The following is a 113,024-nucleotide window of genomic DNA, read 5'->3' on the forward strand; positions in this document are numbered from 1 at the left end:
ACCCGTCCCGCACCCGCCGCCGCGGCCCCCGCGGCGCCGGCCGGACAATGATTCCAGGACCCGACCATGCCCGGTAACCGTCCGCATTACATCCTGCTGCCCGTCAGCCCGCTGTTCATCGCCTTCAGCCTGGTGTGCGCCTTCATGCTCAACCTGCTGCCCTGGGGCCGCTGGGTGGGCGCGCCCGACTTCGTCGCGCTGGTGCTCGTGTTCTGGGGTATCCACCAGCCGCGCAAGGTCGGCATCGGCGTCGCCTTCGTCATGGGCCTGCTGATGGACGTGCACGACGCCAGCCTGCTGGGCGAGAACGCGCTGGCTTACACGCTGCTGTCCTACCTGGCGATCATGATCCACCGCCGCGTGCTGTGGTTCCACCTGATGACCCAGGCCATGCACGTGTTCCCGCTGCTGCTGCTGGCGCAGGCGATCCAGGCCTTCGTGCACTTCACCGTCTCGGGCCGCTTCCCCGGCCTGCTGACCTTCGTCGAAAGCCTGGTGGCCGTGGCCCTGTGGCCGGTGATCACCTGGCTGCTGCTGGCGCCCCAGCGCCGCGCGGTCGACCGCGACCATACCCGCCCGATCTGATATTGGTAGTAGCCCAGCATGACCGAATTCAAGGATAACGACCGCGAGATCCACAAGTTCCGCCTGCGCCTGACGGTGCTGGTGGGACTGGTGTTCGTCTGCTTCGGCCTGCTGGTGGCGCGCTTCGTCTGGCTGCAGGTGCTGCACCACGACCAGTACGCCGCCCAGGCCGAGGACAACCGCATCGCGCTGGTGCCGATCGTGCCCAACCGCGGCCTGATCGTGGACCGCAACGGCGTGGTCCTGGCGCGCAACTATTCCGCCTATACCCTCGAGATCAATCCGTCCAAGCTGCACGCCAGCCTGGATTCCGTCATCGACGAGCTGGCCAAGCTGGTGTCCATCGAGCCGCGCGACCGGCGCCGCTTCAAGCGCCTGCTGGAAGAGTCGCGCAGCTTCGCGAGCGTGCCGATCCGCACCCGCCTGACCGACGACGAGGTGGCGCGCTTCACCGCGCAGCGCTTCCGCTTCCCCGGCGTGGAAGTGCAGGCGCGCCTGTTCCGCCAGTACCCGCTGGGCGAGACCGCCTCGCACGTGATCGGCTACATCGGCCGCATCAACCAGCGCGAAGCCGACGCCCTCGAGGAGACCGAAGACGCCGCCAATTACAACGGCACCGAGCATATCGGCAAGGAAGGCGTGGAAAAGCGCTACGAGCGCCACCTGCACGGCCAGACCGGCTACGAGGAAGTGGAGCGCTCGGCCGGCGGCCGCGCCATCCGCACCCTGCGCCGCACCGCCCCGGTGGCGGGCAGCAACCTGATCCTCTCGCTCGACATCGAGCTGCAGAAGGTGATCGAGGAAGCCTTCGGCGAGCAGCGCGGCGCCCTGGTCGCGATCGAGCCGAGCACCGGCGACGTGCTGGCCTATGTCTCGCGCCCGGGCTTCGACCCCAACCTGTTCGTGGACGGCATCGACAGCCAGAACTGGAACGAGCTGAATACCTCGCTCGACCGCCCGCTGATGAACCGTCCGCTGTCCGGCACCTATCCGCCGGGATCGACCTTCAAGCCCTTCATGTCGCTGGCCGCGCTGGAGCTGGGGCACCGCCGTCCGTCGGACGGGATCCGCGATCCGGGCTTCTTCGTGCTGGGCGGCCACCGCTTCAACGACGACAAGCCGGGCGGCCACGGCTACGTCGACATGTACAAGTCGGTGGTGGAGTCCTGCGACACCTATTACTACCAGCTCGGCAACGAGATGGGCATCGACAAGATCTCGGGCTTCATGCGCCAGTTCGGCTTCGGCGAACCGACCGGGATCGACCTCGAACACGAGAAGACCGGCGTGCTGCCATCCAAGGAATGGAAGGCGCAGCGCTTCAAGCGCAACCGCGCGGCCCAGAAGTGGGTGGGCGGCGATACCATCTCGGTGTCGATCGGGCAGGGCTTCAACAACTACACCATGCTGCAGCTGGCGCACGCGGTGGCCAACCTGGCCAACGATGGCGTGGTCATGAAGCCGCACCTGGTCAAGATGATCGAGGACGGCGCCACCCGCCAGCGCACCCTGACCGTGCCGAAGGAGACCCGCCGCATTCCGCTCAAGCAGGAAAACATCGACTTCATCAAGCACACGATGGTCGGGGTGACGCAGGAATCCTACGGCACCGGCTACCGCGCCTTCGCCAACGCCGGCTACATCTCGGCGGGCAAGACCGGCACCGCGCAGGTGATCGGCCTGAAAGGCCAGAAGTACAACGCCCACGCGATCGACGAGCGCCACCGCGACAATGCGCTGTACGTCGCCTTCGCGCCGGCCGACAAGCCGCGCATCGCGCTGGCCCTGGTGGTCGAGAACGCCGGCTTCGGCGCGGCCTCGGCGGCGCCGATCGCGCGCAAGGCGCTCGACTATTATCTGCTGGGCAAGCGCCCACCGCCGCCGAAGCCGAAAGACGTGCCGGCCGCCGGCGCCGCCACCGTGAAGCGTGCGACCACTCCGGCTGCTGTTCCCGCGGCGGCCACGGTCCAGACCGCGGCAGCGCCCGCCACCACCAGAAAGGAATAAGCCATGGCGCACATTCCAGAACGACGCTCGCTGCGGCGCCGCCTGCGTCCGTATTTCACCGTCTTCGACGGCCCGCTGACCCTGATTCTGTTCGTGCTGATGACGATCAGCATGATCACCATGACCTCGGCCGGCGCCGACTTCCCGGACCGCGTCGAGCACCAGATCCGCAACTTCCTGCTGTCCTTCGCCATCATGTGGGTGGCGGCGAATATTCCGCCCCAGACCCTGATGCGTCTCGCCGTGCCGATCTACACCTTCGGGGTGGCCCTGCTGATTGCGGTGGCCATGTTCGGCATCATCAAGAAGGGCGCGCGCCGCTGGCTGCACGTCGGGGTCGACATCCAGCCTTCCGAGATCCTCAAGATCGCGATGCCGCTGATGCTGGCCTGGTACTTCCAGACCAAGGCCACGGTCGGCAACTGGAAGTCCTTCGCCATCGCGGCCGTCCTGCTCCTGATCCCGGTGACCCTGATCGCCAAGCAGCCCGACCTCGGCACCGCGCTGCTGGTGGCGGCCTCGGGCCTGTACGTGATCTTCCTGGCCGGGCTGTCCTGGAAGGCGATCATCGCGCTGGCCGTGATGGGCGCGGCCAGCCTGCCGATCGGCTGGTCGATGATGCACGACTACCAGCGCGAGCGGGTGATGACCCTGATCGATCCGACCTCCGACCCGCTGGGCAAGGGCTTCCACATCATCCAGTCGATCATCGCGATCGGCTCGGGCGGCGTGAGCGGGAAGGGCTACATGAAGGGCACCCAGGGCTACCTCGAATTCGTGCCGGAACGGACCACCGACTTCGTGTTTTCCGTGTATTCGGAGGAATTCGGCCTGGTCGGCAACCTGGTGCTGCTGTTCGTCTACCTGCTCCTGATCGGGCGCGGGCTGATGATCGCGGCCAATGCGCCGAACCAGTTCTCGCGCCTGCTGGCGGGCGCGATCACGATGATCTTCTTCACCTACGCCTTCGTGAACATGGGCATGGTGGCCGGCATTCTGCCGGTCGTCGGCGTGCCCTTGCCCTTCATGAGCTACGGCGGCACGGCCTTCATCACGCTCGGCCTGGGCGCGGGCATATTGATGAGTATTCAAAGACATCGTAAACTCGTGCAGACGTAATAGATGGAGGACGACCAATGGCCGTTCGAAGGAATTTTTCGGCGGTCGTTGCACTTGCCATCCTGGGCGCCGGCTGCAGCACCCCGGCGAACAACACGGCGGCGGACTACCTCAGGCTGATCCCGCTGCCCTGGCTGCACAAGCCCGCGGCCAAACATGGCGCGGCGCCCGAGCTGCCGGCGGCCGGGTCCGGCCTTGCCGGCTACTACAAGGACGAGGCTCCGGGAGAGAATCCTCCCGACGTGGTCAAGTACGAGCCCTACGCCAAGTGGGGCAACCGCCCGTATTCGGTGTTCGGCCAGACCTACACCCCGATCCTGCACGAGGATCCCTTCGTCCAGCGCGGCATGGCCAGCTGGTACGCCAACCGCTTCCACGGCCAGAAGACCACGTCGGGCGAGCCCTACGACATGTACAAGATGACGGCGGCGCATCCGACCCTGCCGATTCCGTCCTATGTGCGCGTGACCAGCGTCGACAGCGGCAAATCCGTGATCGTGCGCATCAACGACCGCGGCCCCTTCCACAGCAGCCGCATCATCGACTTGTCCTATACGGCCGCGCTCAAGCTGGACCTGCTGGCCAAGGGCAGCCACAAGGTCGAGATCGAGCGCCTGTTCCCGAGCGATCCCGAGCGCATCGCCAGCACGCGCCGCGCCGCGGCCTCGCTGGCGCAATCGGCCCCGCCGGAGATCGCGGCCGTGATGCTAGAAGAGAAGGTACAGTCGGATAGCGCCGCAGTTGCGCAGCTCGTCTCGTCACCTGCAAAAACCTTCTACTTGCAGTTCGGATCCTACAGTCTTAGTAATACGGCTGAAGCTATCAAGAAGAAGCTACATCGCGCCGACACCAATTTCAAGACTCTGGAAGTTGTTCAAGTTGGTTTCACGCATCGGATTTTTGGAGGACCTTTCAAGGATAAAGCGGGAGCGCAACGGGCGGCCCGTGCAATTTTTAAATCGTTACGTCTGCGGGCGCTGGTCGTTAGACGTTGATATTTCTGCACGTCGAAAATCCAAGTGCCGACTAGAAAGTGCGTGCATCAAGTATATTGAAATAACATAATCCAAAAATATAAATTCATGTCCAACAAAATACGGCAGGCGGAGATTCCGGTTCTAATTCAAGCTCTAGTTTGTGGCGTAGCCCTTTCTGAGGCATGGTACGTTGGGCAATCAATAGGGAAGAAACTGGAGCAGTATATCGCGAAAACTGTTGCGGCCGAACTGATCCTCGCATTAGGTCTTCTTGTGGTTGTGGTGGGGGTAACATATTTTTTCTTTCGATCAGGGTATAGAAATCTGATTAAATATTTGCGGAGTTGGCGGGTCGATATATTCGCTCTTCTGTTGCTTGGTAGCGCAATTTCAGTCTCCGCTGACGGATTGGGTACGAAAAAATACGTTGAGTGGATAGGGAAGATTGGTGATGCTCAGTTGCTGCTCATCGTACTTTTTCCTATAGTGCTCGCTGTATCTCAAATCTTGCGAATTATTTTCGCTCGGCAACCACAAATTGCGTCCCCATTTTTCGTCAGCGACAAGGAAATTGAGAATGCTGAAGAAGATCTCTTTGCCTCAAGTCAGCATGCTGAGCGTTTCGCAGAGCGCGTACTGAACGGCGGAGCCTCTGACAGCCTTGTTTTCGGAATTGATGCGCCATGGGGTATCGGAAAGTCTAGCTTCATCAACTTTTGCTGTAACTACTGGGCGACGAAAGCGCAATTTAACGTAATCGTTCATAGATTTGAGCCATTGCGCTACGAACAGACTGCTGATCTCGCCGGAAAATTCGTTGAAGATTTAATATGTACCGTTGAGAAATCAGTTTTCTCTCCTTCTATTCGCCCTTTGTTTTCGAAGTACTCGCGATTGGTAAAAGGCTCCAGTGACTTTACGTTGTTTGGACTTAAATTCGAACCTAGTCCTTCTACTATTGAGGATGCTCTAGAGAATTTGGAGCAGGTCCTGGCGAGCATGAACATTCGAATAATCGTCGTGGTCGATGATCTAGATCGCGTCGGTTGGAGTTCGATCAAAAATATTCTATTTGCAGTAAAACGCAGCTTTATGCTTCCCAATATGTCTTATGTTTTATGTTATGACACCGAGAACATAAAAAATGACAATGGTAATGAAATTATCTCGGATGTTAGACAGTTCCTTGAAAAGTTCGTTAATGTAAAGGTAAGTCTTTACCTTGACTCGCAAGCGCTGGCGAAATACGTTTCGTCGAATTTCTCTATCGCTTTAAAAAATAATTTGGCGATGGATCCGCAGACGTTAGACGCCGTTAAACAAGCCCTCAATGCCCTTGTCGATATTTATGAGTCTTCTGATTTCTACTGGTATAAAGATATCTTGGGTGATGTTAGAAAGATAAAGCGCCTAATTAATACTCTGTTACTGCTTGAGATTGACAAGGCTGATCTCGAAAACAGCGATTTCGATAAAAATGATTTAATTCATTTACTTCTGCTATATGTCGGATATCCAGCAGTTTTTAGGGATATATATACTGCCGAGACAAACGATCGAGCAGAGTTCTTCTCGCTTAAACGAAAATTTGAGAATGATCGGTTCAAGTACTCCAATTCCGATAACTACAAAACTTACGTGAAAGATTTGCCAGATGTGCCAAAATTCATTCTTGGGAAGGTTTTCTGTGAAAGTGTTGTTGGAGAGGAAGGGGCTTCGGAAGAGTTGATGCTTCGGTCGCGTGCATGTTTCAATTCATCAGAGAACAGAAACTTGGAACGCTACTTAAAGTTAATCGTAAATTTATCGAGACCAGATGGGCGAGAGAGTTATAGATTTTATTTGAATCAAAAAGACGCTTTGCATGCTGGCTTCTCGCTTGAAGAAATTTTTACCAAAAGCCATTTTTCCTTCGAGGATAAGGGGCTCGCGCGCGCCGAGCTTTGGCGAATAATCGCTAATACTGCATCTGAATTTAATGCGCCTCTTGCGGGGGAAATTGTTGACTATTTGGTGGAAAATATTCCAAATTACTCTGCTGTTGAAGGTAGAGACGTATTTGGAAACATGCGCAATAAATTGATTTATGCGCTCTTGAAGATTCTCGACCAAAGCCGCTGGGAAGACAGCGATGTGCTAGGCGAAAACGCGCCTACTCGTAATCCAATCGCCGATTGGATCTTTGGAGAAGGCGAGCGATTTGGACAAGGAATTTTGGAGAGGCTCGCAGAGGTCGAGAGAGGAGCATTGGGCATTTACGATGTTATGCTGTTCCGACTATATTGCAGTGCCGATCGAGGAGGCACCCTTTTCACGCTGCAAAATGCACTCTCTCGACACGCGGGCCCAAACGCGCCTACCCAAGGTGCTACTACGATCATAGCTTTAGCAGGCATGCGTGAAGTATCGCAAAAAGTTTTTTCAATCTTTAAGCGCGACTATATATCTGAAAACAGGAATTTTTTTGCAGAGGTGGATCAGTTGTCCGTATCGCTCTTTTTGGGGGCTGGATATGCTGCAGTTCGCGATCGCTCTAAGCAAGAAATTCTAGAGTCGGAATTAATTGATGCAATCGCTGCCGAGCGAAGCCGTGTCAAGAGTTTTGTAATTTATCAGCTTTCTAATTCAAGGATCGATAGCGGCGTAGGTTGCGGCGTTTATAATGAAGTCGGGGAAGAGAATAGTGGGGGCATTGCCAAAGTGATGAATGATTATCTCTTTGAATTATGCTTTAATCCTTCAATTTCACTTAAAAATTACGAATATTTCTTAGACTATCTGTTAATGAATTTCGACCATCAATTTGGGTTTAGAGGTAGCAAATACGCGTTCAGCATTGAGCAAGTTTCAAAAGTGCTTGATAAAGAGCGGCTGAGTCTGTATTGGCTTGAACATCGTAACGAGATCCGTCACTTGAAGTTCTCCGAGAGAAATAAGATTGTAAGGACAGCCGGGTATTCGGCAAATTATGAGGAGGATTTGGAGCCTATTTATGCGATTTTAGATTCGATGACTGAGGAAGGGATGAAAGGAAAGCAGTGATTTAGGGCTTTGGAAGTCTAGGTATGCTCGATATCGAACATATTGGCTGCTTTAGGTCATCAAGCGAAAATGCGGGTAAGATACACGCATTTTGATATTGATAAACTGCATAAAGACGAGTTACGATAATTTGGCTTGTTCAATTAAAATTTTTCATGCCTATACTAGCTTCGTTCCAAGGATCAGAATGCCGTTACCCTTTTCTAGGGGGCTAGCGGCATTTGACCTTTGAAGCACATCTCGACCTTTACTTCAGAAAAAGAAGATGCAATTTTTGCAATGTCGTCGCGAGTTGTTTCGTCTATGTTCTTGAACTGGTAAACGGCACGAGTCCCTTGCGGGCCGCGCGGCAGGATGCGCACGCCGCGCACGCCCTGGCGGCCCAGGGCGGCTGCCTGGGTCTGGGCTGCGGCCTCGGTCTTGAACACGCCCAGCGAGATCGCATACTTCATCGGCGACTCGCCCTGCATCACGAAGAAGTTGTCGACGCCGCGTTCCTTGAGTTCGGCGCTGCGCTTGTCGGCGCCTTCCTTGCCGCCGGCCGGCGGCAGGTAGACCATGTAGCTGCTCACTTCCTGGAAAGGGACGCTGATGCGCGACTGGCGCTCGCCCAGGTCAAGGCGTGCGACGCGGGATTCGAAACGGCGCAGCTCGCCCGCGGCGAAGGGGCCCGCCTGCACGCAGGCCAGCAGCGCTGCCGCCGGCGCCGGCGCGGGGGACGCGGGTTCGGCCGGCGCTTCTTGCGCCGGCTTGGCGCTCTCGGCCAGCGTCTTCGCCTCGGTCTCGCTCAGCAGGGCGATGCGCTCGGTGGCCAGCTGGTTCTTCAGGCGCGCGGGTTCGCGCTCGCTGCCGGCGGGCGTGCCGAGGTAGCCGCGGCCATAGGCGAACAGCACGGCGTTCAGCGCCAGCAAAGCCCAGAAGACGAATTTCAGCACAGGTCCCTTTCCCTTGTTCAAGCGCCGGCGGCCGCCGCGTGCAGGCCGACCAGCACGATATTATCGACCATCCGGTGCCCGATCTTGAGGGCAGGCCCGATATACGGCGCCGCGCCGCCGGACAGGATGCAGCTCGAGGCGCCATGGCCCGCCACGGCGCGCTCGATGGCCCCGGCCTGGGCCGACAGGCAGCCGGTAACGATGGCGTCGTCGGTATTGTCGCCGAACAGGGGCGGCGGCGCCGATGTTATCCCACCAGCGGGCGCCACCTGGGGCAGCTGGGCGGTATTGCGCGCCAGCGCGGCCGCCATCAGGGCCAGGCCAGGCAGGATCATCCCGCCCAGGAAGCGCCCGTCGGCCGTGATCGCATCGACCGTGGTGGCGGTGCCGCAAGTGGCGACAATCAGGTTCTCGCCGGGCGCCAGCGCGCGCGCGCCGATGGCGGCGGCGAAGCGGTCGCAGCCCAGGCGTTCCGGTTCGCGGTAGCCGTTGTGCAGGCCGGCGCGCTGCAGGGTAGAGGCGAACCACTCGACAGGCAGCCCATGGGGAAGGGCGGCGGCGATGCGTTCGCGCGCATCCAGTCCGGCCACGTTCGATACCAGCGCCTGCGTGGCGCCGAGCGCCTTCCACTGGGCCGCCAGGCGTTCCATTTCGGTATGCGGGGCCACGCCCTCGGCCTGCCATTGGCCGAGCGCCGTGCCGCCGCGCGCCAGTGCCCACTTGATGCGGGTATTGCCGGCGTCGATCAGCAGCAGGGCGCTCATGCCTTCACCCGCAGCGACACATCGCCCGCTAGCACGGGAACGCGGCCCTCCGGCGTGTCGAGCAGCAGCCTGCCGCTGTCGTCCACACCGGCCGCCAGGCCTTCCTGCACCACCTTGCCGGCGTCGAGCAGGACCACGGTTTCGCCTTGCCAGGCATGGCGCAGGTTCCAGCGCGCGCTGAACGCGCCGAAGCCGCGTACGGCGAATTCGCGCAGGGCGGCGGCCAGGCCGTCGAGCAGGGCCGCCATCAGCGCGTCGCGCTCCATGCGCGCCAACCAGGGCACGCCGGCCGCGCTGCGCCCCAGGCGCGCTTCCATCTCGTCCGGCATCAGGAGGTTCAGGCCGATGCCGGTGACGGCCCAGATTCCGCCTCCGGGTGCGCTTTGCGTCTCGACCAGGATGCCGGCCAGCTTGTCGCCGTCCTTGAGCACGTCGTTCGGCCACTTCAGCTGGACCTGCACGCCGAGGCCGGCCAGGGTCTCGGCCAGGGCCACGCCGATCGCGAGCGGCAGGCCGATCAGGGTCTGCGGCCCGCCCTCGAAGCGCCAGGCCAGCGAGAAGGTCACCGAGCCTTCCGGCGACGACAGCCAGCTGCGTCCCGCGCGGCCGCGCCCGGCGGTCTGGTTCTCGGCCACCAGCAGCAGCGGTCCGGCGAGGCTGGCGGCGCGCGCCAGCAGGTCGGCATTGGTCGAGCCGGTTTCGTGGACGACTTCGACGGTCACGCCCGACCGGGAGAGGGCGGCGATGTGGGCGGCGTTCATGCTTCCTCCTTGCGTTGTTTGGTGGGCGCGCGCGAGAACACGGCATCGAACACGGCATTGGGCAGCAGGCGCAGCAGCTTGGCCACGAGGCCCATCTGCCAGGGCAGCACGCGGTAGCTGTCGCCGCGCGCGATGGCGGCCGCGGCCTGCGTGGCGAAGCGTTCGGCGCTCATCAGGAAAGGCATGGGAAAACGGTTGTTGCGGGTCATGGGAGTATCGATATTGCCGGGCGCGATGGTGACGACCCTGATGTTCGAGCCGCGCAGCTCCAGGCGCAGCGATTCGCAGTAAGTGCGCACGGCCGCCTTCGAAGCGCAGTAGGCGCCGGCTCCGCGCAGCCCGCGCACGCCCGCCACGCTGCCGATGCCGACCAGGCGGCAGGGGCCGGACTGGGTCTTCATGGGCGCAATGAAGGGCGCGAAGGTGGCCGCCATGGCGTTGACGTTGGTGGCGAAGATGGCAGCGAACACCGGCAGGTCCTGTGGAAGCTCGGTGAGCGTGCCGTGTGAGATGCCCGCGTTGGCGACGACGATGTCGGCACCGCCATGGGCTTCGATGAAATCGGCCGCGGCCTGCGCGAGCGCCGCGTGGTCGCACACGTCGAGCGCATAGACGCGGTGACGCCCGGGGTTGGGAAGGGAAGCCGCCAGTTCGGCGAGCAGCGCGCGCCGCCGCGCCACCAGGCCGAGGACCGCGCCGCGCGCCGCATACTCGCGCGCCAGGGCGGCGCCGATGCCGCTCGAGGCGCCGGTGATGAAGACCCGGTCCGCGTGGCCCGGCCGTCCGGTCATTTCTTGCCGGCTTTCGCTTTCGCGACCAGCTGGTCCAGCACCTGCAGGGTGCCCTGGAGCAGCTGGGTTTCGGACGGATTCCCTTCCGCGCCTTCGGCCACCATGCCCGGCGAGGTCAGGAAGCGGCCGTCGACGGCCAGCATCGGCCAGTGGGTCACGCCGTAGTCCTGCATCAGGGTGGAAGCGCGGCGCAGCTTGGCCTGCACGCCGAAGGAGCGGTAGGCGTCGATGAAGCGGGCGCGGTCGATGCCGGCGCGCGCCGCCCAGTCGAACACCTGCTCGTCGCTGGCCAGGCGCAGGCGCTCGACATGCATCGCGGCGAAGCCCCTGGCGTGGTACTGCTCGACCAGGCCGAGCGATTCGAGCGTGTAGAACATGCGCTGCTGCGGCAGGACGCTGGCGTCGCGCGGCACGTGCACGCGCTTGAACACGACGGCGTCGCCCTGCTTGCGCACCCAGTCCGCCAGCAGCGGCTCGAAGGCGTAGCAATGCGGGCAGTAATAGGCGAAGAACTCGATCACTTCCACCTTGCGCGGACCGGCGTCGGTCGGCTGCGGCGAAGGAAGCGTCTTGTACTCGACGCCGTCCTTCGGCGCGCTCGCGGAAGCGTGGGCCGGCAGGGCTGCGAGGCCGGACAGGCCCAGCAGGGCGGCGGTGCAGAACAGGCGGCGCAGTGCTCGCATGGCAGTCCTTATTTCTGGTTGCGGACGATGGCGACGTCGATGCCGCTGTCGAGCAGCTTGGCGCGCGCCTTGTTGACGGCTTCGACCTGGGTGTACGGACCCACGCGCACGCGGTGCAGCACGCCGCCGTCCGTGGTGCGGTCGGTGATGTTGGCCTCGAAGCCGAGCAGGGCCAGCTTGGCGCGGGTGTTCTCGGCGTCGGACATCTCGCGGAAGGCGCCGGCCTGCAGGTAGTAGATATAGCCGTCGGCGCCCGCGGCTGGCGCCGGCGCCGCGGACGGCGCCGGTGCGGCCGTGTTGGCCGGCGCCGGGGGCGCGGCCGGACGCTGCTGCATGCCGGCGATCGCGGCACCGAGCGGATCGGCCTCGGCCGCCGGTGCGGCAGGAGCGGCAGGATTAGCGGTCGGCGCCTGGGCGGCCGGCTTGGCGCGCTCGTTCAGCTCGCGGTTCGCTTCGCGCGCGGCGTCGCGGTTGCCGTACAGCGGCTTGTTCGGATCGGTCGCCTTGCTCGGATCGAGGTCGGCCGGGCGGCCGGCCTTGTTGGAGCGGTCGGTGAACGGAGAGGCGCCCTTGGTGATCATGAGGGCGACCGCCACCGCGATCCCGAGGCCGATGATCAGGCCGATGATGATGCCGGTCAGGGTGCTGCCGCGCTGGCGCAGCGCAGAAAAAGGTCGGGTGACGGTCATGTCGCTTTCTGTGTGATGACGGTGTGTCTTACATTTTCTCGGGCGCCGAAACGCCGATCAGGGCCAGGCCGTTGCGCAGCACCTGGCGGATGGCGGCGGCCAGGGCCAGGCGGGCGAGCTTGAGCTGCTCGTTATCGTCGAGCAGCCACTTGTGCGCGAAGTAGTAGCTGTGCAGCTCGCCGGCCAGTTCGCGCAGGTAGAACGCGACCTGGTGCGGGCCCAGCTCGACCAGCGCGCGCTGCAGCATTTCGGGATAGGAGGCCAGCTTGGCCAGCAGCTGCGATTCGTGCGATTCAGTCAGCGGCGCCAGGTCGGCATTGGCCAGCGAGGCGACGTCGCCGCCCCAGTTGGCCAGCGCCGAGCAGATGCGCGCGTGGGCGTACTGCACGTAGTAGACCGGATTCTCGTCGCTCTTCGCGAGCGCGACGTCAACGTCGAACACGAACTCGGTGTCGGCCTTGCGCGAGATCAGGAAGAAGCGCACGGCGTCGCGGCCGCGGGTGATGTCGCCGTTGCCCGACCATTCGATCAGGTCGCGCACGGTCACGTAGGAGCCGGCGCGCTTGGAGATCTTGACCTCTTCGCCGTTCTTCATGACGGTGACCATCTTGTGCAGCACGTAGTCGGGGTAGCCCTGCGGGATGCCGATGCCTACCGCCTGCAGGCCGGCGCGCACGCGCGCGATGGTGCCGTGGTGGTCGCTGCCCTGGACGTTGATGGCCTGGTCGAAACCGCGGCGGAACTTCTGGATGTGGTAGGCCACGTCCGGCACGAAATAGGTATAGGTGCCGTCGGACTTGCGCATCACGCGGTCCTTGTCGTCGCCGTATTCGGTGGTCTTGAGCCAGAGCGCGCCTTCCTGCTCGTAGGTCTTGCCGGCGTCGACCAGGGCCTGGACGGCCGCTTCCACCTTGCCGTCCGCGTACAGCGAGGACTCCAGGTAGTAGTTGTCGAACTTGACGCCGAAGGCCTGCAGGTCCATGTCCTGCTCGTTGCGCAGGTAGGTCACGGCGAATCGGCGGATCGATTCGATATCGTCGACGTCGCCGCTGGCGGTGGCCGGCAGGCCGTCGCTGGCCGAGACGGTCTTCCTGGCCAGGTAGTCGGCCGCGATGTCGGCGATGTAGTCGCCGTTGTAGGCCGATTCGGGCCATTCGGCGTCGCCCGGCTTGAAGCCGCGTGCGCGCGCCTGCACCGAGGTGGCCAGGGTGGCGATCTGCACGCCGGCGTCGTTGTAGTAGAACTCGCGGGTCACCTGGTGGCCCTGCGATGCGAACAGCGAGGACAGGGCGTCGCCCAGCGCCGCCTGGCGGCCGTGGCCCACGTGCAGCGGGCCGGTCGGGTTGGCCGAGACGAATTCGATGATCACATGGTGGCCGTCGCCTGAAGCGCCGCGCCCGAACGCATCGCCCTGCTCGAGGATGGTGCGCACCACCGACTGCTTGGCCCCGGCCGCCACACGCAGGTTGATGAAGCCGGGGCCGGCCACGTCGGCCGATTCCACCAGGCCCTGGGCGGCCGGATCGGCCAGCAGGGCGGCGACCAGGCGCGTGGCCAGCTCGCGCGGGTTGGTCTTGAGCGGCTTGGCCAGCTGCATCGCGATGTTGCAGGCGATGTCGCCGTGGGACGGGTCGCGCGGGCGTTCCAGGACGACGTTCGGGGTCAGGTCGCTGCCGGCGACGATCGGCGCGAGGGCGGCCTGGAACAGGGCAACGATCTGTTGTTTTTGTTGGGCGAGCATGGGGAAGTGGTCGAAATAATAATGAAAATTCGAAGAAAAGCGGATGCCTGATTTACAGGCAATAAGGGTCCATTATACTGGTTTGGCGCGGCGCCAACACGTGGCCGCGTCCGGCTTCCCGCACTGCGATGTCCATATTGTTAAGGTTCGCCAAAGTCGCAGCCGTTACAATGGAGGCCATTTTTTTGATCACCGAACCGCCATGACCGACAAGCGCCCGACGCTCACCCTGAAACCCAAGGCCAAGGCCTCCACGACCCGCTCGTCCGCGGCCAGGCCCGGCCCTGCGCGCGCAGGCGGCCAGGAGCGCTTCGCGAAGGGCGGGCCGCGCCAGGAACGCACTCAGGCCCAGGCCCGGCCGCAGCCCCAGCTGCGCCAGAGTCATGAAGCGAAGGTGGCGCCCCAGCGCGACTACCGTCCCGAGCTGAAGCCCGACTCGCTGGCCCTGGCCCTGCTGGGCGCGGCCAACGCCGTGGCGCGGGTGCGCGCCGGCGCCGCGCTGCCCCAGGCCCTGAGCGGGGTATTCGCGGCCTACGACGCGGCGCCCCAGGCGCGCGGCGCGATCCAGGACATCGCCTACCGCACCATGCGCCAGCTGGGACGCACCGAGGTCCTGCTCGGCCTGATGACTACCAAGGCGCCGGAACCGGCGATGCTGGGCGGCCTGCTGCAGGCCGCGCTGACCCTGCTCGACCCGCCCGAGGGCAGGCCCGCGCCCTACGAGGCCTTCACCGTGGTCGACCAGGCCGTGACCGCCGCCGCCGCCCATCCCGATTTCGCCCACGCCAAGGCCATGGTCAACGCCGTGCTGCGCCGTTTCCTGCGCGAGCGTGCGCAGCTGGTGCAGGAAGCGCTGCGCCAGCCGCTGGCGCGCTGGAACTACCCGCAGTGGTGGATCGACGCCACCCGCACTGCCTATCCGCAGGACTGGGAGCGCATCCTCGACGAGGGCAACGAGCATCCGCCGCTGACCCTGCGCGTGAACCGCAGGAAGGCCGACAGCGCCAGCTACCTGCGCACGCTGGAGCAGGCGGGGATCGCCGCCAGGCAGATCGGCCCGGACGCGGTGCGCCTGGACCAGGCCATCAACGTCAGCCAGATCCCGGGCTTCCACGAAGGCGTGGTCTCGGTCCAGGACGCCGGCGCCCAGCTGGCCGCGCCCCTGCTCGACCTGCAGGACGGCATGCGCGTGCTGGACGCCTGTGCGGCGCCGGGCGGCAAGAGCGGCCACATCCTGGAGACGGCCGAGGTCGACCTGACCTCGGTGGACGCCGACCCGGCGCGCCTGGCGCGCGTGGGCGACAACCTGGGCCGCCTTGGCTTGCAGGCGAAGCTGATCGCGGCCGAAGCCCAGGACCAGGGCTGGTGGGACGGCCGTGCTTTTGACCGCATCCTGGCCGACGTGCCGTGCACGGCTTCCGGTATCGTGCGGCGCCACCCGGACATCCGCTGGCTGCGCCGGAAGTCGGACACGCTCCAACTTGCAACACTTTCTTCCAAAATACTCGACAACCTTTGGCAGATGTTGCTGCCCAATGGTAAATTGTTGTTCGTGACATGTTCGCTCTGGCCCCAGGAATCGGAGGCGCAGGCCGCCGCTTTCGCGGTGCGCCACAACGCCATCCGCCTCGACGCGCCGGGCCAACTGCTGCCAGCCAGCGGTGCCGGGGAGGATCATGACGGTTTGTTCTACGCCCTGTTCCAGAAGAGAGCGCAATAAGCATATTGCTGCGCTCCCCGAACGATACGCTCAATTTTTAAGGCTCCGGCTCACTTGTGACGTTACGATTTTTACGCCTCCTCGCTTGCCAGCTGCTGCTGGTCTTCGCGTGCGCGACGGCGCAGGCGGCCGACGGGATCGAGATCACCAAGGCCGCCATCGAAGCCAGCGAAGACGGCTATCGTCTCGACACGGCCTATGCATTCGACCTGAACCACGGACTCAAGGACGCCATCCAGCATGGCGTGCAGCTGCATTTCACCACCGAGGTCGAGCTGACCCGGCCGCGCTGGTGGTGGCGTGACGAAAAGGCCGTCTCCGAGCGGCGCACCATCCGCATCTCCTACGATGTCCTGACGCGCCAGTACTATGTGCACGTGGTCGGCAGCCAGCAGATGGGCGGCTTCCAGCAAAGCTTCCAGACCCTGGACGAAGCCATGTTCCTGATCCGCCGGCCGAACCGCTGGCTGATCGCGCCGCGCGGCGCGCTCAAGCGCGGCGAGGTGTACAACGTGTCCCTGCGCATGTTCATGGACCGCGAGTACCTGCAGAAGCCGCTGCAGGTCAACGCCTTCAACGATTCCGACTGGCGCCTCGCCTCGAACAAGAAGACCTTCACCTACCGTGCGGAGTAAATCGGTCAATCAGGCGCTGCGCTACGCGCTGGTCGTCGGCGGCGCCGTCGTCTCCATCCTGCTGTTCCTGCTCGCTTCGGCGTCGGACAACTCGGGCTTCTTCGACCGCTACTATGGCTGGCTGCTCGGGCTGAACGCCGGCATGGCCTTCCTGCTGCTGGTCCTCGTGATCGTGGCGCTGGCCCGTCTTTACTCGCGCTACAAGGCCGGCAAGTTCGGCTCGCGCCTGATGGCGCGCCTGGTCTTGCTGTTCGCGGGCATCGGCATCCTGCCGGGCCTGGTCATCTTCATGGTCTCGGTGCAGTTCGTCTCGCACTCGATCGAATCCTGGTTCGACGTCAAGATCGAGGCGGCCCTGGAATCCGGCCTGAACCTGGGCCACGCCGCCCTCGACGAAGCCCTGGTGGAACTGGGCGCCACCGGCCAGACCGCGGCCGCGGCGCTGGCGGGGCAGAACGACACCATGGCCCAGACCGTTCTGAGCCGCCTGCTGGCCGAGACCAGCGGCCTGCAGAGCGCCATGCTGATCGACGCCAACGGCGCCATCGTGTCGATCGCGGCCGAGGACCGCCGTCCGGACCTGGCGGCCGATGCGCCGAATGCGCAGATGCTCAAGGCCGCCGCGATTCCCGGCGGGTATGCGCGGGCCGAGGGCGGCATCGACCGCGACTTCCGCGAACAGACCGAGCAGAACGCACTGGATGCCGTCACCGGCCTGCGCCTGAGGGTGGTGCTGGCGGTGCCGGAGCCGCCCGGGGTGGCGCCGCGCTACCTGCAATTGCTGCAGTCAGTGCCGGTCAACCTGGCTTCCAACGCCGAGGTGCTGAGCACCGCCTATACCGAATACCGGCAACGCTTCGCGGCCCGCACCGGGCTGCGCAAGATGTACATCGAGACCCTGACCCTGACCCTGCTGCTGGCGATCTTCGGCGCCATCGGCAGCGCCTTCCTGATCGCCGGCAACCTGGCCCAGCCGCTGCTGGTGCTGGCCGAGGGCACCCAGGCGGTGGCCGAGGGCGACCTGTCGCCGCGTCCGATCGTCGAGACCAACGACGAACTCGGCACCCTGACCCAGTCCTTCAACGCCATGACCGGCCAGCTGTTCGAGGCGCGCAGCGCCGTCGAGCGCAACCGCGCCGCGCTGCAAAGCGCCAAGGCCCACCTGGAGTCGGTGCTGGCCAACATGTCGGCGGGCGTGATCGTGCTCGATGCCGACGGCACCGTGGTCAATTCCAACGACGCGGCCTACCGCATCCTGCAGGTGGAACCGGGCGCGATGGCCGGTCCGCTGAACCGCATCGCCGGCCTGGAACATTTTTCGAACTGCATCACGCGCGCCTTCTCGGCGCAGAACGCGCACACGGCCGCGGGCAGCGGACGCAAGCGCGCCCACTGGCAGCAGCAGATCGAGATCCCGCGCCGTCCGGGCGGCGACGAGCACGACCACGACATCACCCTGCTGGCGCGCGGTTCGCGCCTGCCGGTGGGGGCGGGCAGCGGCTTCATCGTGGTGTTCGACGATATCTCGGACGTGATCTCGGCCCAGCGCTCGGTGGCCTGGGGCGAGGTGGCGCGGCGCCTGGCCCACGAGATCAAGAACCCGCTGACGCCGATCCAGCTGGCGGCCGAGCGCATGCAGATGAAACTCGAGGACAGCCTGCCGCCGCCGCAGGCCGAGCTGCTGCGCCGGGGCACCAATACCATCGTCAACCAGGTCGACGCGATGAAGCGGATGGTAGACGATTTCCGCGATTACGCGCGCACGCCGCCGGCGGTGCTGCAGCCGCTCGACCTGAACGACCTGATCGACGAGATCCTGCGCCTTTACCTGGCCGAGGACGGTTCGGACATCATCCATGCCGCGCTGGCGCCCGACTTGCCGCGCGTGATGGGCGACCCGACCCAGCTGCGCCAGGTGGTCCACAACCTGATCCAGAACGCCCAGGACGCCCTGTGCGACCGCGGCGCCTGCGAGCCGCCGGCGCGGGTCGACGTGACCACCGAAGCCATCCATTACGAAGGCGCGGACGGCTCGGCCGGCACCGCGGTGCGCCTGGCGATCGTCGACAACGGCCCCGGTTTCTCGCCGCGCATCCTGGCGCACGCCTTCGAACCCTACGTCACCACCAAGGTCCGCGGCACGGGATTGGGGCTGCCGATGGTCAAGAAAATTGTGGATGAGCACGGTGGCCGGATCGACGTCGCGAACCGGACGGACGGATCTGGCGCGGCCATATTCATTTTGCTGCTAAAGTTGGCCCCTGAGGCCGGTGTGGAGACGAACTTGGCCGAAGTGTAAAAGACGCATAGAATCACGCTGTGACGGGTAGGAGTTCTAAGAAATAGATCAGGGAAGGCACAAAGATGGCGAACATACTCGTAGTCGATGATGAAATGGGCATCCGCGAACTCCTGTCGGAGATTCTTGGCGACGAAGGCCATGCCATCACCCTGGCCGAGAATGCGCAGCAGGCGCGCGAAGCACGTGCGGCCGGGGCCCCCGACCTGGTGCTGCTGGACATCTGGATGCCGGATACCGATGGCGTGACCCTGCTCAAGGAATGGCAGCGCGACGGCTTGCTGACCATGCCGGTCATCATGATGTCGGGCCATGCCACCATCGACACGGCCGTCGAAGCGACCCGCATCGGCGCCCTGAACTTCCTCGAAAAACCGATCGCCCTGCAAAAACTGCTGAAGGCCGTGCAGCAGGGCCTGTCGCGCGCCCAGGAAGTGGCGCGCGCGCCGCTGGTGCCGCCGCGTCCGATCGCGCCGAGTGTGCCGAGCATGCAGAGCGCCGCCGCCGAGCCGGTGTCCGCAGCGCCGATGTTCGCTCCGCCGCCGCCGCCCAACGGTGCGCGCGTGGTGCATGCGATCTCGCACGGCGAAGGCACGGGCTACACCCTGTCCTTCGACCTGCCGCTGCGCGAAGCGCGCGACGCCTTCGAGCGCATGTATTTCGAACACCACCTGGGCCGCGAAGGCGGCAGCATGACGCGCGTGGCCGAAAAAACCGGCCTGGAGCGCACCCACCTGTACCGCAAGCTCAAGCAGCTGGGCGTCGAGCCGGGCAAGCTGGCCAAGAAAGGGCAGTGAAGGGCAGTGTCGTCCACCAGCGCCAAAGTGGCCACCACGCTGGTCACCGGCGCCTCCGCCAGCGCGCGCGAGCAAGCCATCGCCGCCTTGCTTGCTCGTTTGCCCGGTCAAGCCGCTACGCACCATCCTGACGCGCCCGCCGGCGCGCATATCGATTCGTCATCCTCTTCCTCTTCCGGCGCCGCCACGGCGCGCCTGGAAAGCGCGGTCATCCTCGAAGGCATGGCCGCCTCCAGCACGCCGCTGGTCTCCACTTCCTCTCTCCAGGTCGTGCGCATCGCCCCCGGGTGCCTGTGCTGCGACGGCAATCTCGTTTTGCGTGTAACATTAAATCGACTGCTGCGCCAGCGCCCGCGACATCTGTACATCGGCCTGGCGCGCAGCGAGCACCTTGATCAGTTGCGATCGTGGTTGCAAGACGCACCATACGATCAGCTGTTGGCGCTGAACCCGGACATCCAGACCTGAACACCGGCCGGCACTCCCGGTGAATCCAAGGTCTCTTGAAATCGGTTCGGCCAGCCCCACCTCTTAAGCGAAGTGAAGAGCCCGCCGCCCGCCGCCGCGCGGCAGGTTTCACAAACTCTGATCGAGAGAAGGAGTCATCATGAACATGATCTATAACAGCGAACAGTACAGCGTCGTCGAGTTCGGTGTCGACCGCGAACTCGAGGCCCTGCGTTTCGGCGGCTTCGAGATCGTCGACAAGGCCGGCCGGCGCGAAGCGTTCATCGGCGGCAAACTGGCTCAGTCCTTCCGGCGTGATGTGAACAACCTGATCGCCAGCGAACCGACCATGGAAGAAATCGACGACTTCCTGGGGTCCTACGACACCCTGATGAGCCAACCTGTCGTTCTCCACTGAGCTACTGCACGAAAGGTGCTGCATAAGGGTGCTCCCCTCACCGCATAGCGCCCTGCCGGGCGCCATCGATCTTCCGAACGATGGCGCCCTGGTCTGACGGCATGGTAAGCTGCATCCATGTGTCAGCTACTCGGAATGAACTGCAATGTCCCTACCGACATTGTCTTCTCTTTCACCGGCTTCGCCCATCGCGGCGGCCGCACCGATACCCACCATGACGGCTGGGGCATCGCTTTCTTCGAAGGCGCGGGTGTGCGCCACTTCGTCGATCACCAGGCCGCCATCGCCTCGCCGATCGCCGAACTGATCAAGCATTATCCGATCAAGTCCACCAACGTCATCGCCCATATCCGCAAGGCCACGCAAGGGCAGGTCGCCCTCGAGAACTGCCATCCCTTCGTGCGCGAGCTGTGGGGACGCTACTGGGTGTTCGCCCATAACGGCGACCTCAAGGAATTCCAGCCGGTGCTGGACGGGGCGTTCCGCCCGGTCGGCAACACCGACAGCGAGCTGGCCTTCTGCTATCTGCTGCAATGCCTGCGCCGCGAATTCGGCGACCAGGCGCCCGAGCGCGCGGCCCTGCGCGCCGCGCTCGAACGCCTGGTGCCGGCGATTGCCGCGCATGGCACCTTCAACATGATGCTGTCCGACGGCACGGCCCTGTTCACCCATTGCTCGACCAAGCTGTGCTACGTGGTGCGCAAGTATCCCTTCGTGACCGCCTGCCTGTCGGACGAAGACCTGTCGGTCGACTTCTCGCAGGTGACCACGCCGAACGACCGGGTGGCCATCATCGTGACCGAACCGCTGACCACCAACGAACAATGGACCCAGTTCGCGCCCGGCGAGCTGATCATGTTCGTGGATGGCTTGCCACAATAAGTGGCATAACTGATGCATAAAAGCTAAGGTTCCGACGATAAATTAATGTCTTAAAGCCACTAACGGTTGCGGATGCGGTAAAGTATCCCGATTCGCCGACAGAAAGAGACGAGATGACCGATTCCGCAAGCCTCGACCACGCGTCCCAGCCGCTGCGCATGCGCAACTTCTACCTCGCGCGCCAGCCGGTCCTGGACCGCAACCAGGCGCTGTACGGCTACGAACTGCTGTTCCGCGGCAGCGCCCAGGGCGCGGCGGGCATCGATCCGTCCGCGATCGGCTCGGGCCTGTCGGCCAGCGCCAGCGTCATCCACCATGCTTCCCAGCTCGGCCTGCCGCGCGCGATCGGCGACGCCACCGCCTTCCTGAACGTGGACAAGGAAGTCCTGATGAGCGACATGTTCGCCTTCCTGCCGCGCGAGCGGACGGTGCTGGAGATCGTGCGCTCGGTCGAGCCGGACGACGCGGTGATCGGGCGCATGACCGAACTCGCCTCGCACGGCTTCCGCTTCGCCGCCGAGGCCTCGGCCCACGGCGCCTCGCTGGCGCGCCTGCTGCCGGTGATCGACTTCGTCAAGATGGACCTGCGCGAGCTGCCGGTCGTGACCCTGCTGTCGCTGGCGCCGCGCCTGCGCACCACCGGCAAGCGCCTGGTGGCGGAGAAGGTCGAGACCCACAGCGAATACCGCACCTGCCTGGACATCGGCTTCGACTACTTCCAGGGTTATTACTTCGCCAAGCCGACCGTCATGACCGGCCGCAAGCTGTCGCCTTCGCAGACGACGGTGCTGGACCTGATGAACCTGGTGACCTCGGAAGCCGATAACAGCGAGATCGAGAAGGTGGTCAAGCGCGAGGTGACCCTGGGCCTGAACCTGCTGCGCCTGGTGAACACGCCGGCCGTGGGCGCCACGCGCCGCATCGAGTCGGTTAGCCAGGCCCTGATCCTGCTGGGCCGCCGCCAGCTGCAGCGCTGGCTGCAGATCCTGCTGTATGCGGAACCGGGCGTGCGCGGCCACAGCCAGAGTCCGCTGCTGATGCTGGCCACCACGCGCGCGCGCCTGATGGAACTGCTGGCCCAGCGCCTGCGTCCGGGCCAGCGCAATGTGGCCGACGTCGCCTTCACGGTGGGCATGATGTCCCTGATGGATACCTTGTTCTGCATTCCGATGCAGGACATCGTGGAGCAGATTCCCGTGATCGACGAAGTGCGCCACGCGCTGCTGTTGCGCAAGGGCTTCTTCGGCGAGCTGCTGCGCCTGGCGGAATCGATCGAGCAGATGGGCGACGCCGACGATGCGGTGCTGCCGGCGCTGCACGAGCTGGCGCTGGATGGCGATGACCTGGCGGAGCTCGAGGTATCGGCGTTCGAGTGGAGCGATAAGGTGGTGCGGTACGCGATTTGAGCTAACTCTGATCGTGCAAACTCAGGTTCCGGTCTTCGCCGGAAGTCGTAGGCGCCAGTGGCGCGTACGACGGTTTTTAGGTTAGCAGCCACATGTACTTCCGCAGTCCGCTCCCTCCGCACGTCGTCCCGGCGGAGGCCGGGACCCAAGTTCACTTGAGCTGAGCCACCGGTCGCCCTAGCCGGTTGCCCTAGCCGGTCGCCCTAGCCGGTCGCCCTAGCCGGTTGCCCCCGACTTCGTCCACTGACTGTGCAGCTCCGGATCGCTCCGCAGCTCCCACAATCCCAGCACCACCGTCGCCAGCCCCGACACCAGCAAGCTGGTCGTCATGGTCCTGTCCGGAATGATATCCAGCAGCCAGGGCGATACCGCCACCCAGGCCCCGGCCACGACATTCAGCAGCACCGCCCACACATAGGTCTTGTACAAGTCGAAGGCCGCCAGCACGGCCAGGATGATGCCCGCGATCGTCGCGTTGATCGCCGGCGGGGAGGAAGCCGGATAGTTGAATACCCAGGGCGAAACGATCAGCCAGATCCCGGTCAAGAGGATCACCTGATCCTGCCAGCGCTTCGCTGAATAATGGAATCCACCGCGCAGTGCCATGTCCGTTCTCCTTTCCTAGCGTTGGAAATGATGGAGTTGCACTGTCTTAGAAAAGAAAAACGCCGCGAAGTTCGCGGCGTTCCCATGCATGCGCTGGAGGCTTAGAGGTTCGGCGCCAGGTGACGCTCGAGCTCGGCCTTGTCCATGCCGCGGCGGCGCGCCATGTCCTCGACCTGGTCGTCGCCGATCTTGCCGACCACGAAGTACTTCGAGTCCGGATGCGCGAAGTAGAAGCCCGACACAGCCGCGCCCGGATACATGGCGAAGGACTCGGTCAGCTGCATGCCGATCTCGTCCGCCTGCAGGGTACGGAAGACGTCGGCCTTCACCGTGTGCTCCGGGCAGGCCGGATAGCCCGGCGCCGGGCGGATGCCGCGGTATTCCTCGGCGATCAGGGCCTCGTTGCTCAGGTCTTCGTCCGGCGCATAGCCCCACAGGTCGGTACGCACGCGCTGGTGCATGTACTCGGCGAAGGCTTCGGCCAGGCGGTCGGCCAGGGCCTTGAGCATGATCGAGGAGTAGTCGTCGTGCGCGGCCTCGAAGCGCTGCTCGTGCTTCTCGATGCCCAGGCCCGCGGTCACCGCGAACATGCCGATGTAGTCCGCCACGCCCGAGCTCTTCGGCGCGATGAAGTCGGACAGGCACTGGTTCGGACGCTGCTGGCCGTCGACCACCGGCTTCACGCCCTGCTGGCGCAGGCCGTAGTAGGTGAAGGCGACTTCGCTGCGCGATTCGTCGGTATAGATCTCGATGTCGTCGTCGTTGACGCTGTTGGCCGGCAGCAGGGCGATGGCGCCGTTGGCGCTCAGCCAGCGGCCTTCGATGATCTTCTTCAGCATCGCCTGGCCTTCTTCATAGACCTTCGATGCGGCTTCGCCCACCACTTCATCCTTGAGGATGGCGGGGAAGGGGCCGGCCAGGTCCCAGGTCTGGAAGAAGGGACCCCAGTCGATGTAGCGTGCGATCAATCCCAGGTCGACGTTCTTGAATACGCGGCGGCCGACGAACTTCGGCTTGACCGGCGCATGGGCCAGGCGCGCCTTGTTGGCGCGCGCCTGTTCGATCGACAGCAGCGGCAGGGCTTTCTTGCCGGCGTGCTGGATGCGGATGCGCTCGTAGTCCTGGGCCAGTTCGATCACGTAGGCGTCGCGCGTGTCTTCGGTCACCAGCGCCTGGCCGACCGAGACCGAACGCGAGGCGTCCGGCACGTAGACCACCGGGCCTTCGTAGTGAGGGGCGATCTTGACCGCGGTGTGGGCGCGGCTGGTGGTCGCGCCGCCGATCAGGAGCGGGGTCTTGCGCTCGCGGAACCACGGATCGCGCTGCATCTCGCGTGCCACGTGGGCCATTTCTTCCAGCGAAGGCGTGATCAGGCCAGACAGGCCGACGATGTCGGCGTTCTCTTCCTTGGCCTTGGCCAGGATGTCGGAAGCAGGGACCATCACGCCCATGTTCACGATCTCGAAGTTATTGCACTGCAGGACCACCGAGACGATGTTCTTGCCGATGTCGTGCACGTCGCCCTTGACGGTGGCGATCACCATCTTGCCCTTCGGTTTGGCGACGATGCCGGTGCGGCGTTCTTCCTCGGCCTTTTCCTCTTCGATGAAAGGCACCAGGTGGGCCACGGCCTGCTTCATCACGCGCGCCGACTTCACCACCTGGGGCAGGAACATCTTGCCCTGGCCGAACAGGTCGCCGACGATGTTCATGCCGTCCATCAGCGGGCCTTCGATCACGTGGATCGGGCGGCCGTTCGCGGCCAGCACCTGCTGGCGCATTTCTTCGGTATCCTCGACGATCCACTGGGTGATGCCGTGCACCAGCGCGTGCGCCAGGCGCTTCTCGACCGGGGCGTTGCGCCACTCGAGGTTCTGTTCCTGCTTGGCGCCGCCGGCCTTCAAGCTGCCCGCGAATTCGATCATGCGCTCGGTCGCGTCCGGGCGGCGGTTCAGCACCACGTCCTCGACGCGCTCGCGCAGCTCCGGCGGCAGGTCGTCGTAGACGCCGACCATGCCGGCGTTGACGATGCCCATGGTCAGGCCGGCCTTGATCGCGTGGTAGAGGAAGACCGTGTGGATCGCCTCGCGCGCCGGGTCGTTGCCGCGGAAGCTGAACGAGACGTTGGACACGCCGCCCGACACCTTTGCGTGCGGCAGGTTGGCGCGGATCCAGGCGGTCGCTTCGATGAAGTCGTTCGCGTAGTTGTTGTGTTCCTCGATGCCGGTGGCGATCGCGAAGATGTTCGGGTCGAAGATGATGTCTTCCGGCGGGAAGCCGACCTTCTCCACCAGCACTTTATACGCGCGGCCGCAGATCTCGGTCTTGCGCGCGAAGGTGTCGGCCTGGCCCTGTTCGTCGAAGGCCATGACGATCACGGCCGCGCCGTAGCGGCGGCACAGGCGCGCCTGGCGAATGAATTCCTCTTCGCCTTCCTTGAGCGAGATCGAGTTGACGATGGCCTTGCCCTGGACGCACTTCAGGCCCGCCTCGATCACCGACCACTTGGAGGAGTCGATCATCACCGGCACGCGCGAGATGTCGGGTTCGGACGCGATCAGGTTCAGGAAGCGCGTCATGGCCGCCTGCGAATCCAGCATCGCCTCGTCCATGTTGATGTCGATGACCTGGGCGCCGTTCTCGACCTGCTGGCGCGCGACCGACAGCGCCTCGTCGAACTGCTCGTTCAGGATCATGCGCGCGAAGGCCTTGGAGCCGGTGACGTTGGTGCGCTCGCCCACGTTGACGAACAGCGAGCTCTCGTCGATGGTGAAGGGCTCCAGGCCCGACAGGCGCATGGCCACCGGAATCTGCGGCACCTGGCGTGGCGTGTGGTTTTCCAGGATCTTCGCGATCGCGTTGATGTGCTCGGGCGTGGTGCCGCAGCAGCCGCCGGCGATGTTGACGAAGCCGGCGTCGGCGAATTCGCGCAGCAGGGCGGAGGTATCCGCCGGCAGTTCGTCGAAGCCGGTGTCGCTCATCGGGTTGGGCAGGCCGGCGTTCGGGTAGATGCACACGAAGGTGTCGGCGATCTGGGCCAGCTCTTCGGCGTAGGGGCGCATCAGGGCCGCGCCCAGGGCGCAGTTCAGGCCGATGGTCAGGGGCCTGGCGTGGCGCACCGAGTTCCAGAAGGCGGCCACCGTCTGGCCCGACAGGATGCGGCCCGAGGCGTCGGTGACGGTGCCCGAGATCATCAGCGGCAGGCGCGGCGTCTCCGGGTGCTCGTCGAAGTACATATCGATCGCGAACAGCGCGGCCTTGCAGTTCAGGGTGTCGAAGATGGTCTCGACCAGCAGCACGTCGGCGCCACCAATGACCAGGCCGCGCACCTGTTCGTGGTAGCTGGCGACCAGCTGGTCGAAGGTGATGTTGCGTGCTCCCGGGTCGTTCACGCTGGGGGAGATCGAGGCGGTCTTCGGGGTCGGGCCCAGGGCGCCGCACACGAAGCGCGGCTTGTCCGGGGTGCTGTACTTCGCGCAGGCGGCGCGCGCCAGTTTGGCGGCCTCGACGTTCATCTCGTAGGCCAGGTGGGCCATGTGGTAATCCTCCTGCGCCACGCTGGTGGCGCCGAAGGTATTGGTCTCGATCAGGTCGGCGCCGGCGGCCAGGTAGCGTTCGTGGATTTCCTGGATCACCTGCGGCTGGGTCAGGGTCAGCAGCTCGTTGTTGCCCTTCACGAAGAGCTCGCGCTGGGCGCCGCCGGCCGGGGCGGCGAAGTCGGCGAAGCGGGCGCCGCGATAGGCGGCTTCATCCAGTTTGTACTGCTGGATGATGGTGCCCATCGCGCCGTCCAGGATCATGATGCGGCGCGACAGGATCTCGCGCAACTGGGAATCGATCGGGGAGAAGGCTTGCGATTGGGCGGTCATGGTGGGGTCTCTTTGTGGATACGCGGCTTGAGGCAGGAGCTCCACCAAGCCGATGACATTTAGGCGGTCTGCCATTATACGTCATGCGGAAAAGATGGTTTTGTGAGGACTTCGCGGCCGATCCGTGTATGTATCGTTTTGTATGTAACAGGCATGTTGTTACACGACGTTACAAAAACCGGCTCATCCGCAATCTTTACGATACATACCGGGACCACAATCAGTTCCGCCGTCACGAAGCGGCGTATGCATTAAATGGGAAAAACGCATGAACAAAGAATACGAACCGGATTGGGACCAAGCCCTCCGCAACCAGGAACCGGCAGTATCGTCCAAGCCCCACGCCGCCAGCGGCGTGAAGCAGATCGTCACCATTCGCCTGGACGTGGACATGCTGGAATGGTTCAAGGAAGCTGGTCCGGGTTACCAGACCCGCATCAACCAGGTGCTGCGCGAGCACATGGAAGCCCAGCGCGCACGCGCTCCGCAGGAACACTGATGGGCGGCGCGCCGCCGGCAGCAGGGCGGCGCAGTCGATTTTGTCTTGGCGGCTCTTACCATGCGGCTTGATGCCGGCATGATGGGCGCCACTATCAGGATTGGAAACAAAAAAGGCAGCCGCAAGGCTGCCTTTGTGTTTTGGGCCGTGGATTTCAGCCGAAGCTGAGCCCCGCCAGCGGGAAGCCCTTGAGGAATTCCGCCGCCGCCAGGCGTTTGCCGCCCGGCTTCTGGAGCTCGTCCAGGCGCAGCGCGCCTTCGCCGCAGGCCACGACGATGCCTTGCGCATCGGCCGCCAGCACCTGGCCCGGCTCGCCCTTGCCGGCAACCGGTTCCGCCTGCCAGATCTTGACCGCCACGCCGTTCACCTGCCCATGCGCGCCCGGGAAGGGATTGAAGGCGCGCACCTTGCGGCCCAGCGCCTCGGCGGACAGGCCGAAGTCCAGCTTCGCTTCTTCCTTGCTGATCTTGGCGGCGTAGGTCACGCCTTCTTCCGGCTGCGGCACCGCTTCCAGCTGGCCCGCCGCCATCTTGCGCAGCGCGTCCACGATCATGCGTCCGCCCAGCGCGGCCAGCTTGTCGTGCAGGCTGCCGGTGCTGTCCGTGTCCTCGATGGCCACGCGCTCGATCAGCATCATCGGTCCCGTGTCCAGGCCTTCTTCCATCTGCATGATAGTGACGCCGGTCTCGGCGTCGCCCGCCTCGATCGCGCGGTGGATCGGCGCGGCGCCGCGCCAGCGCGGCAGCAGGGAACCGTGGATATTGATGCAAGGCTTGATGTCGAGCGTGCTGCGCGGCAGGATCAGGCCATAGGCCGCCACCACCATCACGTCGTAGTCGAGCGCCTGCAGGCGTTCGTGGGCGGCGCGCGCTTCCTCGGCGCGCTGCGGGTCCTTGCTGTCCATGCGCAGGGACAGCGGCTGCAGCACTTCCATGCCCTGCGCCACGGCATATTGCTTCACCGCGGAGGCTTGCAGCTGCATGCCGCGCCCGGCCGGCCGATCGGGCTGGGTCAGGACCAGGGGAATCTGGAAACCGGCCTCGTGCAGGGCGCGCAGGGCGACGGCGGCGAACTCGGGTGTACCCGCGAAGACGACTTTCATCGGCGGCGCCGTCATCAACGGCGGCCGGCGGCGCGCTGCGCAGCCTCGCGCTCCATGCCGCGCTCTTCCTTCTGCAGCTTGGCCTTGATGCGGTTGCGCTTGAGCGGCGACAGGTATTCCACGAAGACCTTGCCCATCAGGTGGTCCATCTCGTGCTGGATGCAGACGGCCAGCAGGCCGTCGGCCTCGACCTCGAACTCCTTGCCGTCGGCGTCCCAGGCGCGCACCTTCACGCGGGAAGGGCGCTCGACGCCGTCGTAGATGCCCGGCACCGACAGGCAGCCTTCGTCGTAAACCTGCTTTTCGTCGCTGGCCCAGGTGATTTCCGGATTGATGAAGACGATCAGCTGGCTTTGATCTTCGGTGACGTCGATGACGACGACGCGCTCGTGGACATCGACCTGGGTCGCCGCCAGGCCCACGCCGGGTGCGTCGTACATGGTTTCGGCCATGTCGGCGACGAGCTTGCGCAGGCGTTCGGTGCCGAATTCGGTCACCGGCTTGGCCACCTTGTGCAGGCGCGGGTCGGGATAGCGGAGAATCTTCAGTAAGGCCATATCAATCAGGTAATAAAGTGGGTTCAGTATTCAGCTACGGATGTGTGGCACAGACATAAACGCAACACACGAAGCGCCTGGCAGGACGCGGTTTGTCTTGCTAGTTCAGGGATTTGTGTGCAGAATTTGATTCACTACGGCAACCTTTTAAGGAAACCGGGAACGGACGCATGGTTCTTTCTTCGTCCTGATTCTCGTGCCGTGACTGGGCGGGATGCATTCCGGACAGTCAGCAATTGGTCTCAACGCTCCATTTTACGGACGTCTTCGATGAAAAATTTTAGCACAGTCGTGACTCGCGCTGCTGCGGCGGCGCTCGTCGCATGTGCCACGGCCGGCGCGGCCCTGGCCGCACCGGTAGCCCCCGCCAACTGCAGCTTCCGCCCCAATGCCCCCGACCAGCACGTCGTGGTCAAGGGCGATACCCTGTGGGACATTTCCGGCGCCTTCCTCCAGAACCCCTGGTGCTGGCCCCAGGTCTGGGGCATGAATCGTGACGAAATCCGCAACCCGCACTGGATCTATCCGGGCCAGGTCATCTATTTCGACCGCACGCGCGGCCGCCTGTCGCTGACGCCGCCGGGCGGCGACGGCCGCGGCGAGCCTCCGCTGACCCGCCTTTCGCCCCAGCTGCGCAGCGAATCGCTCGAGCGCGACGCCGTGCAGTCGATCCCGGCCGGCGCCATCGAACCCTACCTGACCCAGCCGCTCGTGGTCGAGGCCAACGAACTGGCCGCCGCGCCGCGCATCATCGCCTCGCAGGAAGGCCGGGTCTACCTGGGCAAGGGCGACAAGGTCTATGTCAAGGGCGACCTGCGCGGCGGCAACAGCTTCCAGGTCTTCCGTCCGGGCACGGTCCTGAAGGATCCGCAGACCGGCAAGGTGCTGGCCCACGAAGCCGCCTACCTCGGCACCGTCACCCTGGTGACGGAAGCGAGGCCCGGCGTCGACGCCCACACCTTCCGCGTCACCGACACCCTGCAGGAAATGGGCGTGGGCGACCTGCTGGTGCCGGCCCCGCCGACCCCGGTGCGCAACTACATGCCGCACGCCCCGGCCCAGCCGGTCGATGCGCGCGTGATGTCGATCTATGCCGGCGTCAGCTATGCCGGCCAGAGCCAGGTCGTGACTGTCAACCGGGGTTCGCTTGACGGACTCGATGTCGGCGCCGTGCTGCAGCTCTATCATCTCGGGAAGACGGTGCCGGATCCGGCCAGCAAGGGCTTCCTGGGCTTCGGCAAGACGCAGATCAAGCTGCCGGACGAGCAATACGGCAACCTGTTCATCTTCCGTGTGTTCAAGAACGTCTCGTACGGCTTGATCATGCAAGTGACGGAGCCGGTGCAAGTCGGCGACGTGGCCAAATCACCGGAGTAACACCGCCGTGCAGGACACGGACCCCCACACCACCGCTTCCGTCGCCAATAACATCGCCGACTGGATACGCCTGGAACAGGCCAGCGGGGTGGGCGGCCGGACTGCGCGGCACCTGCTGGAGCGCCTGGGCGCTCCAGCCGCGATCTTCTCCGCCAGCCAGGGCCTACTTGCCGAGCTGGTTTCTCCCGCCCAGGCGCGCGCTCTGTGCGCACCGCCATCTCCCGAGCTGGCCCGGCTGATCGAGGCCACCCTGGTCTGGCTGCGGCAGCCCTCCCACCACATCCTCACCCTGCACGACCCCGGCTATCCGGCGCTGCTGGCCCAGATTCCCGACCCGCCTTTGATGCTCTATATAAAAGGGCGCATCGATTTGCTGGCGGCGCCCCTGGTGGCCGTGGTCGGCAGCCGCAACGCGAGCATGCAGGGCAGGGCCAATGCCGAGGGCTTCGCGCGGGCCTTGTCGCAGGCCGGCCTGTGCGTCGTGTCGGGCATGGCGCTGGGCGTGGACACGGCCGCGCACCAGGGCGCGCTCGACGGCGCCGGCGCGACCATCGCCGTGATCGGCACCGGCATCGACCGCGTTTATCCGGCGCGCAACCGCGAACTGGCCCACCGCATCGCCGGCGAAGGCTGCATCGTCAGCGAATACGCCCTCGGCACGCCGCCGGTCGCGGGCAACTTTCCGCGCCGTAACCGCATCATCAGCGGCCTCGCGGCCGGCGTGCTGGTGGTGGAGGCGGCGGCCGGGTCCGGCTCCCTGATCACGGCCCAGCTGGCGGCCGAGCAGGGCAGGGAGGTGTTCGCCATCCCCGGTTCCATCCATTCGGCCCTGGCCAAGGGCTGCCACCAGCTGATCCGCGAAGGGGCGCAACTGGTCGAGACCGTGGACGACGTGCTGGCGGCCATGCGCTGCTCGCCCCTGGCCGCCCCGGCGGTGCCTGCGGAAGCCGAACCGGACGACGAGCTCCTTGCCGCCCTTGGCCACGACCCGGTCGGCATCGATGCTTTGCTGGAGCGGGTAGGCGGCGACGCCGGCCTGCTGGGCGGCCGTTTGCTGGCGCTGGAGCTGGCCGGCCTGGTCGAACAACTGCCCGGCGGACGGGTGCAAAGGCTCGTTCGCTGAGCCGTATCAAGCAGCGGAAAACATACTGCTGAGTTGCAAAGATCTATCCTTAGCAAGAGGGTGTTTGCGAAATGTATGCTCTTGTTTTCATTGGGAATCGAGTAAGCTGATTGAACGGATAAGGCCGCGAAACAACGTTTTTTTCGGGGAGGGTTCGTGCGCGCGCGCGAGACTTGTGCCGCGACGAACTTAACTGCTACAGTAGCGTCACTATGTTCGACATCCTGGTCTACCTCTACGAGACGTACTACCGTCCCGACGCCTGCCCCGAGCCGGCAGCCCTGGCTCGCAAGCTGTCCGCCGTCGGTTTCGACGACATTGAAATCTCGGAAGCCCTCGACTGGCTCACCGGCCTGACCGAGATGGCGACCACCGAGCAGATCGAAGCCTCGACCGGCACCCGCTACTACGTGGACGAGGAATACATCGAGCTGGGCAGCGCAGCGATCGGCTTCATCCAGTTCCTGGAAAGCGCCGGCGTACTCGGCCCCGTGCAGCGCGAGATCGTCATCGAGCGCGCGCTGGCGGTCGACGAATCGCCCGTTACCCTGGGCAAGCTCAAGATCATCGTGCTGATGGTCATGTGGAGCCAGGGCAAGGAGCCCGACGCCCTCATGTTCGACGACCTGTTCAGCGACGAGGACGAGCAGGAGCCGCGTCTGCTCCACTGATCCAGCACAAAGTTTTACACCATACCAAAACGGGGCCTTCAGCCCCGTTTTTCATTGGCGCTGCCCGTTTTCGAGGCGGCCGCACGGCCGTTTCGCACCATGGTCCAGCACAAGTCCGGCACAAGGCGTACTTGCAGGGACGGCGAGAACCCGCTTATCATTGGCCGCTCAAAACAGACTGTTACCATTCAGACACTACGGCAAACAAGGCCGTCCGGCTCGAAGCATGTATGATGCGCAAGCCGAGCCACACCACTCTATATAGTAAGTACGACGAGAAACCCTATGACCAAATCCCTCATCATCGCGGAGAAGCCCTCGGTCGCGAACGACATCGCGAAGACGCTGGGCGGCTTCACCAAGCACGATGAGTACTTCGAATCCGACGAATTCATTCTCTCGTCCGCCGTCGGTCACCTGCTCGAGATCACGGTGCCCGAGGAATACGACGTCAAGCGCGGCAAATGGAGCTTCCAGCACCTGCCCGTGATTCCGCCGTACTTCGCGCTGAATCCGATCGCCAAGACCGAATCGCGCCTCAAGGTGCTCAACAAGTTGATCAAGCGCAAGGATGTCACCACCCTGATCAACGCATGCGACGCGGGACGCGAAGGAGAACTGATCTTCCGCCTGATCGCCCAGAACGCCAAGGCCAAGCAGCCGGTCAAGCGCCTGTGGCTGCAGTCGATGACCCCGGCCGCGATCCGCGAGGGCTTCGCCCACCTGCGCACTGACGACGAGATGCTGCCGCTGGCCGACGCCGCGCGCTGCCGCTCGGAAGCCGACTGGCTGATCGGCATCAACGGCACCCGCGCCATGACCGCCTTCAACTCGAAGGAGGGCGGTTTCTACCTGACCACCGTGGGCCGCGTGCAGACGCCGACCCTGTCGATCGTGGTCGAGCGCGAAGAGAAGATCAAGAAGTTCGTGCCGCGCGACTACTGGGAAGTGCGCGCCGAGTTCGTGTGCGCCGCCGGCGTCTACGAAGGCCGCTGGCTCGACACCGGTTTCAAGAAGGACGAGAACGATCCCGAGAAGCGCGCCGAGCGCCTGTGGAGCAAGGCCGCCGCCGATTCGATCGTCGCCGCCTGCCGCGGCAAGCAGGGCGTGGTCACCGAGGAATCGAAGCCGACCACCTCGATGGCGCCGGCCCTGTTCGACCTGACCTCGCTGCAGCGCGAGGCCAACGGCCGCTTCGGCTTCTCGGCCAAGAACACCCTGGGCCTGGCCCAGGCGCTGTACGAAAAGCACAAGGTGCTCACCTATCCGCGTACCGATTCGCGCCACCTGCCGGAAGACTATGTCGGCACGGTCAAGAGCACGATGGAAGCGCTGAACGACACCAACAACTACCAGCAATTCTCGAAGCAGGTGCTGAAGAACGGCTGGGTCAAGCCGAACAAGCGCATCTTCGACAACACCAAGATCTCGGACCACTTCGCCATCATCCCGACCGGCGTGATCCCGAAGAACCTGAGCGAGCCGGAACAGAAGCTCTACGACCTGGTCACGCGCCGCTTCCTGGCCGTGTTCTTCCCGGCCGCGGAGTTCCTGGTCACCACCCGCTTCACCGAAGTCTCGGGCCACCAGTTCAAGACCGAGGGCAAGGTGATGACCAACCCCGGCTGGCTGGCCGTGTACGGCAAGGACACCACCGGCGACGACAAGGACGGCGCCACCCTGGTGCCGGTGGCCAAGGGCGAGAAGGTCCTGGCCGACAAGCTCAGCGCCAACGGCCTGGTCACCAAGCCGCCCGCGCGCTACACCGAAGCGACCCTGCTGTCGGCGATGGAAGGCGCGGGCAAGCTGGTCGACTCGGACGAGCTGCGCGACGCCATGGCCGGCAAGGGCCTGGGCACGCCGGCGACCCGCGCGGCCATCATCGAAGGCCTGCTGACCGAGAAATACCTGCTGCGCGAAGGCCGCGAGCTGATGCCGACCGCGAAGGCGTCCCAGCTGATGACCCTGCTGCGCGGCCTGGGCGTGAACGAACTCACCGCCCCCGAGCTGACCGGCGAATGGGAATACAAGCTCGCCCAGATGGAGAAGGGCAAGATCTCGCGCGAGGAATTCATGCGCGAGATCGCGCAGATGACCCAGATCATCGTCAAGCGCGCCAAGGAATACGACAACGACACGATCCCGGGCGAGTACGCGACCCTGCAGACGCCTTGTCCGAACTGCAGTGGCGTGGTCAAGGAAAACTACCGCCGCTTCGCCTGCACCAAATGCGACTTCTCGATGTCGAAGACGCCGGGCAGCCGCCAGTTCGAGATCGAGGAAGTCGAGGAGCTGCTGAAGAACCGCACCATCGGTCCGCTGCAGGGCTTCCGCTCCAAGATGGGCCGTCCGTTCGCGGCGATCCTGCGCATCGTGCGCGACGAAGAGGTCAAGAACTTCAAGCTGGAATTCGACTTCGGCCAGGATCAGGACGAGGGCGAGGAAGGCGAGGGCGTGGACTTCAGCGGCCAGACCCCGGTCGGCCCCTGCCCGAAGTGCCAGGGCGGCGTGTACGAGATGCCGCTGGCCTATGTGTGCGAGCACAGCGTGGCCAAGCCCAAGACTTGCGACTTCCGCAGCGGCCGCATCATCCTGCAGCAGGAGATCCTGCCTGAGCAGATGGGCAAGCTGCTGAACGACGGCAAGACCGACCTGCTGCCGGGCTTCGTCTCGCAGCGTACCCGCCGGGCCTTCAAGGCCTTCCTGGTGCGCGGCAAGGACGGCAAGATCAGCTTCGAGTTCGAGGAGCGCAAGGCCAAGCCTGGCGCCAAGGGCAAGGCGGCTGCGGCCGATGGCGCCGACGGTGCCGACGGTGCGGCGGAGGCCGTGAAGCCGGCGCGCAAGGCGGCGGCGAAGGCGCCCGCCAAGAAGCCAGCTGCGAAGAAGGCGCCGGCCAAGAAGACGGCTTCGGCGGCGAAGAAATAAGACTGGCTTTGGCCGGTGGTGAAAACGCGAGCTTCGGCTCGCGTTTTTTTTGCGCTCGCGGGATGCGTGAAAACTTAGGTTCCGGCCTGCGCCGGAACGACGGGGCAAGGCGCAGGCCATAAACTTGTCCGTAACCCGTTAGCTGTAAAACCGTCGTTCCGGCGAAGGCCGGAACCTACGTTTGCATGAGCATCCGCAACACTTCTTTCCAACCGTTCAATATTTTTCTTCCCTGTAACCGATGTTCAAGTAATAATCATCGAGTACCTTTGGTCATTGTTTCAGGTACGGCGGCTCCCGGAGACGAGCCATCTTCCAACTAGACGAACAGTTCTGAAACTGCACATGAAGCTATCCGATCTCAAAATCGCCACCCGGATCTACCTGGGCTTCGGCGTCCTGGCCAGCATGACCGTCCTCATGGTCGCCATTTCGTACGTGAACTTCGCCCGCCTCGGCACGGCCAACGACATGAACCTCCACACCTACGAGGTGCTGGCCGAAGTCGACGCCGTGACCGAAGCCCTGATCAATACCGAAACCGGCCAGCGCGGCTATGCGCTGACCGGCGACGAGGCCTCGCTCCAGCCCTACCAGGGCGGCAAGCAGGCCTTCCGCCAGCATCTCGACAAGGCGCTGGCCCTGACCGCCGACAACGCGGCCCAGCAGGAGCGCCTCAAGCTGCTCGGCCAGCTCCAGGGCAACTGGCTGGCCCAGGCCATCGATCCGGTGATCGCCATGCGCCGCGCCAGCGTCGACGACAACGTCGGCGAAGTGGTCGCCTTCGTCCAGCAGGGCAAGGGCAGGGCCGGCATGGACGCCATGCGCAGCCTGCTCGCCGATGTCGGCAAGGCCGAGACCGTGCTGCTGGAACAGCGCCGTGCCGACGCGGCCAGCCTGCAGGCGAGCCTGAGCCGGGTCCTGATCGGCGGCGGCATCCTGTCGGTGCTGATGGCGGGCTTCATGGCCTTCCAGCTGATGCGCTCGATCAGCATCCCGTTGCGCCGCGCCGTCAAGGTGGCCAAGCAGGTGGCCGAGGGAGACCTGAGCGCCGAGGTGAGGGTGCGTTCGAAGGACGAGACGGGCGAGCTGATGGGCGCGCTGAGGGACATGAACGCCGCCCTGGTGGCCATCGTGTCCGAGGTGCGCGGCGGCACCGAGCGCATCGAGGCGGCGTCGACCGAGATCTCGGCCGGCAACCAGGACCTGTCCGCGCGCACCGAGCAGCAGGCCGGCTCGCTGGAAGAGACCGCGTCCTCGATGGAGGAACTGACCTCGACCGTCAAGCAGAACGCCGACAACGCGCGCCAGGCCAACCAGCTGGCGGCCAGCGCCGCCGAGACCGCGACCCGCGGCGGGGCGGTGGTGTCGGAAGTGGTGACCACGATGGGTTCGATCAACGAGTCGGCGCGCAAGATCGTCGACATCATCGGCGTGATCGACAGCATCGCCTTCCAGACCAACATCCTGGCGCTGAACGCCGCGGTGGAAGCGGCGCGCGCCGGCGAGCAGGGACGGGGCTTCGCTGTGGTGGCGGGCGAGGTGCGCAACCTGGCCCAGCGCTCGGCCAACGCGGCCAAGGAAATCAAGGGCCTGATCGGCGATTCGGTCTCGCGCGTGGAAGCGGGCTCGCGCCTGGTGGACCAGGCCGGCCGCACGATGGACGAAGTGGTGGCCAGCGTGCGCCGGGTGTCGGACATCATCGGCGAGATCTCGGCGGCGAGCGACGAGCAGCGCTCCGGCATCGAGCAGGTGAACCAGGCGATCGTGCAGATGGATCACGTGACGCAGCAGAATGCGGCGCTGGTGGAGCAGGCGGCGGCTGCGGCGGAAGCGATGCGCGAGCAGGCGGGGGGCTTGTCGCAGCTGGTGGGGACCTTCAAGCTGGCGCGTGGGCAGGAGGCGCTTGCGGCGCCGGTGGCGCGCAAGGCCTTGCCGGGGAAGCAGCGTAGCGTGGCGAAGGCAGCTTAAGAAAGCGTCCGTGGTGCGCTGCTGAATTGGGTTCCGGCCTTCGCCGGAACGACGGTCTCTGAGCTTGGCACTTCGGTTAGCACGTCGTTCCGCCGAAGGCCGGAACCTAAGTGCACGCACACCACCATAAAATGAAAAGGGCCCGCACCCCGCGAGCCCCATGCAAAAAACCGCGGTCACGCCGCGGTTTTCATTCCCTGGGATCAGGGAAGCTTAATCCTGCCACTCTTGCAGCGCGCGGATGGCGGCTTCGCCGTTGCGGATCGCCTTCACGCGGCGCACCACTTCGTTGCGCCAGGCTTCGTCCGCGTCCTCGTCGGCACCATCGATATCCTGCAGCAGCAGGCGCAGCAGCTCGTGCTTTTCCGAAGCACTCAGCGTCTGGATCTTTTCTGCGATCTCGGCAACCACGTTCGACATGATTTTCCTTCCGGAGTGTAGTGAGTCGATCATAACGTGAGAATCATGGGTTGTCGACTGCGACCATGTTGTCTGTTGGTTTCTTGTCGATCAGTTTGTTGTCCGGGTCGATACCGGCCCGTCCCGGACGCACGTCCACCACCAGGACCACCGTCTGTTCCGCCTTGTCGACCAGGCGCCGCTCGCGCACCAGGGCGTTGCCGTTGCGGTCGTCGACGCCGAATTCGATGTAGTCGCGCAGCGGCGCCGGCTTCTCGTCGCCCAGCTCGCCCGCACGCACCTTGGCGGCATGGGCGCGGATCGTCACCTCGAACTTGCCGTCGCGGCGCTGGCGCATCGTGGCGCTCTCGGCGCGGTTCTCGTACAGGACGATGTGCTCGAACAGGTCGTCGATCAGGTAGGCCTTGTCCGCCGGCGTCACCGCGCGCAGGGCGTCGATCAGGCTGCTGGCGGTCGGATAGGGCGCGCCCTGGTAGGCGTGGGTGGCCAGCAGCTGGCGCAGCACGCCGCTCACCACGTCCTCGCCCAGCAGGTCCTGCAGCAGGTAGAGCGCCAGGCTGCCCTTGCGGTAATGGACGTAGTCCTGGTTCTCGTTGTGCCCCAGCGGCAGCTCCTTGCGCGGCTCGGTGGCGCGGCCCATCAGGTAGGCGTCCAGGTTGTAGCGCAGGAAGCGGCGCATCTTGTTCGGGCCGACCGCGCGCTTCATCACCATCAGCGCCGTGTACTCCGACAGGCTCTCGGACAGCACGGTCGCGCCGCGCGTCTCGGCGCCCACCAGCTGGTGGCCCCACCACTGGTGCGCGGTTTCGTGGGCGCTGACGTAGAACGGATAGTCGATGTCCTTCGGCGAGCCGGAATCCACCTTGGCGATGAAGCCGGCGCTCTCGGAGAACGGGATGGTGCCGGGGAAGGCCTGGGCGTAGCGCTCGTAGCGCGGGAATTCGACGATGCGCAGCTCGCGGAACTGGTAGGGGCTGAAGCGCCGCGACCCGTAGTCCAGGCCGGCCTGGGCGCCCTTGATCATGCGGTCGACGTTGTACTCGTGGCCGGGATGGTAGTAGACGTCGATGGTCACGTCGCGCCAGCGGTCGTGGCGCACCTCGTAGCGCGCCGACTGGAAGGCGACCATGTTCAGGATCGGCTTGTCCATCCGGTAGTGGAAGTAGCGGCGGCCATTGGCTATCCATTCCTGCTCCAGGGTGCCGGGCGCGATCGCGATCTGGTCCGGGCTGGTGCTGACCACGGCGTCGAAACTGACCCAGCCGGCGTCGTTGCCGGCCATGTTGTTGGCGCGCGCGGCCGCGTCGTCGCGCGCCGCCATGCGCTCGCGCGGGGCCAGGCCGTGGCGGCGGCGTTCGCGCTCGTCGTCCAGCTCCACCGAGGGCTGGTAGCCGATGCGCGGCATGACGGAATTGGTAAAGAAAGTGCCATTACCGACCACCGGCGTGTCCTGCATCACGCCCAGCAGCCCGCCCGGCACGTAGTCGACCCGGAACTCCAGCGCCAGGCGCGCGCCCGGCGCCAGCGGGGTGGCCAGGCGGTAGTGGTAGAAGCCGTGGTCGACATCGGCGCGCGCCAGGGTCGCCGGCTGCGAGAACCTGGCCGACAGGGCGGCGCCGCGCTGCTGGTAGAGGACGATGTCGGCCAGCGGCCCGCCAGTGCGGTTCTCGAGCTGGTAGTAGCCCTTGATGCGCAGGGAACGCTCTTCCGGACGGATCGCGACTTCCACGTTGACGTCGGCGATGCGCGGCTGCGGCAGGGCGGCGTAGCGGTGGTAGCGCTGTTCGTAGCGGGCGCGCGTGGCTTCCTTCTGCCACGGGGTCTGCCAGCCCGCCGCCGCCATTTCGTAGCACAGCAGGATGCCCACGCCGGCGAACAGCACGAAGCCGGCGCCGAAACCGGCCAGCACCAGCGGCGACAGGTTGCGGCGCGCCAGGCGCAGGCGCTCGCGCAGGCCGGTGTCGACGCCGCGCGGCCACAGCACGCGCGCGGCCACCAGCAGCATGACCGCGGCGCCGGCCCAGTACAGCTGGAACAGGTGTTCGCGCAGCAGGTAGTGGCCGAAGCCGTTCATCGCCGAATAGCTGGCTTCCGGGCTGATGCCGTACAGGACCAGCGGATGGTCGACGCCGAGGGCGTCCAGGGTCACCACCAGCACGTACCAGGCGATCAGGAGGAAGTAGGCCAGGTACTTGTGGTTGACGATCACCTGCACCGCGATCGCCAGCACCGCGATCAGCGCGTACTCCGGCAGCATCACGGTGAACAGGGTGCGCAGGTAGAGGCCGGGCTCGAGGCCGAAGTAGCCCTTGAACAGCTGGATCAGCATCCCGGCGAGCATGGCGATCAGGAGCAGGAAGGCCTGCAGGCCGACCAGGGCCAGGGTCTTGGCGGCCAGCGGCAGCCAGGTCGGCACCGGCAGCGCGTCGAGCATCTGGGCGATGCGCTGGTCGCGGTCGCGCCAGACCAGTTCGCCGGCGTAGAAGATGGTGACCACCAGCAGGAACAGCTCGAACACTTCGCGGATCATGTCCAGCACCATGTAGGTGACCGGATAGGTCGGCGTGCCGTAGATCGAGCCCAGGTCGAGCGAGCTGGCCACCAGGGCCAGCACGCCGGCCAGGGTCAGCACGGCGAAGTAGATGTTCTTGACCGATTCGCGCAGGTTGGTCCAGGCGGTGGTGACCAGCAGGATCGCCAGGCTGCGGCCGGCGAAGTCGGGCGCTTCGCGGGTGTCGACGGCGCTGTGGGCCAGTTCCACCGGCGTCTCGGCCGGGCCGCGGCCGCGGCCGCGCGGGTCCAGGTCGCCGATCAGGTGCAGGCGCCAGTAGCCGAGCAGCAGCACGACCGCGCCCAGGGCGGCCCAGATCAGGCGGTTGACCAGGTAGACGCCTTCCAGCCCGATCGCGCGCGTATTGCGCTCGGCGATCGGCCAGTACTCGGTCAGGCGGATCAGGGCTGTGGTGCCGAAGGGGTCGATCAGGGCCGCCAGGGTCTTGTAGTCGAGGTCGCGCGCCAGCCCGGGCGCGACGACATAGCCGATCATCATGACCACGCTGGCCACATAGACCGGCAGCATGCGCCGGGTCAGGGCCGCCAGCACGAAGAAGATCGCGCCGAAGATGAAGATGTTTGGCAGCAGCGTGTACAGGTAGGGCTGCACGAAGCTGGCCAGGCTGGCCGGCCCCAGGCGGTCGGGCGCGATGCCCGGAATGAAGCTGCCCAGCCAGGCGCCCAGCAGGATGCTGGAGAAGATCACCGCCAGCACCACGAAGGCGCCGAGGAAGCGGCCGAACACGTAGTGGTACTTGCGGATCGGCGCGCTGTAGAAGAAGTGGTGCATCTGGTATTCGAAATCCTGCTGCACCGAGCGGCCCATCACGGCCGCCGTCACCACCACCCCGAAGCAGCCGAGGAAGGCGGTGGTCAGGGCGATCTGGCGCGGGGCGTTGAGCAGGACCCGGCCGCCGAAGGACACCACGGCGTCGCGGAACACGCCGCCGGCGGCGGCCATCCACAGCATGGCCAGGGCCAGGAAGACCCCGAAATACACCCAGGTGGACAGCAGGCGCAGGCGCTGTCCCGCCTCGAAACGGGCGATGGCGAACAAAGGACTCACGTCAGCAGGTCCCCGCGGCCGGGTTGTAGCGGCCGGCGATGGTGGCGAAGTAGACGTCCTCCAGGCTGGCGCGGGCCGGCTCGAAGCCCTCGCCCGGATCGTCCTCGGAATACACGTGGATCAGGGTGCGGCCGCTCAGCAGCCGGGTCGAGATCACGGCGTAGCGCTTCTGGAACTCGGGCAGCTCCTGCTTGGTGACCACGCGCGCCCAGATATAGTCCTCGATCCCGTAGATCAGGTCCTGGGGTTCGCCGCACAGCAGCACCTGGCCCTTGTTGATGATGGCCATGTTGGCGCACAGGTCGGCCACGTCGGACACGATGTGGGTCGAGAGCAGCACGGTGCGGTCTTCGCCGATGTCGGACAGCAGGTTGTGGAAGCGCACCCGCTCCTGCGGATCGAGGCCGGCGGTCGGCTCGTCGACGATGATCAGGCGCGGGTCGCCCAGCAGGGCCTGGGCGATGCCGAAGCGCTGGCGCATGCCGCCCGAGAAGGTGCCCAGGCGCTGCTCGCGCACTTCCCACAGGTTGGTCTGCTGGAGCAGGCCGTCGACCACTTCGCGCCGCCGCGCCTTGTTCGACACGCCCTTGAGCTGGGCGAAATGGTCGAGCAGTTCGTAAGCGGTCACTTTCGGATAGACGCCGAAATCCTGGGGCAGGTAGCCCAGCATGCGGCGCACCTCGTCCTTTTCGTCGAGGACGTCGATATCGTCCAGGAAGACCGAGCCGGAGTCGCATTCCTGCAGGGTGGCCAGGATGCGCATCAGGGTCGATTTGCCCGCGCCATTGGGGCCGAGCAGGCCGAACATCCCGGCCGGGATGGTCAGCGTGACACGGTCCAGGGCCACCACGCCATTGGCGTAGGTCTTGGACAAATTGCGGATGCGTAATTCCATGAAGACTCCTGAACCCTGTGCGCAAGCACGTATGTATTTATTGCAAGCACTTTTTCGACACTTGCATTGTATTAAATTGTCACTGACAACGTGGTGCTAATGCGACGCGCGGGCGAATCCGCTACCTGGACTGCAAAAAACCGATGGTTCGCGGCATATTATATTTCTCCATGTAAACACTTCTCGCGCTCCGGCGGGAAATATGGATAATGGACATATGAACACTGCCACCCAAGACAGGCTCCTGATCCTGATGCGCGAAGGGCGCGGCCGGGTCGAATCGACCGACTGGTTCCGCGTCGCGCTGGGCCTGGTGTACCTGGCCGGGCTGATGACCAAGGAAACGATCGACTTCAAGAAGGTCGACCGCGAGTTCAACCGCTTCATCTACCACACCCTCGGCAAGGGGCACAGCATCGCCAGCGTGCTGCAGTACATGAGCGGGGAGAAGGTGATGCCGGTGGTCGAGTCCGAGCGCTTCCTGGAGGCGTTCCAGCGCCACTGCCCGGAAGTGCCGCTGGAGTCGATTCCCTTCCTGCTCGAACTGAATTTGGGCGTGGCGAAGAACATCTCGGGGCTGGAGCCGGTCGGGCCGCTGGCGGACTGGATCGCGCGCAGGAAAGCCGAAGCGCCGGAAGGCGGCGGCCTCGATGCGGCGCAGGGAATATAATGGCGCTTTGGCGACTTGTACCGTGAATCCTATGTCAGCGAACCGCTTTATATCTCCTTTGGACCACCTGATCGTCGGCTTCGACAAAGCCCTGCGCGTGGTGGGCGGCGTGGCCTCGATGTCGCGCCCGAACCCGGGCGCGCATGCCGTCGACTGCGAACTGAGCGACGAGGAGCGCCGCCACAGCGCGGGCCTGATGCGCGTGAACCACGTCGGCGAAGTCTGCGCCCAGGCGCTGTACGACTCGCAGGCGCGCTTCGCCCAGACGCCGGAAATGCGCGCCCAGTTCGAGCAGGCCGGCCGCGAGGAAGAAGACCACCTGGCCTGGACCGCGCAGCGTTTGTCGGAACTCGGCTCGCAGCCGAGCGTGCTCAATCCGCTGTGGTATGCCGGCGCCTATGTGCTGGGCAGCATCGCGGCCAAGATCGGCGACAAGCACAGCCTGGGCTTCGTGGTCGAGACCGAGCGCCAGGTGGAGGCGCACCTGAACAGCCATCTGAGCCTGCTGCCGCCGCAGGACGCCAAGTCGCGCGCGATCGTCGAGCAGATGCGGGTGGATGAGGTGGCGCACGGCGCCAAGGCCGAGGCGCTGGGGGCGGCGAACACGCCGCTGCCAGTGCGCATGGCGATGACGGCGATGTCGAAGGTGATGACGACGACGGCGTATTACGTCTGAGTCAAACCTTAGCCCGCTGCTCCAAAGCGTCATCCCCGCGCAGGCGGGGACCCAAGTTTGCGTGCAATTCGTCTGCGCTATGACCTTGGGTCCCCGCCTGCGCGGGGATGACGTTATTTGAGTGTACGAAAACTCAGACTTCGACGATCTCGAACGAGTGCGTCATCTCCGCCGTCTTCGCCATCATGATCGACGCCGAGCAGTACTTGTCGTGCGACAGGTTGATCGCGCGCTCCACCGTCGCCGGCTTCAGGTTGCGCCCGCTGACCACGAAGTGGAAGTTAATCCTGGTGAACACCTTCGGATCGGTTTCCGCGCGCTCCGCCTGCAAGGTCACCTCGCAGCCCTGCACGTCCTCGCGGCTGCGCTTGAGGATCAGGACCACGTCATAGGCGGTGCAGCCGCCGGTGCCCAACAACACCATCTCCATCGGGCGCGGGGCCAGGTTATGGCCGCCGCCCTCGGGCGCGCCATCCATGGCCACCATGTGGCCGCTGCCGGTCTCGGCCCGGAAACTCATGCCCGACGGGCCATTCCAGCTGACTTTCACTTCCATGTAGATTCTCCGCGGTTGGTACAGATGCCCGGGCTATTGTAAGGCAGCCCCGGGAATCGCGCCGGGGACCGCCCTGATCACACCGACAGCACGTACTTCTCGCTGCGCATGCGCCAGCTCGCGATCGCGACGATCACCAGGGCCGGCAGCAGCGAGCACAGGAAGGTCAGCAGCCAGGGCAGGGCGCCGACGTCGCCGCCCTTGGCCGCCTCCTTGGCCAGGGTCTGGTTCGACAGCATCGGCACCAGGTACATCCACTGCGCGGTCTTGAGGTCGAGGAAGGACACCACCATGCCCGGAACCAGCGGCACGATCAGCACGATGCTCAACAAGGTCTGGGCTTCCTTGAAGGTCTTGGAATTCATCGCCACCGCCACGTACATCGCCGCCGCCAGCAGCGACAGCGGCACGGCGATCACGCACATCCCGAGCAGGGTGTCCCAGCCCATGCTCCAGGACAGGCCGATTTCCTCGAGCCGCAGCCACTTGAAGATGACGTGCCCGAGCACCAGCGAGAAGGTCACGCCGATCACGCCGAGCAGGCTGGCCGCCAGCCACTTGCCGCCGACGAGTTCCCAGGTATGGGCCGGCTGCGCCATCAGCACTTCGAAGGAACGGCGCTCGCGTTCGCCGGCGGTGCTGTCGATCGCCGAGGACAGCGACAGCATGAAGGCCGGGAAGAACAGCACGCCGATCATGCCGCCGATGACGGCCGCCGAGCGCGAGGCATTGGTGCCGGTGTCGTAGCGCTGCACCTGGATCGGGTTCAGGGCCGCCGGCGAAACGCCGTGGGCCAGCAGGCGCGCGCTGGCGATGTTGCTGCTGTAGGCTTCCAGTACCTCTTCCACTTCGCGCCGCTGGGCGCCGCGTTCGGCCGCCGAGTCGTACCAGACTTCGATGCGCGCCGGGCGCATCGCCTGGTAGTTGTCGGCGAAGTCCTCGGACAGGCGCAGCACGGCCACCGCATGCTTGGCGCGCAGCAGTTCGGCGATGCCTTCGTCGCTGGTCGGCGCCGTGTCCTTGGCGGTGATGTTCTTTTCCGCCAGCTGGGCCATCAGGGTCGGCGCCCTGGCGCCGCCGATCACCGCCAGTTCGATGCCTTCGCGCTCGATCTTGGTGTTCTTGCTGATGATCTGGTTCAGGGTCAGGCCGATCAGGAAGGGATAGAGCAGGGTCACCAGGGCCAGGGTGGCCAGGGTGCGCTTCTCGCGCAGGGTTTCGCGCAGCTCCTTGCGGAACACGATCAGGAGTTTGGAGTTCATGCGATCCCTTCTTCGGTGCCGACCAGGCTCACGAATGCGTCTTCGAGGTTGGCGATGCCGGTGCGCCGGCACAATTCGTCGGGCGAGCCCTGGGCCACGGTATGGCCCCTGGCGATGACGATCACGTCCTCGCACAGGTGGATCACTTCCTGCATCACGTGGGTGGCCATGATCACGCAGCAGCCGTCAGCGCGCAGGGCGGCCAGCGCGGTGCGCAGGGCGCGCGTGCTCATCACGTCCAGGCCGCGGCTCGGTTCGTCCAGCAGCAGGTGGCGCGGGCGGTGCAGCAGGGTGCGCGCCAGCGCCACCTTGATGCGCTGCCCTTGCGAGAAGCCCTTGGTGCGGCGCGCGAGGATATCGTCCATGCCGAGCAGCTCGGAGACTTCCTCGATGCGGCGCGTGAGGGCCGTCCCGCCCATGCCGTTGAGTTCACCGAAATAGGTGAGGTATTCGTGGGTGGTCAGGCGCTCGTAGAGGCCAAACTGGTCGGTCAGGAAGCCGATGTCGCGGCGCACCGCCATCGGGTCTTTTTCCGGATCGACGCCGCCGACCGAGATGCTGCCGTGGTCGCGCCGGAGCAGGCCGACCAGGGTGCGCAGCAGGGTGGTTTTGCCGGCGCCGTTGGGGCCGAGCAGCGCGGTGATCTGGCCGTCGCGCGCGGTGAAGGAAACGCCGCCCAGCGCCTGGACGGCGCCGAAGGACTTGCGGACATCGTGGACTTCAATCATGGTCGGTCGCTATTCAGGGTTGCGGCCCGGCGCTGCCGAGCTGGAAGGTCGGGGCCGGGATCTTTTTGAGGCAGGCCGTGTCGAGCGCGGCTTGCGGCTTGTCGAGGAATTCGCGCAGCAGGCGCGGCGCGCAGCCGAGCTGCGAGACGCCGTGGCCGGCATTGGCCACCACCACCTGCTGGGCGCGCGCCATGTACCTGGCCGCGGTGGCGGCGCGGTGCGGCGGCGTGACCGGATCGAGCGCGCCGGACAGCAGCAGGGCCGGGGCCTCGATCCTGGCCGGCGCCGCCAGGGGCACGGCCGGCACGTTCATCGTCTTGCAGATCGACGGGAATTTTTCCGCCAGGGTCTTGGTGAGCTGGCCGGTGTCCTGCGCCAGCAGCTCGGGCGTCAGGCGCGGCACGTCTTCGGCGCAGACCACCGCCAGGTGCAGCAGCATCGACATGCTGGCGTCCATGCCGAAGTCGGTGCTCAGGTTCTGGCGCGCGACGAAGGGGCCCCAGCGGCCCTGGCTGGCGCTGTGGATCAGGAAGGGCAGGCGGCGCGCATCGGCCGGCGAATACAGGATGTTGTGGACGGTGCCGAGGAAGCGCGGCGCCGTCATGGTGAAGCTGACCGGTTCGGCGGTGCGCGGATCGGGCAGGCTCACGGGAATGCCGCCGCGTTCCAGCCTGGCCACGAGCGCGTTGAATTCGGCGCGCAGCGCGGGGAAGGCCTTGTTGCAGCCCGCATCCTTGGCGCACTGGGCGAACAGGCCGTCCAGCGCGGCCTGCGCGTCCCTGGCGCCGGCCGGGATCACCTGGTCGGGCGCGGCGACGCCGTCCAGCACCAGGCTGCGCACGCTGGCCGGGAAGGCGCGCGCATAGACCTGGGCCAGGCGTGTGCCGTAGGAGCCGCCCCAGAGATTGACCTGGCCATAGCGCAGCGCGCGGCGCACCTGTTCGAGGTCGCGCGCGCTGGCCGCGGTGGTATAGGCGCCGTAGCGGACCTTGGTGCTGGAAATGCAGGCGCGCAGCTCGGCTTCGAGCTGCTCCTCGCTCATGCGCTCGTGTTCCGGCTTGCTTTCGCAATCGAGCTTGCCCGACAGGCCGGTGCCGCGCTGGTCGATGAAGACCAGGTCGCGGGTGGCGCGCACGCGCTGCAGCGCCGGGAGCAGGGTCAGGACGTCGCTGCCGGCCTGGCCAGGGCCGCCGGCCAGCACGAACAGCGGGTCGGCGCGGGTGCCTTCGCGCAGGGCGGGGGCGACGGTGATGTGCAGCTTGAGGGTGCCGGCGCGCGGATCGGCGTAATCGAGGGGCACCGGCACGCTGACGCAGCGCAGGGCTTCGGTGACGCCGGGCAGGTGGCAGCTGCGCGTGCTGGCCGCCGCCTGGGACGGCGACGCAGGTGCGGCGGCTCCGGCGGAGCCTGCCAACAGCAGCGGCAGGGCGCATAGGACGAATTGCTTCTTCACTGAGTCTCCTTGAGGTTGCCATGATGGTAAGTTGGCCCTCTTTCCGGGGTCAATCGATTGTTCCACCGGTGCATGAAATTATGAGTGTGGGGTAGCTCTCTAGAAATAATCTTGCGCTAGCGCGTGCGGGGAAAGGAAAAAACGACAGCATGTGGGATGCGGATTGACGTGGCATGCCCGGTTGGGCTATCATCGTGGGCTTTCCGTTTGCTCAGGAAAAGACAATAAGGCAGAGTCCGCTGATGTTTGGGGCGGAACCACCATTTGAGCAATTTCTTTATTAGGAAGTCAACATGAAAACTTTTTCCGCTAAGGGCCATGAAGTCCAGCGCGACTGGTTTGTGATTGACGCGACGGACTTGGTCCTCGGACGTGTTGCCAGCGAAGTGGCACTCCGACTGCGCGGCAAACACAAGCCGGAATTCACTCCGCACGTCGATACCGGCGATTTCATCATCGTCGTCAATGCAGGCAAGCTGCGCGTGACCGGCACCAAGGCCACCGCCAAGACCTACTACCGTCACTCGGGCTACCCGGGCGGTATCTACGAAACCAACTTCCTGAAAATGCAACAGCGCTTCCCGGGCCGTGCCCTGGAAAAGGCTGTCAAAGGCATGCTGCCGAAGGGCCCGCTGGGCTACGCCATGATCAAGAAGCTGAAAGTGTACGCGGAAGGCACCCACCCGCACGCAGCACAGCAACCTCAAGCACTGACCCTCTAAGGAACTGACATGATCGGTAACTACAACTACGGCACCGGCCGTCGCAAGAGTGCAGTCGCTCGCGTGTTCATCAAGGCCGGCACCGGCCAGATCATCGTGAACGGCAAGCCGGCGTCGGAATACTTCTCGCGCGAAACCGGCCTGATGGTCATCCGCCAGCCGCTGGAACTGACCGGCAACGTCGAGCGTTTCGACATCAAGGTCAACGTGCACGGTGGTGGTGAGTCGGGCCAGGCAGGCGCCGTCCGCCACGGCATCACCCGCGCTCTGATCGACTACGACGCAGGCCTCAAGGGCGACCTGGCACGTGCCGGTTTCGTCACCCGTGACGCCCGTGAAGTCGAGCGTAAGAAAGTTGGTCTGCGCAAAGCACGTCGCGCAAAGCAGTTCTCGAAGCGTTAATCGCCTTCACAGCGCCTTGTGCGCTGCTGCAAAAGCCGCCTGCTGCAAAGCTGGCGGCTTTTTGTTTTGGGCGGCCGCCAGTCCGGTCCCTCAGCGCGTCGTTCCGGCGAAGGCCGGAATCCAAGTTTCTATGCAAACCACTTATGCCAGCGTTAGTGGAACGCTTGCACACTTGGGTTCCGGCCTTCGCCGGAACGACGGGCTAATGCAAACAATATTTGCATGAGACAGTAGCCGTGCAAATATCCTTTGCGCCGCCTCTACTGCAGGCTTCCTTCATACGCCGGCAACCTCCGCTGCTCCTCCGCCGTGAACATCCGCTCCCGCAGTCCCGCCAGCGCCCGCGCATCCCGCAGGCTCCGGCGCGCATCGAGGTAAGCGGCGATCCTGCGCCGCCACTCCGCTTCTTCCCGGTCCACCTCGGCCAGCCTTCGCGCCGCATCGGGATCGAGCGCCTCGGCGCGCGCCCGGAACACTTCCTCGTCCCCGGCGCCGCGTGCGCGCATCTGCCCGACCGATTCCTCCAGCCGCGCGATGCGTACCGGCGCCGCACGCGCCTCGCGCACCTCCGGCGGCAGGGCGGCGTCCAGCTCGGCCAGCCGCTCGCGCTGCTGGTCCGCGCTCAGTGCCCGGTCCTGGCGGACTTCGACGCGGGCCAGCATGTCCTGCTGTTCGGCGTCCTCGCGTCCGAACATCGCACGGCTCTCCTGCGCGCTGAAGTAGCGCCCGCGCAGCGTGCGCATGGCCTGCAGGCGCTTGCGGATGGCCGCCGCACCGGCGCCCGCCAGGTCCTTGCGGCGCTCCAGTTCCACCAGCGCCGCCTTGTAGCCGAGATAGCGGCCCAGCAGCTGCCTGGCCGCATTCGATGCGGGCGGACGCAGGCGCCGCTCCAGCTCGCGCTCGATTTCGGCGCGCACCTGTGCGGGCGTCTTCTCGCCCACGGTCGCCAGGTAGTAGTCGAACAGTTCGACCAGGTCTTCATTGGCCACCAGCAGGCCGTCCGCGCCGGTAGTGGCGCCGCCATCGGCGTGCGTGCCTGCGAGCGAAGGCGCAAAGGAAGCGGCCTGGCCCGCAGCCTTCGCCGGCGTCGCCGCGGGCGCCGCGGGCGCTGCGGCGTCCCGCGCCGGCAGCCAGGCGAACACCCAGGCGCACAGCGCGGCGGCCGCCAGCAGGGCCGCCGCTTCCCATACCAGGGTCGGGACGCGGCGCATGCTTACAGTCCCATCTCGCGCAGGCGGTTGGCCTGCTGGCGGTAGACGGTCTTGGGATTGGTCTCGAACAGGTTGACGAGGCCGGCCACCTGGTTGACTTCATCCATGTGGTTCATGCCGTAGTCGTCGCGGATCACGCGCCCCAGCCGGCTCGAGCAGCTGCCGACCAGCCCGTCGTTCTTCTCGCCATGGAAGGCCAGCGAGAGCAGGGCGAGCGAACCGTCGAGCGGGTCGAGCAGGTTGGTGAAGGGCTGGGCGCCGCTCCACGAGAAGTAATGGACGCCGTTGACCTGGTAGTCGCCTTCGCCGCAGGCGGTGCGCGGCACGCCCTGCGGATGCCTGCTGTTGAAGGCGGCCGCGCCGGCGGTCGTCATCGAGGCCAGCGCCGCGGTCGACATCTGCGTGCTGCCGTCGCCGGACAGGAAGGCGATCGTGCCCGCCACGCCGTTGACGATGGAAGCCAGCGCCGCTTCCGAGAACGAACCGGGCGCCACCGAGCCGCGCACGATGTCCGCCAGCGGCGCGCCCTTGTGCACGCCGCCGACGCTGGTCACCGAAGCGACCAGCTGCGGCGCGACCGAGGCGACGTAGCGCACGGTCGGCCCGCCGTGGCTATGCCCGATCAGGTTCACTTTCTGGGCGCCGGTGGCCGCAAGCACCCGCTTGACGTAGGCGAGCAGCTGCTCGCCGCGCACTTCGGTGCTGTTGGCCGCGGTCACCTGGGCGATATGGACCTGGGCCCCGTCCCGGCGCAAGGCGTCGGCGATGCCGAACCAGTAGCCGTAGGGGCCGATCGTGTCCCAGCCGAGGAAGCCGTGCACCAGCACGATGGGGTATTTGGTTTGCGTGTAGCCTTGGGCCGAGGCCTGGGCAGGGAAGAGCGAAAGGGCGAGCAGGGCCATGCCGATCCATTGAACGATCCGCTTGATCATGGTGTCTCCGATGTAGGTTGGTGTGGTGCCGGCAAAAACCAGAGTACGGCTACTGCCGCGCTCGCTCAAGCGTCGCCAGCTTGCTTGCTTTCATGCACCCATGTGCGGAGGAACGCTCCTGCCGGAGAAATGGTGAGATCGTTCTCATCCATGTTCGCGGCGGATAACAAAAGTAAGGTCCGAACGTTCGTTCGTAAATGCACCATGTTTTTCGGGCAAATTTCGCGAATCGGAAAACTCCGAGGCGCTTTCGCAACAGAACTCAAGACAAGGCCGAGGTTTCAGGCCGGACGGGTAAAAAACGAACGTTTTGTGCGGCTTTTTGTGCGAAGAACGCGCTTGACTCTGCCACTAGTGTCAGCCTCGACGATGGTGTTCCGCGCAGGTTGTGCGCCTCAACCAAGGAATCCGCATGCAAAGCAAGCATCTCCTCATCTCGCTGTTCGCCCTGGCACTGGCCGCTCCGGTCCTCGCCGACGACAATCCCCTGGGCACCTCGCCCGCCTGCGGCCCGGCCCAGGACAGCAATCCCGACAGCCGCAGCCCGCAGAGCGTCGTGCAGGCCTTGTACGAGATCGTCTCCGGCCCGGCCGGCGCCAAAAAAGACTGGGAGCGCATGGACAAGCTGTTCGCGCCCGGCGCCATCGTGACACCCACTTCGCACCGTGAACCCGGCTTCCAGGCCGCGCCGCAAACGCCGCGCCAGTTCGCGGCCCTCAACGACCGCCTGCTGGGCCAGCGCGGCTTCTTCGAGCGCGAAGTGGCGCATCAGGTGAGCCAGTTCGGCCACATCGCGCACATGCACAGCAGCTATGAGACGCGCGAGCGTCCGGATGGCCCGGTCCAGCGCCGCGGCGTGAACAGCCTGCAGCTGATGCATGACGGCGCACGCTGGTGCGTGCTGTCGATCACCTGGGATGCCGAAACGCCGGCCCACCCGATTCCGGCATCGCTCGAGCGTCCGAAGTCCTGATTCAGGGCCCGCCGCCGCGGCGCTGCTCTTCGAGGAAGGCCAGGCGCGCGGCGGCGCTGTCCCGAATCTGCTGGAGGGCCTCGATACGCTGGTCCAGTTCGCCCAGCTTGTCGTGGTAGAGCGCGATGACGTCGCCGCAGATGCTGCGCAGGTCCGGCGGCTGCGGGCCCAGCATGGAGACCACCGGCCGGATCTCCTCGAGCGTGAAGCCATTTCGCAGCAGCACGCGGATGCGCTCGACGAACTGGACTGCCGAGGAGTCGAACAGCCGGTAGCCGTTCTCCCGCCGTACCGAGCTCAACAGCCCGGATTGCTCGTAATGGCGCAGGGAGCGCACGCTGGCGCCGGTCTGCCTGGCCAGCTCACCGATGGACATCATTTTCATAGAGAAATTATAGCGGTGGCGGGCCCGGCGGCAAGCGGGGCGGGCCGGCGCGCCTTGCGAACAAGGCTGTTAAAATTGCAGCCTTCAGCCTTGTCCCGGCAGGGGCCTCATTAATTACCGAAGGAAAGAACATGATCAAAGTTGGCATCGTTGGCGGAACCGGATATACGGGCGTGGAATTACTGCGGCTGTTGGCCGTCCACCCGGATGTCCAGCTGACCGCGATCACCTCGCGCAAGGAAGACGGCCTGCCGGTCGCCGACATGTTCCCCTCGCTGCGCGGCGTGGTCGACCTGGCGTTCTCGAGCCCGGACAAGGCCGACCTGACCCAGTGCGACGTGGTCTTCTTCGCCACCCCGCACGGCGTGGCCATGGCCCAGGCGCCGGCGCTGCTGGCGGCGGGCGTGAAGGTGATCGACCTGGCGGCGGACTTCCGCCTGAAGGACCGCGCCACCTTCGAGAAGTGGTACAAGATCGAGCACACCGCGCCGGAACTGCTGGAAGAAGCCGTCTACGGCCTGCCGGAACTGAACCGCGAAGACATCAGGAAGGCGCGCCTGATCGCCAACCCGGGCTGCTACCCGACCACCATGCAGCTGGGCTTCTACCCGCTGCTCAAGGCCGGCATCATCGATGCAAGTAACCTGATCGCCGACGCCAAGTCGGGCGTGTCGGGCGCGGGCCGCAAGGCCGAGATCGGCACCCTGTTCTCGGAAGCCAGCGACAACTTCAAGGCCTATGGTGTGCATGGCCACCGCCACACCCCGGAAACCTCGGCCCAGCTGCAGCGCTACACCGACCAGCAGGTCGGCCTGATCTTCACCCCGCACCTGGTGCCGATGATCCGCGGCATGCACTCGACCCTGTACGCGCGCCTGACCAAGGACATCGACAACGCCGCCCTGCAGGCGTTGTTCGAAGAGGAATACAAGGACAGCGAATTCGTCGACGTGATGCCCTTCGGCTCGCATCCGGAAACCCGCTCGACCCGCGGCTCGAACATGCTGCGCCTGGCGCTGCATCGTCCGGAGCCGGGCAATACCTTGGTGATCCTGGTGGTCCAGGACAACCTGGTGAAGGGCGCGTCGGGCCAGGCGGTGCAGTGCATGAACCTGATGTTCGGGCTTGAAGAGTCCAAGGGCCTGAAGCAGATCGCGCTGCTGCCGTAAGCAGCTCGATAACGCACCTGGCAAACGGCGCGTGGGCGGCGGGGCCCGCCCCCCTACAGCGAACGCCAACGTAGGGTGGACGGGTTCCCCGTCCACGCGTCCAGCCAGCTCATGCACGGCCGCTCCGGCGCCTTATTTCACGTTGCGCAACCGCAACTCCCCCGACACGACCTGGATCAAGGCGCACCCTGTTGAGCACGGTAAATTGACCGATGCACAGATCAACTTTCTACAGGGGTGACGCAATGTTCGGTCGACAAGCGAAAAGCGAAATTGACAGCCTGGTCGGCATTTCGGCCCGGATCGAGGGCGACCTGTGCTTCACGGGCGGCTTGCGGATCGACGGCGAGGTGCACGGCAACGTGGTGGCCGCGGACGGGGCCGACAGCATGCTGATCGTCTCCGAGCACGCCCGCATCGAGGGCGAGGTGAGATGCGCCAGCTTGGTGGTCAACGGCTACATCGCCGGCTCGGTATATTCGTCGGAACTGCTTGAATTACAGCCGAAAGGCCGCATACATGGAGATGTACACTACCGCTTGCTGGAGATGCACGGTGGGGCCTTGGTAACAGGGAAACTGACCCACGAACCAGCCGGCGAACCGGTGTTTCATCTGGCCGACGCTGTCGAAGGCTCGGCAGCATGACTTGCGCCAACGGTCTATAATGGCGCTAGTTGAATTTATTCAGGAGTTTATCCATGACCGCAGTCGCCGAAGTGCAAGAGCACGACACGATCCCCACGCCGATCAACTTCACCGACAGCGCCGCACAGAAAGTTGCACAGCTGATCGAGGAAGAGGGCAATCCCGACCTCAAGCTGCGCGTTTTCGTGCAGGGCGGCGGCTGCTCCGGCTTCCAATACGGCTTCACCTTTGACGAAATCGTCAACGAAGACGACACCACGATGGAAAAGAACGGCGTCCAGCTGCTGATCGACTCGATGAGCTACCAGTACCTGGTCGGCGCAGAGATCGATTACAAGGACGACCTCGAAGGCGCCCAGTTCGTCATCAAGAACCCGAACGCCACCTCGACCTGCGGCTGCGGTTCGTCGTTCTCGGCTTAAGTTCCCCAGGCCCCGGCAGCAGTGCCGGGTGGTCCAGACGGCCCGCTCCTCGCGGGCCGTTTCCGTTTACGCAGGATACAGCGCGCCCAGAATGCGCAGCCCGCGCGCGCCGGTGACGGCCGGCAGGTTGCCCGGTTCGCGCTGGGCGAAGCGCCAGCCCAGCCAGGCGAAGGCTAGCGCCTCCACCCGGTTCGGCGCCACGCCCAGCGCCGCCGTCGATTCCACCTTCCCCCCGTCCAGCGCCGCGCTGATGTCGCGCAGCAGGGTGCCGTTGTAGGCGCCGCCGCCGCAGACATACACGGCATCCGGCTTCACCCCTTCCTCCCGGATCGCGCGCGCAATCGTCACCGCCGTCAGGCGGGTCAGCGTGGCCTGCACGTCCACAGGCGCCAAGCCCGGGCATTGCGCCAGTTTTGCGTCCAGCCATTGTTCATGGAACAAGTCGCGGCCAGTGCTTTTGGGGGCGGGCTGGCGGAAGTAGGGCTCGTCGAGCAGGATGCCGAGCAGCGGCGCGTCGACCGTGCCGCTGGCGGCCCAGGCGCCATCCTCGTCGTAGGCGCGGCCCTGGTGGCGGGCGATCCACAGGTCGATCAGGACATTGCCCGGGCCGGTGTCGAAGCCGGTCACGCGGCCGTCGCCGTGCAGCACGCTGATGTTGCCGATGCCGCCGATGTTGACCACCACGCGCGGCGTGCCTGGCTTGCCGAAGGCGGCTTCGTGGAAGGCCGGCACCAGGGGCGCGCCCTGGCCGCCGGCGGCGATGTCGCGGCTGCGGAAGTCGGCGATCACGTCGATGCCGGTCAGTTCGGCCAGCAGCGAGGGGTTGTTGGTCTGGCGGGTGAAGCCCAGTTCCGGGCGGTGGCGGATGGTCTGGCCGTGCACGGCGACAGCGGCCACAGGGCCGGCGGCCGAGGGCAGCAGGGCGCGCACGCAGTCGGCGTAGGCCAGGGCCAGGCCGTTGGCGGCCAGGGCTTCACGTTCCAGTTCGTTCGGGCTGGCGGCTTGCAGGGCCATCAGTTCGGTGCGCAGCTCGGCCGGGAAGGGGGCGAAGGCGGCGGCCAGGGTGTGGATGGCGCCGTTCGAGAAGTCGGCCAGCACGCCGTCGACGCCGTCAAGGCTGGTTCCGGACATCAGGCCGATGTAGAGGGTGGAGGATTCGCTCATGGTTTCTTATTACTTGGTGTAGGCGGGCGTGGGTGGCCGGGACCCAAGTTTATCAGCTCAGCCATCGGCCCCAAACAAAACGCCCCCCGGTGCACGAAGCAGCGGAGGGCGTTTCAATTCAGAACGTAAAGCTCAGCGCGCAGCCATCGTCGTGCCGCCGCTCGGCGACAGCAGCGAGAAGCGGTGGTTCATTTCGGCAGCCGCCATGCGGAAGCGGGCCAGTTCGGACTGGTTCAGCGGTTGCTGGGCCAGCGACTTGAACTGGTTCGGGTCCTTGGCCTGGCCGGCCACGCGGAACTCGTAGTGCAGGTGGGCGCCGGTCGACCAGCCGGTCGAGCCGACGTAGCCGATCACCTGGCCCTGGCTGACCTTGGCGCCGCGGCGCAGGCCCGGAGCGAAGCGGCTCATGTGGGCGTAGGCGGTGCTGTAGCTCGACCAGTGCTTGAGGACGACCATGTTGCCGTAGCCGCCAGACACGCCGGCGAAGTCGATGGTGCCGTCGCCGACCGCACGGATCGGCGTGCCCATGCCGGCCGCGTAGTCGACGCCCTTGTGCGCCTTCCACTTGCCCGAGATCGGGTGCACGCGCATCGAGAAGCCCGACGAGATACGCGAGAACTCGAGCGGCGACTTCAGGAATGCCTTCTTGAGGGACTTGCCGTCCAGGGTGTAGTAGCCGCCCTGCTTGGTGACCGGGTCTTCGTACCACACCGACTGGTGAGCGACGCCGCGGTTGACGAATTCGCCCGCCAGGATGCGGCCGGTCTTGACCAGTTCGCCGTCCAGCCAGAAGGTTTCGTACACCACGCTGAAGCGGTCGCCACGCTTGAGGTCCGAACGGAAGTCGATGCTGGTCGAGAACATCTCGATGATCTGGCCGACGATCGAATCCGGCAGGCTGCCGCCATCGACGTTGGAGTCGGTGGCCGAGTACAGCGAGGTGGTGATGTCGCGCGAACGCATCTCCACGCGGCGCTCCAGCTTGGCAGGGGCCTCGGTGACGGTGAAATCCTCGCCCTTGCGCGCCACGGTGATCGTGCGTGCATCGCCATCCTTGCCATCGGTGAGGGTGGCGCGCAGCGACAGCAGCAGGCCGTTCTCATCGGTTTCGGCCTGGATGCGCTTGCCGGTCTTGAGCGACAGCAGGCGGCGGGCGGTTTTATCGGTGCGGACGAATTTCTGGGCCTCGGCGTCGTTCACGCCAAGACGGTTGAAGACGGAACCGAGCGAGTCGCCGCGGCGAATGCGCTCTTCGTGGATGAATTGCTGCTCGTCCTGCTGGAGGGCGGCGATCTGGTCTGCCAGGTTCGGCAGTTCGAGATCCTGGGCGACTTGCTTGACGGGGAGATCCGACGCGTCTGGTGCGATAGGAGCCACGCCAACAGCGCCAAACGCGCACAGGCTCAGGAAGGCCGCGCCGGCGCTGAGGATGCGCGACTTACGGGTCTTCGGGAGCAGTTGCAGCAGGCTGTTGCCAGTGATTTTATGTATAGGGTTCATGCAATCAGTTAAAATTTGCGGCTGAACTTCTAGGGACCTACATTTCTTATCGTTTTGAAAAGTTTTTTCAAAGCAACAGAAACAAGATCGAGCATCATACCACAGGTTATGGTCCTACAACCGTTTTAGCCTCTTTCCTACAAGAATTTATGACTTCCAACGCATCGGCCGGACACGGCAACCCGGTGACCCCTTCCACACCCCTGCCACTGACCGACAAGGTGCTCGAGTCGCTCGCTATCGCCAAGCGCGGCGTCGACGAATTGCTGATCGAAAGCGAATTCGCCCAGAAGCTGGCGCGTTCCGAGCAGAGCGGCAAACCGCTGCGCATCAAGCTCGGCCTGGACCCGACCGCACCCGACCTGCACCTCGGCCACACCGTGGTACTGAACAAGCTGCGCCAGCTGCAAGACCTCGGCCACCAGGTGATTTTCCTGATCGGCGACTTCACTTCGATGATCGGCGATCCGTCGGGCCGCAATGCGACCCGTCCGCCTCTGACCCGCGAACAGGTCGAGGCCAACGCCATGACTTACTTCCGCCAGGCATCGCTGGTGCTGGATGCTGGACGGACGGAAATCCGCTACAACTCCGAATGGTGCGATCCGCTGGGCGCGCGCGGAATGATCCAGCTGGCCTCGCGTTACACCGTGGCACGCATGATGGAGCGCGACGACTTCACCAAGCGCTACAAGAGTGGGACTCCGATTGCGGTGCATGAGTTCCTTTACCCTTTGATGCAGGGCTATGATTCAGTCGCTTTGCACGCAGATCTCGAACTTGGGGGCACTGACCAGAAGTTCAACCTCCTTGTTGGCCGTGAGTTACAAAAAGATTATGGCCAGGAGCCGCAGTGCATCCTGACCATGCCGCTGCTGGAAGGCCTGGACGGCGTCGAGAAGATGTCCAAGTCCAAGAACAACTACATCGGCATCACCGAACCGGGCAACACCATGTTCGGCAAGCTGATGAGCATCTCGGACGAGATGATGTGGAAGTACTACGACCTGCTGTCCTTCCGCTCGATCGAGGACATCGCCCGCCTGAAGGCCGAGATCGCCGGCGGCGCCAACCCGCGCGACGCGAAAGTGGCTTTGGGCAAGGAAATCGTGGCGCGCTTCCACTCGGCCCAGGCGGCCGAGGATGCGCTGGCCGACTTCGTCAACCGCTCCAAGGGCGGCATCCCGGACGAGGTGCCGGAAGTGGCGCTGTCCGGCGCGCCGATGGGCCTGCCGCAGGTGCTGAAGCAGGCCGGCCTGTGCGCCTCGACCTCGGAAGCCATGCGCATGATCGACCAGGGCGGCGTGCGCGTCGACGGCGGCGTGGTCAGCGACAAGGGCCTGCAGCTGGGCGCCGGCAGTGTGGTGGTGCAAGTGGGCAAGCGCAAGTTCGCCCGCGTTACTCTGGCATGATCGGGCTGCTGCAACGGGTCAGCGAGGCGGCGGTACGTGTCGACGGGGAAACCGTCGGCGCCATCGGCCCCGGGCTGATGGTGCTGCTGTGCGCCGAAAAGGGCGACACCGAGCGCGAAGCCGAGGCCCTGCTGGCCAAGCTGCTGACTTACCGTGTCTTTTCCGACGAGGCCGGCAAGATGAACCGCAGCGTGACCGACACCGAGGGCGGCCTGCTGCTGGTGCCGCAGTTCACCCTGGCGGCCGACACCAAGTCCGGCACGCGCCCTTCGTTTTCGCCGGCGGCCGCGCCGGAAGACGGCCTGCGCCTGTTCGAGCATGTCGTGCGCCAGGCGCGGGCGCGTCATGGCATCGTCGAAACCGGCCGGTTTGGGGCCGATATGAAGGTGTCTTTGACAAACGATGGCCCGGTGACGATCTGGCTGCAGGTTGATCCGGTCGGGACTTCGCGCTGAAACAAGCGGCGCCGGGCGGGGTCAATAACATCAGGGCCTGGGAGGACGTATGAGAATCTGGAGCGAGTCATTTAGCGATGGCGGGGAAATCCCGCCCGAGTGCGCGTTCGCGGTCATCGACCCCGACTCGCACGTCAAGCTGTCGAGCAACCGCAATCCGCATATCGCCTGGGACGAGGTGCCGGCCGGCACCCAGTCGCTGGTGCTGATCTGTCACGACCCGGACGTGCCGTCCGAGGGAACCGACGTCAATAAAGAAGGGCGTACGGTGCCGGCATCCTTGCCGCGCGTGGATTTCTTCCACTGGACGCTGGTCGACATCCCGGTCTGCCTCAAGTCGCTGGCCGAGGGCATGTTTTCGGACATGGTCACGCCGCACGGCAAACCGGGTCCTTTGGTGCCGTTCACCATCAAGAACGGCACCGAGCACCAGCTGCGCCACGGCCTGAACGACTACACCGGCTGGTTCGCGAGCGATCCCGACATGGCCGGCGAGTTCTACGGCTACGACGGACCGTGCCCGCCCTGGAACGACGAGCGCGTGCACACCTATATATTCACGCTGTACGCTCTCGACATCGCGCACCTGCCCCTGGAAGGGCAGTTCAGCGGCGCCGAGGCGCGGCTGGCGATCCAGGGGCATATCCTGGACGAGGCGCGGATGTTCGGCGTGTATTCGCTGAATCCCGAAGTCGCGTCCGATGTGCTCAGGTAGCCTGATCGGCAGTTTGCTTAATTAATAGTAATAACAATCGCCCCGAGGTTCGGGTGCAGGAACCTCATGTTGTCGAATGACCCCGAATCGTCCGTGGGCGCAACCACGATTCTATTGATCCGCCACGGCGAAACCGCCTGGAATGCGGAACGCCGCCTGCAAGGACACCTCGACATCGCCCTGAACGCGGAGGGCGAACGCCAGGCCGCCGCGCTGGCGGCGGCGCTGGCCGACGAGACCATCGACGTGCTGGTGTCGAGCGACTTGATGCGTGCGCGGCAGACGGCCGAGGCCATCGCGCGCGGCCGTGGGCCGGGCATGGCGCTGGAACTGGCGCAGGACCGGGCCTTGCGGGAGCGCTGCTATGGCGGTTTCGAAGGCTTGCTGTACAGCGAGATCGCGGACCGGTTCCCGCTCGAGTTCGCGGCCTGGCAGGCGCGGCATGTGGACGCGGAGGTGCCCCCTGGGGAGAGCCGGGGCGAAACTTTCCGCCAGTTTTACGAGCGCGTGACCGGGGCGATCGCGCGGCATGCGGCTGCGCATCCGGGCAAGACCCTGGCGCTGGTGGCGCATGGCGGGGTGCTGGAGTGTGCCTACCGGGCGGCGCTTGGCTTGCCGCTGGAGACGCCGCGCGACTTCAAGGTGCATAACGCGAGCGTCAACCGGTTTGTGGTGGAAGAGGGCGGCTTGAAGCTGGTCAGCTGGGGGGAGGTGGAGCATCTTCGGCGGGCGGTGCTGGATGATCTGACGTAGATGGCTTCGGGAGGGACCCAAGTTCGCACCGCAGAGTTAGCTCATCCTGTTAGCGATAACCTCGACACGCCCCCAAGCGCCGCTCCCAATCCCCTTTTTTACACCTTGCCAATATCGCACACGCAACAATCCCATTAAATTTGCTGATAATTTGAGCAGCGCTTGGGGTAAAATACTAGGTTCCCAAGAAACTTCTCCCATTTTCCGCTGTGCAAATCGGTACTTACACACTGCGTAACAACGTCTTCGTCGCCCCCATGGCCGGGGTGACCGACCGCCCCTTCCGCCAGCTGTGCAAACAGCTCGGCGCCGGCTATGCAGTGTCCGAAATGGCCGCGTCCAACCCGCGCCTGTGGGCCAGCGAAAAGACCTCGCGCCGTACCGACCACGCGGGCGAAATGGAACCGAAAGCCGTCCAGATCGCCGGCGCCGACCCGCAAGACCTGGCCGATTGCGCCAAATTCAACGTCGAGCGCGGCGCCCAGATCATCGACATCAACATGGGTTGCCCGGTGAAAAAGGTCTGCAACAGCTGGTGCGGTTCCGCCCTGCTGCAGCACGAAGACCTGGTCGAACGCATCCTGCACGCCGTGGTGGGCGCAGTCGACGTGCCGGTCACCCTGAAGTTCCGCACCGGCTGGGACCGCCAAAACAAGAACGCCCTGCGCATCGCGCGCCTGGCCGAAGAGGCCGGCATCCAGATGCTGACCCTGCACGGCCGCACCCGCGCCGACGGCTACAAGGGCGAGGCCGAATACGACACCATCCGCGCCGTCAAGGCGGCGGTGAGCATCCCGGTGGTCGCCAACGGCGACATCACCACCCCCGAAAAAGCGAAGTTCGTGCTCGACTACACCGGCGCGGACGCGGTCATGATCGGCCGCGCCGCCCAGGGCCGTCCCTGGATCTGCCGCGAGATCGACCACTACCTGCGCACCGGCGAACACCTGCCGCCACCCGAGGTGGAAGAGGTGCGCGCCCTGATGAACGAACACCTGCCGGCCCACTACGCCTTCTACGGCGAATACGTGGGCGTGCGCACCGCGCGCAAGCACATCGGCTGGTACGTGCAGGATCTGCCGGGCGGGGAAGAATTCCGCCAGCGCATGAACCTGATGGAATCGACTGCCGAGCAGCTGGCGGCCGTCGACGAGTTTTTCAAATCGCAACATCAGTACGGCGAGCGGTTACAATACCGCCCCGCGCGTCCTGCCGATGAAGCGATCGCGGCATAAGCAGTTATCACAATAAGAATTATTACGGGGACACGCTGCTATGCAGCGGAGCAATCATTAACCAGGATGAAGCAGCAGACATGAGCAAAGAAAGTATCCAGGAAGTCGTCCAGAAGAGCCTCGAGGACTATTTCAACGATCTGGGCGAGCAGAAACCGACCAATATCTACGACATGATGGTGTTGACCGTTGAAAAGCCAGTGCTCGAAGTCGTGATGTCGCGTGCCGACGGCAACCAGTCGCATGCGGCCCAGATGCTGGGCATCAACCGGAATACTTTGCGAAAAAAACTGCAAGAGCACGGACTGCTCTAATCCAGCGCGGAATGGGTGGCCGCGTGTTGGGCGTGGCCGCTATCGGTCCGCCGTCCGACCGCAAGAATTCTTAACCACAGGCCACACCATGATCAAACAAGCCCTCATTTCCGTTTCCGACAAGACCGGCGTGCTCGACTTCGCGCGCGCCCTCAGCGCACTCGGCGTCAACATCCTGTCGACTGGCGGCACCGCCAAGCTGCTGCAGGATAACGGCGTCCAGGTGACCGAGGTTGCCGATTACACCGGTTTCCCGGAAATGCTCGACGGCCGCGTCAAGACCCTGCACCCGAAGGTCCACGGCGGCATCCTGGCGCGCCGCGACCTGCCTGAGCACGTCGCCAAGCTGGACGAGCACGGCATTCCGCAGATCGACATGGTCGTGGTCAACCTGTACCCGTTCCAGCAGACCGTCGCCAAGGAAGAGTGCTCGCTGGAAGATGCGATCGAGAACATCGACATCGGCGGCCCGACCATGCTGCGCTCGGCGGCCAAGAACCACCGCGACGTGGTCGTGATCGTCGACCCGGCCGACTATGGCGTGGTGCTGGCCGAGATGAAGGGCACGGGCGAAGCCGCCGGCCCGGTCAGCTACGAAACCAAGTTCCGCCTGGCCAAGAAAGTGTTCGCCCACACCGCCCAGTACGACGGCGCGATCACCAACTACCTGACCAGCCTGGGCGAAGACCGCCAGCACGCGACCCGTTCGGGCTATCCGCAGACCCTGAACATGAGCTTCGAAAAGGTCCAGGACATGCGCTACGGCGAGAACCCGCACCAGGGCGCCGCCTTCTACCGCGACATCGCTCTAGTTCCCGGCGCGCTGGCCAACTACCGCCAGCTGCAGGGCAAGGAACTGTCATACAACAACATCGCCGACGCCGACGCGGCCTGGGAATGCGTCAAGTCGCTGGGCGGCCTGGGCCAGCCGGCCGGCTGCGTGATCGTCAAGCACGCCAACCCGTGCGGCGTGGCGATCGGCGCGGACGCGCTCGACGCCTACAACCGCGCCCTGCAGACCGACCCGACCTCGGCCTTCGGCGGCATCATCGCCTTCAACGTCGAAGTCGACGGCAAGGCGGCCGAAGCGCTGGCCAAGCTGTTCGTGGAAGTGCTGATCGCCCCGAGCTTCACGCCTGACGCGCGCCAGATCATGTCGGCCAAGCAGAACGTGCGCCTGCTGGAAATTCCGCTGGGCGCCGGCCAGAACCCCTACGACGTCAAGCGCGTCGGCGGCGGCCTGCTGGTGCAGTCGCCGGACGCCAAGAACGTGGGCCTGGGCGACCTGCGCGTGGTCACCAAGAAGCAGCCGACCCAGCAGCAGCTGCAGGACATGATGTTCGCGTGGCGCGTGGCCAAGTTCGTCAAGTCGAACGCCATCGTGTTCTGCGGTAACGGCATGACCCTGGGCGTGGGCGCGGGCCAGATGAGCCGCATCGACTCGGCGCGCATCGCTTCGATCAAGGCCCAGAACGCCGGCCTGACCCTGGCCGGTTCGGCCGTGGCCTCGGACGCCTTCTTCCCGTTCCGCGACGGCCTGGACGTGGTGGTCGATGCGGGCGCGACCTGCGTCATCCACCCGGGCGGCTCGATGCGCGACCAGGAAGTGATCGACGCGGCCGATGAGCGCGGCGTCGTGATGCTGTACACCGGTACCCGTCACTTCCGCCACTAATCTGCCTGCCGGCGGGATCCTTTCTGCGGATCCCGCCATCCAAGTGGTGTGATCAAAACCGCCACTTACTGTGTTTTTCTACAGTATTTTTCCCACGAACACCCCCAGCCGCTATATCATTCCACAATGATTATTCTCGGCATCGACCCGGGCCTGCGTACGACGGGGTTCGGCGTCATTGAAAAACATGGCGCGAAGCTGCGCTACATCGCCTCGGGCACCATCAAGACGGGCCTGGAGGGGGCGCTGCCGCCGCGCCTGAAGATCATCCTGGACGGCGTGAGCGAAGTCGTCGCCACCTATGGCCCCGTGTGCGCGGCCATCGAAAAAGTCTTCGTCAACGTCAATCCGCAGTCGACCCTGCTGCTGGGCCAGGCGCGCGGCGCCGCGATCACGGCCCTGGTCGGCGCCGACCTGGATGTCGCGGAGTACACCGCGGTCCAGGTGAAGCAGGCCGTGGTCGGCACCGGCAAGGCCGCCAAGGCCCAGGTCCAGGACATGGTTTCGCGCCTGCTCAAGCTGCCGGGCCTGCCGGGCAGCGACGCCGCCGACGCGCTCGGCGTGGCGATCTGCCATGCCAACACGATGGATGCGCTGGCCATGGTCCACGCGGCCGCGCCCGCCATGCAGGGCCTGCGCATGAAACGCAATCGTCTCGTCTAACAAGGAAGAACAACGATGATCGGACGCCTTTCCGGAATCCTGCTCGAAAAAACGCCGCCCCAGGTGCTGGTGGACTGCAATGGCATCGGCTATGAAGTCGACGTGCCGATGAGCACCTTCTACAACCTGCCGCACACCGGCGAGAAAGTGGTGCTGTTCACCCACCTGATCGTGCGCGAAGACGCCCACCTGCTGTTCGGCTTCGGCACCGCGTCCGAGCGCGCGCTGTTCCGCCAGCTGATCAAGATCACCGGCATCGGCGCGCGCATGGGCCTGGCGATCCTGTCCGGCATGTCGGTGGCCGACCTGTCGCAGGCCGTCACCCTGCAGGAAACCGGGCGCCTGGTGAAGATCCCCGGCATCGGCAAGAAGACCGCCGAACGCCTGCTGCTGGAACTGAAGGGGAAGCTGGGCGCCGATATCGGCGTGGTAGGCGGCGCCGTGCGCGACGACGCCCAGGCTGACGTGCTCAATGCGCTGGTCGCTTTGGGGTATTCTGACAAGGAGGCGCTCCTGGCGATCAAGAACCTGCCGGCCGGCAGCAGCGTTTCCGACGGTATCAAGTTCGCATTGAAGGCATTGTCCAAGGCATGAGCATCCAGACCGACAACTTCACCGAACAGCGCGTCATCGATGCCGCGCCGGCTTCGCCGAACGAGGAGGCGATCGAACGCGCCTTGCGCCCGAAACACCTGGAAGAATACGTCGGCCAGGAAAAGATCCGCGACCAGCTCGAGATCTTCATCCACGCCGCGCGCAAGCGCCGCGAAGCGCTCGACCACACCCTGCTGTTCGGTCCGCCGGGCCTGGGCAAGACCACGCTCGCCCACATCATCGCGCGCGAGATGGGCGTCAACCTGCGCCAGACTTCCGGCCCGGTGCTGGAGCGCCCGGGCGACCTGGCCGCGCTGCTGACCAACCTCGAAGCGAACGACGTGCTGTTCATCGACGAGATCCACCGCCTGTCGCCGGTGGTCGAGGAGATCCTGTATCCCGCGCTCGAGGACTACCAGATCGACATCATGATCGGCGAAGGCCCGGCCGCGCGCTCGGTCAAGCTCGACCTGCAGCCGTTTACCCTAGTGGGCGCGACCACCCGCGCCGGCATGCTGACCAATCCGCTGCGCGACCGCTTCGGCATCGTGGCGCGCCTGGAGTTCTACAACGTCGACGAGCTGACCAAGATCGTGGCGCGCAGCGCCGCGCTGCTGGAAGCGCCCATCAACGAAGAGGGCGCGCGCGAAGTCGCCAAGCGCGCCCGCGGCACGCCGCGTATCGCCAACCGCCTGCTGCGCCGCGTGCGCGACTATGCGGAAGTGAAGGGCAACGGCGAGATCACGAAAGAGATGGCCGACCGCGCCCTGAAGATGCTCGACGTCGACACCGTCGGCTTCGACGTCATGGACCGCAAGCTGCTGGAAGCGGTGCTGTTCAAGTTCGCCGGCGGCCCGGTGGGCATCGGCAACCTGGCGGCGGCGATCGGCGAAGCGGCCGACACCATCGAGGACGTGCTGGAACCCTACCTGATCCAGCAGGGCTACCTGCAGCGCACCCCGCGCGGCCGGATCGCCACGCCGCTGGCCTACCAGCATTTCGGCGTCACCGCGCCGCGCATCAGCCCCACGGGCGATCTCTGGGACAACCTCCCGCTGGCTTAGCGCAGCCGCTCGCGCCGGCGTGCCGTGCGCTGCCCTACAACGCAGGAATCAGCACCTTGTCGATGACATGGATGACGCCATTGCTCGCCCGCACGTCGACCGCGCTGATCCTGGCCTGGACAGCCGTCGTATCGCGAATCGTCGGCGGCGTTCCCGATGTGAAGACGAGGCTTTGACCGGACACCGTCGCGACCGGCGTGCCGAACGGAATCTGCGTCGACAGTACCTGGCTGGGCAGGACGTGGTAGGTCAGGACGGTGCGCAGTTGCGCCGTGCTCAGGTTCGAGGGCGCGGCGGCGAAGGCGGCATCGGTCGGGGCGAACACCGTGAACGGACCGCTGCCGCTCAGCGTTCCCTGGAGATCGGCCGCCACCACGGCGGCGACGAGGGAGCTGAAGAGCGGATTCGCCTGGGCCATCTGGACGAGGTTCAGCACGCCCGGCGGAATGAGCACCTTGTCGACCGCATGGATGACTCCGTTGCTGGCCGGGACATTGGCCGTGACCACCGTTGCGCTCGTCAGCGCCGCATCCGTGATTTTCACGCCGCTGGTGAAATCGAAGTTCAGCCTGGCCGGCGCGTTCTCGAAGGAATAGGCTGTCGCCTGGGTTGCACCACCGGCGGCCAGGTCGGCGGACAGCTTCTTCGTGCCGAGCACATGGTAAGTCAGGATGCTTTGCAGCGCGGCCGGCGGCAAGGCATTGACCATGGCCGTCGCATCGGCAAAGCCGAGCCGTTTCGCCAGGTCGGTAAAGGCCTGGTCGGTGGGCGCGAACACCGTCAGCTGGGCATTGGCATCGGTCAGCGTGTTCGCGATGCCGGCCTTGGCGGCCGCTGCCAGCAAGGCGTTGAAGCCCTGTGCCTTCGCTACCTCGGCGATATTCCCCTGGTTCGCTGCCGGCGGATCGTCGTCATCGCCGCCGCCGCACCCGGCCAGTCCCGTCGCCAGCGCCAGAGCAGCCAGCCCAAGTTTCAGAAAATGCCTTACGTTCATGTCAACCTCCGAAGTGTGAGATGTCCGGTTTCATGCATGCCTGGTGCCGAATATAGTTCGAGTGAACCGCGATCTCAAACGCGCACGCTACAAAAGCGGTGCTTTATCGGGTCAAGACATGAGGGAGGCGGTTAAGCGGGTCATACGCGGTTCGATCCTGCGATAGATGCTGGTGCGGAGGACAGGGGAACGGAGAGGAAGCGCCGCCATGCAGCGGGTACGCATCGTCGGCAGCGGATCAGTGACCGCGCCGCCGTCGATGTCGTTTGTCGGAAAGCCTGTTCAGAAATGCGGCTCGCAGACTTCGCGTTCGCGCATGCGGCGGTGGCCCTGCGCGCTCATGAGTGGCATGACGAAGGTCATGTAGAGCACGATCGTCAGGCTCAGCATCGCGCTGCACATCCACAGCATCAATGGCGAACCGCCGCGCCACATCATGGCCAGGCTGCCCAGCAAAGGCGCCGCCAGCAGCAGCCCTGCCAGCGAGCGCAGCTGCGGCGACCGGCGCATGCGGTGGCCCGCCATGCCGATCAGGAAGAAACCCGAGGATGCCAGCGTCAGGCCCACCAGCACGCCGGCGGCCCTGAAGGCGTCCGGCATGACGTTGCCATTCGGGTACAGCATGACGGGCGGGGCCACCAGGATCATGATCCCGGCAAGCAAACACAGCAGGCGCACAAAAATCATGGCCGCTCCTTTTCCTGCATTAAAGCAACAAATTCGATGACGTTCATGGGAATGATGCTGAAAGATGATAGGCCTGCCCGATTGGCAAGTCTGTGGAAGATAGCATAAAGACAATATCCGATTTCACATGGCCTGTAGTTCGTGCGCCACAGTACGCTTGAAATATATTGACTAAATATTAATTAATAGGTAAGGCTGAGCAGCTGCCATTGTGACAATTGTCATCCGGCTTTGATGGCAGCCGCTTCTATTTTGCGCTTTCCTTTCTTCGCATACTGGCTGCACTATCCACCCTGCGAGGACCCCATGAACATCACATCCCTGAAAGCCGTGCTGGCCGCCGCCGGCTTCCTCCTGAGCGGCGCCGCACTGGCCGCCGCCACCCTGGTCCAGGACGTCCGCGTCTTCGACGGCAAGAGCGCGCATGCGCGCCGCTCCGTCCTGTTCGAGGATGGCGTGGTCGTCGACGCGGATTTCCGTGGACCGGTTCCGGCTGGCGCACGCATGGTCGACGGGGCAGGGCGCAGCTTGCTGCCCGGCCTGATCGATGCCCATACCCACGCCTTCCGCGACCAGGAGCTGCCGCTGATGTTCGGCGTTACGACCCAGGTCGACATGTTCACCGGCGTGCCCCTGATGCAGGAAATGCAGGCCGCCATGAAGGCCGGCAAGAACAAGCAGCGCGCCGACATGTTCTCGGCCGGCACCCTGGTGACCGCGCCCGGCGGCCACGGCACCCAGTTCGGCATGGCGATCCCGACCCTGACCCGCGCCGAGGATGCCCAGGCCTTTGTCGACGCCCGCATCGCCGAGGGTTCGGACTTCATCAAGATCGTGATGGAAGCGGGCGGGCACGGCATGCGCAAGCTGGACACGCTCGACCTGCCCACCGTGAAAGCGGTGATCGCGGCAGCCCACCGGCGCGGCAAGCTGGCCGTGGTGCACGTCAGCACCGAGCAGGATGCGCGCGCCGTCCTGGAAGCCGGCGCCGATGGCCTGGTCCACCTGTTCCCCGGCGCGGCCGTGCCGCAGGCGCGCGCCGACAGCCTGGCCGCGCTGGCGCGCGAGAAGGGCGCCTTCGTGATCCCGACCTTCACCGTCCTGGAGAGCGTGGCCGGCGCGCATGAGGACGACCTGCTGCGCCACCCCCAGCTGGCGAGCCTGCTGGACGGCGAAGCCCAGGGCCAGCTGAAGGCGCGCTACGGCGCCACGGCCCGGCCGGCGCTGCTCGAGGCGCCGCGCATGGTGACCGCCGCGCTGCGCCGCGCGGGCGTACCGGTGCTGGCCGGCAGCGACGCCGGCAATCCCGGCACCCAGTACGGCGTCAGCCTGCACCGCGAACTGGCCGCCCTGGTCGAAGCCGGCCTGAGCCCGCTCGACGCGCTGGCCTCGGCGACCTCTGTGCCTGCCAAGGCTTTCAAACTGGGCCAGCGCGGCTGCATCGCCAAGGGCTGCAAGGCCGACCTGCTGCTGGTCGAGGGCGATCCGACCCGGGACATCATGGCCACGCGCCGCATTGTGGAGGTGTGGAAGGATGGCGAGAGCGTGAACCCGATGCGCGAGGCCCGGCGCCGGCAGGTCGCGCAGGCGGCGGCCGGCAAGTCCGGCGGCAAGCCGCTCGCCTTGCCGGCGGACGGGCGCATCAGCCAGTTCAGCGAAGCGAAGCTCGGCAGCCCCTTCGGTTCCGGCTGGATGCCGACCGTCGACGCCATCGCCGGCGGCCGCTCCACCACCACCTTGGCGGCCCAGCCCGCGCTGGGCGATGGCCAGGTGCCGCTGGCGATCTCGGGCACGATCTCTCCCGACCTGCCCTATGCCTGGGCCGGCGCGGCCTTCATGCCGGGCGAGCGGCCGATGCAGGCGGCCGACCTGAGCGCCGCCAGGCTGGTGCGCTTCAAGGTGCGCGGCGACGGCGGCAGCTACCGCGCGATGATGATGTCGCAGGGCGTGCCGATGCCGGGCTACGCCTTCTTCACGGCGGGGCCGGAATGGACCGAGGTGAGCATCCCCTTCAGCGCCTTCCGCGGGGTCGATCCGGCCAGGGCGACCATGATAGGATTTGCCGCCGGACCGAAGGCCGGCCCCTACCGCTTCGAGATCGCCGATGTGCGCCTGCTCGAACGCTGACAAGAACAAGGAAGAGACGAGCATGGAGAGAATCAGGCGCGTGCTGGCGGGGCCCTGGACCCCGCCGGAACTGGGCAAGCTGCCCTACCTGTGGATCCTGAGCCTGGGCTACCTGGGCTGGAAGTACGCCTACGTGACGCCCTCGCTGCTGGAGACGCTGCTGCTGGTGCTGACCATCCTCGTCTTCCTGCCGCTGTACTGCTTCGGCTTCTGGGCGCGCGGCTGGCAGTCGCTTGCGTGCATCGCGGCTTCCAGCCTGCTGGGCGCGCTGTGGGCGCCGCACAACGCGGGTGCGGCAAGCTTCTTCATCTTCGCCTGCGCCATGTGCGCCGGCCTGCCGAGCGCGCGGCACGCGGTGCCGGCGGCGCTGGCGGTCCTTGGCTTCGCCTCGCTGGTCTCGCTGCGCCTGGAGTACATGCGCCTGGTCTTCCTGCTGCCGGTGCTGACCATCGGCCTGCCGGTCGCCATCTCCGCCGTCATGGACCGCAGCCTGCGCAAGTCGCGCGCCCAGCTGCTGCGCAAGCAGGAAGAGGTCGAGCACTTCGCCCGCATCGCCGAACGCGAGCGCATCTCGCGCGACCTGCACGACCTGCTGGGCCATTCGCTGTCCCTGATCGCATTGAAGGCCGAACTGGCGGGCAAGCTGGCGCGCCGCGACGCCGACGCCTGTGCGCGCGAGATCGCCGACATCGAAACCAGCGCGCGCCAGGCCCTGGCCGAAGTGCGCGCCGCCGTGACGGGCTTCCGCCAGAGCGGTCTGGCGCAAGCGCTGGCCAGCGCCCGCGCCAGCCTGGCCGCGGCCGATGTCGCGCTCACCGAGCGGGTCGAACGCTTCCCGCTGGCCCCCAGCACCGAGCACGTGGTGGCGCTGGCCGTGCGCGAAGCCGTCACCAACATCGTCCGCCATGCAGGCGCGCGCAGCTGCACCCTGTCGCTGGCGCAGGAAGGCGGGGAGGCCGTGCTGCGCGTGGCCGACGACGGAAGGCTGCGTAGCGAAGACGGCCTCCAGCACGGCAACGGACTGGAAGGCATGCGCGAGCGCGTCTCGGCCGCCGGCGGCCGTCTCGCGCTGCATGTGCGCGACGGCCTGGAACTCGAACTGCATCTGCCGAATGGGGTGACCAATTGATCCGCATCCTGATTGCCGAAGACCAGAAGATGGTGCTGGGCGCCCTGTGCGCGCTGCTGCGCCTGGAACCCGATGTCGAGGTGGTCGGCAGCGCCGACAACGGCCGCGACGCGCTGGCCCTGTGCCTGGACAAGGCGCCGGACATCGTCCTGACCGACATCGAAATGCCGCACATGACCGGCCTCGAGCTGGCCGCGCGCCTGCGCGAGGCGAAGTCGCCCGCGAAGGTGATCGTGGTGACCACCTTCGGGCGCAGCGGCTACCTGCGGCGCGCGCTGGAAGCCGGCGTGCGCGGCTACCTGCTCAAGGACGCGCCGGTGGACGCGCTGGCCGAGGCGATCCGCACCGTGCACGCGGGCGGACGCGCCATCGCGCCCGAGCTGGCGCTGGAGAGCTGGAGCGGCGGCAGCGACCCGCTGACCGAGCGCGAACGCCAGGTGCTGCGCCTGGCCGGAGAAGGGCGCAGCAGCGCCGACATCGCACGCCAGGTGCACCTGTCGGAGGGCACGGTGAGGAACTACCTGTCGGAAGCGATCAGCAAGGTGGGCGCGGGCAACCGCGTGGAAGCTTATCGGATGGCGCGCGACGCCGGCTGGCTGTAGCGGCGGCTGCGCAAGGGTTTGGCGAGCGGATGGGCGCGGCGCGGCGTCTTGCGCGGCGTGGGGACGACCATCAGCGGATGGATGAAGCTCAGGTAGAGCAGGATGGTCAGCACCAGCAGGTAGGCGCAGATGAAGACCATCATCAGGTTGTCGCCATGCCAGATCACGATCGCGCTGGCGCCGAAGGGCACCAGCAGCATCAGGGCCGCGAAGGAACGCAGGCCGGGCGAGCGGCTCATGCGGTGGCCGGCCATGGCGACCAGGAAGAAGCCGGTCGAGGCCAGCGCCAGTCCCAGCAGGCAGATGTAGGGTTCGGCGGCGTCCGGAATGCCGTGCGCGGTGGACGCCAGCAGCGCCGCCGGCAGCAGGATGCCGAACACCCCGCCGGCCAGGCTCAGCAGGCGCAGCACACGCATGGCCCGGCCCCGGAAGAAGGGGCGTGCGGTGTGCGTGATCGGAGTCGGGTTCATGCGCGCTGGCTCAGGATGACGTCGTCTTGACGTTAGCATAGCCGCAATCCCATGACAGCGGAATGAATTGCGTGTGCGACATATCAGTGGGCGGCGCTTTTCGAGAACAGGTTGATCACCGCCACCCCGGCAATGATGAGCGCCAGGCCGGCGATGGCGGCCAGGTCCAGGCTCTGGCGGTAGACGATCCAGCTCACCAGCGAAATCAGGATGATGCCGACGCCCGACCAGATCGCGTAGGCGATGCCTGTCGGCAGCATGCGAAGGCTGAAGGTCAGCAGGTAGAAGGACAGGGCGTAGCAGGCCACCGTCACGAGGCTGGGCAGCGGACGGGTGAAGCTGTCCGAGGCTTTCAGGGCGGTGGTGCCGATGACTTCGGAAACGATGGCGAGGCCGAGGTAGACGTAGGCCTGGGTCGGGGTCATGGGAGGCGGCCCGTCGGAATGATATGGTGTTTAGTTAGCAGAAAGACGTCGTTACTGCCACTGGCAGTAACGACCCCCGGCGAAGGCCGGGGCCCAAGTTTGCGTAAGCTATCGAGACGCTAAACTTAGGCGGAACAATGCCGGTGGCATTGTTCCGGCCTTCGCCGGAACGACGTTTATACGCTAACCGGGAGAACATGGTTAGCGACTGCTCGCACAGCTTACTGCTCGCGCACCCAGGTCTGGGAACGCCCGAACATCGGCGCGCCGATGTAGCCGCGCACTTCGAGCTTGTTGCCGTTGTCCTTCAGGGTCGCCTTGCTCTTGTAGGTCTTGCCCTTGCTCGGATCGAGGATCTCGCCGCCGGTGTACTCGTCGCCTTCCTTCTTCAGGCCCGAGAGGATGGTCAGGCCGATCATCGGCTGGTCCTTGCGCGCGCCGTCGCACTTCACGCATTTCGGGTTCTGGTCTTCGGTGGGGGCGCGGAACAGTTTTTCGATGCGGCCGGTCAGGACGCCCTGTTCCTCGGTGATGCGGACCAGCGCCTTCGGCTTGCCGGTTTCGTCGTCGATCGTCTTCCAGGTGCCGACCGGCGAGGAATTGTCCGCCCAGGCGGCAGGCATCGCGAACATGGCGGCAATCAGGCTTACGCCCATCAGGTGTCGCATCTTGAGTCTCCAGTGTAGTTGTGGTGCTGCCCAGTGTAGCAAACCCGATTCGCAGCGGGGGTGCGCGAAACCGAGGAAACCCTCCAATTTATGCACCGGCGTGCGCTTCAGGCAGCGGGAGGCAGGTCCAGGGTCGGCAACTGGTTGCGCCTTTCAGTGGGGCGGGTCAGCACGCGCAGCGTGACCTCGAGCGGAACGCCCATGTCGGCCAGTTCGCGCGCCACGCCCGGCCGGCCCTGGCTGGCGGCGTCGTGAATCACATTCTCGATGAGCAGGGCGGTCTTGTAGTCGGTTCGTCGGTCCATGCAGCGATCCTAACATGGCTGCGTCAATACGAGATCCTTGCTGATATGCATTTCATGCAAGCCCGATGCTTGCCGTCACGCCGTCACGGGATTCGGTCCCACCATGGTTGAGGCAGTCGCAGTCCAGGCATATCATTGCCGTCACCCCATCACCGGAGACCACGATGACCGACCTGCTGCTCGCCATCCTGCATCACGTGACCATGTTCGCCCTGTTCGGCGTGCTCGCCGTCGAACTGGCGGTCGTCAAGCCGAATATGACGACCGGCCAGGTCGCCCTGGCCGCGCGCGTCGACCGCTTGTACGGACTGTTCGCCATGCTGATGATCGTCATCGGCTTCTCGCGCGCCGTGTTCGCCGCCAAGGGCTGGGACTACTATTCCCACAACGGCTTCTTCTGGGCCAAGATCGCGAGCTTCGCGCTGGTCGGAGCGCTGTCGGCGCTCCCCACCATCCGCTTCATCCGCTGGCGCCGCGCCAGCCACCGCCCGGACGACGGCGAGGTCGCACATGTGCGGCGCTTCCTGCATGCCCAGGCCGCGCTATTCTTCCTGATTCCGATCTTCGCGGCCGCCATGGCGCGCGGCTACGGCAGCTTTACCTGACAAGGAAACCTCATGCACATGTTGTCCGGCGTGGCCGCGCGCCTGCTATTGTCCCTGGCCGCCTTGCTGGCCGCCCAGTCCGCCCACGCGGCCTTGCCGGACGTGGATATCGGCGCCCGCTTTCGCGAAGCGCGCGTGGAAGGGACCTTCGTGCTGCTCGACGGCCGGAGCGGCGAGATCCGGCGCCATGCGCCGGCGCGGGCCGCGCAGGGCTTCCTGCCGGCGTCGACTTACAAGATCCCGAATACCCTGATCGCCCTGGAGGAGGGCGCCGCCAGGGACAAGGATGTCAAGCTGGCCTGGGACAGCGCGCGTGCGCCGCGCCAGCCGTGGTGGCCGGCGTCGTGGGCGCAGGACCACACCCTGGAGTCGGCGCTGAAGAACTCGGCGGTCTGGTATTACCAGGAGATGGCGCGGCGCATCGGTCCGTCCCGGATGCAGCACTGGGTCGACCGCTTCGGCTACGGCAACCGCGACATCTCGGGCGGCATCGACCAGTTCTGGCTGACGGGCGGCCTGCGCATCTCGGCGGACCAGCAGGTCGATTTCCTGCGCCGCTTTTACGCCGGCCAGCTTGGCGTTTCGGCGCGCACCACCCGGCTCGCCAAGGAGATGCTGGTGCTGGAGGAGACCCCGGACTACCGCCTGAGCGGCAAGAGCGGCTGGGCCGGTTTCGGCGCGCCCCAACAGCCGCAGCTCGGCTGGCTGGTGGGCTACCTGGAACGCGAAGGCGAGGTGCACTTCTTCGCCATGAACCTCGATATCGCGCGGCCCGGGGACACCGCGGCGCGCATGAACATCCTCAAGGCGGTGCTGCGCGACTTCCGCTTGCTGCCCTGATCACGCCTGCTGTCTCCGGGCAGCAGAACCTGAAGTGACGGCCTAGTGGATTGCCTGCAGCTGCGTGAACTCTTCGATGGCGAAATCGACGAAGGCGCGCGCCCGCGGCGCCATGTGGCGCGCGCTCGGAAAGACCAGGTGGACGGGCAGCGGCGCCGGTTCGTAGTCGGTCAGCAGGCGGCTGAGGGCGCCGGCCTGCAGGTCGGGCACGGCCTGGTAGGACAGGACGCGTGCGATGCCGAAGCCTTCGCGCGCCGCGTTCAGCACCCCTTCCACATCGTTCACCTGCAGGCGCGGCGCGAAGCGCACGACTTGTTCGCTCCCCGCCGCGCCGAAGCGCCACTCCGGCAGGCCGCGCACTGCGGTGCCCAGGATGAGTTCGTGCTGCGCCAGTTCCTCCGGCGTGGCCGGCTCGCCTCGGCGCCCCAGGTAGTCGGGACTGGCGACGGTAATCCGCTTCACCGCGCCCAGCTCGCGGGCGACCAGGCCGGAGTTCTCCAGCGCGCCGATGCGCAAGGCGATGTCGACGCCATTGTCGATCAGGTGCATGTTGCGGTCAGCCAGCACCAGGTCGACCTGGATATCCGGATGGCGCATCAGGAAGCGGGTGGCGAGCGAGGTCATGTAGCGGCGGCCGAACACCATGGGCGCCGTGATCCGCAGCAGGCCCTGGGGCGGCCCGGCCTGGTATTCGCACATCGCCGATTCGTACTCGGCCAGCAGGCGACGCGCGTGCGTGGCGAGCCGCTGTCCTTCGCCGGTCGCCGACAGCCTGCGCGTGCTCCTTTCGAACAGCCGAGTCCCGATGCGCTGCTCGAGCGTGGCAAGCATGCGCGTGACCGCCGACGGCGAGCGGCGCAGCTTGTGGGCCGCGGCGGCCATGCTGCCGGTATCGAGGATGGCGAGGAACACCTGCAGTTCGTCTAAGCGGTCCATGGACTGTTGCGCGTGGCGGAAGAATGAATTGCCATTATGTGCTATTCCGGCAAGAGAGTGTCGTGGCTAGGATAGGCGTACCGCCAACTCTTCTTCCTTCACCATGACGACTTCCATCATCCTGTACGGCACCGCGCTTTCCGGGCACACCCACCGCGTGGAATTGTTCCTGAACCTGCTGGGGCTCGCTTACCGCCGCATCGACGCGCCGGCCCCGGTCCGCAAGAGCGCCGAATTCCTGGACCTGAACCCGCTCGGCCAGATTCCCGTCCTGCAGGATGGGGAGGTAGTGCTGGCGGACAGCAATGCCATCCTGGTGTATCTCGCCAAGCGCTACGCGCCGGGCGGCGCCTGGCTGCCGGAGGATCCGGTCGGCGCGGCGCGGGTCCAGCGCTGGCTGTCGCTGGCGGCCGGCGAGATCGCCTACGGCCCGGCGAAGGCGCGTATTTCAGCGCGCTTCGGCGATACCGGTATGCCGCCGGCGCTCATGCAGCGGCTGGCCGGGCAGGCGCTGGCCTTCATGGAATCCACGCTCGGCCGGCAGGACTTCCTTGCCGACGCGACGCCGACCCTGGCGGACCTGGCGTGCTACGCCTATATCGCTCATGCGCCGGAAGGCGGGATCGCGCTGGATCCCTATCCGCAGGTGCGCGCCTGGATCGCGCGTGTCCAGGCCTTGCCCGGCTTTATCGCGATGCCGGAGAAGTGAGATGGACGACCACCGCCTGCCGGAACCCTTCCATGCCGGCGAACTGCGCGCCCAGCAGCTCGCGGGCGGCGGACCGGCAGGCGCGCCGATCCGCAGCCAGATGCCGGAGCAGCACCGCCAGTTCTTTCCCTTGCTGCGCTTCCTGTGTGTCGGCTTGGCGGACGACAGCGGATGGCCGATTGCCACGCTGCTGCACGGGGAACCGGGGTTCGTCGCGTCCCCTGATCCGGGACGGCTGCGGGTTGCCGCTGTGCCGGATGGGGACGATCCGGCGTTTTCCCACTTGGGGGAGGGCAGCGGGATCGGCATGCTCGGCATCGACCTGGGGACGCGGCGGCGCAATCGTGCCAACGGCAAGGTCGCGCAGATGGATGGCGGGGGTTTCGTGGTCGATGTGGAGCAATCGTTCGGCAACTGTCCGAAGTATATCCACGTACGCCAGCTGGACCCGGTGGAGCGGCAGAGAGGGCAGGTCGAGCGTCTTGGCGCCGCGCTGTCCGAGGATGCGCTGGCCATGATCGCGGGGTGCGAGACGATGTTCGTTGCCACTATCGGCGGCGAAGCGGGTGGGCTCGACATCTCGCATCGGGGCGGCGAGGCGGGGTTCCTGCGCTTGAAGGGGAATGTGCTGACCGTGCCGGATTATCCGGGGAATCGCTACTTCAACACGCTGGGGAACCTGCTGCTGGAGCCGCGTGCTTCGCTGGTGATTCCGGACTTCGGGACGGGGGATGTGCTGCAGTTGCAGGGTATTGCCGAGGTGCTGTGGAGGGCGGACGGGCTGGATGATCCGCGTGCGGAGCGGGCGTGGGAATTCAGTGTCGTGCGCGGATGGCTGAGGCGTGCGGCGCTTCCGCTTGTTCAGTTAGCGTAAAAACGTCGTCCCGGCCGAGGGGGACTCCGAGTCCCGGGACGACGTGTTGGAGCAAACTAAATAATCAAGCTGCCGGCAGCTTCGCCAGCTGTTCTTCCATCTTGGCGAGGGTCGCCGAGAAGTTCGCCACGCGTTCCTTCTCCTGCGCCACCACGGCCGCGGGCGCACGCGCCACGAAGCTTTCGTTCGACAGCTTGCCGTTGGCCTTGGCGATCTCGCCCTGCACGCGCGCGATCTCCTTGGACAGGCGCTCGCGCTCGGCGGCGACGTCGATCTCGACCTTGAGCATCAGCTTGGTGGTGCCGACGATCGACACGGCCGCCGGCGAATCCGGCAGCGCGTCGACGATCTGCACTTCCTGCAGCTTGCCCAGCGACTGGATGTAGGGCGCGAACACCGCCATGCGCGCGCGGTCGTCGGCGTTGCCCGGCTCCAGGAACAGCGGCACGCGCACCGACGGCGACAGCGACATCTCGCCGCGCAGGTTGCGGGTGGCGTCGGTCAGGGCCTTGAGCTGGTCCATCCAGGCTTCCGCGTCTTCGTTCACGAAGGAGGTGTCGGCCAGCGGGTAAGGCTGCAGCATGATCGAATCGCCGGTCTTGCCCGCCAGCGGCGCGACGCTCTGCCACAGGGCCTCGGTCACGAACGGGATGATCGGATGCGCCAGGCGCAGGATCACTTCCAGCACGCGCAGCAGGGTGTGGCGGGTGGCGCGCTGCTGGGCTTCCGTGCCTTGCTGGACCTGGACCTTGGCCACTTCCAGGTACCAGTCGCAGTACTCGTCCCAGACGAACTTGTAGATGGCGCTTGCGATGTTATCGAAGCGGTAGTCGGCGAAGCCCTTGGCCACGTCCAGCTCGACGCGGTTCATCAAGGAGATGATCCAGCGGTCGGCCTGCGACAGGTCGGCATCGTCCGGCTTCCCGGATGGCCGTACCCCGCAGTCCTTGCCTTCCGTGTTCATCATCACGAAGCGGGTGGCGTTCCACAGCTTGTTGCAGAAGTTGCGGTAGCCCTCGCAGCGGCCGAGGTCGAAGTTGATGTTGCGGCCCAGCGAAGCGTAGCTGGCCATGGTGAAGCGCACGGCGTCGGTGCCGAAGGCCGGGATCCCTTCCGGGAATTCCTTGCGGGTGGCCTTGGCGATCTTCTCGGCCGAACGCGGGTCCATCAGGCCGGTGGTGCGCTTGCCCACCAGGGTCTCGACGTCGATGCCGTCGATCAGGTCGATCGGGTCGAGGGTGTTGCCCTTCGACTTGGACATCTTCTGGCCCTGCGAATCGCGCACCAGGCCGTGCACGTACACGGTCTCGAACGGCACCTTGCCGGTGAAGTGGGTGGTCAGCATGACCATGCGCGCCACCCAGAAGAAGATGATGTCGAAGCCGGTCACCAGCACCGACGAGGGCAGGAACATCTTCATGTCCGGGGTCTCTTCCGGCCAGCCCATGGTGGAGAAGGGCACCAGCGCCGACGAGAACCAGGTGTCGAGCACGTCGTCGTCGCGGCGCAGCTCACCGGTGATGCCTTGCGCGGCAGCCTTGGCCTTGGCTTCCTCTTCGTCGCGTGCGACCACGATGTTCCCAAGCTCGTCGTACCAGGCCGGGATGCGGTGGCCCCACCACAGCTGGCGCGAGATGCACCAGTCCTGGATGTTGCCCAGCCACTGGTTGTAGGTGGTGGTCCAGTTCTCCGGGACGAACTTGATCTCGCCATTGGCGACCTTTTCCAGGGCCACGTCGGTGATCGACTTGCCCGGATTGAAAGTGCCTTCCGGCGCCGGCTTGCTCATGGCGACGAACCACTGGTCGGTCAGCATCGGCTCGATGACGACGCCGGTGCGGTCGCCGCGCGGCACCATCAGCTTGTGCGGCTTGACTTCGGCCAGCAGGCCTTGCGCGTCCAGGTCGGCAACGATCTGCTTGCGCGCGGCGAAGCGGTCCAGGCCCTGGTACTGGGCGGGGCCGTTCTCGTTGATCTTCGCATCCAGGGTGAAGATGTTGATCGGCTCGAGCTTGGCGCGCTGGCCGACGGCGTAGTCGTTGAAGTCGTGGGCCGGGGTGATCTTCACGCAGCCGGTGCCGAATTCCTTGTCCACGTAGCTGTCGGCGATCACCGGGATCTGGCGGCCGGTCAGCGGCAGGGTCAGCATCTTGCCGTGCAGGTGGGTATAGCGCTCGTCGGTCGGGTCGACCGCGACGGCGACGTCGCCCAGCATGGTTTCAGGACGGGTGGTGGCGACCGTCAGGTGGCCCGAGCCGTCCGCCAGCGGGTAGTTGATGTACCACATCGAGCCGTCTTCTTCCTGCGAATCGACTTCCAGGTCCGAGACGGCGGTGCCCAGCACCGGGTCCCAGTTCACCAGGCGCTTGCCGCGGTAGATCAGGCCTTGTTCGAACAGGCGCACGAAGACTTCGACCACGGTCTTGGAACGGGTTTCGTCCATGGTGAAGTATTCGCGGGTCCAGTCGGCGGAGGCGCCAAGGCGGCGCATCTGGCCGGTGATGGTGTTGCCCGACTTTTCCTTCCACTCCCAGACCTTCTCGAGGAAGGCTTCGCGGCCGAGGTCGTGGCGCGAGATCTTCTGGGCGTCGAGCTGGCGCTCGACCACGATCTGGGTGGCGATGCCGGCGTGGTCGGTGCCCGGCACCCACGCGGTGTTATAGCCGCGCATGCGGTAGTAGCGGGTCAGGCCGTCCATGACGGTCTGGTTGAACGCGTGGCCCATGTGCAGCGTGCCGGTGACGTTCGGCGGCGGCAGCTGGATGCTGAACGACGGCTTGCCCTCGTCCATGCTCGCGGTGAAGTAACCGCGCTTTTCCCACTCGGCGCGCCAGTATTGTTCAATGTCCGCTGGCTCGAAAGACTTGGCTAATTCCATGATGTGGTGGCGTAAAGATTTTGCGAAAAGAACCATTATAGAGTAGAAGCGGCTATAATTCGGCCCGTCCACCGCAAGGTGGCACACGCTAGGGGTCCTGCCTGTCGCAACTGCGACACGCGGGTGAGAAATACCCTCCGAACCTGATCTGGATAATGCCAGCGAAGGGAAGCAGTCAGCATCGCCGTGGCTCCGCACATCCGTGCTGCGCCAACGCATCCTGGCACACTCCTTTGCTGGCTCCTGTTAGCAATGCAGCAAAGGAGCCACATGAATGCACCGTTGAAGTTCGATTCCGCCACCGCCCAGGTGGACCAGGCGGCGATCGCTCCCCTCCCGAATTCCCGCAAGGTCTATATCGAAGGCAGCCGGCCCGACATCCGCGTGCCGATGCGCGAAATCAGCCAGTCGCCCACCCCGGCCAGCTTCGGCGGCGAACCGAACCCGCCGCTCTACGTCTACGACACATCCGGCGCCTACACCGACCCGGCCGCCGCCATCGACATCCGCAGCGGCCTGGGCACGCCGCGCGCGCCCTGGATCCTGGAGCGCGGCGATACCGAAGAGCTGAGCGGCCCGACCTCCGCCTACGGCCAGGCGCGCCTCGCCGACCCGGCCCTGGAGCCGCTGCGCTTCTCGCTGCAGCGCACCCCGCGCCGCGCCCGCGCCGGCAAGAACGTCACCCAGATGCACTACGCCCGCCAGGGGATCATCACGCCCGAGATGGAATTCGTGGCCCTGCGCGAGAACATGCGCCGCAAGGAGTACATCGAGTCGCTGCACGCCTCCGGCCCGATGGGCAAGCGGGTGGCCGACCTGCTCGGCCGCCAGCACCCGGGCCAGTCCTTCGGCGCCAGCATCCCGGCCGAGATCACCCCGGAATTCGTGCGCAGCGAAGTGGCGCGCGGCCGCGCCATCATCCCGGCCAACATCAACCACCCGGAAGTCGAGCCCATGATCATCGGCCGCAACTTCCTGGTGAAGGTCAACGCCAACATCGGCAACTCGGCCGTCACGTCCTCGATCGGCGAGGAAGTCGAGAAGATGACCTGGGCCATCCGCTGGGGCGCCGACACGGTCATGGACCTCTCCACCGGCAAGCATATTCACGAGACGCGCGAATGGATCGTGCGTAACAGCCCGGTCCCGATCGGCACCGTGCCGATCTACCAGGCGCTGGAAAAGGTGAACGGCAAGGCCGAGGACCTGACCTGGGAAATTTTCCGCGACACCCTGATCGAACAGGCGGAGCAGGGCGTCGACTACTTCACCATCCACGCCGGCGTGCTGCTGCGCTACGTGCCGATGACGGCAAACCGCCTGACCGGCATCGTCTCGCGCGGCGGCTCGATCATGGCCAAGTGGTGCCTGGCCCACCACAAGGAATCCTTCCTGTACACGCACTTCGAAGACATCTGCGAGATCATGAAGGCCTACGACGTGTCCTTCAGCCTGGGCGACGGCCTGCGCCCCGGCTCGATCTACGACGCCAACGACGAAGCCCAGCTGGCCGAGCTCAAGACCCTGGGCGAGCTGACCCAGATCGCCTGGAAGCACGACGTCCAGACCATCATCGAAGGCCCGGGCCACGTGCCGCTGCACCTCATTAAAGAGAACATGGACCTGCAGCTGGAGCAGTGCCACGAGGCGCCGTTCTACACCCTGGGACCGCTGACCACCGACATCGCGCCCGGCTACGACCACATCACCTCGGGCATCGGCGCGGCCAACATCGGCTGGTACGGCACCGCCATGCTGTGCTACGTGACGCCCAAGGAGCACCTGGGCCTGCCCGACAAGAACGACGTCAAGGATGGCATCATTACCTACAAGATCGCCGCCCACGCCGCCGACCTGGCCAAGGGCCATCCGGGCGCCCAGCTGCGCGACAACGCCCTGTCCAAGGCGCGCTTCGAGTTCCGCTGGGAAGACCAGTTCAACCTGGGCCTGGACCCGGACAAGGCGCGCGAATTCCACGACGAGACCCTGCCCAAGGATTCGGCCAAGGTGGCGCACTTCTGCTCGATGTGCGGCCCGCACTTCTGCTCGATGAAGATCACGCAGGAGGTGCGCGAATACGCGGCCAGGGGCATGGAAGAGAAGGCGATCGAGTTCGTGCGCAACGGCGCGCAGATCTACCGCGAGGTGTGAGCCATGCCGCAGATCCTCGTGAACGGACAAGCCTGGAGCGCGCCGGACCAGCAGTCGCTCCAGGAACTGGTCGCCGAACTGGGACTGGCGGGGCAGGGCATCGCCCTGGCCGTCAACCGCGAAGTGGTGCCGCGCCCGCAGTGGCCACAGCGCCGCCTGGCGGAACAGGACAAGGTGGACATCGTGCGCGCCATCGGCGGCGGCTGAAAGGAGACAGCAATGAATGCAATGACTGAACTGAAGAACGACGACCTCTTGACCATCGCGGGCCGCCAGTACGGCTCGCGCCTGCTGGTCGGCAGCGGCAAGTACCGCGACCTGGACCAGACCCGCGAAGCGACCCTGGCGGCCGGCGCGGAAATCATCACCGTGGCGATCCGCCGCGTGAACATCGGCCAGGACCCGAACGCGCCCAGCCTGCTGGACGTGCTGCCCCCGGGCGAATTCACCATCCTGCCGAATACGGCGGGCTGCTACACCGCCAAGGACGCGGTCTACACCCTGCAAATGGCGCGCGAACTCCTGAACGGCCACAAGCTGGTCAAGCTGGAAGTGCTGGGCGACGAGAAGACCCTGTTCCCGCACATGCCGGAGACCCTCAAGGCGGCCGAGACCCTGGTGAAGGACGGCTTCGACGTCATGGTCTACTGCAGCGACGATCCGATCCAGGCGCGCATCCTGCAGGAGATCGGCTGCGTGGCGGTGATGCCGCTGGCTTCGCTGATCGGCTCGGGCATGGGTATCCTGAATCCGTGGAACCTGCGCCTGGTGATCGAACAGGCTACGGTGCCGGTGCTGGTCGATGCCGGCGTGGGCACGGCCTCGGATGCGGCCATCGCCATGGAGCTGGGCTGTGACGGCGTCCTGATGAACACCGCCATCGCCGCTGCCCGGGACCCGGTGCGCATGGCGCGCGCCATGAAGCACGCGGTGCAGGCCGGCCGCGACGCCTTCCTGGCCGGCCGCATGCCGAAGCGCTTCGCCGCCTCGCCGTCCTCGCCGGTGGAAGGGAAAATCACCGGATGAGCGCCAACGTGCTCGTGTTCGCCGGGCTCGATCCCGGCGGCGGGGCCGGCCTGGCCGCGGACATCCTGGCGATCGCGGCCCAGGGCGCGCATGCGCTGCCGGTCGCGACCACCTTGACCGCGCAGGACAACAACCGCGTGTTCGAGGTGGAGCCGGTGGCCAGCAGCATGGTGCTGCGCCAGGCCGATCCGCTCATCAGGAGCTGCTGGATCGATGCGGTCAAGATCGGCATCCCGGGCAGCGCGGCCAATGCCGAGGCGATCGCCGTCGTGGTGCGCCGCCTGCGCGAGCGCAATCCCGGCCTGCCGGTGGTGCTCGACCCGGTGCTGGCCAGCGGCCACGGCCAAGCGCTGGGGCGGGGCGATCCGGCCGCTGCTTTACGCGAACTGCTGGCCCTGGCCACGATCGCGGTGCCCAACCTGCCGGAAGCGGCCGCGCTGGGCGAACTGCCCTGCGAGCACGTGCTGGTCACCGGCGGCCACACGGACGGCAACCTGGTCGTCAACCGCTGGCTGCGCGGCGGCGCCGACATCCGCAGCTGGGGCTGGCCGCGCCTGCCCCATGAATATCACGGCAGCGGCTGCACCCTGGCCGCCGCCATCGCGGCGCGCCTGGCCCTGGGCGACGAGATGGAAGCCGCGCTGTCGCGCGCCCAGGCCTATACCTACCGCACCCTGGACCAGGCCTTCGCCATCGCACCGGGGCAGCGCATTCCGCGCCGCATCCTCACCCCCTGAAAGGATTTTTTATGCGAGGCTTATATTTGGTCACGCCCAACTGGGACGACACCGAGCGCCTGCTCGCCCTCACCGACAGCGCGCTGGCCGCAGGCGCCGCGCTGGTCCAGTACCGGCACAAGGACGCCAGCGCGGCGTTGCGCGCGGAGCAGGCGCAAGCCCTGCTGGCGCTGTGCCGCCGGCGCGGCCGGCAGCTGGTCGTCAACGACCACCTCGACCTCTGCCGCGATATCGATGCCGACGGCGTGCACGTCGGCCACACCGACATGGCGGTGGCGCAGGCGCGTGCGCTGCTGGGCAAGGACAAGATCGTCGGCGCTTCCTGCTACGGCGAGCTGGACCTGGCGCTGTCGGCCCAGGATGCGGGCGCCAGCTACGTGGCCTTCGGCGGTTTCTATCCTTCGCCGGTCAAGAAATACAGCTTCGTGACCCCGCCCGAGCTGCTCGACCGTGCGCGCGAAAAGATCGGTGTGCCCATCGTGGTCATCGGCGGCATGACGCCCGCCAACGCCGCGCCGCTGGTGGCGCTCGGGGCCGACATGGTGGCGGCGATCACCAGCGTGTACGGGGCCGACGATCCCGCCGCGGCCGTACGCGCATTCGGACTCCTGTTCGAGGCGCGCTGAACCTACAATAGGCGCATCGAGACTTTCGCCTGTACAAAGCCATGCGACTCACGCGCCTGTTCATCCATACCCGGCATCATCCGTCCGCGATCCTGCTCATGGTCCAGCTGACCGGGATGCTGCTGTATCCCTTCATCGAGCCTTCGCCCGATAGCCACGTGGCCTTCAATGCCTTCGGCATCCTGGTGCTGGCGTTTACGATCCGCATGGTGCGCCGCACGCCGGGCGAAACCGGGATCAGCGTGGCGCTGGCCGTGCCGATCATCATCTTGCTGGTGCTGCAGTCGCTGTTCGACATGCCTGGACTGCTGCGCTGGTCGTCCGGCCTCGAGGCCTTGTTTTACCTGTATGCGGCCGGGAGCCTGGTGGCCTACATGATGGAGGACCAGCGCGCCACCACCGACGAACTGTTCGCGGCAGCCGCCACCTTCACCTTGCTGGCCTGGGGCTTCACCCACCTCTACATTTTGGTGCAGGAGCTGCAGCCGGGCACCTACGCTGCCGCCGTCAACGCCGCGGCGCCGCGCACCTGGACCGAATTGAATTACCTGAGCTTCGCGCTGCTGTCGAGTACCGGCATCGGCGACGTGATTCCTCTCACGCCGCACGCAAGGGCGCTGGCCAGCGTCGAGATGCTGGTCGGGCTGATGTACCTGGCGGCGGTGGTGGCGCGCCTGATCGGTTTCACGACGACCAGCAAGGTTGCGCGCCGCCGGGGTAGGGACGCGGACGACACCTGGGACCAGGATTGACGGATAGAATGGGATTTTCCATTCTTAGAAGGCTTCCCGTGGACATGCCCACCGCATCGCTACTCATTCGCCGCTTCCAGGCCCACGAATGGCCGGCCTATCGCGCGATCCGCCTGCGCTCGCTGGGCGATGCGCCGGACGCCTTCGGCAGCACGCTGGAGGCGGAGCAGGCCTATCCCGACGATACCTGGTCCGGACGGCTGGCGCGTTCCGAGGTGTCGGGCATCGATTGTCCGCTGGCGGCGGAGCTCGACGGGCAGCTGGTCGGGCTGACCTGGGCCAAGGTGGATGGCGAGGATCCCTTGCTCGTCAACCTGTTCCAGATGTGGGTGGCGCCGGAGGCGCGCGGACGGCGCGTGGCGGCGGCTTTGCTGGATGAGGCGATTGCCTGGGCCAGGGCACGCGGTGCGCGGGCGATGCGGCTGGGTGTCGAGTGCGGGAATGCTGCAGCTCTGCGTTTGTACGAGAACGCAGGGTTCCGGGATGTCGGGGTGCGCGAGCCGATGCGGCCGGGGTCGGAGCTGGTTGAGCAGAGGATGTGGTTGGATTTGCTGTAGCGGTTTGCATGTAGAACTTAGGTTCCGGCCAAGGGGGACTCGGCGTCCCCCTCGGCCGGAACCCAAGTTTCTAAGCGCACCACAAAAAAAAAGGACGCCGAAGCGTCCTTTTTGTCCTGCTCGAAGAGCCGGATTAGTTACCGCAGCCCAGGGCCTTGATGCGGTCGTAGGCAGCCTTCGCCTGGACCAGGCCGTAGCCGTACTTGGTGTCGCGGCCGGCGGTGCCCAGGTCCTGTGCGGACTTGGTCAGCGAAGCGCGCATCTGTGCGCTGGTGCAGGTCGGGAAGTAGCTCCACACCAGGGCAGCGACTGCCGACACGTGCGGGGTCGCCATCGAGGTGCCGTCGTAGTAAGCGTAGTTGGTCTTCTTCACGCCCACGGTTGCGCTCTGGCCCAGCTGGCCCTTCATTGCCGCGCCGTCGGTGTCGCTCGCAGTGACCGACGGGATCTTGGTCACGGTGGTGCCCAGGGTGCCGCCGAAGCTGCCCGCTACGTTGTTGTACACGATGGCGCCGACGCCGCCGCTCTTTTCGCAGTTCGAGACCTTGACCGCGAAGTCGATGTTGCCGCGCTGGATCAGGCAGACCTTGCCGGACACGTTGGTGTTGATGGCGTCGCCCAGGCCGAAGTCGGCCAGCGCAGCGGTCGCGGTGGCGACCGGCGAACCTTCCATCGAGCCTGCGGTGTAGTTGACGCCGCCCACGGTCAGGACGCCTTCGGTGCCGCCGCCCATCGGGACGGTCGACAGCACGCCGACGCCAGGACCGGCGAGTTCGACCTTGCTGTTGTACTGCGAGAAGGTGGCCCAGGCCTTGTTCTCGTCGACCGCGCCGACCATCACCACACTGCTGTAGCCAGCCGGGTAGGAGATCACGGTGTTGCCGTCGTTGCCGGCGGCGGCGACGTTCAGCACGCCCTTCGAGTACAGGCTGTCGAAGGCGCGCTGCTCGGTCTTGCTTGCCCGTCCGCCGCCCAGCGACATCGAGATCACGTTGGCGCCTGCTGCGCCGCACTTGTTGGCGGCCGAAGCCAGGGTCGAGGAGTAAGCCCAGCCGTCGGCGCCGAACACCTTGACGATGTGCAGTTTCAGCAGCTTGTTCGAGTTGACGCCGACCACGCCGACGCCGCTGTTGTTGACGGCGGCGATGGTGCCGGCCACGTGGGTGCCGTGGTGGTTTTCGTCGGTGTACCACCAGCCGGTGCCGGCATCGTATTCGCCGGTGACGCTGTTGGCGGAGAGGTCTTCATGGTTGCGGTCGTAGCCCGAGTCGATGATGCAGACCTTGCGGTTGCCGGTGTTGGCATCCGACAGCAGGTCGGCTTGCACTTGCTTGATACCGTACGGAACTTGCTGGCCGAGCGTGTACGGGGTGCCGGTCGATGGGCTGGTCAGGGCGAAGGGCTTGCGCACCACGTCTTCTTCGATGTACTCGACGTTCGGATTGTTTTCCAGGCCTTTCAGCGCCACGTTCGGCACTTCGATGGCCATGGCGTTCATGCCGAAGATTTCGTGCTTGACGGAACCTTTGGCGGCGGCAACAGCCGATTTCATCTTGGCGGCTGCGCCTGGTTTGAAGGCCACGATGACGCGGGTGGTATCAGGAGTTGCTGCCTGGGCGCCGCCGAAAACGCCGGCTGCGATCAGGGCGGTGAGGCAGATGCTGAGGGATTTCGATGCGCGAGTGACTTGACGTGCCATGAATCTTCTCCGTAAGAATACTTATGGTTATCCGGGCAAAGGGCCGCGGGGGATCGTTGTCTCCACACACATGTGTACACATGTGATCAGTCCAGTGTATTTCGAAAACTTCTACCTAAGCAAACAACTCATCAATCGTGTGGATGAAAACAGACTCATCAGGACAACATTGTTCTTCCAGGACATGAGTTGCCAATAAAGAAGGACGCCGTAGCGTCCTTCTTTATTCACTACGGGCAGAATTACTTGCCGCAGCCCAGCGACTTGATGCGATCATAGGCAGCTTTTGCCTGCACCAGGCCGTAGCCGTACTTGGTGTCGCGGCCGGCGGTGCCCAGATCTTGCGCGCTGTTGATCAGCGAAGTGCGCATCTGAGCGGCGGTACAGGTCGGGAAGTAGCTCCACACGAGGGCAGCGACTGCCGATACGTGCGGGGTCGCCATCGAGGTGCCGTCGTAGTAGGCGTAGTTGGTCGCCTTCACGCCCACGGTTGCGCTCTGGCCGAGCTGGCCTTTCATCGCCGCGCCATCGGTGTCGGTCGCGGTGACCGACGGGATGTTGGTGACGGTGGTGCCCAGGGTGCCGCCGAAGGCGCCTGCCACGTTGTTGTACACGATGGCGCCGACGCCGCCGCTGGCCTGGCAGTTCGAGACCTTGGTCGCGAAGTCCACGGTGCCGCGTGCGATCAGGCAGACCTTGCCGGAGACAGCAGTGTTGACGGCGTCGCCGATGCCGAAGTCGGCCAGCGCAGCGGTCGCGGTGGTGACCGGCGAGCCTTCCATCGAACCGGGAGCGTAGTTGACGCCGCCGACCGTCAGGACGCCTTCGGTGCCGCCGCCCATCGGGACGGTCGACAGCACGCCGACGCCAGGACCGGCCAGTTCGACCTTGCTGTTGTACTGCGAGAAGGTGGCCCACTGCTTGTTCTCGTCGACCGCGCCGACCATCACCACGCTGCTGTAGCCAGCCGGGTAGGAGATCACGGTGTTGCCGTCGTTGCCGGCAGCGGCAATGTTCAGCACGCCCTTCGAGTAAAGGCTGTCGAAGGCTTTCTGCTCGGTCATGCTGGCGCGGCCGCCGCCCAGCGACATCGAGATCACGTTGGCGCCTGCTGCGCCGCACTTGTTGGCGGCCGAAGCCAGGGTCGAGGAGTAAGCCCAGCCGTCGGCGCCGAACACCTTGACGATGTGCAGTTTCAGCAGCTTGTTCGAGTTGACGCCGACCACGCCGACGCCGCTGTTGTTGACGGCGGCGATGGTGCCGGCCACGTGGGTGCCGTGGTGGTTTTCGTCGGTGTACCACCAGCCGGTGCCGGCATCGTATTCGCCGGTGACGCTGTTGGCGGAGAGGTCTTCATGGTTGCGGTCGTAGCCCGAGTCGATGATGCAGACCTTGCGGTTGCCGGTGTTGGCATCCGACAGCAGGTCGGCTTGCACTTGCTTGATACCGTACGGAACTTGCTGGCCGAGCGTGTACGGGGTGCCGGTCGATGGGCTGGTCAGGGCGAAGGGCTTGCGCACCACGTCTTCTTCGATGTACTCGACGTTCGGATTGTTTTCCAGGCCTTTCAGCGCCACGGCCGGAACTTCGATGGCCATGGCGTTCATGCCGAAGATTTCGTGCTTGACGGAACCTTTGGCGGCGGCAACAGCCGATTTCATCTTGGCGGCTGCGCCCGGCTTGAAGGCCACGATGACGCGGGTGGTATCAGGCGCTGCTGCCTGGGCGCTGCCGAAAACGCCGGCTGCGATCAGAGCGGTGAGGCAGATGCTAAGGGACTTCGATGCGCGAGTGTCTTTACTTACCATGAATCTTCTCCGTATTGATACTTATTGTTTAAGCCCGCAGCTCGTGGCCACGGACGATGTCTCCACACTTGTAAATATGCACATGTGGTAAATCCAGTGTATTTGGAAAAGTTCTGTATATGCAATCAACATTTCAATTGTGTGTACACGAAATGTAACAACTATGTAACGCACTGTTGATTCCGCGCAAGATTTGTGCTGCATGCTATTCTTTTTCTCAAGCACCATTTTTAGACGGCGCCGGCTGGCCGCAGCGCCGCATGGCCGTCTGTTTTTCATAGGAGAACAAGCATGGAAACCCCGGCCGTGGTGCGTCGCCTGGTCCTGATCGTCGACGACGACACCTTGCTGCGCGAGTACCTTGGCGAGGTGTTGCGCCACGCCGGTTACGACACAATTGAGGCCGGCACCTCGGCCCAGGCGCTGCGCGCGATTGAAGAGCGCGGGCGCGATGTGGCCTTGGCCATGCTCGACATCGCCATGCCCGGCATGTCGGGGCTGGAGCTGGCGCGCCTGCTGCGCGAAGAAACCGATATTCCCTTCCTGTTCCTGTCCGCCAACGACGATGCCGATTCTGCACGCGCGGCGGCAGAGGCGGGCGCGGTCGGCTATGTCGTCAAGCCGGTCGATGCGCCGCGCCTGCTGGCCGCCTTCGAAGCGGCGCTGGCGCGCGGCGACGACATCCGGCGCCTGCGCCGCAGCGAAGCCAGCCTGACGTCGGCCCTGGCGGCCGGGCGCGAGACCAGCATCGCCGTCGGCGTGCTGATGGCGCGTTTCCACATCGACCGCCAGCTCGCCTTCGACGTGCTGCGCGACCAGGCCCGTTCGCAGCGGCGCAAGCTGAGCGAGGTCGCCGAGCAGATTCTGAGCGCCGAGGAAACCATGAACACCCTGCACGGCGCCATCGCCGAACGGCTGCGCGCCCGGTAAATACAGGCTTTCTTTCCAGCTATGCGGCGCACGCGCGTGCGCCAGCCTTGTTATCATGTCCAACTTTATGGTTCGACAAGTCGGACCGCTCATCCATTCTTGAGTCACAGGAAGAGAACATGAAAACCAAGGCAGCAATTGCATGGAAGGCGGGCCATCCGCTGACGATCGAGGAAGTCGAGCTCGAAGGTCCGAAGGCGGGCGAAGTGCTGGTCGAAGTCAAGGCCACGGGCATTTGCCACACCGACTACTACACCTTGTCGGGTGCCGATCCGGAAGGCATTTTCCCGGCCATCCTCGGCCATGAGGGGGCGGGCGTGGTGGTCGATGTCGGCCCCGGCGTGACCAGCCTGCGCAAGGACGACCACGTCATTCCGCTCTACACGCCCGAATGCCGCCAGTGCAAGTTCTGCCTGTCGCAGAAGACCAATTTGTGCCAGGCCATCCGCTCCACCCAGGGCCGCGGCCTGATGCCGGACGCGACCTCCCGCTTTTCGCTGGACGGCAAGCCGATCTACCACTACATGGGCACGTCGACCTTCTCGAACTACATCGTGGTTCCTGAAATCGCGCTGGCCAAGGTGCGCTCGGACGCGCCTTTCGACAAGATCTGCTACATCGGCTGCGGCGTGACCACCGGCATCGGCGCCGTGATCTTCACCGCCAAGGTGGAGGCGGGCGCCAACGTGGTCGTGTTCGGCCTGGGCGGCATCGGCCTGAACGTGATCCAGGCGGCCAAGATGGTCGGCGCCGACAAGATCATCGGCGTAGACCTGAACCCGGAACGCGAAGCCATGGCGCGCAAGTTCGGCATGACCCACTTCATCAACCCGACCAAGGTCGAGAACGTGGTCGACAGCATCGTCCAGCTGACCGATGGCGGCGCGGACTACAGCTTCGAGTGCGTGGGCAACGTCAACACCATGCGCCAGGCACTGGAGTGCTGCCACAAGGGCTGGGGCCAGTCGATCATCATCGGCGTGGCGGCCGCCGGGCAGGAAATCTCGACCCGGCCGTTCCAGCTGGTCACCGGGCGCGTGTGGAAGGGATCGGCCTTCGGCGGCGCGCGCGGACGCACCGACGTGCCGCGCATCGTCGACTGGTACATGGAAAACAAGATCAATATCGACGACCTGATCACCCACCACCTGCCGCTCGAGCGCATCAACGAAGGCTTCGACCTGATGAAATCGGGCGAGTCGATCCGCTCGGTCGTCGTCTTCTAACTCCTTGGCGCTGTCGCTGTTACGTGTGGAAGAGGCCCATCGCCGCTCGTAGGAATCGCTCAGGCGAAGCGATGCGCGCGCCGTCCAGCGCCCATTGCCAGCCCAGGTAGTTCGGCAGGTAACGCGAGGCGACGCCGTGAAAGCGCGCCAGCCATTGCCGGAAGCGTCGGTGGTAGGCGTTCACGTTTTGTACATGGATCGCTCCGCGTACGCGCTCGCCGGCGCGCAGGTTGACGCATTCGTGAGAAATGCCGGCTTCGCGCGCGAAGGCCCGGTAGGCGGCATGCGCATCGGTCACCAGCAGCACGTCCGGATCGAGCACGGGCAGTAGATGCCGGAACAACTGCTTCTTCGTCACCGCGCCCCGGCCGGTGATGAAATCGTGTGTTTGCCCGGTGCGGTCGCGGGCAACGAGGACGCAAACATGCTCGTGCGAGATGCCGCGCGTGGAGGCCACCCCACCGCGCCGGCGCGCCGGGCGGTTCAGCTGGCGCGAGCCCTTTTGCGATTCGAGCAGGAACAGCTCGTCGGCTTCGGCAATGCCGTTCAGGCGCTGCGGCCTGTCGTGTTTGGCAAGCTCCAGGAAGCGGTGACGCCAGCGAAAGCTCGTGTTCCGGTGCACGCCGACTGCCTTGGCCGCCGCGCGGACGCTGTTGGCGTCCAGCATCTTGTCGAGGTAATCGAGCCATTTGGCGCGATGGCGCAGGCGCGACAGCGGCGTGCCGCTCAGGGCAGTAAAGGTTTTGCCGCACGCGCGGCATCGATAGCGCTGCAGGCCGCGGTTCCGGCCATGCCGATACGGCCGCTCGGCCTTGCACGCTGGGCAGCAGGGCGCCGGCCCGTCCATTCCTTCGATCGCTTCGCAGAGCCGGTCTAGTCCGAGCGCCGGCGTCAGTATCTCCAGGAGTCTGCCGCGCTGATTTTTGGACAGCAGCGGCAGTTGCCGCAACCACTTCGTGAATCGCCTGCCTTCCATTTCCACCCTCCGCCGTCGACGTCGATTAACGACACTTGGACAAGGACGGAACTCGGCAGTTCAATTTCTACACTTAACGCGGACAGCGCCAATTCCTTCCCCCTCGGCCTGCGCAGCGTTTCCCGCGCAGGCCGCTTCCTTCCGCTCTGTTCCGCATTTTCGACGGTCTGTCGCACCGCAATGGCGTCCGTACGCCCGCATCCCTACAGTGCATCCATGGGCGGCTTCGCACGCCTCGATGTAGAAAAAAAGTTCTAGACAAAAGAATCTAGACAAATTATTCTAGTTTCAACGTGAAGGAGAAGCGATGAGCGAGATGCTGGCGGTGGTGGCGAGCAGCCTGGCCTGGGCCTTGCTGGATTTTGTCTGGCAAGGCCTGCTGGTGGCCTGGGTGGCGGCCATCGTGATGATGATGATGCGCGGCGCCCGTCCGCAGGCGCGCTATGCGGTGGCCTGCGCGGCCCTGCTGCTGTGCGCCGCGCTGCCGCTGGCCGGCACGGTGCAGCGCATCCTCGATGCCGACACCACGACGACCATGCTGCCGCTGGCGACCCTGGCCATGGCCGACGTGTCCGCGCAGCAGGCGCCGGTAGTGGCGCTCGACCCGGAACGGGTGGCCGGCTGGGAAAGCGCGCTGCAGGCGCGGCTGCCTCTGGTGGTGCTGTTCTGGGCCTGCGGGGCAGGGCTGCTGGCGCTGCGCATGGCCTTCGGCCTGCTCTGGGTGCGCCGGCGCAGCCAGCCCGGCCACTACCGTGGCGACCCGTATTGGCAGGCCCGGCTGGACGAGCTGGCGCGGCGCTTCGGCATCGCGCGCCGCGTCACCCTGGGCCTGGTCGACGACCTCAGCAGCCCGGTGACGGCCGGCTGGTGGCGCCCGGTGGTGCTGGTGCCGGCGTCCCTGGCGACGGGCATGCCGCCGCATTTGCTGGAAGCGCTGCTGGCGCACGAGCTGGCCCATGTACGGCGCTTCGACTACCTCGTAAACCTGATTCAAAGCGCGATCGAGATCCTGCTGTTCTACCACCCGGCGGTGTGGTGGCTGTCGCAGCGGATCCGCAGCGAGCGCGAACAGATTGCAGATGATTTAGCCGCAAGCGAGCTCGGCGAACCGCGGCGCCTGGCACTTGCATTGTCCGAACTGGACTTGTTCCAGTTCACCCCGCAACTTGCCCCAGGGGCACACGGAGGAGATCTCATGTCTCGCATCAAACGCCTGGTTCGTCCTGAAGCCGAACCGCTCAACTGGAAACTGGCCCTTCCCATCCTTGGCCTGGCCACCTGCGCCGCGCTGTATTCCTGGACCGCCCCGGCCCATGCCGCGCCCCAGGCTACCCAGGAGTCCGCTCAAGAGGCCAGGTCGGAACGCCGCGAACCCCGCGTGGTCCGCGAAGCCGCCCGCGGCGAACCCTATGCCGTGGTGCGCGCCAAGGAAGGCGGCTTCAACATCAGCGGCAGCAGCGACGACTGGGACGACGTCAAGGCGGCGCGAAAGGCGATCGACGGCGAGTTCGTCTGGTTCCGCGAGAACGGCCGCTCGTACTATATCCAGGACCGCGAGCTGATGGCCAAGGTCAATGCGGCCTGGGCGCCGGTGGATCGCCTGGGCAAGCAGATGGATGTCTACGGCAAGGAGATGGACAAGCACGGCAAGAAGATGGAAGCGCTGGGACACCGGATGGAGGAGGCCTCGAGCGGCTTCAAGCCGGTCGCCAACAAGGGCGAGCTGCGCGAGATCGAAGACGGCATGCGGGCGCTGGGCGAGCAGATGGAAAACCTTGGCCGCGAACTGGCCGGCGCCCGCGACGATGACGAGCGCGAGCGCATCGAGCGCCGCATGGAAGAGACGGGCAAGCGCATGGAACAGGCTGGCAAACGCATGGAGCAGGCCTACAATTCGCCGCAGATGCGCAAGGCCCATGCCGAGATGGAAGCGCTGGGCGACCAGATGAAGGAAGCGGGCAAGCCGATGGACGCCCTGGGCAAGCGCATGGGGACGCTCGGCAAGGAGATGGAACGCGAGAGCAAGGCGGCGGACCAGACCGTGCGTGGCCTGATTCGTGACGCAAAGGAAAGGGGCCTGGCGAAGCCTGTTCCTGCCGCCGCACAGCGGCCGGATAGCGCGCGTACCGGAGAAGGCTGGGTCATCAAGCCGCAGGTCCTGGTGGGTGATGCAAGCGTGATCGGAACATCGGTGGGGGCAAAATAACGGGCCTGGGTCTGCATGCCTGAGTGGCCATCAGAAAAAAACGCCACCATGAAGGTGGCGTTTTTCATCAGCAGGCAAGCGAATCAGTGCTGGCTGATCTTCCCACGCCAGGCGCCAGTCTCCGACCCGCGCTTCTCCAGCAGCTCCTTGAAGTTCGACAGGTTGGCGCGCGCTTCCATGCGCACCGCGCCGAAGGCGTCGCCGATCGCCTCCATCGCACCTTCCGGCTCGTAGTCCATCTGCAGCGCGATGCGGGTGCAGGTGTCCGAGATCTTGTGGAAGGTCACCACGCCGCCGTTCTTCACGCCGGTGACGCTGCGCCATGCGATGCGCTGGTCCGGGATCTGCTCGGTGATTTCGGCATCCCATTCCTTCTCTTCGCCGGCCACGTTCGCGCGCCAGTGCAGGTGCTTGTCGTCCAGCTGGCGGATTTCCTTCACGCTCTTCATGAATTGTGGGAAATCTTCGAACTGGGTCCACTGGTTATAGGCGGTGCGGACAGGCACGTTCACTTCGATCGTTTCGACGATCGACGAGCTGGCGCCATAGCCCTTGTTTTTCTTCAGTTGCTTCGACAGCATCATGCCACCCACAGCGAGGGCGGCGACAGTAACCACGCGATTCAGCATTTTCTGATCTCCTTAAGGGCAAGAAGCGGCGCCGCATGCATCCACGATGTGGCCCATACCGATAGGCATGCGGTCAGCCGGCTTCGGCTTCAAAAACGACCTTGGTGTTGATAAGGCAGGCCACGCGATCCGTTGCGCGAATTGTTGCGATTCGTCGCAAACCTTCCATTTAAAATAAGCGAAAAGACAATCAGGCGGCGCGCGAAAGGCTGGGGTCCGCTGGCCGCGCTTCATATAGATGAGCTCGATTCGTCGAGCTGTTTTTTCTCGGCAAGGAGAACGCATGAGCTTGCGAGGCGGATGTTATTGCGGCGCCGTACGCTACGTTGCGAACGGCAAACCTTTCAACAGTACCTTGTGCCATTGCACCGATTGCCGCAGGGTATCCGGCGCGCCCGCGCTGGCCTGGTTCAGCGTCAAGTTTGCCGATCTGCACTGGACCGGTACGCCCACGCGTTTCTCTTCCAGCGCCGGCATCGAGCGCGGCTTCTGCCCGTCCTGCGGCACCACGCTGAGCTTCCACGACAGCCGCTGGCCTGAGGAAATCGACATCGCCACCGCCACCCTCGACGATCCTGAACAACTGCCGCCCGGCGACCATACCTTCGCGCGCAGCCGTCTCGGCTGGATGAAGCTGTGCGACGATCTGCCCGCCTACCCGACGACACGCTCGGCCGGCATGGGCTAGTGTCCTCGGGGCGCACCGTTGGCGCACTTTTAACGCTGTCGAAAAGGCAAGGCGCGTCAAGGAAATCACCCATCGAGCGGCGATTCTCCGTGTCACCGGACGGTATAATGGCCGGATGCAGAATCTCCTCCATAACCTCAATCCCGAACAACTTGCCGCCGTCACCCTGCCTCAGCAGAGTGCGCTGATCCTGGCTGGCGCCGGCTCTGGCAAGACCCGCGTGTTGACCACGCGCATCGCCTGGCTGATCCAGACCGGGCAGGTGTCGCCTGCCGGCATCATGGCGGTCACGTTCACGAACAAGGCCGCCAAGGAGATGCTGACCCGCCTGTCCGCCATGTTGCCCGTCAATACGCGCGGCATGTGGATCGGCACCTTCCACGGCCTGTGCAACCGCCTGCTGCGCACGCACTACCGCGACGCGGCGCTGCCCCAGACTTTCCAGATCCTCGACTCCCAGGACCAGCTGTCGCTCATCAAGCGCATGCTCAAGGCCCACAACGTCGACGACGAGAAGTACCCGGCCAAGAACCTGATGTATTTCATCAACAACGCGAAGGAGCAGGGCCTGCGCGCGGGGCAGATGGAGGCCTACGATCCGATCGAGCGCCGCATGGTCGAGCTGTACGAGCTCTACGACCAGCAATGCCAGCGCGAAGGCGTGGTCGACTTCGCCGAGCTGCTGCTGCGCTCCTACGAACTGCTGGCGCGCAACGCACCGCTGCGCCACCACTACCAGATGCGCTTCCGCCATATCCTGGTGGACGAGTTCCAGGATACCAACGACCTGCAATACAACCTGCTCAAGCTGCTGGCGGGGCAGGGCGAAGCGGGCGGCGGCGCGCTGTTCGCCGTGGGCGACGACGACCAGAGCATCTATGCCTTCCGCGGCGCGAACGTCGGCAACATGACGGCCTTCGAGCGCGACTTCCAGGTCAAGAACCTGATCAAGCTGGAGCAGAACTACCGTTCGCACGGCCACATCCTCGACAGCGCCAACTACCTGATCGCCAACAACGCCAAGCGCCTGGGCAAGAACCTGCGCACCGACGCGGGCCAGGGCGAGCAGGTGCGCGTCTACGAAGCCTCGTCCGACCTGGAAGAGGCGCAGTGGATCATCGAGGAAGCCAAGAGCCTGATGTCGGCCGGCATGCCGCGCAGCGAGATCGCCATCCTGTACCGCTCCAACGCGCAGAGCCGCGTGATCGAACATGCGCTGTTCGCGGCCGGCCTTCCCTACACCGTGTACGGCGGCCTGCGCTACTTCCAGCGTGCCGAGGTCAAGCACGCCATCGCTTATTTGCAGCTGATGGATAACCCGCACAACGACTCGGCTTTCCTGCGCGTGGTGAACTTCCCGACGCGCGGCATCGGCGTGCGCTCGATCGAGCAGCTGCAGATGGCGGCCGACACCTATGGCATTTCGCTGTACGCGGCGGTGCCCTACATGACCGGCAAGGCCGGTTCCTCGCTGGGCGCCTTCGTGAAGCTGGTCGAATCGGCGCGCTTCGAGACCCAGCAGCTGGCGCTCCCCGAATTGGTGCGCGTGGTGCTCGAGCGCAGCGGCCTGCTGCAGCACTACCAGAACGAGAAAGAGGGCGCGGACCGCATCGAGAACCTGGAGCAGATGGTCAACGCGGCCACCCAGTTCGTGCAGGAGGAAGGCTTCGGCGTCCAGGCGCCGGCCCACCTCGGCCCGCCGGCAGCGCCGCAGGCCGGCGAAGCCTTGCTCGACCAGGACGGCATCGAAGTGCTGGACGGCGGCGCGCCGCTGCCCACGGTGATGTCGCCATTGTCGGCCTTCCTGACCCACGCTTCGCTGGAAGCGGGCGACGCCCAGGCGCAAGCGGGCCAGGACGCGCTGCAGCTGATGACGGTGCACTCGGCCAAGGGCCTGGAATTCGACGCGGTGTTCATCACCGGCCTGGAAGAGGGCCTGTTCCCGCACGAGAGCAGCGCGCGTGAAACCGACGGCCTGGACGAGGAACGGCGCCTGATGTACGTGGCGATCACGCGCGCGCGCCGGCGCCTGTACATCAGCTTCACCCAGCAGCGCATGCTGCACGGCCAGACGCGCTTCAACATGAAGTCGCGCTTCCTGGAAGAGCTGCCGGAAGAGTCGCTCAAGTGGCTGTCGCCGCGCGTGCAGACCAACTGGTTCGCCGGACGCAAGTCGACGACGGCCTGGGACGATGCGGAATTCCGCAACGGCACCGACAACCGGATCGCGCAGCAGATCACCCAGAAGTCCAGCAACGGCGGCGGCAGCGGCTGGCGCGTGGGCGAGGCGGTATCGCACGCCAAGTTCGGCGAGGGTGTGATCGTGAATATCGAAGGCGGTGCGGGCGCGGCGCGTGCGCAGATCAACTTCGGCTCTGCCGGGATGAAGGTGCTCGACCTGTCGGTGGCGAAGCTGGAACGCTTGTCCCGTTAAATTTCACCACTACCTATAAAACGTCATTGCCGCCAGTGGCGGGAATGACGTTTACAGGGGGCGGGCCTGGCGTGTAGCGGTGACGGCGCTTACTTGGTCAAATCCACCTTCGCCGCCACATCCTGCACCTGCGGCTTCCCAAAAATCTCCCGATACGCCGCATACATCGCGCACTGCAGCAGCAGGATGAACAGGAACATCAGCCACATCAGCAAGACCCGCATGAGGTTGCTTCCACCCAGCAGCGCCGACAGCACCACCGTAATCGCAAAGAAAATACCGAACCAGGCCAGCAGCAGCACGATGAACACGCGGGCGCTGCGCAGCACGGCGAAGAAGCTGTAGAAGGCGGCTTTCCCCGCCGTCATCTTTTGCCAGTAGGTGAGCGGTCCCGCGAAGCACATCGCCATCATGCCCGCCAGGCTCAGCACGACGGTCAGGAACATGCTCAGCATGAAGGAAGCCGGCAGCATCACCGGCTGGCCGTCGGCGCGGCTCTGGCGCGCCATCTCCTGCAAGGCTTCCGGATCGATCGTGGTCTGCACCAGGATCAGCTGGATGACGCCAATGCCCAGGTAGACCAGGCCGATCTTGCACAGCGCCGCAAATGCCGGTTTGCGGAATCCCGTCAGCAGCACCCCGGGCGTGACCCGCTGGCCGTTCTCGATCATCAGGCAGGCCTGCATGAAGGCCATCGAGAACGACGGAATCAGCACCGCAACGATCAGGCCCCCGAGGAAGGGGATGGCGCTGATGGCGATGCTGATCAGGATGTTGGCGAAGAGCAGGGCGGTCAGCGCGGCAGGCTGTTGGCGAAACAGGCCGGCGCCTTGCTTGAGCCAGGTCCAGCCGGTAAGTGCAGGCAGTTTGTTCATGTAGGCAGTTCAGGCGCGGGGCTGTTGATGCGTTCGCGCAGGATGCGTTCGAAATGGGTGGGATCGTGCGGCGTGAGCAGCTCCGCCGCACGGGGAATATGCAGATCGTACAGGCGCGACAGCCAGAATCGCAAGGCGCCCGAGCGCAGCATGGGCTGCCATGCGGCCTGTTCGTCGGCCGTGAAGGGACGCACCGCATGGTAGGCATCGAGCAGGGCGCGCACGCGCGCCGCGTCCAGCACGCCCGTGGCCAGCTCGACGCACCAGTCGTTGACGGTGACGGCCACGTCGAACAGCCAGGTGTCGCAGCCGGCGAAATAGAAGTCGAAGCAGCCGGTCAGGCGCTCGCCTTCGAACATGACGTTGTTGCGGAACAGGTCGGCGTGCACCGGCCCGCGCGCCAGGCGGCCATAGGTGGCGCCGGCGGCGAAAGCCTGCTGGAAGGCGACTTCGTCGCGCAGCAGCGTGGCTTCGGTCTCGCTCAGGTAGGGCATGACTTGCGGCGCGGTGGCGCTCACCCAGTCCAGGCCGCGCAGGTTGGGCTGCTGCAGCGCGAAGTCCTGCGCCGCCAGGTGCATGCGCGCCAGCATGCGGCCCACTTCGGCGCAATGCACCGGCTGCGGATCGAGCTGGGAGGCGCCGCTCAGGCGGCTGACGATGATGGCCGGCTTGCCGTGCAGGGCCACCACCAGCTCGCCGTCCTGGTTGGGAACGGGGGCCGGCACCGGGATGCCGCGCTCGGCCAGGTGGCGCATCAATTGCACGTAGAAGGGAAGCTGCTCGAAACTCAGGTTCTCGAAAATCGTCAATACATACTCGCCCTGCTCGGTCGTCAGGAAGAAGTTGCTGTTGTCGATGCCGGAGGAAATGCCTTCGAGCCGGAGAGCCTGGCCGAGGGCGAATTGCTTGATCCACTGGGTAAGGTCATCCAGCGAGACCGCGGTGAAAACTGCCATGTGCTAGCAAAGTGTCAGGTGAGTGATGCTGGCGGCCGCCGCGCGGCCGCACAGGATTATTGTTTCCGGGTCTGTTCGAGCGGGGGCGGGGGCGGCGCTTCGGCGCGGGCCGGCGTACCGGGCTTGGCCGGGGCCGGGGCTACCGGCTGCTCGGTCGCACCCTGCTTCTTGGGATTGCCAAAATCGAACTCCATCACCTGCCATTGTGGGGCACGGATTGCACTGCTCTGGGCATCGCCTGGTTGGGCGTTGCCTGCTGGAACGTTGGGCTTCATGATGTAGCGGCTGGGGCCGCTTTGCACTTCCACCTCGGTGACCTGGCCATTCTGCTTTTTCTCCGTGATGCGGGTACGTTCTTTCGGCGGAATGGTGGTGGCCGGCACGTCGCTGCCCGGCTCGATACGGTCGAGTTTCGGCGGTTCCTGGCTCGGCGGTTGCTGCTGTTGCTGGGCTGCGGCGAGGCCGGAGGCAAGCAGACACAGCGTTAGGAGGGCGGAGCGGGAAGATGTGCGCAGCATGATGGTCACCTAGTGTCGTTTAGTCCATTTTAACAAACGGCGTCGCTTCCCTGTGAAAACTGTGTTTTGTCCCTATATAGAGACGAAGTCCCCGACGGGGAAGTTGTGCTTTCTCCAATCCGATTCTGCGATAATGCCGGACACCCGGCGCGCCGCTGTTGGCGCCTTTCGCCCCACCCAGATTTTCGCCCTATGGACAATACCCTGCTGCTCGTTGACGGTTCCAGTTATCTCTATCGCGCCTACCACGCGCTGCCCGACCTGCGCAGCCCGGACGGCTTCCCGACCGGCGCCATGCACGGCATGGTCAACATGCTGCGCCGCCTGCGCGCCGACTTCCCGGCGGCCTACATCGCCTGCGTGTTCGACGCCAAGGGCAAGACCTTCCGCGACGACCTTTATCCGGAATACAAGGCCACGCGCGCCTCGATGCCGGAAGACCTGGGCAAGCAGATCGAACCGATCCACGAAGTGGTGCGCCACATGGGCTGGCCGATCCTGATGGTCGAGGGCGTGGAAGCGGACGACGTGATCGGCACCCTGGCCGTGCAAGCCTACGCGCGCGGTATGAACACCGTGATCTCCACCGGCGACAAGGACCTGGCCCAGCTGGTCAACGACAAGGTCATGCTGATCAACACCATGACCAACGACAAACTCGACGAAGCGGGCGTGATCGCCAAGTTCGGCGTGCCGCCGAACCGCATCATCGACTACCTGACCCTGATCGGCGACACCGTCGACAACGTCCCCGGCGTGAACAAGTGCGGCCCCAAGACCGCGGTCAAGTGGCTGACCCTGCACGGCTCGCTCGACGGCGTGGTCGAGAACGCGCACAGCATCACCGGCGCGGTCGGCGAGAACCTGCGCGCGGCGCTCGAATGGCTGCCGAAGGGCCGCGAGCTGATCACCGTGAAGACCGACTGCGACCTGGCCGGGCACGTGATCTCGTTCGAGGAAACCCTGGTCGGCCGTCCCGAGGACGCCGAGGCCCTGCGCGACTTTTTCCAGCGCTACGGCTTCAAGACCATGCTGCGCGACCTGGGCGGCGGCGGACGTGCGGACGGCGCGGTCGCCCCTGCACGCGGCGCCGGCCCCGGCGGCGCCCCGCTGAATTCGCCGGAAGGCGCCAGCGGCCACCTGCCGGGCATGGCCATCATCAAGGGCGAGTACGAGACCGTGCTCACCGACGAACAACTGGACAAGTGGCTGGCCCTGGTCGACGCGGCCGAGCTGACCTCGGTCGACACCGAAACCACCTCGCTCGACCCGATGGCGGCCGAGATGGTCGGCATCTCGCTGTCGGTGGAAGCGGGCAAGGGCGCCTATATCCCGGTGGCGCACCGTTACGCCGGCGCGCCGGACCAGCTCTCGCGCGAGCACGTGCTGGAGCGCATGCGCCCCTGGCTGGAGAACCCGGACAAGCCCAAGCTCGGCCAGAATCTGAAGTACGACATGCACATCTTCGAGAACCACGGCGTCAAGCTGAAGGGGATCGTGCACGACACCCTGCTGCAGTCCTATGTCTTCGAGTCGCACAAGCCGCACGACATGGACACCATGGCCATGCGCCACCTGGGCTACACCACGATTCCTTTCGTCGACGTGTGCGGCAAGGGCGCCAACATGATCTGTTTCGACCAGGTCGAGCTGGGCCGCGCCACCGAATACGCGGCCGAGGATTCCGACATCACGCTGCGCCTGCACCAGACCATGCTGCCCCATGTCGAAAGCGACGCCGGCCTCACCCGCATCTACCGCGAGATCGAGATGCCGACCATGGAGGTGCTGCAGAAGATCGAGCGCAACGGCGTGCTGATCGACAGCGCGCTGCTCGAAGTGCAGTCGTCCGAACTGGGCAAGCGCCTGCAGGAGCTGGAACAGCAGGCGTACGAGCTGGCCGGCGGCCCCTTCAACCTGGGTTCGCCCAAGCAGATCGGCGAGATCTTCTTCGGTAAACTCCAGCTGCCGGTCATCAAGAAGACCGCCACCGGTGCACCCTCGACCGACGAAGAGGTGCTGCAGAAGCTGGCCGAGGATTACCCGCTGCCGAAGATCCTGCTCGAGCACCGCGGCATGTCCAAGCTGAAGTCGACCTATACCGACAAGCTGCCGAAGATGGTCAACCAGAAGACCGGCCGCGTGCACACCAACTATGCGCAGGCGGTGGCCATTACCGGCCGTCTGTCCTCGAACGAGCCGAACCTGCAGAACATTCCGGTGCGTACCGCCGAAGGCCGCCGCATCCGCGAAGCCTTCGTGGCGCCGCCGGGCAGCGTGATCGTCTCGGCCGACTACTCGCAGATCGAGCTGCGCATCATGGCGCACATCTCGGGCGACGCGGCGATGCTGAAGGCCTTCGCGGAAGGCGAGGACATCCACCGCGCCACCGCGGCCGAGATCTTCGGCGTGCCGGCCGAGGAAGTGCAGAGCGAGCAGCGCCGCTACGCCAAGGTCATCAACTTCGGCCTGATCTACGGCATGAGCGCCTTCGGCCTGGCCCAGAACCTGGGCATCGAGCGGGGCGCGGCGGCCAGCTACATCGACCGCTACTTCGCGCGCTTCTCGGGCGTGAAGCAGTACATGGACGAGACCCGCCTGCAGGCCAAGGCGCGCGGCTACGTCGAGACCGTGTTCGGCCGCCGCCTGTGGCTCCCGGAGATCAACTCCCCGAACGGCCCGCGCCGCGCCGGCGCCGAGCGCGCTGCAATTAATGCGCCGATGCAGGGCACGGCGGCGGACCTGATCAAGCTGGCCATGATCGCGGTGCAGGGCTGGATCGAGAGCGAGAAGCTGGCGACCCGCATGATCATGCAGGTGCATGACGAACTGGTGCTCGAAGTGCCGGAGGCGGAGCTGGAACTGGTGCGGGTCAAGCTGCCGGAATTGATGGCGGGCGTGGCCGAGCTGAAGGTGCCGCTGGTTGCAGAGACGGGCGTGGGCAAGAACTGGGAAGAGGCCCACTAATAGCGCCTCCATCACCGCTAACCCTAAAACCGTCGTTCCCGCGCAGGCGGGAACCTAAGTTCGTCGAGTAGCCGTAAACTTAGGTTCCCGCCTTCGCGGGAACGACGGGACGGCGGCTGCGGATCAAGCGTATGCCGATGGCGGAAACGCCATACACCCCCGCCACCGGCCAGAACATGTGCTCCACCGGCACCCAGGCCAGCATCACCCCGCCCAGCCCCGCACCCACCAGCGCCCCGGCCTTCGCCGCACTGTTCCCCGCCCCCAGCACCATTCCCTGTTCGCCACTGCCCGCCTCACGCGACAGCAGCCCGTAAAACACCGGCAGTAGCGCCGCCAGGCAGATGCCCCACATCAGCCGCACCAGCAGGACCAGCTCGATCCCGCGTGCCAAGGCCTGCAGCGCCACGATCCCCACGCACGCCCAGCAGATCCACTCCACCTGCCTCAGCACCTGCTGGCGCCCCAGCCTGTCGAAGCGCTTTCCCCAGAACGGCGCCGCAAGGCACAGCCCCAGCGCCGTTGCGCCATAGCACCAGCCGGTCGCCTGCCTGGACAAATGCAGCACATCGTCCGCATACAGCCCGAAGAAGCTCTGCGGCATCATCTTCCCGGCCTGGACCAGCACGATCCCCGACAACAGCCCGCCCATCACACCGTGCAGGACCGGGCTTTGGGATGCCTTGCCGGCAGCAGGAGCCGAGCGGAACCCGGACACCGCCGGGAGCACGAACGCCGCCACGACCGCGCAAGCCAGGCAGACGGCAGCCGCAGTCAGGTTCACCGTGCGGAAGCCCTGCACATCGAACAGCCAGCCGCCAGCCACCGGCCCGGCGACCGAGCCGATCGCCGTCGCCACCTGCAAGCGCGTCATCAGGATGGCGCGCTCCTGCCTCGACACCAGCGTCGTCCCGTAGGCCTGGGCCGCTGCGATGAATCCCGCCAGCGCCCCTTGCACGAGGCGGATGCACAGGATGAGCGCCACGCTGTCGGCCAGCGCAATCCAGCACTGGGTCGCCGCCAGTGCGAGCAGGGCGCGCAGGATCATCGGCTTGTGGCCCACCCGGTCGCCGAACCGCCCCCACCAGGGCGTGAAGCACATCGCCGTCACCATCGGCCCGGCGTAGGCGATGCCGCTGGCCCAGGCCAGGGTCTGAGGCGACAGGCTTTCCAGCGCGCGGAAATGCAGCGGCCAGAACGGACCGCTCATCTCCATCGCGCCCATCGAGACCAGCTGGATCGCGAACAGCCAACGGAGCGCTGGTGTCATGGCGTCGTCTTCAAGGGATTCGGCATGGTGCCGTGGACGTCGTCCGAGGTATCGCTCAGGCGCATGCGCAGGAAGGACTTGGCCGGCCAGTCTTCTTCGAGCAGGGCGCGGCGCTCGGTCTCCCAGCGCGACGGATCGGCGCGCCCGCGCAAGCGCTCGAAGGCCAGCTCCACCTCCTGCCGCAACACGCCCCAGTAGCGGGCCTGCGGATGCCCGTAGGTGCGCGACAGCAGCAGCGCCAGCTCCACGACGTGGCAGAGCAGCACCGCATGCAGCAGCTTGTCGCGCACGGGTTCGTCGGTCTCGTACACGGTGTGGCCGGGGCGGTAGGCCTCGAGCGTCAGGCCTGCGGCGCGCAATGTTGGGCCATGCACGCGCAGGTCGCCGAAGTCGCGCGCCAGCAGCTGCACCGGCTCGTAGCGCTCGTTCACCATGATGAAGCTGTTCTGCTGGTGGGCTTCGAAGGCGATGCCGTACAGCAGATAGGACGACAGCGTCGCGCCCAGGACGGTCGCGGCATAGCGCCGGAAGAAGGCGACGGCGCCGGCGGCATCGTCGCCGCAAGCCAGCGCCACCAGCTCGGTGACCAGCGGCCGGCCGCTGAACGGCGAATCCGCGAACAGGCTCCCGACAGGGATCGGGAACAGCTCCAGCGTGCGCTTGGCCATGGGATTGGCGCGGTACAGAATGGCCAGGTGGCGCGCCCGGTCGTCATTGCCGTCCGGGTCGATGTAGTGCACCCCGACGTCTTCGTGCACGATATCGAGCACGCCGCCGAAGCCGGCTTCGCGCTCGACGATCGTGCGCAGCAAACGAGTCAGGCGCGGGCCCATGACGGCCGACTTGGGCGACACGGTGCGCTGCACGCTGGTCAGGCGCAGCGATACCGGCAGCTTCATGTGCGGCAGCGCCGGCGAGCCCTCGGGAACGACGGTCCGGAACGACATGGTGGGCGTCGCCGCGATGGCGGCGTCCTGCAGCAGCAACAGGTCGCCGCGCGCGATGTCGGCGGCGAACTGCTGCGGGATCTGGCGAGCGGCCTGGTAGGGATGCAGGGGCAGGGGCAGCCATGCGGCGGCCTCCTCGCCGGCCGCGCGCAAGGCGTTCTCCCAGCGGCCCCAGGCTTGCGGGAAGGTGCGTGCGAACCAGGTGCGATAGCCCGTCTCGTCGCCGGCGAAAGCGACCTGCGCCCGGGTTGCGCGCAGCGCCGCCAGCGGCACGTCCAGCTGCGCCTGGAACTCGGGCGAGAGCGCCTTCACCTCCTCCTGCGACAGCCCGAGCTTGGTCTTGAAAGTGGGATGCCAGGGATGGCCGAGGGTGCCCCATTGTTCCAGCAGCAGCGCGGGATTGGCGTGGCCGCTCAGGCGCAAGGCCGCGATGAAGTGCTCGTGCACCGGCCCGAAGCTGTCGACCAGCTGCGGAGCCCAGGACTGCCTGTAGCGCAGGCACAGCACGTCGTTGTCCAGGCTGTTGTCGAGCTCCTGGACCAGCCTTTGCACATCCTCCGCCGCGGGTTGGCCGGGCAGGGAAGGTGCGATGCAGGCGAGCAGGGCGGAGGCGGTCGTGATGGGTTGAGGACCCTGTCCGCTGCGGAACCAGGCGATTGTCCCGTCGATCCGGCAATCGCCGATGCGGCCGAGCTGCAAGCCTTCGAAGCGCAGCATGGCTTGCTGCGGCCAGAGCGGGAGCCAGGCCACCCGGCCTTCGACGATCAGGTGCTCCCGATGCAACAGGTGTTCGCGGAACAAAGCCTGCAGCATGCGCTGCAAACCGCGGCGGCTGGCCTGCGCCAGCGCCAGAGCAGCGTCGGAATCGGCATGCGTATCGGAGATCGGTTTCAGGAGTGCGTTCATAGTTTGCCTTCTCGCATTTAACATTTGTATTAACGGGACGGCAAGATAACGTAAACGATAATGATTATCAATCGCATTCGAAGGCACGGCCGTGCTTTATGCGAATCGGGCAAAAATTTCCATGTGGAAATAATGAAACAGAATGCTTGGCTTATCTGTAAAGACTGTAAGCAAGTGTTTCAATGTGCGTTAGCTCACATAAAAGTTGCTTTTTGGAATGTTAGGATAGCCTCAACCGTCGACGTCCGGCGGATTCACAAGGTACGCATAACATGTCCAAGACCCCATTCCGTTTCGCCCTGATGGGCGCCTCCGCTCTCAGCGCCGCCGTTCTCGTCGCCTGTGGCGGCGGAGGCGGCGACTCGGCTCCGGCCGCGCCGGTCAGCACCATGGGCACCCTGGCCGTCTCGATGACCGACGCGCCGGCCTGCGGCTTCGACGCCGTCAACGTGACGGTCTCCAAGGTGCGCGTGCACCGCAGCGACACCGCGGCGGAAGGGGATACCGGCTGGACCGACATCACCCTGAGCCCGGCCAAGAAGGTCAACCTGCTGAACCTGACCAATGGCGTGCTCGAAGCCCTGGGCCAGACCTCGCTCGAAGCGGGGCGCTACACCCAGCTGCGCCTGGTGCTCGACAGCGCCGCTAATGCCAACACCGTCGTGCCGACCGGCGGCACCGCCGAGAAGGCGCTGGTCACCCCGAGCGGCATGCAGAGCGGCATCAAGCTGATCGGCCAGTTCGACGTGGCCGCCGGCCAGAAGAGCGACGTGGTGCTCGACTTCGACGCCTGCAAATCGGTCGTCACCCGCGGCCAGGGCAGCTATGCGCTCAAGCCCGTGGTCAAGGTCATTCCGGCTGCGATCAACGGCATCTCGGGCTTCGTCAGCACCGCGGTGCTGGGCAGCGGCGTACAGGTGTCGGCGCAGCAGAACGGCGTGATCGTGAGCTCCACCACCCCGAACGCCACCACCGGCGAATTCTTCCTGTCGCGCCTGGCGCCGGGCAGCTACGACGTCGTGCTGACCGCCGCCAACAGCGCCGCCAGCGTCATCGCCGCCGTGCCGGTCGCCTCGACCACCAGCACCACGGCCCTGAGCACCGCCGCAGCGCCGCTCGTGCTCGCACCGGGCAACACCGGCTCGATCGCCGGCACCGTCACCATGACCCCGGCCAGCAGCGAAGCAGCCTACGTCTCGGCCAAGCAGAGCTTCGCGTCCGGTCCGACCGTGACCATCAAGTACCAGGGCGCGGACCTGACGACCGGCGCCTACACCCTGGCCAACCTGCCGGTGGCCGCGCCCCAATACGCGACCTACAGCGCCACCCTGCCGCTGAGCTTCAGCGCCAGCACCGCCACCACGCCGGGTAAATACCGCGTCGAGGCGGCCGCGACGGGCTATGCCGTCAAGGGCGTGGATGCCGTGGACATCACCGCGGCCAACCAGAGCGGCGTGAATTTCACCCTGACGCCGTAAGCGACGCTGTAGAAGCTTCGGCTCTAGCGTGCGCCCCCGAGGTCTTTGCTAAACTAGCAAGCCTGTCCAACCGACTAAGGGGGTGAGCATGAAAGATCTCGTATCCGATGGCAGCAGCCTGGTGGGCGCCAGCGCTTTTGGCGACGGTGTCGACCGCCGCGGTATCGACCGCCGCGGCTTTATCAAGGCGGCGGTCGGCAGCGGTTTCGCCGCCGCCTCGCTGCCCGTCGTCGCCCAGACGATGATCAAGACCGACACCGACGGCCTCGACGCCGGCGACCACATCGTCGTCATCGACGGCCAGGATGTGCCGGTCTACCGCGCCCAACCCAAGGACCGCACCAACCTGCCGGTGGTGCTGGTCATCTCCGAAATCTTCGGCGTGCACGAACACATCAAGGACGTGACGCGCCGCTTCGCCAAGGCCGGCTACCTGGCCGTGGCTCCCGACCTGTTCGTGCGCCAGGGCGACGCCACCAAGGTGGCGAACATCGCCGACCTGATGCGCGACATCGTCTCCAGGACGCCGGACGCCCAAGTGATGTCCGACCTCGACACGGTCGTCAAGTGGACCAGGCAGCGCGGCGGCAATACCGACCGCCTGGGCATCACGGGCTTTTGCTGGGGCGGCCGCATCACCTGGCTGTACGCGGCGCACAACCCCAACGTGAAGGCCGGCGTGGCCTGGTACGGCCGCCTGGTGGGCGAGGCCTCCGCCAACCAGCCCAGGCATCCGATCGACATCGCCCAGAACCTCAAGGCGCCGGTGCTGGGCCTGTACGGCGCCAAGGACCAGGGCATTCCCCTGGAGTCGGTGGAACGCATGCGCAAGGCGCTCGACGCGGGCAACAGCCGTTCGAAGATCCACGTCTACCCGAATTCGGGACATGCCTTCAACGCCGACTACCGTCCCAGCTTCAACGCCGCCGACGCCAAGGACGGCTGGAGCAAGGCGCTCAACTGGTTCTCCACCCACGGCGTGGCCTGATCTTGCACGGCCGCGGGCCGGGGACGGTACAATCTCCGGTTTGCGGTTGTTCGCAAGACCAGTACAAGAGGCTTACAAATCGATCCCATTCTCGGCTCCATCCTGCTGGCGACCATGGTCGCCGGTGTCCTCAGCATCACCGGGGCGGCCATTTTTTCGTTCGCGCTGCTCTCGAAGGCGGTGGAGCGGATGGTCAGCCTGTCGGTGGGCATCATGCTCGCGACCTCGCTGCTGCATGCCTTGCCGGACGCCTTCGAATCCGGGGCCAATACGCGCAGCCTGTTCGCGACCCTGCTGGGGGGATTGCTGACCTTCTTCGTGCTCGAGAAGCTGGCGATCCTGCGCCATTCGCACCACCACGAGGGCGACGGGCATCATCACGCCCATGGGCACGACAAGCACGAGGCGGGCAAGTCCGGCTGGATGATCCTGCTGGGCGACGCGATGCACAACTTCACCGACGGCATCCTGATCGCGGCGGCCTTCCTGGCCAATCCTGAACTCGGGATCGTGACCGCGCTGGCGATTGTCGCGCACGAGATTCCGCAGGAGATCGGGGACTTCATCGTGCTGCTCAACGCGGGCTTTTCGCGCCTGCGCGCGTATGTGTTCAACCTGCTGTGCAGCCTGATGTCGGTGGCGGGGGGATTGCTGGGCTACTTCACGCTCGATAATGCGAGCGGGCTGATTCCCTACGTGCTGGTGTTCGCGTCGTCGGGGTTCATTTATATCGCGGTGGGGGATTTGATGCCGCAGATGCAGCGGCGGACGACGCCGCGGGAGTTTCTGCCGCAGGTGGCGCTGGTGGCGCTGGGGGTGGGTGTGGTGTTGGTGCTGAAGCGGCTGGTTTGAAGTTTGTAGCTGCTCGGCGAACTTAGGTTCCGGCCGAGGGGGACGCCGAGTCCCGGAACGACGGTTTTAGAGCTTGCCACTAACGCTTGAGTCGTCGTCCCGGCGAAGGCCGGGACCTAAGTTTGCGTGATCAATCAGAACCTTTAGCAACAGGCCGCGCCGCATCGCCCACCCACTCGCTCCACGACCCCGGATACAGCGCCGCACCCGGCATCCCCGCCACTTCCAGCGCCAGCAGGTTGTGGCAGGCGGTAACACCCGACCCGCACTGCATGATCGCCTTGGCCGGATCATCGATCACTTTCGAGAAGTCTTCACGCAGCTCTTCAGGCGACTTGAAGCGCCCATCCGCCTGCAGGTTATCCTTGAAAAAGCGATTCCGCGCCCCGGGAATATGCCCGCCCACCGGATCGATGGTCTCGTTCTCCCCGCGGAAGCGGTCTTGAGCGCGCGCATCGATGACGATGCGCTCGCCCTTGTCCAGGTTCTCCACCACCTCGGCCACCGTCACGGTCGGCACGAACGGCGCCCTGATCGTGAAGCGCCCCGGCGCGCGCGCCGGCACATCGGTCGTGAGCGGCTTGCCCAGCGACTGCCAGGCCGCCATGCCGCCGTCCAGCACCGCCACGGCCTCGTGGCCGAGCCAGCGCAGCATCCACCACAGGCGCGCCGCGTACATGCCGCCATGGGCATCGTAGGCCACGACCTGGGAATCGTCGTTCACGCCCCAGCTGCGCAGCAGCTCGGCCAGCGCTTCCTTGTCCGGCAGCGGATGACGGCCGCGGAAGGCGCCGTCCGTCCCGTACTTCGAGCCCGACAGCTCGGTTTCCATGTCGCCGAACACCGCGTTCGGCAGGTGGCCGATGGCGTAGCCTTCGCGGCCGGCGGACAGGTTCATCAGGTCGTGGCGGCAGTCCACCACGATCCAGTTCGGGTCGTCGATGTGGGCAGCCACATCCAGGGCGGTGATCAGGGTCTTGAACATACGGCTCCTCAGGTTTCGCTGGCGATCGGATCGGTCTTTTCCTGCACGGCCCCGCGGGCCGTCTTCTGCGTATTGTAGAACGTCGCGGCGATGCCGGAGGCGAGGATGACGCCGATGCCCAGCCAGACATGCCAGTCGAAGGTGTCGCCCCAAAGGGCCACACCCCACAGGCTGGAGAATACGATGCCGGTGTACTGCAGGTTGGCCACCACCAGCACCTTGCCCACGCGGTAGGCGCGCGTCATCGCCATCTGCGCCAGCAGGGCGGAGAAGCCGATCCCCAGCAGCAGCGCCGCGCTATATGGCGTATGCGCATGGAAGAGCGCGTCCTTCGGCCCGTCGCCCAGCAGCGTGCCGGCCAGGCCGGTCAGGGTTGTCGTGAGCGAGAAGTAGAACACCACGCGGTACTCCGGCTCGCCCATCTGCCCCAGCCTGCGCACCTGCATGTAGGCCATGGCCGAGATCACCGAGGAGCATACGCCGGCCATGCCGCCCAGCCACTGCTGGCTTTCGACGGCCGGCTGCAGCACCAGGATCACACCGACGAAGCTCATGCCGATCGCCAGCACCAGCGGCCATTCGGCATGCTTGGTGCCGATCCACCAGCCCATGGCGAACATCCACGCGGCGATCCAGATCGGCGCCATGTAGTTGAGCGTGACGGCGGTGGCCAGTGGCAGGCGGGTAATGGCGAAGAACCATAGCCACAGCGAGGTGACGCCGACGACGCTGCGCCAGATGTGGGCTTTCGGGAAGGGAGTCTTGAAGGTGCCGCCCTGGTGGCGCACCATCAGCATCAGCATGACCGTGCCGATCAGGCCTCGGTACATCAGGAGTTCGGAGGTGGAATAGAACTCGGAAGCCAGCTTCACACCCGCGCCCATGGCGGCAAATGCGAAGCTGGCGAACAACATCCAGAGAGAGGGCATCAGATTCCTAGATTACAGCTCCAGCTTGCTGCGGTACCACTCATGGAAGTGCTGCATCCCGTCTTCCATCGGCGACTGGTAGGGGCCGACTTCGTTGACGCCGCGCTGAAGCAGGATCTTGCGGCCGGCGTCCATGCGCAGCGCGATCTCGTCGTCCTCGACCGCGGTTTCCATGTAGGCGGCGCGCTCGGCCTCGACGAAGCCGCGCTCGAACAGCACGAACTCCTCGGGGTAGTAGAACTCGACCACGTTGCGCGTCTTCTGCGGGCCGACCGGCCACAGGGTCGACACCACCAGCACGTTCGGATACCACTCGACCATGATGTTCGGGTACAGGGTCAGCCAGATGGCGCCATACTTCGGCGGCTGGCCGTTGTTGAACTTCAGGACCTGTTCCTGCCACTTCTTGTAGGCGGGCGAGCCGGCCTTCTGCAGGGCGCGGTTCACGCCCACGGTCTGCACGCTGTAGTCGCGGCCGAATTCCCACTTCAGGTCGTCGCACGAGACGAAGTTGCCCAGTCCCGGGTGGAAGGGCTCGACGTGGTAATCCTCCAGGTAGACCTCGATGAAGGTCT

Annotated in this window: 103 protein-coding genes and 1 riboswitch (1 of these 104 running past the window's edge); of the genes, 60 read left to right on the forward strand and 43 right to left on the reverse strand. The window is 65.3% G+C overall.

Going from position 1 to position 113,024, the window contains the following annotated elements; genetic code table 11:
- Window positions 1-66: 66 nt before the first annotated feature.
- The 5 genes from mreD to KBW95_RS06200 all read left to right on the forward strand — a co-directional run bounded on the left by mreD (window position 67) and on the right by KBW95_RS06200 (window position 7,730).
- Window positions 67-585, forward strand: a complete 519-nt coding sequence (mreD, locus tag KBW95_RS06180) for a rod shape-determining protein MreD (protein ID WP_211526385.1) — start codon at window positions 67-69, stop codon at window positions 583-585.
- Between the two features lie 18 nt (window positions 586-603).
- The gene (gene mrdA / locus KBW95_RS06185) at window positions 604-2,592 is read left to right on the forward strand and encodes a penicillin-binding protein 2 (protein WP_211526384.1); all 1,989 of its coding nucleotides are present in this window, start codon (window positions 604-606) and stop codon (window positions 2,590-2,592) included.
- Between the two features lie 3 nt (window positions 2,593-2,595).
- A complete protein-coding gene (rodA, locus tag KBW95_RS06190) occupies window positions 2,596-3,711 on the forward strand; it encodes a rod shape-determining protein RodA (RefSeq protein ID WP_211526383.1) in 1,116 nt (371 codons plus the stop codon).
- 17 nt (window positions 3,712-3,728) lie between these two features.
- Window positions 3,729-4,706, forward strand: coding sequence for a septal ring lytic transglycosylase RlpA family protein (locus KBW95_RS06195; protein ID WP_211527726.1), 978 nt, complete (start codon window positions 3,729-3,731; stop codon window positions 4,704-4,706).
- Window positions 4,707-4,793: 87 nt separating this feature from the next.
- The gene (locus KBW95_RS06200; protein ID WP_211527727.1) at window positions 4,794-7,730 is read left to right on the forward strand and encodes a P-loop NTPase fold protein; all 2,937 of its coding nucleotides are present in this window, start codon (window positions 4,794-4,796) and stop codon (window positions 7,728-7,730) included.
- Between the two features lie 203 nt (window positions 7,731-7,933).
- Here the strand turns inward: KBW95_RS06200 and KBW95_RS06205 are convergent, their stop codons facing one another.
- Genes KBW95_RS06205 through argS form a run of 7 tightly spaced genes read right to left on the reverse strand, consistent with a single transcriptional unit; the run spans window position 7,934 to window position 14,094 of the window.
- The gene (locus tag KBW95_RS06205) at window positions 7,934-8,665 is read right to left on the reverse strand and encodes an SPOR domain-containing protein (protein WP_373888761.1); all 732 of its coding nucleotides are present in this window, start codon (window positions 8,663-8,665) and stop codon (window positions 7,934-7,936) included.
- A gap of 17 nt (window positions 8,666-8,682) precedes the next feature.
- On the reverse strand, window positions 8,683-9,429 hold the full coding sequence (locus KBW95_RS06210) for a type III pantothenate kinase (RefSeq protein WP_211527728.1): 747 nt from the start codon (window positions 9,427-9,429) through the stop codon (window positions 8,683-8,685).
- Entirely contained in the window at window positions 9,426-10,190 is a 765-nt protein-coding gene (locus tag KBW95_RS06215) for a biotin--[acetyl-CoA-carboxylase] ligase (RefSeq protein ID WP_211527729.1), read from the reverse strand. Before KBW95_RS06215 ends, KBW95_RS06210 begins: the two co-directional genes overlap by 4 nt.
- Entirely contained in the window at window positions 10,187-10,981 is a 795-nt protein-coding gene (locus KBW95_RS06220; protein WP_211527730.1) for an SDR family oxidoreductase, read from the reverse strand. Before KBW95_RS06220 ends, KBW95_RS06215 begins: the two co-directional genes overlap by 4 nt.
- Window positions 10,978-11,664, reverse strand: a complete 687-nt coding sequence (locus KBW95_RS06225; protein ID WP_211527731.1) for a thiol:disulfide interchange protein DsbA/DsbL — start codon at window positions 11,662-11,664, stop codon at window positions 10,978-10,980. Before KBW95_RS06225 ends, KBW95_RS06220 begins: the two co-directional genes overlap by 4 nt.
- Before the next feature lie 8 nt (window positions 11,665-11,672).
- Window positions 11,673-12,353 (reverse strand): SPOR domain-containing protein, encoded by a 681-nt coding sequence (locus KBW95_RS06230; RefSeq protein ID WP_211527732.1) that lies wholly within the window; start codon window positions 12,351-12,353, stop codon window positions 11,673-11,675.
- Between the two features lie 28 nt (window positions 12,354-12,381).
- The gene (argS, locus tag KBW95_RS06235) at window positions 12,382-14,094 is read right to left on the reverse strand and encodes an arginine--tRNA ligase (protein WP_211527733.1); all 1,713 of its coding nucleotides are present in this window, start codon (window positions 14,092-14,094) and stop codon (window positions 12,382-12,384) included.
- A gap of 202 nt (window positions 14,095-14,296) precedes the next feature.
- On the opposite strand from argS, the gene rsmB reads away from it, so the two are divergent.
- The 8 genes from rsmB to KBW95_RS06275 all read left to right on the forward strand — a co-directional run bounded on the left by rsmB (window position 14,297) and on the right by KBW95_RS06275 (window position 22,698).
- Window positions 14,297-15,814: a 16S rRNA (cytosine(967)-C(5))-methyltransferase RsmB gene (gene rsmB, locus KBW95_RS06240; protein ID WP_211527734.1), complete on the forward strand. Its 1,518-nt coding sequence runs from the start codon at window positions 14,297-14,299 to the stop codon at window positions 15,812-15,814.
- A gap of 56 nt (window positions 15,815-15,870) precedes the next feature.
- Window positions 15,871-16,449 carry a DUF4390 domain-containing protein gene (locus KBW95_RS06245; RefSeq protein WP_211525533.1) on the forward strand — a complete coding sequence of 193 codons (579 nt, stop codon included), beginning with the start codon at window positions 15,871-15,873 and terminating at the stop codon, window positions 16,447-16,449.
- Window positions 16,439-18,748 (forward strand): ATP-binding protein, encoded by a 2,310-nt coding sequence (locus KBW95_RS06250; RefSeq protein WP_211525534.1) that lies wholly within the window; start codon window positions 16,439-16,441, stop codon window positions 18,746-18,748. The genes KBW95_RS06245 and KBW95_RS06250 overlap by 11 nt, the downstream gene beginning before the upstream one ends.
- Window positions 18,749-18,813: 65 nt before the next feature.
- Window positions 18,814-19,545, forward strand: coding sequence for a response regulator (locus KBW95_RS06255; RefSeq protein WP_211527735.1), 732 nt, complete (start codon window positions 18,814-18,816; stop codon window positions 19,543-19,545).
- Between the two features lie 27 nt (window positions 19,546-19,572).
- Window positions 19,573-20,013 (forward strand): GTPase, encoded by a 441-nt coding sequence (locus KBW95_RS06260; protein ID WP_373888762.1) that lies wholly within the window; start codon window positions 19,573-19,575, stop codon window positions 20,011-20,013.
- 139 nt (window positions 20,014-20,152) lie between these two features.
- Window positions 20,153-20,410, forward strand: a complete 258-nt coding sequence (locus tag KBW95_RS06265) for a DUF3567 domain-containing protein (RefSeq protein ID WP_020656370.1) — start codon at window positions 20,153-20,155, stop codon at window positions 20,408-20,410.
- A 117-nt stretch (window positions 20,411-20,527) separates the two neighbouring features.
- Entirely contained in the window at window positions 20,528-21,292 is a 765-nt protein-coding gene (locus tag KBW95_RS06270) for a class II glutamine amidotransferase (RefSeq protein WP_211525537.1), read from the forward strand.
- A gap of 113 nt (window positions 21,293-21,405) precedes the next feature.
- Window positions 21,406-22,698, forward strand: coding sequence for an EAL and HDOD domain-containing protein (locus KBW95_RS06275; RefSeq protein WP_211525538.1), 1,293 nt, complete (start codon window positions 21,406-21,408; stop codon window positions 22,696-22,698).
- 216 nt (window positions 22,699-22,914) lie between these two features.
- Here KBW95_RS06275 and KBW95_RS06280 read toward each other — a convergent pair whose 3' ends face one another.
- A complete protein-coding gene (locus tag KBW95_RS06280; RefSeq protein WP_211527737.1) occupies window positions 22,915-23,304 on the reverse strand; it encodes an SPW repeat protein in 390 nt (129 codons plus the stop codon).
- Between the two features lie 101 nt (window positions 23,305-23,405).
- Window positions 23,406-27,173, reverse strand: a complete 3,768-nt coding sequence (metH, locus tag KBW95_RS06285) for a methionine synthase (RefSeq protein ID WP_211527738.1) — start codon at window positions 27,171-27,173, stop codon at window positions 23,406-23,408.
- Between the two features lie 268 nt (window positions 27,174-27,441).
- Here metH and KBW95_RS06290 point away from each other — a divergent pair, with 268 nt between their 5' ends.
- Window positions 27,442-27,672: a BrnA antitoxin family protein gene (locus tag KBW95_RS06290; RefSeq protein ID WP_211527739.1), complete on the forward strand. Its 231-nt coding sequence runs from the start codon at window positions 27,442-27,444 to the stop codon at window positions 27,670-27,672.
- 154 nt (window positions 27,673-27,826) lie between these two features.
- On the opposite strand, the gene fmt is transcribed toward KBW95_RS06290, so the two are convergent.
- A complete protein-coding gene (gene fmt / locus KBW95_RS06295) occupies window positions 27,827-28,774 on the reverse strand; it encodes a methionyl-tRNA formyltransferase (RefSeq protein WP_211525542.1) in 948 nt (315 codons plus the stop codon).
- A gap of 14 nt (window positions 28,775-28,788) precedes the next feature.
- Window positions 28,789-29,331, reverse strand: a complete 543-nt coding sequence (gene def, locus KBW95_RS06300) for a peptide deformylase (protein ID WP_211525543.1) — start codon at window positions 29,329-29,331, stop codon at window positions 28,789-28,791.
- A 270-nt stretch (window positions 29,332-29,601) separates the two neighbouring features.
- Between def and KBW95_RS06305 the strand changes: the two genes are divergently transcribed.
- From KBW95_RS06305 to KBW95_RS06325, 5 genes are all read left to right on the forward strand, one after another.
- Window positions 29,602-30,708, forward strand: coding sequence for a LysM peptidoglycan-binding domain-containing protein (locus KBW95_RS06305; protein ID WP_211525544.1), 1,107 nt, complete (start codon window positions 29,602-29,604; stop codon window positions 30,706-30,708).
- A 7-nt stretch (window positions 30,709-30,715) separates the two neighbouring features.
- Window positions 30,716-31,831, forward strand: a complete 1,116-nt coding sequence (gene dprA, locus KBW95_RS06310; RefSeq protein WP_211525545.1) for a DNA-processing protein DprA — start codon at window positions 30,716-30,718, stop codon at window positions 31,829-31,831.
- 212 nt (window positions 31,832-32,043) lie between these two features.
- Window positions 32,044-32,502 carry a DUF494 family protein gene (locus tag KBW95_RS06315; protein WP_211525546.1) on the forward strand — a complete coding sequence of 153 codons (459 nt, stop codon included), beginning with the start codon at window positions 32,044-32,046 and terminating at the stop codon, window positions 32,500-32,502.
- Window positions 32,503-32,787: 285 nt separating this feature from the next.
- A complete protein-coding gene (locus tag KBW95_RS06320) occupies window positions 32,788-35,427 on the forward strand; it encodes a DNA topoisomerase III (RefSeq protein WP_211525547.1) in 2,640 nt (879 codons plus the stop codon).
- A gap of 345 nt (window positions 35,428-35,772) precedes the next feature.
- On the forward strand, window positions 35,773-37,398 hold the full coding sequence (locus KBW95_RS06325) for a methyl-accepting chemotaxis protein (RefSeq protein WP_211527740.1): 1,626 nt from the start codon (window positions 35,773-35,775) through the stop codon (window positions 37,396-37,398).
- Window positions 37,399-37,611: 213 nt separating this feature from the next.
- Here KBW95_RS06325 and KBW95_RS06330 read toward each other — a convergent pair whose 3' ends face one another.
- Genes KBW95_RS06330 through KBW95_RS06340 form a run of 3 tightly spaced genes read right to left on the reverse strand, consistent with a single transcriptional unit; the run spans window position 37,612 to window position 42,332 of the window.
- Window positions 37,612-37,818 (reverse strand): addiction module protein, encoded by a 207-nt coding sequence (locus tag KBW95_RS06330; RefSeq protein ID WP_211525549.1) that lies wholly within the window; start codon window positions 37,816-37,818, stop codon window positions 37,612-37,614.
- 43 nt (window positions 37,819-37,861) lie between these two features.
- Complete coding sequence (locus tag KBW95_RS06335; RefSeq protein ID WP_373888763.1) at window positions 37,862-41,437, reverse strand: M1 family aminopeptidase; 3,576 nt, start codon at window positions 41,435-41,437, stop codon at window positions 37,862-37,864.
- Between the two features lies 1 nt (window position 41,438).
- Complete coding sequence (locus tag KBW95_RS06340; protein WP_211525550.1) at window positions 41,439-42,332, reverse strand: ABC transporter ATP-binding protein; 894 nt, start codon at window positions 42,330-42,332, stop codon at window positions 41,439-41,441.
- Window positions 42,333-42,549: 217 nt separating this feature from the next.
- Between KBW95_RS06340 and KBW95_RS06345 the strand changes: the two genes are divergently transcribed.
- Both KBW95_RS06345 and coq7 read left to right on the forward strand, forming a co-directional pair.
- Entirely contained in the window at window positions 42,550-43,002 is a 453-nt protein-coding gene (locus KBW95_RS06345; protein ID WP_211527741.1) for a hypothetical protein, read from the forward strand.
- A gap of 31 nt (window positions 43,003-43,033) precedes the next feature.
- Complete coding sequence (gene coq7 / locus KBW95_RS06350) at window positions 43,034-43,678, forward strand: 2-polyprenyl-3-methyl-6-methoxy-1,4-benzoquinone monooxygenase (RefSeq protein WP_211525596.1); 645 nt, start codon at window positions 43,034-43,036, stop codon at window positions 43,676-43,678.
- A 133-nt stretch (window positions 43,679-43,811) separates the two neighbouring features.
- Here the strand turns inward: coq7 and KBW95_RS06355 are convergent, their stop codons facing one another.
- The 4 genes from KBW95_RS06355 to KBW95_RS06370 form a co-directional block, all read right to left on the reverse strand.
- Window positions 43,812-44,234 carry an OsmC family protein gene (locus tag KBW95_RS06355; protein WP_211525552.1) on the reverse strand — a complete coding sequence of 141 codons (423 nt, stop codon included), beginning with the start codon at window positions 44,232-44,234 and terminating at the stop codon, window positions 43,812-43,814.
- Window positions 44,235-44,311: 77 nt separating this feature from the next.
- On the reverse strand, window positions 44,312-45,496 hold the full coding sequence (locus KBW95_RS06360; RefSeq protein WP_211527742.1) for an ABC transporter permease: 1,185 nt from the start codon (window positions 45,494-45,496) through the stop codon (window positions 44,312-44,314).
- Window positions 45,493-46,224, reverse strand: coding sequence for an ATP-binding cassette domain-containing protein (locus KBW95_RS06365; protein ID WP_211525554.1), 732 nt, complete (start codon window positions 46,222-46,224; stop codon window positions 45,493-45,495). Before KBW95_RS06365 ends, KBW95_RS06360 begins: the two co-directional genes overlap by 4 nt.
- A gap of 13 nt (window positions 46,225-46,237) precedes the next feature.
- Complete coding sequence (locus KBW95_RS06370) at window positions 46,238-47,677, reverse strand: alpha/beta fold hydrolase (protein ID WP_211527743.1); 1,440 nt, start codon at window positions 47,675-47,677, stop codon at window positions 46,238-46,240.
- Between the two features lie 293 nt (window positions 47,678-47,970).
- Here KBW95_RS06370 and rplM point away from each other — a divergent pair, with 293 nt between their 5' ends.
- Window positions 47,971-48,399: a 50S ribosomal protein L13 gene (gene rplM / locus KBW95_RS06375; protein WP_211521586.1), complete on the forward strand. Its 429-nt coding sequence runs from the start codon at window positions 47,971-47,973 to the stop codon at window positions 48,397-48,399.
- Between the two features lie 9 nt (window positions 48,400-48,408).
- Window positions 48,409-48,801: a 30S ribosomal protein S9 gene (gene rpsI, locus KBW95_RS06380; protein ID WP_005667904.1), complete on the forward strand. Its 393-nt coding sequence runs from the start codon at window positions 48,409-48,411 to the stop codon at window positions 48,799-48,801.
- A gap of 260 nt (window positions 48,802-49,061) precedes the next feature.
- On the opposite strand, the gene KBW95_RS06385 is transcribed toward rpsI, so the two are convergent.
- Together KBW95_RS06385 and KBW95_RS06390 are read right to left on the reverse strand one after the other, a co-directional pair.
- On the reverse strand, window positions 49,062-50,012 hold the full coding sequence (locus tag KBW95_RS06385) for a lipase secretion chaperone (RefSeq protein WP_211525556.1): 951 nt from the start codon (window positions 50,010-50,012) through the stop codon (window positions 49,062-49,064).
- 2 nt (window positions 50,013-50,014) lie between these two features.
- Window positions 50,015-50,944, reverse strand: coding sequence for a triacylglycerol lipase (locus KBW95_RS06390; protein WP_211527744.1), 930 nt, complete (start codon window positions 50,942-50,944; stop codon window positions 50,015-50,017).
- A gap of 412 nt (window positions 50,945-51,356) precedes the next feature.
- On the opposite strand from KBW95_RS06390, the gene KBW95_RS06395 reads away from it, so the two are divergent.
- The gene (locus KBW95_RS06395) at window positions 51,357-51,917 is read left to right on the forward strand and encodes a hypothetical protein (protein WP_211527748.1); all 561 of its coding nucleotides are present in this window, start codon (window positions 51,357-51,359) and stop codon (window positions 51,915-51,917) included.
- A 1-nt stretch (window position 51,918) separates the two neighbouring features.
- Here KBW95_RS06395 and KBW95_RS06400 read toward each other — a convergent pair whose 3' ends face one another.
- Entirely contained in the window at window positions 51,919-52,302 is a 384-nt protein-coding gene (locus tag KBW95_RS06400) for a MerR family transcriptional regulator (RefSeq protein ID WP_211525559.1), read from the reverse strand.
- Window positions 52,303-52,433: 131 nt separating this feature from the next.
- On the opposite strand from KBW95_RS06400, the gene argC reads away from it, so the two are divergent.
- The 3 genes from argC (at window position 52,434) to erpA (ending at window position 54,540) form a co-directional block, all read left to right on the forward strand.
- The gene (argC, locus tag KBW95_RS06405; RefSeq protein ID WP_211525560.1) at window positions 52,434-53,471 is read left to right on the forward strand and encodes an N-acetyl-gamma-glutamyl-phosphate reductase; all 1,038 of its coding nucleotides are present in this window, start codon (window positions 52,434-52,436) and stop codon (window positions 53,469-53,471) included.
- A 245-nt stretch (window positions 53,472-53,716) separates the two neighbouring features.
- Window positions 53,717-54,118: a polymer-forming cytoskeletal protein gene (locus KBW95_RS06410; protein ID WP_211525561.1), complete on the forward strand. Its 402-nt coding sequence runs from the start codon at window positions 53,717-53,719 to the stop codon at window positions 54,116-54,118.
- Between the two features lie 53 nt (window positions 54,119-54,171).
- Complete coding sequence (gene erpA, locus KBW95_RS06415) at window positions 54,172-54,540, forward strand: iron-sulfur cluster insertion protein ErpA (RefSeq protein ID WP_036247772.1); 369 nt, start codon at window positions 54,172-54,174, stop codon at window positions 54,538-54,540.
- A gap of 66 nt (window positions 54,541-54,606) precedes the next feature.
- Here the strand turns inward: erpA and KBW95_RS06420 are convergent, their stop codons facing one another.
- Both KBW95_RS06420 and KBW95_RS06425 read right to left on the reverse strand, forming a co-directional pair.
- Window positions 54,607-55,704 carry an anhydro-N-acetylmuramic acid kinase gene (locus KBW95_RS06420; RefSeq protein WP_211525562.1) on the reverse strand — a complete coding sequence of 366 codons (1,098 nt, stop codon included), beginning with the start codon at window positions 55,702-55,704 and terminating at the stop codon, window positions 54,607-54,609.
- A gap of 132 nt (window positions 55,705-55,836) precedes the next feature.
- The gene (locus KBW95_RS06425) at window positions 55,837-57,204 is read right to left on the reverse strand and encodes a M23 family metallopeptidase (protein WP_211525563.1); all 1,368 of its coding nucleotides are present in this window, start codon (window positions 57,202-57,204) and stop codon (window positions 55,837-55,839) included.
- A gap of 149 nt (window positions 57,205-57,353) precedes the next feature.
- On the opposite strand from KBW95_RS06425, the gene tyrS reads away from it, so the two are divergent.
- From tyrS to ruvB, 10 genes are all read left to right on the forward strand, one after another.
- A complete protein-coding gene (gene tyrS / locus KBW95_RS06430; RefSeq protein WP_211525564.1) occupies window positions 57,354-58,616 on the forward strand; it encodes a tyrosine--tRNA ligase in 1,263 nt (420 codons plus the stop codon).
- Entirely contained in the window at window positions 58,613-59,071 is a 459-nt protein-coding gene (dtd, locus tag KBW95_RS06435; protein ID WP_211525565.1) for a D-aminoacyl-tRNA deacylase, read from the forward strand. The genes tyrS and dtd overlap by 4 nt, the downstream gene beginning before the upstream one ends.
- Window positions 59,072-59,120: 49 nt before the next feature.
- Window positions 59,121-59,786 (forward strand): YbhB/YbcL family Raf kinase inhibitor-like protein, encoded by a 666-nt coding sequence (locus KBW95_RS06440; RefSeq protein WP_211525566.1) that lies wholly within the window; start codon window positions 59,121-59,123, stop codon window positions 59,784-59,786.
- A 66-nt stretch (window positions 59,787-59,852) separates the two neighbouring features.
- The gene (locus KBW95_RS06445) at window positions 59,853-60,539 is read left to right on the forward strand and encodes a histidine phosphatase family protein (protein ID WP_211525567.1); all 687 of its coding nucleotides are present in this window, start codon (window positions 59,853-59,855) and stop codon (window positions 60,537-60,539) included.
- A 209-nt stretch (window positions 60,540-60,748) separates the two neighbouring features.
- A complete protein-coding gene (dusB, locus tag KBW95_RS06450; RefSeq protein WP_211525568.1) occupies window positions 60,749-61,774 on the forward strand; it encodes a tRNA dihydrouridine synthase DusB in 1,026 nt (341 codons plus the stop codon).
- Window positions 61,775-61,854: 80 nt separating this feature from the next.
- Complete coding sequence (locus KBW95_RS06455; RefSeq protein ID WP_005667930.1) at window positions 61,855-62,088, forward strand: helix-turn-helix domain-containing protein; 234 nt, start codon at window positions 61,855-61,857, stop codon at window positions 62,086-62,088.
- Between the two features lie 88 nt (window positions 62,089-62,176).
- Window positions 62,177-63,763 (forward strand): bifunctional phosphoribosylaminoimidazolecarboxamide formyltransferase/IMP cyclohydrolase, encoded by a 1,587-nt coding sequence (gene purH, locus KBW95_RS06460; RefSeq protein WP_211525569.1) that lies wholly within the window; start codon window positions 62,177-62,179, stop codon window positions 63,761-63,763.
- A gap of 126 nt (window positions 63,764-63,889) precedes the next feature.
- Window positions 63,890-64,426: a crossover junction endodeoxyribonuclease RuvC gene (gene ruvC, locus KBW95_RS06465; protein WP_211525570.1), complete on the forward strand. Its 537-nt coding sequence runs from the start codon at window positions 63,890-63,892 to the stop codon at window positions 64,424-64,426.
- A 15-nt stretch (window positions 64,427-64,441) separates the two neighbouring features.
- Complete coding sequence (gene ruvA, locus KBW95_RS06470; RefSeq protein WP_211525571.1) at window positions 64,442-65,020, forward strand: Holliday junction branch migration protein RuvA; 579 nt, start codon at window positions 64,442-64,444, stop codon at window positions 65,018-65,020.
- The gene (gene ruvB, locus KBW95_RS06475; RefSeq protein ID WP_211525572.1) at window positions 65,017-66,084 is read left to right on the forward strand and encodes a Holliday junction branch migration DNA helicase RuvB; all 1,068 of its coding nucleotides are present in this window, start codon (window positions 65,017-65,019) and stop codon (window positions 66,082-66,084) included. The genes ruvA and ruvB overlap by 4 nt, the downstream gene beginning before the upstream one ends.
- A gap of 34 nt (window positions 66,085-66,118) precedes the next feature.
- Here the strand turns inward: ruvB and KBW95_RS06480 are convergent, their stop codons facing one another.
- Window positions 66,119-67,078: a fasciclin domain-containing protein gene (locus KBW95_RS06480; RefSeq protein ID WP_229429583.1), complete on the reverse strand. Its 960-nt coding sequence runs from the start codon at window positions 67,076-67,078 to the stop codon at window positions 66,119-66,121.
- A 282-nt stretch (window positions 67,079-67,360) separates the two neighbouring features.
- Window positions 67,361-67,765 (reverse strand): hypothetical protein, encoded by a 405-nt coding sequence (locus KBW95_RS06485; RefSeq protein WP_211525573.1) that lies wholly within the window; start codon window positions 67,763-67,765, stop codon window positions 67,361-67,363.
- Window positions 67,766-68,071: 306 nt separating this feature from the next.
- On the opposite strand from KBW95_RS06485, the gene KBW95_RS06490 reads away from it, so the two are divergent.
- From KBW95_RS06490 to KBW95_RS06500, 3 genes are read left to right on the forward strand one after another with little or no spacing between them, the layout of a single operon-like run.
- Entirely contained in the window at window positions 68,072-69,892 is a 1,821-nt protein-coding gene (locus tag KBW95_RS06490) for a CIA30 family protein (RefSeq protein ID WP_211527749.1), read from the forward strand.
- A gap of 22 nt (window positions 69,893-69,914) precedes the next feature.
- A complete protein-coding gene (locus KBW95_RS06495; protein WP_211525575.1) occupies window positions 69,915-71,021 on the forward strand; it encodes a sensor histidine kinase in 1,107 nt (368 codons plus the stop codon).
- Window positions 71,018-71,623 carry a response regulator transcription factor gene (locus KBW95_RS06500; protein ID WP_211527750.1) on the forward strand — a complete coding sequence of 202 codons (606 nt, stop codon included), beginning with the start codon at window positions 71,018-71,020 and terminating at the stop codon, window positions 71,621-71,623. Before KBW95_RS06495 ends, KBW95_RS06500 begins: the two co-directional genes overlap by 4 nt.
- Here KBW95_RS06500 and KBW95_RS06505 read toward each other — a convergent pair.
- The 4 genes from KBW95_RS06505 to KBW95_RS06520 form a co-directional block, all read right to left on the reverse strand.
- Complete coding sequence (locus KBW95_RS06505; RefSeq protein WP_211527752.1) at window positions 71,590-72,093, reverse strand: hypothetical protein; 504 nt, start codon at window positions 72,091-72,093, stop codon at window positions 71,590-71,592. The two genes, KBW95_RS06500 and KBW95_RS06505, sit on opposite strands and share 34 nt — an antisense overlap.
- Before the next feature lie 83 nt (window positions 72,094-72,176).
- The gene (locus KBW95_RS06510) at window positions 72,177-72,518 is read right to left on the reverse strand and encodes an SMR family transporter (RefSeq protein WP_211527753.1); all 342 of its coding nucleotides are present in this window, start codon (window positions 72,516-72,518) and stop codon (window positions 72,177-72,179) included.
- A gap of 221 nt (window positions 72,519-72,739) precedes the next feature.
- On the reverse strand, window positions 72,740-73,186 hold the full coding sequence (locus KBW95_RS06515; protein ID WP_211525579.1) for a DUF2147 domain-containing protein: 447 nt from the start codon (window positions 73,184-73,186) through the stop codon (window positions 72,740-72,742).
- 107 nt (window positions 73,187-73,293) lie between these two features.
- On the reverse strand, window positions 73,294-73,491 hold the full coding sequence (locus KBW95_RS06520; protein ID WP_211525580.1) for a hypothetical protein: 198 nt from the start codon (window positions 73,489-73,491) through the stop codon (window positions 73,294-73,296).
- Between the two features lie 164 nt (window positions 73,492-73,655).
- Here KBW95_RS06520 and KBW95_RS06525 point away from each other — a divergent pair, with 164 nt between their 5' ends.
- Both KBW95_RS06525 and blaOXA read left to right on the forward strand, forming a co-directional pair.
- Window positions 73,656-74,096 (forward strand): DUF2214 family protein, encoded by a 441-nt coding sequence (locus KBW95_RS06525; RefSeq protein ID WP_211525581.1) that lies wholly within the window; start codon window positions 73,656-73,658, stop codon window positions 74,094-74,096.
- Between the two features lie 12 nt (window positions 74,097-74,108).
- Window positions 74,109-74,936: a class D beta-lactamase gene (gene blaOXA / locus KBW95_RS06530; RefSeq protein ID WP_211527755.1), complete on the forward strand. Its 828-nt coding sequence runs from the start codon at window positions 74,109-74,111 to the stop codon at window positions 74,934-74,936.
- A 42-nt stretch (window positions 74,937-74,978) separates the two neighbouring features.
- Here blaOXA and KBW95_RS06535 read toward each other — a convergent pair whose 3' ends face one another.
- Complete coding sequence (locus KBW95_RS06535) at window positions 74,979-75,872, reverse strand: LysR family transcriptional regulator (protein WP_211525583.1); 894 nt, start codon at window positions 75,870-75,872, stop codon at window positions 74,979-74,981.
- 103 nt (window positions 75,873-75,975) lie between these two features.
- On the opposite strand from KBW95_RS06535, the gene KBW95_RS06540 reads away from it, so the two are divergent.
- Window positions 75,976-76,581, forward strand: coding sequence for a glutathione S-transferase family protein (locus KBW95_RS06540; protein WP_211525584.1), 606 nt, complete (start codon window positions 75,976-75,978; stop codon window positions 76,579-76,581).
- A gap of 1 nt (window position 76,582) precedes the next feature.
- Window positions 76,583-77,455: a pyridoxamine 5'-phosphate oxidase family protein gene (locus KBW95_RS06545; RefSeq protein ID WP_211527756.1), complete on the forward strand. Its 873-nt coding sequence runs from the start codon at window positions 76,583-76,585 to the stop codon at window positions 77,453-77,455.
- Window positions 77,456-77,519: 64 nt separating this feature from the next.
- Here the strand turns inward: KBW95_RS06545 and KBW95_RS06550 are convergent, their stop codons facing one another.
- Window positions 77,520-80,333 carry a valine--tRNA ligase gene (locus KBW95_RS06550; RefSeq protein ID WP_211527763.1) on the reverse strand — a complete coding sequence of 938 codons (2,814 nt, stop codon included), beginning with the start codon at window positions 80,331-80,333 and terminating at the stop codon, window positions 77,520-77,522.
- An 80-nt stretch (window positions 80,334-80,413) separates the two neighbouring features.
- A riboswitch (TPP riboswitch) is annotated at window positions 80,414-80,520 on the forward strand.
- An 83-nt stretch (window positions 80,521-80,603) separates the two neighbouring features.
- Here KBW95_RS06550 and thiC point away from each other — a divergent pair.
- The 7 genes from thiC to KBW95_RS06585 are packed head-to-tail and all read left to right on the forward strand — an operon-like array spanning window position 80,604 to window position 86,182.
- Entirely contained in the window at window positions 80,604-82,484 is a 1,881-nt protein-coding gene (gene thiC / locus KBW95_RS06555; RefSeq protein ID WP_211527765.1) for a phosphomethylpyrimidine synthase ThiC, read from the forward strand.
- A gap of 3 nt (window positions 82,485-82,487) precedes the next feature.
- Window positions 82,488-82,691, forward strand: a complete 204-nt coding sequence (gene thiS / locus KBW95_RS06560) for a sulfur carrier protein ThiS (protein WP_211525588.1) — start codon at window positions 82,488-82,490, stop codon at window positions 82,689-82,691.
- Between the two features lie 21 nt (window positions 82,692-82,712).
- Window positions 82,713-83,510: a thiazole synthase gene (locus KBW95_RS06565; protein ID WP_373888764.1), complete on the forward strand. Its 798-nt coding sequence runs from the start codon at window positions 82,713-82,715 to the stop codon at window positions 83,508-83,510.
- Window positions 83,507-84,247, forward strand: coding sequence for a bifunctional hydroxymethylpyrimidine kinase/phosphomethylpyrimidine kinase (locus KBW95_RS06570; RefSeq protein WP_211525590.1), 741 nt, complete (start codon window positions 83,507-83,509; stop codon window positions 84,245-84,247). Before KBW95_RS06565 ends, KBW95_RS06570 begins: the two co-directional genes overlap by 4 nt.
- 11 nt (window positions 84,248-84,258) lie before the next feature.
- Window positions 84,259-84,873, forward strand: a complete 615-nt coding sequence (thiE, locus tag KBW95_RS06575; RefSeq protein ID WP_211527768.1) for a thiamine phosphate synthase — start codon at window positions 84,259-84,261, stop codon at window positions 84,871-84,873.
- Window positions 84,874-84,914: 41 nt separating this feature from the next.
- The gene (locus KBW95_RS06580) at window positions 84,915-85,625 is read left to right on the forward strand and encodes an ion channel (protein WP_211525592.1); all 711 of its coding nucleotides are present in this window, start codon (window positions 84,915-84,917) and stop codon (window positions 85,623-85,625) included.
- Between the two features lie 44 nt (window positions 85,626-85,669).
- Window positions 85,670-86,182, forward strand: a complete 513-nt coding sequence (locus tag KBW95_RS06585; RefSeq protein WP_211525598.1) for a GNAT family N-acetyltransferase — start codon at window positions 85,670-85,672, stop codon at window positions 86,180-86,182.
- A 133-nt stretch (window positions 86,183-86,315) separates the two neighbouring features.
- On the opposite strand, the gene KBW95_RS06590 is transcribed toward KBW95_RS06585, so the two are convergent.
- Both KBW95_RS06590 and KBW95_RS06595 read right to left on the reverse strand, forming a co-directional pair.
- Window positions 86,316-87,881: a S8 family serine peptidase gene (locus KBW95_RS06590; protein ID WP_211527770.1), complete on the reverse strand. Its 1,566-nt coding sequence runs from the start codon at window positions 87,879-87,881 to the stop codon at window positions 86,316-86,318.
- 242 nt (window positions 87,882-88,123) lie between these two features.
- Window positions 88,124-89,689, reverse strand: a complete 1,566-nt coding sequence (locus tag KBW95_RS06595; RefSeq protein ID WP_211527772.1) for a S8 family serine peptidase — start codon at window positions 89,687-89,689, stop codon at window positions 88,124-88,126.
- Window positions 89,690-89,980: 291 nt separating this feature from the next.
- Between KBW95_RS06595 and KBW95_RS06600 the strand changes: the two genes are divergently transcribed.
- Window positions 89,981-90,619 (forward strand): ANTAR domain-containing response regulator, encoded by a 639-nt coding sequence (locus tag KBW95_RS06600; RefSeq protein WP_211527186.1) that lies wholly within the window; start codon window positions 89,981-89,983, stop codon window positions 90,617-90,619.
- A gap of 119 nt (window positions 90,620-90,738) precedes the next feature.
- Window positions 90,739-91,845 carry an S-(hydroxymethyl)glutathione dehydrogenase/class III alcohol dehydrogenase gene (locus KBW95_RS06605; protein WP_211527185.1) on the forward strand — a complete coding sequence of 369 codons (1,107 nt, stop codon included), beginning with the start codon at window positions 90,739-90,741 and terminating at the stop codon, window positions 91,843-91,845.
- A gap of 19 nt (window positions 91,846-91,864) precedes the next feature.
- Here the strand turns inward: KBW95_RS06605 and KBW95_RS06610 are convergent, their stop codons facing one another.
- Window positions 91,865-92,821 (reverse strand): IS1595 family transposase, encoded by a 957-nt coding sequence (locus KBW95_RS06610; protein ID WP_211527774.1) that lies wholly within the window; start codon window positions 92,819-92,821, stop codon window positions 91,865-91,867.
- A 307-nt stretch (window positions 92,822-93,128) separates the two neighbouring features.
- On the opposite strand from KBW95_RS06610, the gene KBW95_RS06615 reads away from it, so the two are divergent.
- Window positions 93,129-95,027, forward strand: a complete 1,899-nt coding sequence (locus KBW95_RS06615) for a M56 family metallopeptidase (protein ID WP_229429584.1) — start codon at window positions 93,129-93,131, stop codon at window positions 95,025-95,027.
- Window positions 95,028-95,110: 83 nt separating this feature from the next.
- Here the strand turns inward: KBW95_RS06615 and KBW95_RS06620 are convergent, their stop codons facing one another.
- A complete protein-coding gene (locus KBW95_RS06620; RefSeq protein ID WP_211526155.1) occupies window positions 95,111-95,656 on the reverse strand; it encodes an SRPBCC family protein in 546 nt (181 codons plus the stop codon).
- 283 nt (window positions 95,657-95,939) lie between these two features.
- On the opposite strand from KBW95_RS06620, the gene KBW95_RS06625 reads away from it, so the two are divergent.
- Window positions 95,940-96,344, forward strand: coding sequence for a GFA family protein (locus KBW95_RS06625; protein ID WP_211526154.1), 405 nt, complete (start codon window positions 95,940-95,942; stop codon window positions 96,342-96,344).
- 115 nt (window positions 96,345-96,459) lie between these two features.
- Complete coding sequence (locus KBW95_RS06630; protein WP_211526153.1) at window positions 96,460-98,778, forward strand: UvrD-helicase domain-containing protein; 2,319 nt, start codon at window positions 96,460-96,462, stop codon at window positions 98,776-98,778.
- Between the two features lie 89 nt (window positions 98,779-98,867).
- On the opposite strand, the gene KBW95_RS06635 is transcribed toward KBW95_RS06630, so the two are convergent.
- From KBW95_RS06635 to KBW95_RS06645, 3 genes are read right to left on the reverse strand one after another with little or no spacing between them, the layout of a single operon-like run.
- Entirely contained in the window at window positions 98,868-99,653 is a 786-nt protein-coding gene (locus KBW95_RS06635) for a BPSS1780 family membrane protein (protein WP_211526152.1), read from the reverse strand.
- On the reverse strand, window positions 99,650-100,609 hold the full coding sequence (locus KBW95_RS06640) for a homoserine kinase (RefSeq protein WP_211527776.1): 960 nt from the start codon (window positions 100,607-100,609) through the stop codon (window positions 99,650-99,652). The genes KBW95_RS06635 and KBW95_RS06640 overlap by 4 nt, the downstream gene beginning before the upstream one ends.
- Window positions 100,610-100,665: 56 nt before the next feature.
- Complete coding sequence (locus KBW95_RS06645; RefSeq protein ID WP_211526157.1) at window positions 100,666-101,127, reverse strand: hypothetical protein; 462 nt, start codon at window positions 101,125-101,127, stop codon at window positions 100,666-100,668.
- Window positions 101,128-101,319: 192 nt separating this feature from the next.
- On the opposite strand from KBW95_RS06645, the gene polA reads away from it, so the two are divergent.
- Window positions 101,320-104,094 carry a DNA polymerase I gene (gene polA / locus KBW95_RS06650; protein WP_211527778.1) on the forward strand — a complete coding sequence of 925 codons (2,775 nt, stop codon included), beginning with the start codon at window positions 101,320-101,322 and terminating at the stop codon, window positions 104,092-104,094.
- 79 nt (window positions 104,095-104,173) lie between these two features.
- Here polA and KBW95_RS06655 read toward each other — a convergent pair whose 3' ends face one another.
- Window positions 104,174-105,364: an MFS transporter gene (locus tag KBW95_RS06655; protein WP_211526149.1), complete on the reverse strand. Its 1,191-nt coding sequence runs from the start codon at window positions 105,362-105,364 to the stop codon at window positions 104,174-104,176.
- Complete coding sequence (locus KBW95_RS06660; RefSeq protein ID WP_211526148.1) at window positions 105,361-107,217, reverse strand: IucA/IucC family siderophore biosynthesis protein; 1,857 nt, start codon at window positions 107,215-107,217, stop codon at window positions 105,361-105,363. Before KBW95_RS06660 ends, KBW95_RS06655 begins: the two co-directional genes overlap by 4 nt.
- Window positions 107,218-107,489: 272 nt before the next feature.
- On the opposite strand from KBW95_RS06660, the gene KBW95_RS06665 reads away from it, so the two are divergent.
- From KBW95_RS06665 to KBW95_RS06675, 3 genes are all read left to right on the forward strand, one after another.
- Complete coding sequence (locus tag KBW95_RS06665) at window positions 107,490-108,695, forward strand: DUF4382 domain-containing protein (RefSeq protein ID WP_229429585.1); 1,206 nt, start codon at window positions 107,490-107,492, stop codon at window positions 108,693-108,695.
- Between the two features lie 88 nt (window positions 108,696-108,783).
- Window positions 108,784-109,683, forward strand: a complete 900-nt coding sequence (locus tag KBW95_RS06670; RefSeq protein ID WP_211526147.1) for a dienelactone hydrolase family protein — start codon at window positions 108,784-108,786, stop codon at window positions 109,681-109,683.
- A gap of 114 nt (window positions 109,684-109,797) precedes the next feature.
- Window positions 109,798-110,535 carry a ZIP family metal transporter gene (locus KBW95_RS06675; protein ID WP_211526146.1) on the forward strand — a complete coding sequence of 246 codons (738 nt, stop codon included), beginning with the start codon at window positions 109,798-109,800 and terminating at the stop codon, window positions 110,533-110,535.
- A gap of 130 nt (window positions 110,536-110,665) precedes the next feature.
- On the opposite strand, the gene KBW95_RS06680 is transcribed toward KBW95_RS06675, so the two are convergent.
- The 3 genes in view from KBW95_RS06680 to KBW95_RS06690 are tightly spaced (at most 12 nt apart) and all read right to left on the reverse strand, a layout consistent with a single transcriptional unit that may run on beyond the window.
- Window positions 110,666-111,520, reverse strand: a complete 855-nt coding sequence (locus KBW95_RS06680) for a sulfurtransferase (protein ID WP_211527780.1) — start codon at window positions 111,518-111,520, stop codon at window positions 110,666-110,668.
- Window positions 111,521-111,528: 8 nt separating this feature from the next.
- Complete coding sequence (locus KBW95_RS06685; protein ID WP_211527782.1) at window positions 111,529-112,449, reverse strand: DMT family transporter; 921 nt, start codon at window positions 112,447-112,449, stop codon at window positions 111,529-111,531.
- Window positions 112,450-112,461: 12 nt separating this feature from the next.
- Window positions 112,462-113,024: the 3' portion of an aromatic ring-hydroxylating dioxygenase subunit alpha gene (locus KBW95_RS06690; RefSeq protein ID WP_211526143.1), read on the reverse strand. It continues 538 nt past the right edge of the window; only the last 563 of its 1,101 coding nucleotides appear in the window; its start codon lies off the right edge, out of view; its stop codon occupies window positions 112,462-112,464.

Source organism: Massilia sp. ZL223, from assembly GCF_018119395.1.
Classification (GTDB): Bacteria; Pseudomonadota; Gammaproteobacteria; order Burkholderiales; family Burkholderiaceae_D; genus Telluria.

Coding starts and splice junctions, on each gene's coding strand:
- KBW95_RS06400 (WP_211525559.1), bottom strand. CDS start 52,302: ATGAAAATGATGTCCATCGGTGAGCTGGCCAGGCAGACCGGCGCCAGC.
- KBW95_RS06320 (WP_211525547.1), top strand. CDS start 32,788: ATGACCAAATCCCTCATCATCGCGGAGAAGCCCTCGGTCGCGAACGAC.
- KBW95_RS06385 (WP_211525556.1), bottom strand. CDS start 50,012: ATGCGCCGCGTCCCGACCCTGGTATGGGAAGCGGCGGCCCTGCTGGCG.
- KBW95_RS06545 (WP_211527756.1), top strand. CDS start 76,583: ATGGACGACCACCGCCTGCCGGAACCCTTCCATGCCGGCGAACTGCGC.
- KBW95_RS06600 (WP_211527186.1), top strand. CDS start 89,981: ATGGAAACCCCGGCCGTGGTGCGTCGCCTGGTCCTGATCGTCGACGAC.
- KBW95_RS06315 (WP_211525546.1), top strand. CDS start 32,044: ATGTTCGACATCCTGGTCTACCTCTACGAGACGTACTACCGTCCCGAC.
- KBW95_RS06425 (WP_211525563.1), bottom strand. CDS start 57,204: ATGAACCCTATACATAAAATCACTGGCAACAGCCTGCTGCAACTGCTC.
- ruvA (WP_211525571.1), top strand. CDS start 64,442: ATGATCGGACGCCTTTCCGGAATCCTGCTCGAAAAAACGCCGCCCCAG.
- rodA (WP_211526383.1), top strand. CDS start 2,596: ATGGCGCACATTCCAGAACGACGCTCGCTGCGGCGCCGCCTGCGTCCG.
- KBW95_RS06515 (WP_211525579.1), bottom strand. CDS start 73,186: ATGCGACACCTGATGGGCGTAAGCCTGATTGCCGCCATGTTCGCGATG.
- KBW95_RS06345 (WP_211527741.1), top strand. CDS start 42,550: ATGAACACTGCCACCCAAGACAGGCTCCTGATCCTGATGCGCGAAGGG.
- KBW95_RS06290 (WP_211527739.1), top strand. CDS start 27,442: ATGAACAAAGAATACGAACCGGATTGGGACCAAGCCCTCCGCAACCAG.
- KBW95_RS06365 (WP_211525554.1), bottom strand. CDS start 46,224: ATGATTGAAGTCCACGATGTCCGCAAGTCCTTCGGCGCCGTCCAGGCG.
- KBW95_RS06670 (WP_211526147.1), top strand. CDS start 108,784: ATGAAAGATCTCGTATCCGATGGCAGCAGCCTGGTGGGCGCCAGCGCT.
- KBW95_RS06510 (WP_211527753.1), bottom strand. CDS start 72,518: ATGACCCCGACCCAGGCCTACGTCTACCTCGGCCTCGCCATCGTTTCC.
- thiC (WP_211527765.1), top strand. CDS start 80,604: ATGAATGCACCGTTGAAGTTCGATTCCGCCACCGCCCAGGTGGACCAG.
- KBW95_RS06455 (WP_005667930.1), top strand. CDS start 61,855: ATGAGCAAAGAAAGTATCCAGGAAGTCGTCCAGAAGAGCCTCGAGGAC.
- KBW95_RS06325 (WP_211527740.1), top strand. CDS start 35,773: ATGAAGCTATCCGATCTCAAAATCGCCACCCGGATCTACCTGGGCTTC.
- KBW95_RS06410 (WP_211525561.1), top strand. CDS start 53,717: ATGTTCGGTCGACAAGCGAAAAGCGAAATTGACAGCCTGGTCGGCATT.
- ruvB (WP_211525572.1), top strand. CDS start 65,017: ATGAGCATCCAGACCGACAACTTCACCGAACAGCGCGTCATCGATGCC.
- rpsI (WP_005667904.1), top strand. CDS start 48,409: ATGATCGGTAACTACAACTACGGCACCGGCCGTCGCAAGAGTGCAGTC.
- KBW95_RS06255 (WP_211527735.1), top strand. CDS start 18,814: ATGGCGAACATACTCGTAGTCGATGATGAAATGGGCATCCGCGAACTC.
- KBW95_RS06570 (WP_211525590.1), top strand. CDS start 83,507: ATGAGCGCCAACGTGCTCGTGTTCGCCGGGCTCGATCCCGGCGGCGGG.
- KBW95_RS06420 (WP_211525562.1), bottom strand. CDS start 55,704: ATGAGCGAATCCTCCACCCTCTACATCGGCCTGATGTCCGGAACCAGC.
- argC (WP_211525560.1), top strand. CDS start 52,434: ATGATCAAAGTTGGCATCGTTGGCGGAACCGGATATACGGGCGTGGAA.
- KBW95_RS06630 (WP_211526153.1), top strand. CDS start 96,460: ATGCAGAATCTCCTCCATAACCTCAATCCCGAACAACTTGCCGCCGTC.
- thiE (WP_211527768.1), top strand. CDS start 84,259: ATGCGAGGCTTATATTTGGTCACGCCCAACTGGGACGACACCGAGCGC.
- ruvC (WP_211525570.1), top strand. CDS start 63,890: ATGATTATTCTCGGCATCGACCCGGGCCTGCGTACGACGGGGTTCGGC.
- KBW95_RS06390 (WP_211527744.1), bottom strand. CDS start 50,944: ATGATCAAGCGGATCGTTCAATGGATCGGCATGGCCCTGCTCGCCCTT.
- KBW95_RS06625 (WP_211526154.1), top strand. CDS start 95,940: ATGAGCTTGCGAGGCGGATGTTATTGCGGCGCCGTACGCTACGTTGCG.
- KBW95_RS06590 (WP_211527770.1), bottom strand. CDS start 87,881: ATGGCACGTCAAGTCACTCGCGCATCGAAATCCCTCAGCATCTGCCTC.
- KBW95_RS06265 (WP_020656370.1), top strand. CDS start 20,153: ATGAACATGATCTATAACAGCGAACAGTACAGCGTCGTCGAGTTCGGT.
- KBW95_RS06445 (WP_211525567.1), top strand. CDS start 59,853: ATGTTGTCGAATGACCCCGAATCGTCCGTGGGCGCAACCACGATTCTA.
- KBW95_RS06330 (WP_211525549.1), bottom strand. CDS start 37,818: ATGTCGAACGTGGTTGCCGAGATCGCAGAAAAGATCCAGACGCTGAGT.
- fmt (WP_211525542.1), bottom strand. CDS start 28,774: ATGAAAGTCGTCTTCGCGGGTACACCCGAGTTCGCCGCCGTCGCCCTG.
- KBW95_RS06660 (WP_211526148.1), bottom strand. CDS start 107,217: ATGAACGCACTCCTGAAACCGATCTCCGATACGCATGCCGATTCCGAC.
- KBW95_RS06675 (WP_211526146.1), top strand. CDS start 109,798: ATGGTCGCCGGTGTCCTCAGCATCACCGGGGCGGCCATTTTTTCGTTC.
- KBW95_RS06680 (WP_211527780.1), bottom strand. CDS start 111,520: ATGTTCAAGACCCTGATCACCGCCCTGGATGTGGCTGCCCACATCGAC.
- KBW95_RS06340 (WP_211525550.1), bottom strand. CDS start 42,332: ATGGAATTACGCATCCGCAATTTGTCCAAGACCTACGCCAATGGCGTG.
- KBW95_RS06685 (WP_211527782.1), bottom strand. CDS start 112,449: ATGCCCTCTCTCTGGATGTTGTTCGCCAGCTTCGCATTTGCCGCCATG.
- argS (WP_211527733.1), bottom strand. CDS start 14,094: ATGCTCGCCCAACAAAAACAACAGATCGTTGCCCTGTTCCAGGCCGCC.
- KBW95_RS06655 (WP_211526149.1), bottom strand. CDS start 105,364: ATGACACCAGCGCTCCGTTGGCTGTTCGCGATCCAGCTGGTCTCGATG.
- KBW95_RS06615 (WP_229429584.1), top strand. CDS start 93,129: ATGAGCGAGATGCTGGCGGTGGTGGCGAGCAGCCTGGCCTGGGCCTTG.
- KBW95_RS06665 (WP_229429585.1), top strand. CDS start 107,490: ATGTCCAAGACCCCATTCCGTTTCGCCCTGATGGGCGCCTCCGCTCTC.
- KBW95_RS06540 (WP_211525584.1), top strand. CDS start 75,976: ATGACGACTTCCATCATCCTGTACGGCACCGCGCTTTCCGGGCACACC.
- KBW95_RS06195 (WP_211527726.1), top strand. CDS start 3,729: ATGGCCGTTCGAAGGAATTTTTCGGCGGTCGTTGCACTTGCCATCCTG.
- thiS (WP_211525588.1), top strand. CDS start 82,488: ATGCCGCAGATCCTCGTGAACGGACAAGCCTGGAGCGCGCCGGACCAG.
- KBW95_RS06605 (WP_211527185.1), top strand. CDS start 90,739: ATGAAAACCAAGGCAGCAATTGCATGGAAGGCGGGCCATCCGCTGACG.
- KBW95_RS06485 (WP_211525573.1), bottom strand. CDS start 67,765: ATGATTTTTGTGCGCCTGCTGTGTTTGCTTGCCGGGATCATGATCCTG.
- KBW95_RS06210 (WP_211527728.1), bottom strand. CDS start 9,429: ATGAGCGCCCTGCTGCTGATCGACGCCGGCAATACCCGCATCAAGTGG.
- erpA (WP_036247772.1), top strand. CDS start 54,172: ATGACCGCAGTCGCCGAAGTGCAAGAGCACGACACGATCCCCACGCCG.
- KBW95_RS06275 (WP_211525538.1), top strand. CDS start 21,406: ATGACCGATTCCGCAAGCCTCGACCACGCGTCCCAGCCGCTGCGCATG.
- KBW95_RS06270 (WP_211525537.1), top strand. CDS start 20,528: ATGTGTCAGCTACTCGGAATGAACTGCAATGTCCCTACCGACATTGTC.
- KBW95_RS06535 (WP_211525583.1), bottom strand. CDS start 75,872: ATGGACCGCTTAGACGAACTGCAGGTGTTCCTCGCCATCCTCGATACC.
- KBW95_RS06230 (WP_211527732.1), bottom strand. CDS start 12,353: ATGACCGTCACCCGACCTTTTTCTGCGCTGCGCCAGCGCGGCAGCACC.
- KBW95_RS06610 (WP_211527774.1), bottom strand. CDS start 92,821: ATGGAAGGCAGGCGATTCACGAAGTGGTTGCGGCAACTGCCGCTGCTG.
- KBW95_RS06565 (WP_373888764.1), top strand. CDS start 82,713: ATGACTGAACTGAAGAACGACGACCTCTTGACCATCGCGGGCCGCCAG.
- KBW95_RS06595 (WP_211527772.1), bottom strand. CDS start 89,689: ATGGTAAGTAAAGACACTCGCGCATCGAAGTCCCTTAGCATCTGCCTC.
- KBW95_RS06480 (WP_229429583.1), bottom strand. CDS start 67,078: ATGAACGTAAGGCATTTTCTGAAACTTGGGCTGGCTGCTCTGGCGCTG.
- KBW95_RS06645 (WP_211526157.1), bottom strand. CDS start 101,127: ATGCTGCGCACATCTTCCCGCTCCGCCCTCCTAACGCTGTGTCTGCTT.
- KBW95_RS06620 (WP_211526155.1), bottom strand. CDS start 95,656: ATGCTGAATCGCGTGGTTACTGTCGCCGCCCTCGCTGTGGGTGGCATG.
- tyrS (WP_211525564.1), top strand. CDS start 57,354: ATGACTTCCAACGCATCGGCCGGACACGGCAACCCGGTGACCCCTTCC.
- KBW95_RS06220 (WP_211527730.1), bottom strand. CDS start 10,981: ATGACCGGACGGCCGGGCCACGCGGACCGGGTCTTCATCACCGGCGCC.
- KBW95_RS06440 (WP_211525566.1), top strand. CDS start 59,121: ATGAGAATCTGGAGCGAGTCATTTAGCGATGGCGGGGAAATCCCGCCC.
- KBW95_RS06525 (WP_211525581.1), top strand. CDS start 73,656: ATGACCGACCTGCTGCTCGCCATCCTGCATCACGTGACCATGTTCGCC.
- KBW95_RS06395 (WP_211527748.1), top strand. CDS start 51,357: ATGCAAAGCAAGCATCTCCTCATCTCGCTGTTCGCCCTGGCACTGGCC.
- rsmB (WP_211527734.1), top strand. CDS start 14,297: ATGACCGACAAGCGCCCGACGCTCACCCTGAAACCCAAGGCCAAGGCC.
- KBW95_RS06495 (WP_211525575.1), top strand. CDS start 69,915: ATGGAGAGAATCAGGCGCGTGCTGGCGGGGCCCTGGACCCCGCCGGAA.
- rplM (WP_211521586.1), top strand. CDS start 47,971: ATGAAAACTTTTTCCGCTAAGGGCCATGAAGTCCAGCGCGACTGGTTT.
- KBW95_RS06490 (WP_211527749.1), top strand. CDS start 68,072: ATGAACATCACATCCCTGAAAGCCGTGCTGGCCGCCGCCGGCTTCCTC.
- blaOXA (WP_211527755.1), top strand. CDS start 74,109: ATGCACATGTTGTCCGGCGTGGCCGCGCGCCTGCTATTGTCCCTGGCC.
- KBW95_RS06520 (WP_211525580.1), bottom strand. CDS start 73,491: ATGGACCGACGAACCGACTACAAGACCGCCCTGCTCATCGAGAATGTG.
- KBW95_RS06305 (WP_211525544.1), top strand. CDS start 29,602: ATGAAAAATTTTAGCACAGTCGTGACTCGCGCTGCTGCGGCGGCGCTC.
- KBW95_RS06585 (WP_211525598.1), top strand. CDS start 85,670: ATGCCCACCGCATCGCTACTCATTCGCCGCTTCCAGGCCCACGAATGG.
- dtd (WP_211525565.1), top strand. CDS start 58,613: ATGATCGGGCTGCTGCAACGGGTCAGCGAGGCGGCGGTACGTGTCGAC.
- polA (WP_211527778.1), top strand. CDS start 101,320: ATGGACAATACCCTGCTGCTCGTTGACGGTTCCAGTTATCTCTATCGC.
- def (WP_211525543.1), bottom strand. CDS start 29,331: ATGGCCTTACTGAAGATTCTCCGCTATCCCGACCCGCGCCTGCACAAG.
- mreD (WP_211526385.1), top strand. CDS start 67: ATGCCCGGTAACCGTCCGCATTACATCCTGCTGCCCGTCAGCCCGCTG.
- KBW95_RS06635 (WP_211526152.1), bottom strand. CDS start 99,653: ATGAACAAACTGCCTGCACTTACCGGCTGGACCTGGCTCAAGCAAGGC.
- mrdA (WP_211526384.1), top strand. CDS start 604: ATGACCGAATTCAAGGATAACGACCGCGAGATCCACAAGTTCCGCCTG.
- purH (WP_211525569.1), top strand. CDS start 62,177: ATGATCAAACAAGCCCTCATTTCCGTTTCCGACAAGACCGGCGTGCTC.
- KBW95_RS06550 (WP_211527763.1), bottom strand. CDS start 80,333: ATGGAATTAGCCAAGTCTTTCGAGCCAGCGGACATTGAACAATACTGG.
- KBW95_RS06640 (WP_211527776.1), bottom strand. CDS start 100,609: ATGGCAGTTTTCACCGCGGTCTCGCTGGATGACCTTACCCAGTGGATC.
- KBW95_RS06280 (WP_211527737.1), bottom strand. CDS start 23,304: ATGGCACTGCGCGGTGGATTCCATTATTCAGCGAAGCGCTGGCAGGAT.
- KBW95_RS06580 (WP_211525592.1), top strand. CDS start 84,915: ATGCGACTCACGCGCCTGTTCATCCATACCCGGCATCATCCGTCCGCG.
- KBW95_RS06355 (WP_211525552.1), bottom strand. CDS start 44,234: ATGGAAGTGAAAGTCAGCTGGAATGGCCCGTCGGGCATGAGTTTCCGG.
- coq7 (WP_211525596.1), top strand. CDS start 43,034: ATGTCAGCGAACCGCTTTATATCTCCTTTGGACCACCTGATCGTCGGC.
- KBW95_RS06215 (WP_211527729.1), bottom strand. CDS start 10,190: ATGAACGCCGCCCACATCGCCGCCCTCTCCCGGTCGGGCGTGACCGTC.
- metH (WP_211527738.1), bottom strand. CDS start 27,173: ATGACCGCCCAATCGCAAGCCTTCTCCCCGATCGATTCCCAGTTGCGC.
- KBW95_RS06200 (WP_211527727.1), top strand. CDS start 4,794: ATGTCCAACAAAATACGGCAGGCGGAGATTCCGGTTCTAATTCAAGCT.
- KBW95_RS06360 (WP_211527742.1), bottom strand. CDS start 45,496: ATGAACTCCAAACTCCTGATCGTGTTCCGCAAGGAGCTGCGCGAAACC.
- KBW95_RS06225 (WP_211527731.1), bottom strand. CDS start 11,664: ATGCGAGCACTGCGCCGCCTGTTCTGCACCGCCGCCCTGCTGGGCCTG.
- KBW95_RS06505 (WP_211527752.1), bottom strand. CDS start 72,093: ATGAACCCGACTCCGATCACGCACACCGCACGCCCCTTCTTCCGGGGC.